The organism is Candidatus Paceibacterota bacterium, from assembly GCA_041661265.1.
GTDB lineage: Bacteria > Patescibacteriota > Minisyncoccia > JAHIHE01 > JAGLIN01 > JBAZUT01.
Window position 1 is genome coordinate 1 of the sequence record JBAZUT010000007.1, and the last position, 87763, is coordinate 87763.

Below are 87763 nucleotides of genomic sequence, written 5' to 3' on the forward strand. Positions count from 1 at the left end.
TTTATTATACGCAATTCCCCCGTCTCCGGTTATTTTGAAATTCAAAATATCTCCGAACTTGCTTCCGACAAACGGAATGCAAATGATATCGAGACAAGGATCATTGACATTGATCGCCTGGATCGATATCTCTTTTTGAATTCCGCTGCCATCGCCCGAAACGTCCATATTCATTATTCTCACCCTTCTCTCCGCGGTATCTCCGGGCAAAAAGTTCGTGTTTTGGAACAAGGGGTTCGAATCCGCGCATCCCGCGCTTTGGCACAAAAGTTCCCAATCTGATCCGTTCCATACCTCAACTTTTATCTCATTGGCTCCTGCCGCCGAAACCTGTCCGGCAATAGAAATATTTCCGGCAGCAAGGATGACCGCCATTAAACAGAACTGGATAATTATTTTTCCTATCATCATAAAGATATCCGATTAATTATATGCCCGCATCTCCTTCGACCACGCCCTGCGACTCGCCTCCCGCAACGACATCTTTCGGATTCACCGCCTGGATCGTTTTCCCGCCATCCTCGGGATCTCCATTCTCTCCATTCACATCATTTGAGGGAGCAGGATCAACAAGCGCAACAACATCGCCTACATCCGCTTCTTCATCACCAATCGTGCCCGGAACGGCTTCGCTTGAAGCATCAACGCCACCGGCCGCATCCGAAGAAGAATCAGGACTCTCTGTTATCAAAATATCATTTCCGGTGTTTGGATCGCCGATTGTTTCGCCCGCAATTCCCTGATCGGCTTCCGCAACCGCACCCTCGCCGCTGCTGCCCTCCTGCGGAATCATGGCGCTTTCTTCACCAGCAACATCACTTGATTGAACCTCCGCAAGCCCATTCGAATACGATTCCGTCGAAGCAAGATTTTCAGGCGTTTCATTTGATTTTCCCGGAGTAGGGATCGGATCAAACCATGAGCCTGTTCCATCCGGAATTCTCGCATAGGATTTATTTCCGGGCACCACAGAACAATCGTCTGAAGCGCTTTCGCCATTAATGCTTCCCGGAGTCGGCTCGAGATCGCAACCGCCGCCGCCCGAATAGCTGTATGAATCGATCACATCGTTCTTATCGTTGTAAAATATTATTGTCTCATCGCCCCTGTTGTCCAAAATAGCTCCATTCATATAGACCACAAGCCAGCCATGAGCCGGAATTATGGTCGACTCCAGCGTATTGCTGCCGGTGATCTCAACCGTATTCTGATCGGCATCCTGGAAATACCATCCCGCAAGATCAAGGTCGGAATTTCCGGTGTTATACAATTCGATCCATTCGCCCTTTGGCATATGGTCCTTGTCCTTGCCGAAATCAGATCCATATTCTTCGCCGTCTGGGTTCGGCAAAAATTCATTCATTACGACAGATCCGGGACCATTGTCTTCAGGATCTTCCTCGCCTTCATTATTTTCTTCATGATCTTTTTTCTCCTCCGGTTTTTCATCGTCTCCCGAACTGCACCCGCCGTCTTCATGATCGGAACATTCCTCGCCGCTCTCTTCACCGCTCGAGACCCACTCCCCGCTCCCGACCGTATCGGAAACTTCTTCCACATCCGAAAATCCTCCGCCCGGGATGCTGATATTTTCCTGCCAACCGGAAACTATATATTTCATGGTGCAAGTCTTTCCGGCAAGCGAATCCGGCGCATCCGCAGGCAGTCCGATAAGGAACCTCCATTCATTTGCCGAATCTGAAAAAACGGACGACTTATAATCAAAGCTGACAAGGTTTCCGGAATACATGAGAACTCCATTCAGATAAGCCTCCACCGTAAGCTTTTCGCAAAGATCCGCATCGCCCGACGCCTCTTCGGCTTTTATGCCGTGCAGGAAATTCAATCCCTCATGCTTGATGATGACGGTGTCTCTCCAAACGGATACGGCCGGAGTTATCTTTACGCTATCTCCGTTATCGAATTTTTCGTTGATTTCGCTGACGCAGTCATTCATTTCCTCGGGAGTGAATCTGTCCGTCTGCCCCGACAGGACCAGATTCGCCTCAGCCAGGATTTCGCCGACTGTCATGCCTTCGCCGACAGCCATTTTTTCACAGGGGATTCCAAGGTCGCTGGCATGAAGTTCTTCAAGTTTGCCTTCGTTGATGCCAAAGTCAGGATCGAATTCATCAAACCCCATGTTTAGCGCCAGAGAAACAACTTGCCCCGCCAAAACTCCCGCTTCGGTTTCGGGCGGATCCTCATGGTCTTCCGTGAATGCCCCGGGGGTTTTCCCCGCAGGCAAGAAATCCCTTATAGCTTCGCTCGTTGAAAAATGCGCAAAGTAGCCGGACGCTTCATCTCCGACCGTCAGCCCGTTCACAAATACTTCATTGAAATGCTCATCTCTGTAGTCTCCGGGATTATCGCCTACAGCTCCGTTAATGCAATTCCCGCCGCCATGTCCTTTGCCATTCTGGCCCTCGGAATCCGCATCAACACAATCTTCATTGCCTCCATTTCCCCATCCGCCCTGGGTCTGGGTCCTGAACCCGTCCGACATCATGATACTAAGTGAAAAATCCAATTGAGCCGCGCTGAACTGATTGTTTTGCGAAGTCTCGACATCATTGAAATATGCATCCGTTCCGACTATGGATATGATCGAAAACCAATTAATGGCCACAATGAGGAAAGAAGCGACGATCTTGTTCAGAAATCTTTTGCCCGATATCTCCTTTCTGAAAGATCTATAGCAGGAAGAAAGTGCGGCGCGGGATTCTGTTTTCAATATTCTCACGGGTATGACAAAAGATATGAGAACTTTAGCATCTTTTCTTTCCTTGGAATATTCTTCGTAGACAACCCTGATCCTTCTTGAAACCATTTTTTTTGGCGCGACAGAACTCCTCGAAGATCTTTTTCGGGTTTTTACAGCCTTCGCCTTCCGGCTGATTATTTTTTTGTCCGTCTTCTTTTTCATCTGCGAGATATATTATATATTCATCCGTGTTTTGATCTATCGTTTACCATTTATGTTTTCCTCTATTCCTCGATCGTTCCCGGTTAAATAAGATTTGCTTATCCAACCACCCCTCACCCCTCCTTATCTAAGGCGGGGAAATTTAGAAATTGGATATTCAATGGAAATTAGAAATTATTTTGTCCTATTCTTCGTCCTCCCCTTCATTCTCATTTCTATTCACCTCTTGAGAGCCTGCCTTGCTCGCCTCGCTGTCAGCCTCCGGCGAAGCGGGCCACGAGGCATGGGGGTTAGGGGTTTTGCTGAAAGTAACTTCAGATGTATTCCCCTCTTGAGAGGGGTTAGGGGTTTTGCTGAAAGCAACTTCAGATGTATTCCCCTCTTGAGAGGGGTTAGGGGTGTGTTTACTTTTCCCCGAAACTTTCAATTCCTTCCGAATATTCAAAATCTCTTCAAAGATCACAATCACGCACGGGACGATCACCAAAAGAACGAATCCGGCCGGCTCTTTTGCCGCGGCAAGAAGATATCCCGCATAGGGAATGCTCGCCTGCACCCTGCCGATGACCTTGCCTTCGGAAACTCTGTCCGTGTCTTCAGTCTTGTTCGCATCGCCCTTGGTGATGAAATATGTCTTTCCCGCCGCCACCTCAAGATCAACAACTCTGTGCGTCGTGGTCTTGTCCTTGCCCGCATCCCCGAATGTGATGACATCCCCCGCTTTATAGTCCGCCTCAGGCCTCACCACAACCACGCTTCCGGTGTGAATTGCAGGCTCCATCGATCCGGATTGTACGATAAGCAATCTGTAATTACCCGGGATCGGAAGCATTGAACCGACGACAAACAGGACCATCAAAACAAGAAAAACCGTGAATATTCCATTAAGCAGCTTTGAGATTTTCATATTCAACTATACTTATACAATTAATATATTAATTGCAATTATCATCAACTGCGCCATTGCAATTATTGTCTATGCCGTCGCATATTTCTGCAGACGGCGAGTTAGGCGTGCAGATATTTATCACGCCTCCCGTGCAATTATTCACCGTGTTCTGGCATGCCCCCACTCCGCAGGTTGTCGTACCCATAGCTTCGTCGATCGCGCCATTGCAATCATCATCGAGACCGTTGCATGTCTCTGCAGCCGGGAGAACATTCTGAACGCACATCAATCCGCCAATTTGACATTGAGTTGTTCCTGCCGCACAAAGCCCAAGCAGACCTGTTGAGCAAGAAGCGCCTCCGCTGGGATTTCCCTCATCGATCGTTCCATTACAATTATTATCTAAATTGTCACACGTCTCCACAGTTGGAGTTCCAGGCGTACAGGAATTCAACACACCGCCTGTGCAGTTATTCACCGAGTTCTGGCATGCGCCAACACCGCATATAGTCATACCCAAACCCTCGTCGACTTGCCCGTCGCAATTATTATCAAGCGCGTCGCAGACTTCCAGGGCTGGCAACACCTCGCCGACGCAGGATCCCCAGACATTATTTGAACAGATCTGACTTCCTGCTTGGCAAATACCGACGCCTAATGTGCCTGACGGACCGGAATAACAAGCTTGGGCCGAACCGTTATTGCATACAGGGTTCTCGATCTGGCACGCAGCGGAGCATCCATCTCCATTCACAGTATTTCCATCATCGCATTGCTCTGCGCCATTCATGATTCCATCTCCGCAAATGGCTTCATTTCCGCTCAGGCTCGAACAGAGAAAATTTTCCATATGCCTCGCCTGAATAGCTGAAATTTTCAGATCGCCTTCCAGACTGTCTGTTTGAATTATATTATTCGTTGCAAGCGGAAGATTCCATTTCACGCCATAACAAACCGTTGAACCGCCGCCAATCGGCGCACCATTATCGCCCGAATCCGCGATCGGCCAAATCCCCGCCTGGGCAGGCTGATCGATCACGGAAGCAGTCTCGTCGTCGTCGAGGATATTATTGCAGGCATTTGCCCCCGCTCCATTATCTTTCCAGATAGTAAATAATATTTTGCTCTGCAATTCGCCTTGCCCCAGTCCCGGATTTCCGCATGTTTCATTTCCTGCGCCATATGCCAGGACCTCATCCTTCAGTTCCGGAGTTTCACAGTCATTATCATTATTTTTCAAATTTGCAACTTCCGCACAAAGCCAGGCGTCATTGTTGTCGACATGCAAACTGATCGTGTCTTCGCCAAAGTCACCCGGCTTCACATCGTTCAGATTGAAGAACAGCTCTCCGTTCAAGTCCTTCACCTCCCAGGAGCAAAAACATTGCTCCTCCGTCCCTTCCCACATATAAATCTCGCCAGCCTTGGAACAGATCTTTCCGTTATAGTGGCATGTGTTGTCGATCTTCAGATTCAATTTTCCGGCGACGAACTTGTTTCCCACGCTCGTTTCCGTGTCCTGGAAATAGGAATAAGTTCCGCCCGCCGCCAGCGCCGCAATTGCCACAATGCACAAACTTTTGATTATTTTCTTGTTCATATGTTTATTGCTTGTTAATTATTTAAAGTCTTTATCGCTCCCTCCTTTCCGGAGAAGGAAGGGAGCTAAAAAACTTTTACCCTGTTAAATAAGATCCTCTTGGATTTTAAATTGCATTGCAATTTATTTAACCGGATGAACTTGTAAAATTCCGTAAAAAGATCACCCGTCCGGCTTCAAACATTACTGCGCGCAGGTCGCTAAATTTTCCAATATTGTTTCCAAACCCGCATAGTTCGCTGTGTCGTAATAATGAGTCGACGGCGGAGGACTGACAATGTCACTTTGCAGGAATGTCGCATTAGAAGCGGTGATCCCGACTCCTACGCCATAGATTTCACTGCCTGCCGCTTTGGCCGTGTCTGCCTGGATCTCGGCCGCAGCTTGCGAGTTCGCAAGATCGCATGAAGGAAGCGCGGTATCGAAACAGCGATTAGGTTCTCCATCGGTTATGATAACAATCACGTCTTTCGAATCGGAATCCGTCCTGTCATGGCCATCTCCCGGATTCTGAAGCTCGATCCCTGCCAGTTTGATCCCATGCTGAAGATTGGTAAATCCTCCCGCAACAAGCGAATCGATCGCTGAATTTATCGCGGAAGCATCTCCGGTGAGATGCGCGTTCAGCGTTGCCGTGTCCGAAAAGCTCACCATGCCGATGTGAATGCCGTCTGCGGATGGAGCCAGAGTGCTCACAAAAGCTTTGGCCGCGGTCTTCAATTGCGCCAGTTCGGTTGTGTCGATGCTTCCCGACCTGTCAAGAACCAGCATTACGTCCGCCTTGCCGAAGCATTGATTGATGAATGTATTCGTGATCGTGCAGGAATTCACGCCACCGGCAGAAAGAGTGATGCTCCCGTTTGCTGCGCAATCTCCGCTGATAACTCCGGTATAATCCGCTTGCGATGTCTCGCTGACTGTGTAACTGCCCGCACTGAATACATTTTCAACTCCGCTCGCCACGGATGTCGAATCGACAAACAAAGGAAAATCGCTGATCTGTTTTGTTCCGCCGAAAACTATTTTTGTGACTGTCAGCTTTGCGTGAGTGTCCAGTATGTCGTCGTTCTTTATGGTGCATGCCTTATTCTCTCCGACACCAAGAACGATCTGTCCGGTTGCATCACAATCCGGTCCCATGAAAGAAGACGCATAGCCCGCAAGTCCGGTCTCGCTCACAGTATAGCTTCCCGGAGCAACCTGGACCGCAGCGCCTGAAGTGACCGGGATCGGCCCGCCGCCGTTATCAATGAAAAGCGCAAAATCGCCGACAACATTTTGTCCGCCGTTATCGTTCACGACCTCCTTGGTGACTGTGATCGTTGATAATCGAGGCTGTTCATTTCCGCAAGTGTAATCCGGGTTGTGCCTCGCTTGCACGGCGCGAAAAGCGATGTCCATCGTCGCGCCGTCGGTCTGGCTTTCATTCCCAAGCTGAGCGCCATCGCACGAAAATCCGGTTCCGCGGCCTGAAGTCGGCCCATTGCTTCCCGTCTTCCCCTGGCCGTCCTGGACAACCGGAGCGAGCGTCATGGTCCCAAAGCACCATCCCTTGCCTATATAATAGGTTTCCGATCCCTTGGCGGGCCCTGGAACTCCGGTCCACACATTGGTTGTGGAATCTGCCAGGTCTGCAGTGAATGTCTTGTCCTCGCCGAAAAAGTTCGTGATCGTCTGCGCGCCATTGGAAAGAAGCGTCTCGCCCTCTTCCAGCACATTATCTCCGTCATCGATCCACCAGGCCATCTGCACAAGACCTGCCAATTCTCCGTCCCAGGCATCGCCCGGCACATCCTGCGCGTCCGGAGCTTTGAGTTCCGGCTCGTTGGATGAAAGGTCGTCATTGGAAGTGAGCGACATATCCATGCAGAGCCACGCGTCATTATCGTTGACGTGTAGCGAAATGGTGTCCTCTCCTTCATCGTCCGGCTTCAGGTCCCTGAAGTTGATGATCAGTATCCCCTCTTCAAGGTCCGACGGCCCGAAGGTCGTTCCCGGGAAGGCTTCGCCGTTATAATAGCTTTCGTTGTCCACCTTGAGATCGATCGCTCCGGCCGCAAAAACATTTCCGCTCGATGTTTCCGTGTCGGAGAAGAAAGATGACGTTGCGCCGATCGCCATTGCGGCAACGATCCCGATGATGCCGAGGCTCATCGCAATTCTCTTGTTTACCCCGTGAGATAGTTTTCTCACAATTTTTATATTCATATTTTTCTCCTTTATGGCCCCGCCTACATCTGTTAATCATTTTTATGACAGAAATCTAACGGGGTGAATATTTTTATGGTTAATTATTAAATATTTTTATTATAGGGAGTATGATCTCGTTTTCCTCCCATTGGATAAGGAGGGGAAAATTATACAAGGATTTGAGTTCGAAATTTCCTTTCTTTCCTTCGCCATACAACGATAGACTTCGAATCTTTATCCTCCCCTCCTTTTGGAAAAAGAAGGGGGGTAAAAAACTTTAAGTATTACGGCAGAACCACGCTCGCGCAATTGAAATCCGGATTATTCCTCTGCTGTTCGGCATAAGCCGTGACATCTGCGGTAAACGAATCAGTCTGAGCAATGTTGCCCATAGTCGATCCGTCGCATAGGATATTATTACCTGAAAGCGACTGTGTTCCTGCGCACCAGGCCAGTCCGATATATTGAGCCGGACCCCCGCCCGTAAGCGAAAGTTGCAGAAGCTCGGTGTCAATCACAGGCGTATTCGGAGGCAAAAGCTGAATTTCGCCCAATTCGTAAATTCCATTATTATTCGCGTCATTCCATGCAAATGCCCTGATGAACTGTGAAAGCTCTCCGTACCCGCTTGGCAAACCGGCATTCAGCACATCGCCGGCCGCAGTCTCGGGAGCAATAAGATCATTTTCCTGGTCATCAACATTGTTTGTGATCAAACACGCAAAAGCGTCGTTTGAATCAACATGAAGACTGATAACATTTATTCCATGATCGCCCGGCTTCACATCATCAAATTTCCAGAAAGTATCGCCTTCTCCAAGATCTTTTTCTCCCCAAAGCGTGCAAGTTCCGCCATTTGGATAGGCGTTGCTGCAGCTAAGCTCTCTCGCACTGATATCGTCAAGGTATCCGCCATAGGAATTACTTGTTCCCATATCCGAGAACATAACTTTTGTAGCGGAATCAACCGCAACGAAATCATAGGAATACGATGTCCAGCTGGTGTTTGAACCGCCGGATGCTCCTGCGCCGATCGTATCATTCACAAGCACTGAATTGTCGCTCACAACCCTAACGGTCGCTCCGATAGTATTATCGGGAGCCGCAATTCCGGGACGGGGTGAATGCCAGAAAGTCAATCGATATTTTCCGCCGGCAACGGTTGTGATCACTTGAGAGATCGCCGAAGAGCCATAGCTGTCAAGTTCCGCAAGCTGGTTTCCTGCATGAGGATTTCCCGCCGCATGATCCTGGATCTCCAGGCCTGAACCGGACTCGATGGTCCAGCTTGTCAGACTGGCATCAGGATAGATCGCCCATCCGCCCGCCGGTACATCGGGAGTTTCAAATCCGCCGTTCGTGACAAGATCGCTTCCGGTTTCAACGCAATCACTCACGCACTCGCCTCCGTTATAGGATGCAAATGTGTGATCCACTTTCAAATCCAGATCGCCCGCAACAAAAATGTTCCCCGCCGACGTTTCCGTGTCTGAAAAGAAAGACATCGTCGCACCGATCGCCATCGCCCCGACAATTCCGATAATACCTAAACTTATAAGTATTTTCTTTCCGCCCGAAGTGGGCATAATTCTATTCATATCTTTTCGTTTATCCTCCTTGAATTATCTGTACTTTCCCCGTGAAATAATTTCGCTTCGGGCGAAATTCCCATCGTGCGGGATTTCACTGGGGTTTATTCCGTTAAATAAGATTCTTTGTATTTTGTCATTGCCCTCTTTTTGTCATTGCGAGAAGCGCAGCGACGAAGCAATCTTTTGTTTCGTACATTAGAATTCAGATTGCCGCGCTCTCCCGAATACTCGGGATCGCTCGCAATGACAGAAAAGCGCTGTTGTAGAATATATTTAACGGGGGTTTACCTCCTCCCGCCCATCGCAAAACGGGCGGGAGAGCAAAAGTCATCAATCGATTTAGTTATTCAAATCCTGGTAATTGATATATACATTGCCTTCAAACAAATACTGGCTTGGATTCCAAGCGATCATTGAACTTGTTCCGGCATTGTAATCAGATGCAAGAACCAACCAGATCTTTGCACCAACTGTAAAGTTGCCATCAGGCATTGAGGGTAAATCCATTCCCAAATCGATCGAAACTGAACCAGACGTGATTGTACCTGTTCCACTTGACGTATAATTGCCGATTAATTTACCGGGATTATTTCCTGGCCATCCATCAGCATAATAGATCAAGCTATAATTGGTATTATTAGGCAAACCTTGTGCAGTTAAAGTGTAGTCAAATGTATTTCCATCACCTACCCAAGTAAGATCAGCATAGGTGTTGTCATTGATCACTGTCCATGGACCACCTTCTACTATAGTTTCGTTTTCAAGTCGAAGTGTTTTGGCTGCCGGCGCAACGCTCGGACAAACAAAATTCGCATTGTTTCTGGACTGTATAACATAGAAGGAAACGTCAGCCTGATATGTGTCGGTCTGGATAATGTTTCCAACCGTGTTAGGAATACTCCAGCCGGCACCAATATAATAGGTTTGAGTACCAACTAATGGGCTGTTGGCCGAACCGTTAAAGACATTTCCTGCCGGAGTGGCCAAAGCATAAGTAATAGGCGCTAAGGGACCTGCGCTTGTTCCAAGCAAAATGTCGCCATTTTCCTTTTGGTATTTATTATCACCAGGAACTGCTCCACCTGTCGCACCAACATCAGCCCAGATTGTAAAGATCATATTCTGAGCAAGCTCTCCGTCGAAAATGCTGTCAGTGTTGACTGCGTCTCCTGCTTCCAATTCAGGTTCATTTGAGCTTACATCGTCGTTCTTGGTTGGAATAATATTGACGCAACCCCAAGCATCATTGTTGTCAACATGCAAGCTGATCGTGTTTTCTCCAGAGTCTCCAGGTTTTACATCAGCGAAATTAAAGAATCTATCGCCTAGTACAGTTAGGCCCTGTGCATCCTTAGTATCGCCTACTAAGTCCTTTAGTGCCCAAGTGCCATTGGCAACGTCCTGACCATTATATGTTGCATGACTGTCGATCTTCAGATCAATCGCACCGGCAGTGAAAGTGTTTCCTGTCGATGTTTCGGTATCGGAAAAGTATGAGCTTGTCGCTCCGATCGCAATTGCGCCGACAAAGGCGACAACTGCAAGACTTTTTACGATTTTATTCATAGTTTTTTGTTGTTAACTGTCGAACTGCGAAATACCTTTTTCAGATGTCATTGCGAGGATAGTTTGCACTGAGCGAAGTCGGAGTGCGGCAATCCCGAGTTTAATATCACATGAGATTGCTTCTCCCGAGCTCTCGGGATCGTAATGGCAGATATATAGCCTCGTAATCTTTAAATGACAAAAGTTTTTGGCTTTTCGTAGTTCGGATTGAATTAATTTAGTTGAACCGGGAAATAACCTTATGGAATTTGATGCTTTGGAAACTTCAACCACCCCTCGCCCCTCCTTGCAGAAGGAGGGGAAATTTGAACCTTTCTCCCTCTTGGATAAGGGGGAGATTAAGTGGGGGTTAGAAATCAATGTTCCCTGGCAAAAAAGTCATAAAATAATTTTCCGGAGATTTTTTGAGTTACCCGCCGTTTCCATTTTTGTGCCTTCCTTGCCGGATCAGACCTTCCAACAACTCCTTATCATTCCCCTCTCGAGAGGGGTTAGGGGTGTGTAAAATTATCTCGCACGATCCGCAACACACCCCCAAACCCCCTCTCCAGAGGGGACTTTTGGAATTCCCGAACGATCTTTCCCGCAAAGCGGGATCCGACAGGGATGACAAAAAACAGAGCTACTTCATTTGCAAGGAGCAACCTCCGGGATTTTAGTTTCCGGATATCGCAATCTTTCAAATGAAGTTTGCCCCTCCCTTGGCAAGCAACTTCGACCTTTGATAGTTTGTTATATAAATAAAAAAACCGCACAAAAGTGCCGTCTCTTTATTGTTTGCAAAGATTTACCCTCCAACAATATATGTTCGATCCCAAGTTTTTGCAGATACAGTTTCGCATATTCTTGTTGAAAATAATTTCTTAGAATATTCCCGCCTAGCGGAAGCTCAAAACCATAGCGTGCTATATGGATTCCCTTTGCGATCAAGCTGAAATTCGCTCTTTGTGAACCGATTCACTTCCTTGATCGCCCGAAATTTGGTCTTTTAAAAAACAACCTTAGTCGTTTGATATCTGTAGTTTACTTTACTATCGGAACATGTGTCAAACGTGCCATGTGGATAAGTGCAGAACACTTCGACAGAAGTGTTCTTTTATTATAGATCTATACTTTTCGAGAACGATTGCAGTTATGGTACGTTTTGACAAATTTCTAAGTTCTAATTTTTAATTCCTGCCTCCCGTAGGCAGGTCTAATCAATGAAAAAATATCTGAATTACAAATTGTAAATTCTTTCTGTGCTTTGTTTTTGTAGGGACAGGTTGTCAACCTGTCCTTTTCACAATTAATTTGCATTTTCGTAAAGTATAAAAATAAGACATAAATATTTTATGTCTTGCTTATTGCTCAGCTAATATTTCTGCGATTTTGGGGTTTCTCAGGACCAGGCCGGGAAACCGCTGTCCGGCGATCTCTCCTTCAAAAAATTCACCCAGCTCGCTTCCGAGATTCGCCCATTTCAGATCCGCCTGTCTGATCTTGACCACTTTTCTCATGGTTGAAAGATGCGTCCTAATGTTATTTTTCTTTGATATCGCTTCGAAGTTATCCGGATTTTTCGGCAGCCGATTGAGCTCAAAGGCAAGGACATCCCTCGCAAGTATCGTCGCGTCCAGATCTTTCATATTGTCTTTCGGGCCTGCTTCTTTCATGATGGCGGTTCTTTCAGCGTTCAACTTCTCCGAGATATCTTTGAGATCGAACAACCTCATCACTTTCTCGGCCAGCTCCAGATTTCCCGCAAATCCCGGGATCTCCTCGGGCTTCTTTCCTGTTGCCATTTCAATGAATCCTGAATATATTCCTCTCATTGCATCGACATCAGTCAGGGCTAAGCCGATTTCTACAAGATCATTAAACTTTTTCTCGGTTTCTTCGGCACTCCTTGCAAGCCGTCCCCTCCTCAACTCAAGCTCGAGGATCCTCTTCAGATCCTTCGCCTTCGCCAGAACCTCCGGATCTCCATTTGGTCCCGGAAAATCGATATGTTCGTTCGCAATCGCGAGTACGGCTTCAAGGTATCCGGGTGTCAGGCACTTTTCAGCCTCGTTTTTCATCCTGATCCCAAGATATGCTCCCACATTAATGATTGTTTCCACACAGAAATATTCCATAATATCTCTTTCCATGCGGCTCATCGATTTTTCCGTAATTCCCAATTGGGGAAAATCTGCGTATATGCCCTTCGCGAAATCCAACAATTCCGCTTTCAATTCATCTTCTGATTTTACATATTTTTCTGTCATTAATAGACCTCCCGATCTATATTTTGCCCTGTTTCGGCATGTGAACAATAACACTTTTTTCTTTTTTGTCAAGAATGGAAGAGGGGGTGAAATATAGAGAGTAGAGAGTAGAGAGTTGAGAGCGGAGAATAGGAATCTGAGAAGAAACTTCATTGAATTACGAAATGCCATAAAATTGTCATTCTGAACTTGTTTCAGAATCTACCGTCTGCCATCTAAGTCTATATTTATGCGTAAAACTCTGAATATCCCGAAACGAGTTCGGGATGACAAATATAATTTCGAAGTTCAATGAAATTTGCAATAAGCCCAAAAACACAAACTAAAAGTAAAAAAACAAAACGCAATATGCAAAGATACAAATGGTTTCGGATCTGGTATTTGTGTTCTGTGATCCGTTATCTTTAAGTCAATAAAAAATAAGACATAAATATTTTATGTCTTGGTTATTCTTTTGGCATCATGACCAATCCGACGATGACCGGCCCTCCCGCGCGCATATCCAGCACGTCATTGAGATCTTCTCCGCTGCCCCCGAACACTTCACCGCACTCTCCCTTGAGAGCCTCCCATTCCTGCTCCTTCTTATCGATTTTCAGCACCAATTTGATCTTTGCAAGGATATCCTCGGCGCATTTTTTCTCGAGCATGTCCTGGTGGTTTGCGGGAGCTCTGTTGAGGCGCCTGATCATGGATGAGATGATCTCTTTGGCAAGTTCCGTTCTTTTTGCGTCATATCTGACTTCTTCAGGCACGACCTCTGTGAGAATTAGGTCCTTTTCCTTGCTCAGCTCGATCGCCCTTGCTTCCACTTCTCTTAATTTCCGCATTTTTTCATCATCAGCAAGATCGCAATCCGCACCGCTGGCCATTGCCTCCATCATCATGCCCATGACCTCCTTTGCAGAACTGCTGGCAGTGTCTACCAGTCTCACGCTGCGAAGTTCAAGCCCAAGGATCTTTTTCAGATTTTGCGCTCTCGTTGAAGTTTCCCGGTTGCCGGCTTCTTCGCTGATCACGATATATTCGCCTGCAGCCTTTATCAGGACTTCCAGTTCTTTTTGAGTCAGATTTTCAGGCGATTCCTCGCTCATCGTCTTTCCCAAATAGGATCCGAGATGCAAAAGGAGGCGGCCCGAGAAGCTTTCTCTGACATCATCTTCAATCAATTGAATGGAATTCTCCATTCTTTTCCCTGCGTTCGGAAATTCTTGTGCTATGCCTTTCACGAAATCTATAACTTTTTGTTTCAATTCTTCTTCTTTTGTCATAAAGACCTCCCGGTCTCAAATATTTTGCCTATTTCGGCACCTAAAGAATATCACTATTTTCTTTTTTGTCAAGAATGAGAGGGTAGTAGAACGTAGAAAGTGGAGAATACGAATACAAAATTTTATTATATTACCGGATCATTTATCGCATTTTGTAAATTGATTAGTGAAAATTCTATTTGCCGTCAAACCACACTTCGCGACCACTGTCTCCCACCCCCTCCGCCAGCGGGCGGACAGGCTCTCTTGGCAGGGGGAGATTGATTTATTTTTCCTGCCCTTGGATAAGGGAAGGATCAAGGAGGGGTTGGAAATTTATCATAAAAAAATAAGACATAAATATTTTATGTCTTGTTCAATGCACTATGGACGTTTCCTCGATAATCCTTTTCCTGTTCAGGTTAAAAGGGTCAGTGTCATGTTCATGGGAAATATCGAAATATTCTTCGAGCTTTCCGGCGAGAATGTTCCACTCGACCTCCTTCTTCTTCAATTGAAGAAAAGTTTTCAGTTTTCCGAGCATGATCGCGGCTTGCTTTTTTTCTTCCACGTCTTTATAGCTTGCGGCGCTTCTGTCCACGCTCCTGATCTTCAGGGAAAGTATTTCCTTTGCGAGCAGGATCCTGCCCGGATCATAGACGACCTCTTCCGGCCTGATCGATCCCACGATCGCCATCCTTTCTTCTTCCAATTTCAAGGCTCTGTCCTGCAAAGCGAACATCTTCAATATTATTCCGGCCCGTGAGAGATTTGCGGCAAAATCCTCGATCTCTTCGGGCTTCTTCCCTTGCGCCAGCTCTATGAAGCTGGAATATATGCCTCTGGCCTTATCCTGATCCAAAATGGACCTGTCTTCGCCTACCAGCTCCTCAAGCTCTTTTGCAATATCCCTGGCACTAGCCACAAGATTTCTGCTCCGGATCTCAACTTCAAGGTGCTTGCTGAACCCTTCAAGCCTTTCAGGATCTATCCGGCCTGCGGATCCTTCCCGATCATTCATCAGTTCGAGAGTGATCGCGGCGAAGATCTTCAGCTCCTCCCCGGTCATCAATTGCTTCTGCGTCTCAGCCTGCAGTACACCTGCAATGTAAGTTCTGACGCTGAAAGCAACGGATCTTGAGAAATTTCCCATGACATCTTTTTCGATGCGCCGGATCGACGCTTCCATTCTTTTTCCGATACCCGGATACTCTCTCGCTATGCTTTTCACGAAATTTATAAGTTCTTGTTTCAATTCGTCTTCTTTTATCATATAGACCTCCCGGTCTCAAATACTTTGCCTTGTTTCGGCATGTGAACAATAACACTTTTTCTTTTTATGTCAAGAATGGGGAGAGAAGGAAGTGGAAAGTAGAAAGTAGAATGTGGAGAGTGGAAGACGGAAATTCTATCTGCCGTTAAACCTCCCCTCGCGCGCGCCTATCTCCCACCCCCTCCTACTCCCTCCGCCAGCGGGCGGACAGGCTCTCTTGGCAGGGGAAGAATGATTTATTTTTCCCGCCCTTGGATAAGGGGAGCCTGCCTGCCGGCAGGCAGGGATCAAGGAGGGGTTGGAAATTTATCATAAAAAAATAAGACATAAATATTTTATGTCTTGGTTATCTAGCGTTGAACATTCCCGGAATTGCATGCACGCAACATCCGGCCTCGGATTTTGTGATCTCGGCTGCGAAATAGTTCGCAAAGTCTACGCTTATTTTATTCCATGCAATCTCTTTCTCTCCGATCCGAATCAGCATCTCGATCTTTCCGAGAAGATCCTGGGTGTCCTTTTTCTCCCTGACGTTCTCATAGTTCGCAAGATTTCTCCGCAATCGTCTTATTTTCAGGGAGACTATCTCTCTTGCAAGTTTCATCTTCTTGGTATTGAGCAGGTTGCGCGAAGACCCGATCTCGTCCATGATCGCCTGTTTCGCGCGATTGATCTCATCCGCCTGCTCTTTGAGGCTGAATAACTTCATTATCTTCTCCGCACGATCGAGATTTTTCGCCAGATCCAAAACCTCCTCGGGCTTCTTTCCTTTTGCCATTTCGACATAACCGGAAAAGATCCCGACCATCAGATCCGCTTCCAGCAATGAACCATCGCCGATCAGATTGTCAAGCTCCTCTGTGACGCTTATATTTTTCTTTACAAGCTTTTCACTCTCCAATTCAAGCTCCAGGCATCTCCTGAGTTTTCTCACTTCCGTAAGGCTCTGCGCATTGCCGTTTCCATCCTCGATCAGAATGTGCTCATCGATCACGCGGATCATGTCTTCTGTATCTTTTGTATTCTTGTACAAGGAAGTTTCATCTCTCATCATCCTGCCTACATAGGATCCGACGCCCTGGACAAGTTCCGGCGAGAAATCCTGCATGATATCCGCCTCTATTTCCTGCATCGAATCTTTCATTTTCTTGCCCACATTGGGAAATTCCGTTCCGACGTTTTTCACGAAATCTACCAATCTTTGTTTAAATTCATGTTCTTTTGTCATAATAGACCTCCCGATCTATGTGTTTTTGCCTTATTTCGGCATTTGAAGAATAACATTATTTTCTTTTTTGTCAAACTCTGATTGGAGAGTGGAGAGTGGAATGTGGAAAGTTGAGATACAAATTTATAATAAGCTTAATAACACAAATCCCCTCTTGAGAGCCTGTCTGTCCGATGGGCAGGTTATGACACAATAATAAAACAAAAGCCGGCCTCAGCTTGAGAGGGGCTGGGGCGTTTCAATTTGATCGTAAAAATTCTAATTCCTGCTTACCGGTAGGCAGGTCTGATCAATGATCAAATAACAAATTGAACATTGAATAATTGTCAACCGTAGGCTGATGAGCCTTTGGCTCAAAAATTCAATGATAATTGGAAATTGATTATTGAAAATTATATTTATATCTCCCTCACATCGGTCTTTCCGCAAAACGGGCAGACATAGAGAACTTCTTCCGCTTCTTCTCCGATTATGAATTCAACGACCTTCATTCCGGCCTTGGTAACAAGATTATTCTTTTTCGCGGCAAAATAGAACGCTTCGTGTTCGCTTATGAACATCCCCTCCCGCGGACATTCGGGATTCTGGCATTGGATGGCATCTGCCCTGTATCTTCCGGGCTGTTTTTCGCCCGAAGGCGGATTGAAATCATCCCAATCCGGATAGCTCCTGAAATGCTTTTTGAATAGTTTTCTGTCATACCAGGTTTTATGGCGATGCATGTATTTGTCTTATTGAGTTTATCTGTATATTTTGTCCCAAATAGTTCAACGATGTTTATACACGTAACTTTAATTAAAAATTAAATATCAAAAATAAAAATGACAGTTTAAAATGATAAAATTATTTCTTGCCTTTCAATGTCAATATGCTTGATGCCAAAATATTAGCTATTTCCAATAATTCCTTCAGTAACCAATGCAACTCGTTCTTTTCGCCTTTATTTGTGTCTTTCAATAGCATTAGCCACACTTTCGATTCATTGGCAGACTTTAATGCATGGGTGAAAAAATTGATAAAATCTTTTTTTGAGCTCGCGGAATTAGCTTCAATATAATTTGCAAGAATGCTTGTTCCACTTCTGAGCAGTTGCCTTCCTAAAACACTGCACGTTGAATCTCTCGGAAGCTTGTCAATAAACCCTATCAGCCTCAAGACCCATCCATAAAGCCTTTTTTTGAATTCATTTTTAAACTTTGAATTGTTATTTTCCATTTTGATTTTTGCATTTTGAATTAATTCAAACACTCACACTTTATTTTTTTCGTTTACGCAATTCATTTTCATTCAAATCTCTTCAGCGTGTGGGAATCGCCGGATTTTTCAATAACGCATTCAAAATAGTTGCCTTCCTCCCCGATCGCCATCTTCTCGATCATCAGAAAATCACTGGGAATTATCTGGTTTTTTTTATCCCCTATCGAATCCAATTCGAACCATTCCAGGACCCCTTCGATATCATTGGATATTTCCATTGTTTTCGGATCAAGCCTCGAGACATGCAATAAAAAATGCTGGATGATCCCGTTTTCGACAAGATGCTCGGAAACAAGGCCGAGGTATTTTTCAAACTCGGTTTCGATCCCCGACTCTTCCATGATCTCGCGCCTTGCGGCACCCTGGAAGTGCTCGTCTTTTTCGATCTTCCCACCGGGAAGCCCCCAAAGTCCGACATAGTCCCCCTTGATCCGTTTGATCAGGAGAATCTTGCCATCTTTTATTACTGCGGCGATGGCGACCGCAAGCGGTTTTTCACTTGGCATAGATTTGATGTTAGTTTATTCCATTATATCAAATCGGGATATAATAAAAAAGCTCCATCCGATTTGTGGCGTAGCACTCAAATTAAAAAAATTCCGCTTATTGCGGATTTGATTTTTTTTGATTCATGCGACAGACATCACCACTATCAGGCCGATAAATAGCGACATGAGCAATATCACAGACCCTCCCACGATCATCACTTTTTTTGAATACATGGACTTGTCCGGATTCTTCTTCAGCGCGAAAAGCGACGCTTTGTAGCAAATGATATTTGCCGCCAGAAATATTCCGATCATGAACAGTATTGCCCGGCTTGCGGAATTGATCGTCCATATCATCTTCGCCGCTGAGACCAGGAGAAATGCCGCAAGAAAGGAAAATGATCCGAAAATCAATCCCATCGTCTTCATATCATCCTGCATAAATTCTTCTTTGATTCCTATAGAAATTCCTCCGTTATCAATTTACACATGCCGACATTATACTCCATTCCGAGCTTCTTGTCAATCCCGGAAAAATCGTCTTAAGCTATTGCTGAAAGCTATTGCTGAATTCAACGGATGTACCGGTCAAATACAAAAACGCGCCGTTTTGATCCGGCGCGCTTTTTTATCTTAAACTATTTTTTTCCTTTTTCTCCGATGATCTCGTCTGCGATATTCTTCGGAACTTCCTGGTAGTGGTCGAATTCCATTGTGTAGTTCCCTCTTCCCTGAGTCATAGACCTCAGCTGGGTCGAGTATCCGAACATCGTTGCAAGCGGAACGGAGGCATCGATGACCTTCACCTGTGCTCTGTCTCCCATGTTCTCGATCTGGCCCCTCTTCGAGCTCAGGTCTCCGACGACGTCGCCCATGAATTGGTCCGGAGTGGTGACTTCCACTTTCATGATCGGTTCAAGAATGATGGGTCTTGCTTTCTTGAATGCTTCCTGCAGTGCGAGGGATCCTGCGATCTTGAATGCCGCCTCGGAAGAGTCAACTTCATGATATGATCCGTCAGTCAGCGTAACTTTGACGTCCACAGCGGGATATCCTGCGATCACGCCTCTTTGCAGCGCTTCTTCGATCCCTTTATTCACAGGCTTGATATATTCCTGAGGAACAGATCCGCCCTTGGTCTCATCAACGAACTCATAGCCCTTTCCGCCTTCAAGAGGCTCGATCCTGATCCAGACATGCCCATATTGGCCGCGGCCTCCGGACTGCCTGATGTATTTTCCCTCGGCTTCCGCACTGTCCTTGATTGTCTCCCTGTATGCAACTCTCGGTTTTCCGATATTCGCTTCAACTTTCATTTCCCTGAGAAGCCTGTCAACTATGATCTCGAGATGCAATTCTCCCATTCCGGAAATGATGGTCTGTCCCGTCTCTTCGTCGGTCTTCACTCTGAATGTCGGATCTTCGTCCGCAAGCTTCTTCAGCCCGAATCCCATTCTTTCCTGATCTCCCTTGGTCTTCGGTTCGATCGCGATCGAGATGACCGGCTGAGGGAAAACGATATTTTCAAGGAGTATCGGCTTTTTCTCATCGCAAAGCGTGTTTCCGGTGGTCGTGTCTTTGAGTCCGACCGTCGCCGCAATTCCGCCGGCGAATACCTCATCAATCTCTTCTCTGTGATTCGCGTGCATCCTGAGGATTCGTCCGATCCTCTCCTTGGTTCCATTGCTTGAATTCAGAACATATGTACCGGCCTTCAATACTCCGGAATATACCCTGAAATATGTCAGCTGGCCCACGAAAGGATCCGTTGCAACCTTGAAAGCCAGAATTGAAAGAGGCTCATCATCAGAAGCGCTTCTTTCGATCTCAGCTCCGGTGTCCGGATCGGTTCCCTTGACCGGCGGAATATCAACCGGGGACGGGAGATAATCAACGACTCCATCAAGAACAAGCTGAACGCCTTTATTTTTGAGCGCCGTTCCGGTAAAAACCGGGAACATCTTGTTGGTGACCGTTGCCGCCCTGATCCCGTTTTTGATCTCTTCTTCCGTGATCTCCTGGCTGTTCAGATATTTTTCCATGAGAGCGTCGTTATGCTCTGAAACCTTCTCAACCATCTGCGCCCGCCATTCTTCCATCTTTTCTTTGTATGCCTCGGGAACTTCTTTTTCGATGACTTTTTCACCCATGTCGCCTTCGAAATAATATGCTTTTCGGTTTATAAGATTTATCACGCCTTCAAAATTTTCCTCACTGCCAATCGGGATCTGGATCGCAACTGCATTCTTGTTGAGCTTTTCAAGAATCGAATCAAAGCTCTTATAGAAATCCGCACCCATCCTGTCCAATTTGTTTATAAAGCAAAGCCTCGGAACTTCATATTTGTCCGCCTGTCTCCAAACCGTTTCACTCTGGGGCTCGACTCCGGCAACTCCGTCAAAAACGACAACTCCGCCATCAAGGACCCTCAAGCTTCTTTCGACTTCCACTGTAAAATCCACATGTCCCGGAGTGTCGATCAGATTCAGCTGATGGCCCTTCCAGACGCATGTCGTTGCGGCCGAAGTTATGGTTATTCCCCTCTCTCTTTCCTGCTCCATCCAGTCCATGGTCGCTTCTCCGTCGTGAACTTCGCCTATCTTATGGCTTACTCCGGTATAAAAAAGAATTCGTTCGGATGTCGTAGTTTTTCCGGCATCGATATGGGCGATTATTCCCATGTTTCGGACCTTCTCGATCGGGTATTGTCTTGGCATAATTTTAGTAAGTTAAACTTAAATTTTTTATATTAACAAAACATAAACAAAGCCTGAATGGACTTTATTCCGACATTCTTTCAAATTGTCTGTTTTGTCTGATTTACTAGAACATTATATTATCAATATCCGCAAATGTCAAATGCTCCGCTTTGCGATTTTCCCGTTGTGCGCGGATAAAATTCTATCCGCAGGGTCAATTTGACATAGAAACGTTAATTATATACCATTCAATCATCGCTGAAATGCGAAAGGTGTGAATTATGAAGAAAGAAAAAATCAACCGAAAGGACAGGCCCAAACCCACAAAGAAACAGGATCAGATCATCGGACCGAAAAAGCTTTGTGAAATTCATGGCAAAACTTGGAATGAACATTTTTCCGCGCTTAATGGCAACAAAAAGAATGTTTTCTATGAAATTGATGCGATTAAAAATAAAAGCACATTGGATGATCCGAATTATCTGCTGAGCATGATAGAACATTATAAGAATAAGGCCGGAAAGCGATCTGCGATCGCAAGAATGATACTCAATCCCGGCAGATGGGAAGAACATTTTCCGAACCTGGAAGATATCTGCGTCAAAGACGGACACAAGCTTGTGCTTTATCAGGAGATAGACAGCAAAGAAGACCTGAATAGGGCGATCAAAATACTGGGCAAGGAGGCGACAAACAAGATCAGCATAATGCTATGCTGACAAATAAAAAAAGAGAGACATCGTTCTCTCTTGTTTATTATTTCAATTTCCAAAAATGTCAGACTTTTTCCAGGACCACGCAAGAGGACAACAGGTCCTTGCCGAGAGTTTCCCGGTCTCGTTTCAACATTATCTCCTGATAGCCTACGAATTTCCCTTCGTCGTCCAGGACCTTGACCAGCTTTGTGTAATATGGAGCATCATAGCAGTCGCCGCTTTTGATGATCTGTTCGGCTTCATATGCCGTATTAACGCGTCGCTTATACTCGTCCTTTATATCTTCAAAAACTCCGCTGATGCCGATATTAAGACTCTGGGCGTAAGTTGATGCGCGAATCAAAGCTTCGACTGTGACTGCATAGAGCCAATACCTAAATTCCTGATTCCACTCTTTATGTTCCACTTTTATCTGTGGAACTCTCTGGATCAGCCTGGTGATAGCATAATTGAATTCTCCAAGATAGGCTCCTTCATATTCATATCCCTCTCCAACCTCGAAGATCGCTTTGGCGAGACGAGATGAATGATCCTGCGAGACTTCGCCACCCTTCAGCAAATATGCCAGTTCGTCAGCTACTCTGAAAAAAATGTTCCCATACACTTTGATCAGAGATAAATTGTTCGTTATTTCATCAGCAGCTTCTCTGGCCAGGCCCTCGACAGCTGCATCAAGGATCTCCCTGTCTTTCGATCTGTGATCAGTTTTTTTACTTGGTACATAAGGCATGATCTTCCTCCTATGCCCACTTTACAGAATAAACCGGAAAAGTCAACTTGTCCGGTTTCAATACCTGCCTATACGGCCCGCTTCGCAAAATGCCGAGAGTAAGGCGAGCAGGCAGGCCCCGACGCTCCGCCCAAGGCGGATAAACTTCCCGTCCGATCATTTGAAGCTGCTATTTAATTTTCCATTTTACTTTTTTCATTTTAACTTTTTCTGTGGTCGCTAGTGGAATCGAACCACTAACCTTTCGAATGTGAATCGAATGCTCTAACCAGTTGAGCTAAGCGACCGGGATCTGACAATTTCTCAGCCCGAGGCTGATGAGTCTATGGCTCATAATTTTTAATAAATGAACAAATCTTAATGTCCAATGAACAATTCCTCATTGAAAATTAATCAATTGTAAATTTAATGAAAATTGATAATTGTAAAATTGAAAATTATAACCCTTACTATGCAACCTATATCTTATATCACACTTTTATATCTTTTTCAATACTAATTGACTTTACCTCTTTTTGAATATCAAATAGCTGTTATCTTTCGCCTTTCCGCTTCCAAAACCTTTCGTTTTGATAAGCGCATATTCTCCTTTCAGCTTTTGTCCGGACAAAGAAAAGCTCATCTCTTTTATTTCTCCGTTCTCGCCGTATTTTATGTCCTTCAGCTCATATGTGCCGCTATCCCAGACACTAACTTCGCCCGCGCCATAACTTCCCTCCTCAATAGTTCCTTCAAAATCGATATATTCCGGATCATGATCCTCGACATGGATCGCAAGTCTTTTTACGCCTATATCCGACGGAAGGTTCTTGGGCACAGCCCAGGACTTCAAAACCAGTTTACCGCCCTTTTCGCTTTCGGGCATCTCAAGACGGAAGTCATAATGAAGATGACTTGCATGATGCTCCTGAACTACAAAACGCGGATTTTTTTCTTTCATTTCCTCCATAGATCCATGCTTATAATATCTATTGACATAATATTACTTTTCTATACATTTAACAACATAGGAGCGAGAAAATGCTTTTAATGAGGAAAGTAAGGAGATTCCAAGACCACAGGGCATTCCCCCGCCATCTTGCGAAAACAGACCTGGTGAGCCAGCTTCCTCAGCAATTCGTGCAATTCGGAGACCTCTTGGCCAGAGCGCGAACGAGGTCATTCAAACAAAACGACCTCGGTTTTGCCTGCAATATAATTGCAAAGCTCGCAAGCTTCGAAGCCATGAACACGGGATTTTATTGCAGGTTCGGAAAATCGATCCTCGTGCCCAAGATCGATGGAAACGAAAATGTGTATCTAGTCAAAGATTGCGCGATCATGTGCCAAGAATATGAATTGGAGGAAGTCAAAAGAAACATCGAAAATACTTTTTTCGAAAAATACAGGATAAGAATAAAACTGGAACTGAACGTAAACTCGCAAAAAAGCGAGTCTTTTTTTAGAGAACGGACCTTCGCCGGAAAAAAATTCTGCCATATCCCGAGCAATCAAATGATAAATTGAAAAAACGAGTCCAAACCGATAGACTCTTTTTTTTGCTAAAGTCCGCACAGGCATTCCATTTGACATCTTCGCCAGGTTAATATATATTCAAGAGTTGCTTTTCGGGAGATATTCAAAAGGCAACGAATATGTGAATGCGTTTAAGGAGGTGTTCGCTTGGAAGCGGATGAAAAAATAAACAAAATACTGAAACTGGGCGGGATCGAGAACAAGGACAAGCTGGAAAAGGATTTCCGGGAAGCGATATTGCTGATAATCAAGAAAAAATATTTCCACGGCAGATTCAATCCCAAAGGTGATATTGATTTCCATGGTATGGCATCAGAATCCACTCTCGATAAATTAGGCCAGACAGAAGCGGCGGTTGAATCCATCAAAGATTTCCGTCTTGAAACGGAACAGCGCCACATAGATCTGATGTTCAGTGAGATCGCCTCAATCTATGACAAATATTTCACACAGCCGGAAGTCGACATGAATTCCCTGTTCAAGGAAGTAACGGCCATTATAGACAAACACACCGAAGACATCGTCACTGAATCGCTGAATAAGATCAAAGAAACAAAACCGATCGCTGCCCAATAGACAGCATCAGCCAAACTGACCGAACCCTTTTTGTCAGTTTTTTTTAATCCTTGACAAATCCGATAAAACGATTACTGTTAAGAAAGGAGAGGATAGACATGAACATTTTAAAATCGCATCACGCAAAAGGAAACAACGGGATAAAAACCGAAGAACTGAAGACTTTTCTCAATGATTCTAGGATCAAACTGAAAAAAGTCGCCTGTTCGGCAACGGTAAGAGAAGAGATACAGAAAGAATTGACCGAGATCTGCACAGAGATCTATGAAGTGAACGAAAGCATTCCGGGAGACGAAAATGCAGCCCTGAATCAGGACACTCTGCGAAAGATCGTCAGAACATCCGAAAGGATAAGCAAGCTGGAAGCAGAACGGGACATCGCGTCAGAATCGAGTGAGGTTATAAACACCATTGTTTCAAAATCGTTGATAATCAAACAACACTTCCAGACACGGGCAATATCGGCCATAGGCTAAGGCTCAAGAACCGATAGTACCATTTATTTGGTACTTCTTTTATTGCCAACTGCAGATGATCCGGTTGAAATAATTATGCGGATTCAGAACTATCGCTGTTTTTTTTTTATAAAAAACGGCCCGTACGGCCGCAGATCGGAAAGATATTCCATTGACAAATAATATTTTTAAACTAAACTGTATTCGGAGGCAAGATAATCTTGATAATAGACAGAAACGAATTCGGAAGCATCAACGGCCCTATTGAACGGGGAATAGATTCCCTGCTGGGAGAAAGCCAGAACCCCGAGATCCTGGAAAGAGCTAAGAAAATGAAAGTTCTTCACGAGGAAATCAAAAAACAAACACCATATTAGCCAATCGATCGAGATTGGATTTTTTTTATTCCAAAACCGCTTTTATCCTTCTGACTCCCGCACTTGAAGATTCTTCTTTCTTTATCCTGAATTTTCCGATCTCTGACGTATTTTTAACATGCGGACCGCCGCAAATCTCCCGGGAAAATATTCCGGTTTTTTCGTCCCCGATCGTGTAAACTTTCACCCTTTCTCCATACTTCGATCCGAACACGCCCATCGCGCCAAGACGCTTGGCTTCATCCAAAGTCATCTCCCGCATATTAACCGGAAGGGTTTTTTGTATCTCGCCATTCACCATGTCCTCTACTTTTTGGATCTGCTCTTTGGTCAGTTTGTCCTGATGTGAGAAGTCAAACCTCACTCTTTCCGCTGTGATATTGCTGCCTTTCTGGAATACATGCTCCCCGAGAACCCGCCTCAGCGATTCAAGCATAAGATGCGTGGCGGTGTGATATTTCGTCGCCTGCTCTCCCTGATCAGCAAGCCCGCCTTTGAATTTTCCGGCCGATGCCGTGCGGGAAAGATCCTGGTGCTTTTGCAACTTTTCATTATATAAAACCGTAAGTTTTTCTCTGTCAATTTCTATATTTTTATTTCTGAATTCTTCAAGCGTCATTTCAAGCGGAAAACCATATGACTGAAAAAGATCAAATACGACATCTGCAATGTCCGAATATTTATAATTTTCAGCAAGCCAGGCATTCTCATCTTTTTTAATAAAAAAGACATTCTTCTTTTCTTCAACGAACTTATTGAGTTCCCTGATCCCGTTTTCAAGGGTATTGCTGAATTTTTCCTCTTCCTTTTTTATCTCGTCCAATATCTTGGTCTTATTGATCTCGAGCTCGGGATAGAATTCTTTATAATTATTCATAACAAGCTCCGCAAGCTTCAATAAGAAGTTTTCCGGCAGGTCTAGGCTTTTTCCTTGCCTGACCGCGCGTCTGATTATCCGGCGCAAAATATATCCCCTTTCCACATTCGACGGAACGACGCCGTCATTGATCATAAATACCGACGCTCTGACATGATCAGCAATGATCCTGATGGATATTATTTCCCTGTTGTCATTGCGAGCGACCAAAGGGAGCGCGGCAATCCCGTCACTAATCTCTAGATTGCTTCGTCGTTCCTCCTCGCAATGACCCCGTGAAAGATCTTTAATTTTAGTGGCGACAGGAACGAATACATCCGTCTCATAAACATTGTTATATCCATTCAGCATCGCCAAAGTCCGTTCCATCCCCATCCCCGTATCGACGTTCTTCTGTGCGAGCGGAACGAATTTTCCTTCCGCGGTCTTGTTGTATTCCAAGAAAACATTATTCCAGATCTCGACATATCTTCCGCATTTGCACCCGGGTTTGCACTCATTTTCATTAGGACATTTTTCAAAATTTGTCGGTTTTCCGAGATCAATGAATATTTCGGTATCCGGCCCGCATGGTCCGGTCATGCCCGCGGGTCCCCACCAATTGTCTTCTTTCGGAAGCGGAAAGATCCTCGCAGTCCCGCTGTTCTTTTTTTCCTTATCATAAACTTCGCCCGCAATCTTGAATTTTTCGAAGCATTCCTGCCAGATATTGATCGATTCCTCGTCTCGCGGAGCATCGGCATCCCCCTCAAAAACCGTAACTTTGATCCTATCGGGGTCGATGCCCAGCCATTTTTTATCCGTCAAAAATTCCCAGCTCCATCGTATGGATTCATTCTTGAAATAATCTCCCAGTGACCAGTTCCCAAGCATTTCAAAAAATGTATTGTGCGTGCTGTCTCCGACGTCATCGATATCTCCCGTACGAACGCATTTCTGAACATTGACCAGGCGCTTTCCCGCCGGATGGTTCTCACCCATAAGGTACGGCACAAGAGGATGCATTCCGGCAGTCGTGAAAAGCACGGTAGGATCGTTTTCGGGTACGAGTGAAGCCGAGGGTATTTCCGTATGCCCCCTTTCCTTAAAGAAATCTATATACTTCTTCCTTAATTCTCTTGAAGTTATCATAATTTGCCTTTATCGGATAAATATTTATAACAAGCCCATTATACCCCGATATCTGAAAAAAATAAAGGCTTACCGGGCTAAAAAAACAATGAGAACCCGGGGTTCTCATTCATGCTTATTCATTTTTTGTTTGACCATATATATCTCGTCCGAATAATATACCCCTCTTCTGTCTATCTCGCTCACCTTTCTGACCAAGGCCCTGTATCCATCCATGACCTTTTTCAGCCGCGGGTCGGCAGGATCGATCTTAAACGTTTCAATAAAAAGCTCTTCGAGAGCGCTTATGCCCTCTTCTATCGGATCATTTTTCGGAAAATTTGTCTCCCTTTTTGCGTTATTTTTTGATTTTTCTTCGGATGACATCATCAGCCTCCATGGCTGAATCTTAACATCCGGATAGAATATGTCAAAAAAAACGAAGGATATTTCCTTCATTTTGTCTTTTTCCAATTCTTTGGATCTTTCAATCTCGTGCATTTTCTCATAAATTCCCTGCAGAACATCTCACTCTCCCGCTGGACCTTTCTGATCTCTTCTTCGCTGAGATAGTCCCCTGCGTGCTTCATAAGATAGACCGCTTCATCCACTGTCAGTTTTATTTTTTTCTTTATTTTATCTTTGATCACGACCAGCATGTTCTCGTCTTTCCGGCCGTTCTTGGTTCTATCGTTCATATTATCTCGTCCATGCCCTCGGATTTTTTACCCGCACACAGGATTTTTCCAAGATATTTCCATATGCTTCCGTTTCTCTGTCTATCCTTTCGAGTTCTTCGGAATCAATGAAATATTCGTAATGCGAAATCACAAATTGCATCTCTCCAATAGTGTGCTGTTCTTTTTTTAATGCCTTCCTTTTTATTTCTGCTATCATCATCCGATCTTCTTTGCACTCGGGTTCTTTTATTGTCATATTGGGATCACCTTTGTTCCAAACATGATAGCATCGGAGATTACTTTGTCAATAAAAAACAGGATCACTGATCCATAATAAATTGTTGAAAAAGATATTACTGGGAAAGGCGAACGGGAAATGGAAAGAGATTTCAAAAAAAATAGACGAACTCATCTGAAGTGTTTTATAACTCCTCCTCCTATAACTTCTCTTCCCTTATAAAACACAACCGATTGCCCCGGCATTGCCGCGCGCTGAGGTTTCGAAAATTTCACGCGATATTTCCCGCTTTTTTTGTCCACGATCGCAGAAACTTCCTGCATGCGATATCTTATTTTTGCTTTGATTCTCATGGGCATTTTTGGCGTTTTTCCTGACGTCCAAATAACTTTTTCGGCAATGATCTCTTTTGAATAAAGCTTTGGATCACGAGGATCATTGCTAACCATCAGATGGTTTTTCCTACGATCAAAGCCTATAACATAATATGGACCGCTTCCGCCGAGCCCGATATCGCGTCTCTGTCCGATCGTATATAGAGGAAGACCCTTGTGATCTCCAAGGACATGGCCTTTTGCATTGACAATCTTTCCCGGCTTCAACGTCAGATATTTCTTCAGAAAGTCGCCATAGAATTTTGTGTGGATAAAACAGATCTCCTGGCTTTCTTTTCTGTCATGGACCGAAAGTCCGAACCGTTTCGCAATTTCCCTGACCTCGCTCTTTTGATAATCTCCTATGGGGAACAGGCAATGTTCAAGTTTCTTTTGCGTCAACGTATATAAAAAGTACGACTGATCCTTGTTCTCGTCTTTCGCCTTTAAAAGTTTATACCTAAATTTTTCATTTTTCATTTTAAATTTTAAATTTATTGCGTAGTGCCCCGTCGCCACGTAATCCGCTCCCATGGCCATTGCTTTGTCGATCATAATGCCGAATTTTATCTCGCGATTGCATTCTATGCACGGATTCGGAGTCCGCCCCGAATCGTATTCCGACAGAAAATAATCCACGACGGCTTTTTTGAACTCCTTTGAAACATTCAGCGAATAGAACCTTATCCCAAGTTTTTGCGCCACGCTCCTCGCGCTTTCTTCCGCCTCGCGCGAACAGCATCTGTTCTCTATGTGCATATCGATCGCTTCAAGTTTGTCGGCAACGTCATGCCAAAAATGCATAAAAACCCCGATAACTTCATATCCTTGTTCCTTGAGAAGCGTTGCCGCGACGGAAGAATCGACTCCGCCCGACATGCCGACAATGACTATTCTGTTTTTAGTTACTATATATTTATCCATCACAAAATATTATTTTTTATTTTCAAACACATTTACTATTAAATTATTTAAATCGTCATAACACTCTTCGCTATGTTTTAACGCTCTAATTAACCCAAGAACTCCTAAATTGTTATTTTTAGATATATATTCTTTGTGAACAATTTTATTTCTCATTCTTCTTAATAGGTCCAGTTTTTTTATCAATTTTCCATCAAGACTGAATCTATTCAATCTACTTATTAACGCTTTCATTGGTAAATCTTCTAATTCTTTTTTTGTTATATTATAAGATATTTTTGATTTTTTATTATTTAACGAAAGACTTATTTCATTTCCACAAAGTAAAATTATATTTCTTAAAAACTCCTCTATAAACTGACATTCAATAATAAAATCACTAAATAATTTTGCTTTATGGCTTTTATCATCTGTATTTTTTTGCTTCATAGTTTATCCTTTTATTACAATGCTCATAGAAATCTAAACTTCATAAAACTGCCTTAACTGGGAATCATTTTTAAACTTTTCGATATTTTTTTTCACCTGTTCGTAAAATTCAGGATAATGTATCCTGTTTATCCATCTGAAATTATAGAACTGTCTGTAGGGCATCTTCTGATGATGTGCCAGCTCGTGCGCGATCACGGAAAGGATGCTGCTGTATTTTTTCGGCTCTTTCTTTTTTTGCGTGTATATGTCAATGACCACCAGCTTCGACTTCAAATTCGTGTAGCCAAGCTTGTAGCTTCTCACATAGCCGTCTCCTGCGCGGACTATTTTTGCCTTATATTTGAAGCCCTCAAGGCTCAGAACTCCGCAAGCCCTATGGAATATTTGTTCGCAGATCTGTTCATGATTATAATCCAAGTCCAATGTTTTAATTTAATATTTAAGCCAATCCTAGATTATTCTAACATAAAAAATACTACTTCCAAAATTTATATTCTTTCAGAAGTAGTTATCTTATCCATCTGCTATTTGTAGATCAGCACAAACACAAATATCAAAGTTACAACTAGGGCAATTGCATAATTTTCCATGGGCATGGGTTTTTCAAAGATTATCCTGGAATCTTCATCTTGCATCTCCTTAAAATCATATCCTCCGCCGTCATATGTGTATAGCAGAGATACAACACCGGGGCAAGGATCTGCCCAATATTCCTTGTAAACATGATCGCCATTTCTATTGATCGACATGGTGATGGTCTTATTCGAATCGCAAAAAGATTCCATCAATACAAAGAAATTATCCGGATCCTCCGCCGATCTCATCTTATCTCCTATTCCTCTATATACAAGGTTAGTTTGATAGTTGACCCTGATCAGATTGATCCCTTTAGCTTGAGCGATCTTTTCAACACTATCGTCAAGAAGATAAACTCTTTGTTCTTTCGTGTCAGTTGAACTCGCCCAATGCCACGAATAACCTGCGATTAGCAATAAAGATATCGCCAATATTACTCTTATTTTTTTGTTCAAAGAAAATGCACCTCCTCATAATTAATACGATCTGTTTTTCTTTAGAAGAAAAACAGCACTTTGCATATTTTATAATATAATATCGTTTTTGTCAATAGTTATTCCACTCTACCGGATATAATCTAACGTTAGAACGATAAATCCAATATTGACAAATATATTCTTGTGCCATAATGAGTTGTTAATCTTGCCATTAAAGACAAGATTATGGAGGTTTTATGGACATTATAAATGCAATATATATCGTAATTCTTCTGTGTGCCGGACTGATCTGTATATTAAACAGCGGCGCCGCAAGACTGACCTTGTATCAAAGAAGTTTATCATTCAAGGATGAAAAAAATACATTAACTAAAGAGGAAGAGAAGGAAAATGATTATCTTACGAAAGAATATATAAAAAACATCATACTGGCATTAATTTCAACTATCGTGGCAGTAATATTCTATTTCACATACTAATATAAACATCAAAATGTTTATATTTTTTTATTTTCAAAATACCATCTTAACAGCTCGTTTGCGATCGGAACCGAAGTGGTGTGTCCCTCTCCACCTCCTTCGACAATGACCGCAAGAACGATCTCGGGGTCTTCATAGGGCGCATATGCCACATACCAGGCATGGGTTTTCTTGTTCCCGGCATATTGCGCGGTGCCGGTCTTTCCCGCAGCATTGAAAGGAAGATCCGCAAGCTCCCTGCCCGAACCGGATATGACATTTTCCCTCATACCTTTCTGGATCCACTCAATATTCTCCGGACTGATGAAATGCTGTCTGATCATTTCGGGCTCAATATCTTTCACGTCAATTCCATTGGAATCGATTATCTTGTCCACGATCTGGGGCCTATAGAGCTTTCCGCCGCTTGCAATAACGGAAACATATGACGCAACCTGAAGGGGCGTCGCCAGAACGTCTCCCTGTCCGATCGAAACATGATATGTGTCTCCTATATACCACTTTTCCTTTTTCACTTTCAGCTTCCATTCTTCATCAGGAATAAGTCCCGGTCTTTCACCGATAATATCTACACCAAGAGTATTTCCCAAGCCGAAAAGATTCGCATATTTTTTTATCTTATTGATCCCCAAACCCTTGATATCCCCATAACCGCCTCCGACTTCATAGAAATATATATTGGAAGACATGGAAATCGCCCTGACAAGATCAACTGATCCCAGGACAGCCCAACCTACAAACGGAGCCGATCCGACATAGATAACTCCCCGGTCATCGATTATCCTTGTCGGGGATATCACTCTCTCTTCAAGCGCTGCGGATCCCATCATAAGTTTGAATGTCGAACCCGGAGCATATTCCCCTGCGATAGCCCTGTTAAGAAGCGGACTGGACTTGTCGTTGCGCAATTTGTCGTAATCGGAAACACTTATGCCATTTGCAAAAAGATTTCCGTCATAAGAAGGATAGCTGACCATCGCCAGAACCGCACCGCTTCTCGGATCCATAGCAACGATCGACCCGGCGTCAACTTTAACTTTTTTTATCGTTTCCTCCAGGAGGTCATAGGCCTTCTTCTGAAGCCCGGAATCAACATTAAGAACCAGGTTTTGTCCCGAAACCGGATCTTCTTTGTTCATCACCGCCACTTCCCTTCCGAAGGAATCCACCTCGACAAGCTGCTCGCCGTATGTTCCACGAAGCTCTTTTTCATAATAAAGCTCAAGGCCGTTCTTTCCGATAATATCATTCAAAAGATAATCCTGCCTGTCTTTCAATTCTTTCTCATTGATATTACCGCTATATCCGATTACGTGCGAATAATACTTGCTGTCCACATAATCCCTTATGGCGCTTTTTTCAAGCTTTATACCGGCAATATCTTTGATCTTTTCTTCCAGTATCAATGCATCCTCTTTTTTTATATTCTGAGCAATCGGGACAGATTGATATGTTTTCCTGTTCTTCGTTATTTCATTTTCCAAAGTTTCTTTATCTATGCCGAATATAACGGAAAGTTTTTCGAGATTCTGCGCGATCTTTTCTTCGTTTTCATTTAAAAAATCAACAGGCACGGCAACAAGATCGAACATGGGTATATTAAATACGATCTGGTTCATGTTATTGTCATAGACTATCCCCCTCGGCGCCTTCACAGAGACCACTCTGGTATAATTATTCTTCGATATTTCGGAAAAATCTCCGCCCCTGATGATCTGAAGATTTACCGCCTGAAAGATCAATATCGCGAGCGCAACAAAATAAACTCTTGCGAGAAATTTGATATTTGAAACATCGAACACATCTTCCATCTTCTCTGAACTCTCTTTGGATACATCCAGGATGATGTCCTCTATTTCGATCTCCTCCCTTATCAGGTTTTTAATATAATACTTATTTTTCATTCCTATTATATGAGAAAATGTATATCAGCAGATAGAGCATCACCGCAAGCAGCAGAATATCTGACGCAGCAATCATGGCCAGCGATCCCGCTTCAACGGCAGGCGTGTATGAATTCAGAACGTATGTGACGGAATAATATGAAACATGATACAAAATCACGGAAAGGATCGCCGAGAACAGAACACTGAGAGAGAAAGCCTCTTTCAAAAAATAGTGGTTCATGTATGAGACAGAGAAAACCGCGATAACAAAACTCATCATTACAGCGCCAAAATATTTTCCGGAATAGATGTCGAATATATATCCGGCGAAAAACGCAGCATACAGTACACTGCCGTCGCTTGCAAGAAGCGAACCCGCGATAAGCGCGATCAGCACAAGATTAGGAACCATGTTTTGCCGGAACATCTGCGGAATGAAAGTCATCTGCAGAAACAGGAACGCGATGACCCCTATAACAAAAACATAATTATTTATATTCTTTCTTATCATTTATTTGGCGATAAAAACCTCTTCAACCTTGTTGAAATCCAGAAAAAGATCAACATTGGCTTCTTTGAAGATCTTATTCGCGGATTCCTCGATCCTGGAAGCTCTGCCTATGAGAAGCCCTTTCGGTATTCCGTCTTCGAGTCCCGAAGTTATGATCAGCTCCCCGTCTTTCAGCTCTTCATTCTGATTTATCATTTCAAGACGCACACCCGTTGAATATTGTCCCTTGACGACTCCGTTCGAACGCGACGTCTGAGTGATGACATTTATGGAGCTCTCGGAGCTGGTCAGAAGCGATATCCTTGAAGTATCTTCATAGACCTGAGTGATCTTGCCAAGAAGCATGCCTCCGGAATATACGGCCGCCTGGCCTGCCTTTACTCCGCTATCAGAGCCGATATCTATTATGGCATATTTTTCAAAACTATTCGGACTCTTTGCGATCACTTTCGCCATCATCCAATCCAGACAGGTGCCGGAAGAACACAACTCATCGGAAAAATCCAATTGCTTACGGAGCATCTCGTTTTCCCTTTCCGCTTCCGCCAGCATTGAAATTTTCTGCGTCAATTCGTAATTTTCTTTTTTTATCCTGGAATTCTCTTCCTTGAAAGTTCCGATGCTGCTGATCATATCCAAAAATCCATACAAATCGTTGGAATATCCCTGAAGCGCTCCCGCAATGGGCGTATAGAAAGAAGCGACGGCGCTATTCGGCTTATTGAGATAATTTGCGCCCGCTAAAAAAACAAGTAGCGCAGAAACTACTATGAGGAATATGAATGTCGTGATAATTTTTCTGAAACCGTTCATCATATGCAAAAAATACTGACGTTATTATCCGATATTTACGGTCATTGAGGAGACCTTTCTCCTTCCATCGAAAGAAGTATCACTCTCAATTTTTCTATATCCTCAAGAACAACGCCGCATCCGCGCGCTACTGCAGTGAGGGGGTCATCAGCTATCTTTACGGGCATTTTTGTCTGTTCGCTTATAAGTTTGTCGAGGCCCCTGAGCATGGCTCCTCCGCCGACAAGAATGATCCCTCGCGTCATTATATCAGCAACAAGCTCGGGAGGCGTCTCTTCGATGGTTGCCTTGATATTATCAACCAATATCTTGATCGACCTCGAGAGCGCTTTTCTCACATGCGCATCATTGATAGCAACCTCTTTCGGAAGTCCCGTCACAAGATCCCTTCCGCGCATATTCATTTCAAGACCTTCTTCCTGGGCATATGCGGAACCTATGGCGATCTTTATGTCTTCCGCCGTTTTTTCTCCGAGGAACAGATTGAATTCATCGCGGGAATATTGGATTATATTCTCATTAAGCTCATCGCCGGCGATCCTCAAGCTCCTGCTTGCCACGATCCCGCCGAGAGAGATCACTGCAACTTCCGTCGTTCCTCCGCCGATATCCACGATCATGTTCCCGGCCGCTTCCTGGACCGGCATCCTGACGCCGATCGCAGCCGCCATCGGCTCCTCGATAAGATATGCTTCCCTTGCGCCGGCGCTGATGGCCGCATCAATGACAGCCTTCTTCTCCACTTCAGTGACTCCCGACGGAACGCCGATCACGACTCTCGGGCGAGGTATGAATGCAAAAGTCTTTTGATGAACTTTTTCAATGAAATATTTCAGCATTTGCTCCGTTACTTCGAAATCCGAAACAACCCCGTCCACTAGCGGGCGGGTTGCAATGATATGCGCGGGCGTCCTTCCGACCATTTTCTTCGCTTCTTTTCCGATCGCAAGGATCCTGCCTGTTTTTTTGTTGAGCGCCACGACAGACGGCTCGTTTATGACTATTCCTTTGCCCTTCACGTAAACAAGAGTGTTTGCCGTTCCGAGGTCTATCCCGATGTCATGGCTCAAATATCCGAATATTCTGCTGATCATATTTTTTGGTATATAAATTCTTATTCTGCTATTTTTTCCTTTACGGTTTTCATGAAATCTTTGATTTCGACGAGCTCGAATTCTTTCTTGCTTCGCTCTTTTATTTCCAGGCTTTTCTTCGCCAAGGTCTTTTCACTTACCACTATTCTTAGCGGAATTCCGATAAGATCGGCGTCCTTCAGCTTCACTCCGGAGGATTCGTCTCGGTCATCATATAGTACTTCAATCCCCTCTTTTTGTAAAGCTTCGTATATTCTGTCCGCATCTTTTTCCGACCCGTCTTTTTTTCCAAGCCTCACAAGATGCACCTGGAATGGAGCGACGGATTTCGGCCAGATCATACCGTTTTGATCGTGATAACGCTCAACGATCGTAGCGATGGTCCTGTCAACGCCTATTCCATAACAGCCCATATAATAAAGCTTGCCCTTGCCGTCCTTATCGGTGAAAGTCGAGTTCATCCTCTTGCTATAATAGTGCCCGAGCTGGAATATATTCCCGACCTCGATACCCTTTCCCCCCTTCATCTTCTTCCCGTCCGCACTCAAAAATCCGTCTTGCGCCATGGCGATATCACCTTCGATTGCCGGTTTATAGTCCCGATCGATGTTCACGTTCAACAGATCCCTGTTCTTCCTGTTCGCTCCGCCGTAAGCGTTCTTTATCGTGCGCAGGGACTCATCGGCGACAATAATAACTTTCTTGTCCATCCCGACCGGAGAAATGAATCCCGGTTCGCTTCCGAGCTCGCTGATCTCCTGTGAAGTTGCATGCCTCAAACTGTTCGCTTCGGTCAGATTCTTCAGCTTGGTCTCATTGACGTCATAATCGCCGCGAATGATCGCCAAGATGAACCGTTTCTTGTCATCTACGAACAGAACGTCTTTTATCTGAAGAAATAACGGCAGCTTATGCAAATTCACGCCGTCTTCCATTGTGTTTCCCCGGACCGCATCCACTTCCTCAAGTTTTTTTTCCGCTTCATCCAAGTTCTTATTTTCTTTCATAAACCTTGCAACATCTTCATGCGCGGCATATTTCCTGTCATCGGTCACCAGAAACCTGCTCTCGCCCGCATCGCTTTCAACAACGAATTCATGCGAATATTCCCCGCCGATATAACCGTTGTCGGATTCAACAACAACAGTTTCAAGCCCCATCCGGGCGAATATGCTCGCATAAGTTTCCCACATTTTCCGATATTCTTTTTTGAAATCTTCTTCATCGGCGTGAAAAGAATATGCGTCCTTCATGAGGAATTCCCTCACGCGAAGAAGGCCGCCTCTTGCGCGAAGCTCGTCTCGGAATTTCTGCGAAAACTGATAAACGCTGAACGGAAGATCCTTGTAGCTTATATTGAATTTCCTCACGAGATCAATGATCATCTCTTCAGCCGTTCCTCCGAGAACGAATGTGTTCTGCGAGCGGTCCTTGACCGTCATAAGCTCAAATCCGACCGACTCGGTCCTTTTTGTTTCCTTCCAAAGCTCGATGGGATGCAGAACGGGAGTGATCATTTTCAAAGAACCCGCTTTATCCATTTCTTCCTCAATGATCCTCACGACATTATCCCTGACCTTCATTCCAAGAGGCAGAAAATAATATCTTCCGGCGACCGACTCGCGGATAAATCCGGCCTGATATAATAACCTGTGACTGTCCAATTTGACATCAGCAGACACTTCCTTGGTCGTCTTTCCAAAAAGTTTAGATTGTCGCATAATATTTTATATACGTTTTATAAATTATTTTCGAGATACGCTGCGGCATATTTCGCAAACCAAATAAACCACAGAACGTCCGTCACGATAAACATCAGAAATGCTTTCTTCCTTTTTGAGGCGATCAGGTAATAGGTCACACCCGAAATGATGCCGGGCAACAATAGTATAGCCCCCGTCAAAACGTTGAGTATGAACGGGTCTGTTATGTCAAAGGAAAGGCGCGCCATCAAATTGAATAGGAGAATATACGATATTAACATTGAAAAAACAATAATCGCCATACTCGCAATTAGCTCATTCTTTTGAAATTTATCCCGTATTTTACTTAGCATAGATTTTATTCTTATATTTATAAAACAGGGTACATAAAGGCAAGTTGGACCTTGCCATAAATTATAGTTGTCTAACAATATTGACAGATTGTTAATTATGTGATATAAAGGAATGTGAATTTCATTTCCATTTAAAATGGATGACATTCCATAGACGGAGGTATAGAAATGTTACTACCGAAACCAGAAGAGTTGAAGGAAAGTTTTAACAAAGAAACAAAAGAAAAAAATGAAACAATCGCAAAGTGTATCGAAAAACTTCTTGAAAATGTCAACATTGTCGATTTTATGAGACAGGGGAAAAAAGAACTCCTAAAGCCAGGAGGAACGATCCAGAAAGAGATCAGGATGACCTCTGCAGAGATCGCGGAAGCCGAAATCGAGATAGTCGATCTCATTCAGCCGATAATCAAATTATTCGACGATATGGGCTACGCGGCATCAACCAGTGAAACGACAAGTGTCGGATTCAAGTTGAACATTTCGATCAAAGAAGGATATCTCGATCAGAAACCTCGCTAGGTTTCTGCTTTTTTAAAACATTTTGCGCTCATTTTATGCACATACCCGAAAGTAATGCATCAATGAACAAAAATAGTGAAGATACCGACGTGTTTTTATCCGAATAACCCGGTTATTTTCCCCCAAAGATCAAGCCTCAGGATATCTTTGAACGTGACTACCACCATAAGCAGCATCAGAAGGGCAAATCCGACATTATTCGCCTTCGCCTCCCATTCCTGGTTCAGCGGAGAGCCTTTTATCTTTTCTATGATCAAAAATAACAGCCTCCCTCCGTCGAGTGCCGGCAATGGAAGCGCATTGATGATCGCAAGATTCACGCTGATGATCGCGATAAAATTCAGAACAGTCATGAAACCCATAGCGGCAGCCTGCTGGGTCATTGACATAATGCCGACGGGACCCGAAACTTCAGCCGTTGTCGTGCCCGTCTTGAACAGCTGCATGATTATAAAAACAAATGCCGTTATTATCACCATCATCATCTGGATCGTATATTCGAATCCTTTTTGGATCGCCTCAAGCGGAGTGTATGAAAAAACCGCTATTTCAGCCAAACTCATACCCTCGGACAATGCTACGCCCAAGGCGCCTTCATTCTCATTCGTTTCCTTCCTGGGAACAACCTCTTTTATCATGTTCTCATCTCCCCTTGCTATCACGATTGCAACCTTCTCACCCCTCTTTTCATCAATAACAACCTGCAAGTCCCGTATGCTATAAATATTTGTTCCGTCTATACTCAGGATCTTGTCATCTTTTCTGAGGTCAGCCGCAAAAGCGGGAGAATCTTTTGAAACTTCAGTGATCGTAACACTCAGATCCTCCACAGGAACAATTTCTTTCGTCACATTCTCTTTCCCTCGCGCTACCACGATAACCGCCTTTTGATCCCCTTTCCCCTCGATCGCGCTTTGCAGATCCTTCACGCTTTGGATATTTTTCCCATCTATGCTTACGATTTTGTCGCCTGGCTTAAAATCATCATTAAAGGCGGTGGAATCTTTCGTAACTTCGCCGACAATAACACCAAAATCTCTGGCATTTTTCAATTTAGATATATCTTCTCCGGATATGCCCTGAGGAAACCCCACCATGAACAAAATACTGAATATCACGAAAGCAAGGAATACATTCATAATAACGCCAGCCGCTATGATCTGGAATCTCTGGAAGATGCTTCTGGAAGAAAAACTCCTCGGGTCATGTTTTTCCTCTCCATCTTCGCCCACGATCTTCACAAATCCCCCGAGCGGAACCCAATTTATGGTGTATTCGGTCTCGCCTTTCTTAAATCCGAAGATTTTCGGAGGAAATCCCAATCCGAACTCTTCAACCCTGACCCCGTATAGTTTCGCCATAAGAAAATGGCCAAGCTCATGAATAAAAACTATGGTTCCCAGAACCAGCAGAAAAATTATTATGGTCGAAATTATCATCTATTTTATATTTATATTGATTATCCCTGCCTGCTCAGATCGTCATTATTTCTTTTTCCTTTTTATCGCCATCCGCCTCTATGCTGCTATTATGCTCATCAATGATCTTCTGTATCTCTTCCTGTTTCCTGAATCTGTCATCTTCGCTTATATCTCCGTCTTTTTCCATATTCTTTATTTCGCGCATCGCTTCTTCTCTTGCATTCCTTGCAGCTATCTTTGCCTTCTCAAGAATTCCGCCGAGATGCTTTACAAGTTCTTTTCTCCTTTCTTCAGTCGGCTGCGGAATGTTTATCCTTATTTTTTCTCCGTCATTGACGGGGTTGAAACCCAGCTTCGCGCTATTGATCGCTTTTTCGATCTCCTTGAGCTGCCCTTTATCCCATGGCTGGATCACCAGACTCCTGGGATCCGGCACGCTTATCGATGCGACCTGTTTCAATGGGGTCGGAGTGCCATAATAATCTACCATGACACCATCCAGGAGTAAAGGATTCGCCCGCCCGACACTAAGGGTCACGATTTCGCTTTTCAGATACTCCCTGTTTTTTTCAAGCTCTTCTTTCAACTTTTTTATTATCATTTCCATATGCAATTTTAATTAGAAGTTAAATAATGCATTTCTCTGCCTCTTGGGCGGCGGCGGCGGAGTATAGAAAGATCCCACATAGGTCACGTCCGGATTGGTGTAGTCGCTTTCCGTATATCTTACGTCGCCTTTTATCGCAATGGCATAGCTGGACCAGGTTTTTCCCGCATCATCGCTCTTATACAATGCATTTCCCGCCCCATAATATATCTTATCGCCGATCAATCCTATCTTTTTCACTTGCGGAGCTGTTCCGATGGCCGTTTGCGCGGGAGTTATAGTGTTCAGCTTTTCCCAATTATTCCCCCCATCCTTGCTCACAACCACCAGATTAAGATATGTAAAATAGATAATTATCGGATTATATGGATGCAATGTTATATAGTTGATATTCGCAACGACAACCTCGGGCACGTCTTCCGAAATTTTGATACCCAGATCCTCCCATGTCTTCCCCTTATCCGTGGATTTTATGATACCCAGAGAGGTTTTCAGGACTATGCCGTTATTGTTGTTGTAATCGATCAATATATCCATGACCTCAGTTCCCACATCAAACCATTTGACCGTCTCCCAATTCAGGCCCCTGTTACTGCTCTTGATCAACCCGCCCTGAGCAGTTCCGATATAAACAACATTCGGACTTGCCGGATCGATCTCAACGGTATGAACCGTCTTGTTATTCTCGTCTGTAATATATTTTTCCTGCCAATTCTTTCCTCCGTCCTCGGATTTCAGGACAACTCCCCTTCCGTTATTGGTTGCGGCAAGATATATGATCTTATTGTTGTTCTTTTCGATCGCTATGTCATTAACAGTGGCATCAGGGCCCAGCACATTGCTTTCGTCAATGATCTTGATCCAGGAATCTGCGCCATTTTCGGTTTTATACAGGCCGTTGGATTCGGTGCTGACATACATGATCTTGCTGTCCTTCGGATCCAGTTTCATTCCAGTGATCACGATGCTGTCGAGAAAATCCCCTCCTTCGACATTGACCTTGTGTTCCCATGTCTTTCCGCCATCGACAGACTTGAATACGCCCTGATCGCTGTTTATCACTCTTTCAGGCGCAGTTTCTTTCTTGGTGAGATTTATGCAGCCCGTGAAATATATCGTCATAAAAACGAGAGTCGCAGCCAGTGATATTTTTTTTATTTTTGTTGTCATAGGATATGATTAATTTTTATATTCCTAAAATTAAATTTTCAAGTGCGAGTTTCAGATTAATGTTCTTTGTCAGAATATCTTCTTTCGTTTTTTTTATGAGATGTATTTTTCTTGCCCACTCGGCAATATCCGATCTTTTTCTTTCTTTTTCCATGGAATATCCGGAAACCAGCTCTTTCCTGAAACCGAATATCCAAAGATCCAAAAGACCGACTATCTTCTCCTCGTCATAATCGCTCATTGCTTCCGCTTTTTCCATCCTTTCGGAATTACTCCTTTTTGAGATCCCGGATAAATATTCAAGTTCGCCAACCAGTTCATTTTTCAAATCTTCGTTCTTTATAAGATCGATGATCTTTCCGGGCTTGTAACCGGATAATTCCATGATCGTTTCAAGGTCTTTTTCGTCTGCGGCTTCTTTCTTAAACCGAAGCCTCAATTCTTCTTTCGTGACCGGAAGGAATTTGAATATCTGGCATCTTGATCTTATGGTCTCAAGCAGCCTACCCGAATCGGATGTTAGCAATATCAGAATAGTGGTCTTGCCGGGCTCTTCAAGGGTCTTAAGGAGCGCATTCGACGCTTCTTCATTCATTCTTTCGGCCTGATCGATCACCGCCACTTTATATTTTGCACGATATGGAGAAAAACTCAGATTCTTTTCGAGCTCGCGTATCTGATCGACGATTATCTCTTTTTTATCCTCGATCGGCGAAACAAAAATAACATCGGGGTCTTTCTCTATATCCTGCCTGGGGTCCTCCAGAACCATTCTGCAAAAATCCAATGCCAGCGTCATTTTGCCGATATGTTCCGCCCCATCAAACAAATAGGCATGGGACATCTTATCCCGTGCATAAGATCTTTCAAGCAATTCTGCGATCTTCTTATTTCCGATCATGTTGTCTTTTAGAGCCATAATATTTGACGCCTATAGTCATAAATTAACATATTTTCCGAATATAATCAAATAATAAAACATAACTAAAAAGCTAAAATCAGGCGCTTTTGCGGTTTCCCCCGCCTTCCATGACGCTATCTATGAAATTTGCGATATTCTTTTCAAAATTCTCCCTCGAATACAGCATTGCATGGCCGCGAATCGCCTTTGGATCATATTTACCATAGTTATTCTTCAATCTTCGGACCCCGTCTGCAAGAATTTCCGGTATCATGTCGTTGAAAAATTCTCCGGTTACGCCCTCGATGACAGTCTCCGTCGCTCCGCCTTTCCTATAAGCGAGCACCGGCTTTCCAAAAGACATAGCCTCGCAGGGAGCGATCCCGAAATCATCTTCTCCGGGAAAAATGAACGCCTGGCAATTCTTGTAATATGCGGCAAGTTCATGCTCTTTCCTGAATCCCAGGAATCTGATATTCTTTCCGGCCATCCCCTCCAATCTTTTCCGTTCGCTTCCCTCGCCTATCACGACCAAAGGCAATTCCAGTTTGTTGAATGCCTCAACGGCGACTGCGATCTTTTTATACGGGCTCAGCCTTGAAACTATCAGGAAATAATCTTTTTCCGGAATTTTTTCCGCTGCATCCTCGCACGGCTTTGCCACGTCTACCGGCGGATATATCACAGCACTCTCTCGATTATAATATTTTTTTATTCTATCGCTCGTATTCTTCGAATTAGCGATAAAATGATCGACCCTTTCCGCCGCTGCCTTATCCCACATCCTCAAATAGTGAAGAAACGGCATAATGATCAGTCTTTTCAGACCGAACATGCGATTTTCGTCAAGATAGTTGTAATGCCAATCCCAAAGAAATCTTGTCGGCGTGTGACAATAGCACACATGAACCGTCTTGGGTTTGGTTATTATTCCTTTCACAAACGAACTTGAGCTGGAAATGACCATGTCATAGTCCCGAAGATCGAATGTTTCCGTGGCCGTGGAAAAAAGGGGCAGCAAAAACTTTTTTTTATTTCTAATAAAGCGAGGCAGGCTGTTCAAAAAAGACGGAATTATTTTCGCATCCGGAAAATACTCCTTCATTTTGTTTTCATCATAAAGGAGCGTATAGATCGGGGCTCTGGGATAAAGACGATGAAGGGATCTCAAAACCTGCTCCGCTCCGCCAAAATAAGTCAGAAAATCATGAACTATGGCTATTTTAGGTTTCTTTGTGATTATAGTTGACATCATTGATCATTTATTATATCATTTATCGTCATACTTATTATGATACAGTTCAAATGGAGGTGCATGACACATACGGCAGACAAAATTAATAAAAAAGATAAAAATGAAACGAAGTTGAATATATGGCCCCTTGCTTCTACATTGCTGTTCGCATCCTTGCTGGCAAGTTATACCGGCGAAAAGATCATAGCGGCTATACTGATCTCGACGATGTTCATCGTCATAGCCATACAAATGGACGTCAGCAAAATAATAAAGGCTATAGAAAAGGCCAAAACATAAGCACCGATCCGCATATAAGGATCTCTTGCTTATTTTTTTATTCAGAAATTTGAAGACAACAAGACACTATCCGATCAAAACTTTCAGCGTCTCTGCGGCACATTTCTCCCAGCTGTAATTTTCAATATTCCTCCCTCCCTTTGCGATCAGATCTTTTTGCAAATGCACGTTGACCATAACTATATTTATCTTATCAGCAATATCCTGCGGATCCCTCGGATCAAAATATAAAACAGAATCCATACTGATCTCGAAAAAAGGAGAAATGTCGGAACATAGAACGGGGATATTTTTTTGCATCGCTTCCAGGATCGGAAGGCCGAAGCCTTCAGCCAGCGAAGGCATGACGAACATGTTCGCTTTTTTATAAAGATCCTCCTTTTCTTTATCTGAAACATATCCGGTCAGAATCATATCGTTTTTCCATTCGGATTTGCCGGCCTCTTTGCGTATTTCATCAAAACCGAAACCGGGTTTGCCGGCCAAGATCAGCTTCAAAGGCCTTTTCACCTGTTCTGTTCTTTCTTTCACGATATTGAATGCCTTGATCAGATTCACTATATTTTTTCTTCTCTCCAACCGGCCTATAAATAAGATATTAAACACATCACTTTGAACTTTTAACTTTATGGACTTTTGACTTTCTGCTCCATGATGAACAACTGTTATTTTTTCCGGCGCCGCTTTGTAGAATTTTATGACGTCCTTTTTGGTGCTCGCCGAAGGCGTTATTATTCTTCTTGCCCATCTTATGGAAAGCATCGTATTCAATTCCAGCTGCAGCCTGTCCCTGAGGGGATAGCATTTCGGACAATTCCGATACTCTGTGCCATGTATGGTGACAACGGTTCTTTTCGGATGAATGAGCGGAATGGAATGCGAGGGCACAAAAAGAACATCAACGGGATGTTTGAGAAGCTCGAAGGACAGTCCCAGCTGGGTCCAATGTTTTTCGCGGCTTATCGTTCTTATGTGAAAATTTTTCGGAAGCTCAAAATCGACCTCTTCTCCTTTTTTCAGATACAAAAAAAATTGGCAAAAAAGATCGTTTGTTTTTGTCAGATTTTTTATCAGCTGATAGGCGTATTCCTCAGTGCCGGTCCTTTCCCTCATAAACGCCCTGGAAGCATCGATTCCGACTTTCATGCCGACGAATTAGCAAATTAGCTTCTTAGCTTATTAGAAAAGACCTAAAAAGCTAAAAAGCAGCAAGCTAATTTAACTTCCGGTAGTTATTTCCTGTTCTTGGATATAACGCTCCTCTTATACATATCGAGATTATTCAGGATCGCGCCGGTTCCCTTTGCAACGCAAAGAAGCGGATCGTCTGCGACATAGCATGGCACACCGGTTGCCTGAGATATGAGCTTATCAAGATTTCTGAGAAGCGCTCCGCCGCCGCTCAGCACCATTCCTCTGTCTATGACATCGGATGAAAGTTCGGGAGGAGTGTTTTGCAGAACATTCTTCACAGCCCTGACTATCTCTGCAAGCTCGTCCTGCATGGCTTCGGTGATCTCGTTTGATCCGATCTTTATGGTCTTTGGAAGCCCCGTCACAAGATCCCTTCCTCTCACTTCAATAAAAACATCTTCGCTGATCAAAGTCGCGCTTCCGATCTTTATCTTTATTTCTTCCGAATTCCTTTCTCCGACAGCCACACTGTGCTTCTTTTTTATATATTCCGATATGGCCTGATCCAATCTGTCGCCTCCGACCCTTACCGACGAAAATGCCACGATCCCGCCAAGGGATATTATGGCAACTTCCGAAGTTCCACCCCCGACATCAATGATCATATTTCCGGAAGGAGTGTTGATCGGTATTCCCGCGCCGATCGCCGCAAGTATAGGCTCCTTCACCACGTATGCCGATTTTGCTCCGGCCTGAATGGTCGCATCTATGACCGCCCTTCTTTCCGTTGAGGTAATACCCGCAGGAACTGAAATTATGACCTCAGGCTTGAAGAGCCTCACCCTTCCGCTCACTTTGTTGATGAAATATCTTATCATCGCTTCCGTTATCCTGTAATCCGCGATCACGCCGTTTTTCACGGGCCTGGATGCAAAGATATTCTCCGGCGTTTTTCCGAGCATCTCCTTTGCCTCGCTTCCGACTGCGAGTATCTTGTTGTCGTCCAGTGATACGGCCACGACAGAAGGCTCGTTGATGACAACGCCTTTTTTTGGAACAAATACCAAAATATTGGCAGTTCCAAGATCGATCCCGATTCTGTTTACAAACATAAGTTCAGTTAATTTAGATAACTATCTAATTTTATAGCATTTGCGCTCGGATTGTCAATTATCCGGCCTTTTGCTAATATAAGATCATGGCATCATTAACTTCAACATGAAATACAATAAATTCAAAATATATCTGGCGATCTGCGTTCTGATATTTTTTATCCTGACGTTTGTCATTCTTTTCTATAGTTTCGGATACAGATACAATCCCCAACAAGGAAAGATAATACAGACAGGCGCTATCATAGTGAAAACATTTCCCAAAAACGCAAAAGTATCCATTAACGGATCGGCAGTTAAGAAAAATTCAGGGTTGGTCAACTTGTTCAATGATTTTATCAAGATCGAGAGCCTGGAGCCGGGACAATATTCCATTGGAGCGAGCTTGGAAGGCTTTTCGAATTGGGAAAAAAATATCAGCATAGAAAGCGAACATGTCCTCGAATTCAAAAATATAGTTTTGGTCAAATCTGATCCGGAAAAAAACATCGTTTCGCAAAAGATAGAATCCGGCGAGACCAAAAATTTATGGATCAGCAGCGGCAAAAACAAGATCGCTTACAGAAAAATACATGACGGAAAAGACGGCCTGTACATATACGACCTTCCCGGAAAAACAGAGAGATTCCTGTATGGTTTTGAGGAGATGTTTCCCATAAAGAACTCCAATAATATCAGCGTAAACAACATCATCTGGTCGGAAAACGACAGTAGAATGTTTATCAGTATCGCCAAAGACAAAAAAACATATTCCGCCGTTATAATTATTGAAGATAGAGGAAAAATATACAGAACGGCGGATGGAATGGAACATGCCAGGAACGGGTGGGACTTTCAGCTTAATGATTCACTGTTCCACCTTAAGGACAATGCTCTTCTGAAAAGCGAATTTGCAGGCACAAAAGTATCGACTTCCAGAATATTGGAGCAAATATCGGCTTTCCTCGCAGAAGGCAATACTGTCTATTATATAAAAAAGGGAGGCTCATATTTATATAAAAGCAATATGGGTCAGCCGGCTTCCGAAATTACGATTGCCAAGCTGCCCGACGGATTCGAAACCGCAGAGCTGTCTTCGATCACGAAAGAAGCGGACAGCTACCTTATCATAACCGAGCAAAACAAATTATATCTGATAGATGACGGATCGGAAGCTATAAACGTCAGCTCCAATGCGACCGATGCAAGTTTTTTCAATAACTCTTCAAGGATCATCTATAACAATAATAATGAGATCTGGATATATTACATCAGAGAAAAGAACTATCAGCCGCAGAAACAGAAAAACACGAATGAACTTCTGACCAGATACAGCAGCAATATCGGCAATATTTTCCTTTACAGCGATGACGAACACATATTCTACAAGGAAGGCTATGTTTTCAAATTTGCCGAACTTGACGACCGGGGAAAAAGAAATATTTTTGACGTCGTGAGCGTAAAAACGAACGATGTCGCCTATCTTGCAGGCGACAACTCCGTTGTTTATCTTGAGAACGGCAATCTCATAAGATCATTCCTTGATGACGAAAAAAGATAGCGATGGCGGATATTCCAACATGACAACAGTTCATCCGCTGTTTTTTTTCATGCAGAATCTGATTTCAAACAGGCCGGCCGAAGATCGTATCATTGCCGCATCCCATAAAAGCATTCATCAAGAATTATTTTTTATCAGCTCAATTTTTTCTTCTCTGGCTAATGACTTGACCCTCGCTTCTTCCCTTGAGGCAGTTGACCGATTTCGAAATTTTTTCGAATAAACCAGCTTAACCGGCCTTCGCGAACGCGTATATTTTGCGCCAAGATGCGAAGAATTATGCTCCTCGATCCTCCGTTTCAGATCAACTGTAATTCCGGTATACAGAGTCTTATCGGAGCACTTCAAAATATAAAGATAATACATTTTCCCGGAACTTAGAATTAACCCGACCCTATAATCTAAACAGATCTGTCCATTGATCGCTTTTTTATCGATCCCACCAGAAGCGGAAGAATGAACGTAGAAGCATAATATAAATATACGTCAAGCTTATAGTATCCATCCGACGGCTTAAACACTTGGACAAGAAAAACATAATCAAAAACAACTGCTATGAGGGTCCAGATCATAGCCAGTAATAAATAATATTTCGGCGTATCTCCCTTGATTTTCTTGAACAGCACGAAAAGTGTGACAATGGTCCCGATTGGCATTATAATCCAGCCGATCAAACCCGGAGATATAAAAGCAAATAAAACAATGCCCAAGCTATACCCAATAAGCCAGAGGACAAAACCCCATCCCAATGCATCTTTATAAAATTGCGTAGTCATATGTTTTTTGAATTGTCAGATACAGTCCGAAAAAAGATGTCCGGCTTCATTCATGCAGAACTATTCAAATCGACATGATATTACATACTATCATGCTCCAGGATCACATCTGCGTCTTGCCGGCCAGGAGCATATTATCTCAAAGAATATCCGCTATTACACATAATAAAACACATTAACACCGGATTTTCCTATCTTCTATGGAAACCGTCAAAGTCCGCAATAAGCTTCGCGACGCGGATTTTTTCCGCCTGTACAATATTAAATAATTTTCCGATCGATATCATAGTCGTTTTTATTTCAGGAGAACCGTCCTTTGCCGTTCTTATAATGACATCATGACAACCAAGTTCGATCTGCCCCAGGGCGATCTTTATTCTCAGCAGATTTTCAGTGTCTTCGCGAACGCCCCCTTGCCGTCGCGGCGAGCCGATCGTTTCCACGGCCGATACGATCTTCATGATCCCTGCATTGAGTTCCGCGAAATCCAACTTATCCTCGCCAAGCAATTTATCAATGGCATTCGTACCTTGCATGATAGTTCCGGCCACGCCATCGGGAACAATCGCGTTCAGTTTCCCGTCTTCCCGCTCCCTGAGATAGTTAACCAATTTTCTGAGCGAATTAATAAGCAATTCAAAATTCCGCTTCCCGGGTTTGATCTCCTCTATGTCTTTCCCGGACTCGTCTTCTTTTGATTCCTTGATCATTGTCCTCCTTTTTGAATCGACGCCTCCTTTCTTCGTCTCATCTATAATAACGGCTGGATCCGCTTTGCCGGGATCCGGCATGTTTGCTTGATCCGCTCCGGAGATCGCAGTTCCGGCCTGGGGTATATTCATTTCGCGCATTAATTCTCCGATCGTCTTATTTTCATCCCATCCATCGATATCCGACCGATTCACTGTATTTTTCCGCGCATCCCCCGACTGATCATTTTTATCCTGAATAGATTTATCCATATTGCTATTTTTTAATAAGGTTGATTAATTTACTCAAACGGATACTTCTGCCAGGGATTGAAGTCTTCAGCGGCGCTATAATCACCCTTCCATTGAGCATTGATATATTTAACCGGATTGCCCGCAATATCGCTCCAGGTTGCTGTCGGAAAAACAAGCAATTCATTCACACATGCTCCGGACAAAGCGCCGTACTTCTGCTCCCGCGGAAGCCAAAGCAAAACAAAATCGGGATCATAATTTTCACATTCCGCTACCAGCGAAACTGCGGGAATAATATATGATCCGTTCTTATTCTTGTTCGGATCGTCCTGCTCGGATATCCTTGGAACATGTTTTGTGCTTATTTTAATATTTTCCGCTTTCAGCTCCTGAAGTTTTCTCAGTCTGACCTCACCGGCTTCGCATGTGTATCTGTCATATTCAAGCTCCTTGCCCTGTCTCAAAAAATCTTCCAAATCCTTCGGGATGCCCAGGTTTGCATTCAAAAACGGCTGCGGATTTGAACCATTCTTTCCGTTGAGAGAATGATAATTTTTTTTAAACAGATCGAACAACATATATTTTTGTATCTCAGGAATTATCGCGAAACAATGAATCTATATAATAATTTATATGATATAATTTAATATTAACTCAAAATTGTGCAGGAGTAAAGGCAAATATATATGATCATATGCACAATGCTTATTTTCGCGATGGATCTCCGATCCACACCGCAGATCGGGCATAAAAAAAGGACGAAAGTTTTTTAATAACTTTTGTCCCGCATAGCGATCCGTTCTTTAAGCATGCGATTTTTGCTTATATCTGTCATCTATCTTTCTCGCTTCAACATCTCCGCTGTTATACAGCTTACGGCCGGCGCAGGCTACAATAACCACTATTATTGCCGAAATTGCCAGGCTCAAAAGCAAAGCCTCTGCGTTGGAAAGGCCGAAAGCGACCGCTCCGCCGCCGGCAGCGCCGATCTTCACAATATCTTCGAATTCTACGTCCTTCAGAAGCTTCAGCATCATCACCAGATTCCATAGAGTGACGATCGTGTTGTAAATTGCGATCAGCAGCACCCATACGCTTTTTGTCTCTTTATAGATATACCAGCTATCTACCGTGATGATCAGCCCTAAACCGACCAGTGGCGCTATCATAAGATATGCCGCGTATATTGAAGAAACTCCCATCATAAGAGAAAAAGCATATCCCATGCCAAGAATCCCCATGAGAATGGCAGCCGCTCCAACGATCTTATCCCACGTTTTTCCGGTCGAAATCCAGACTCCGCCTGCAAAAGCGTTCAAGATGCAGATAACGAACAGATACACCAGGTACAATACCATCCAAAAATCCATTTATATCATTCCTTTTTTTAGTCACTTCTTGTCGTTCTGTTTTAGACAAGGGCAGTTTCCCTCCTCGCTGCTTCCTTTATAAGCAGTAAAACAGCTATCGCGAATAAATGCTTTACTGCCTGTAAAAATATTCCAGCGTTGTTATATTATAATATTTTTGTGTTTTTGTCAAACACTTGAATATCATGAATATATAATTAAAACAAGGACAAAAGCACACGTTTGGCTCTGTCCTTCTGCGCTTTATTTTGTCAGTAAGTTTATTTCCCGACTGAGTTCCTCAAGCCCCGAGATCTCCAATAATTCTTTCTTCTTGGCGTCAAAATCGATCCTTCTTTCGATAGGCTGGCCCAAAACGATCGTGGCTTTGCCCAAGTCTGCAGGAAGCCCCAGCTTGGCAAGGTCCAAATCATGCGAATTATATACATGATATGATCCTTCGAGATATTCATACGACACGATCATCGTATTGCTGAAATTTATCCTTGCAAGCACCAATACTCCTTTTTGAGCTTTTCTTTTGGACCCGATCCCGGTCCATATTAACCGGAATTGCGGGTAAACAGGATACGTTTTTATGAATTCCTCGATCCTGAGACCGATATATTCCTCAAAAACTATCCTCTTTTCTTCGCTCTCTTTATGTAGAACGAAAGAATTCAATTCGCCGTCAAATCTTGTCCACAGTTCTCTTCTCTTCCTCTTTCGCCAGAAATCAAACATCGGCTTGCCCGTGATCGCTCCTGCGGGATGTTTCGATGTAAGACTTATTTCGAAATCCTCTAGCGCATAGATGCCATTTATGCATGGGAGATCCGATTCCTTCAATTTATCTGTGCATGTTCCGACAAGCATTGCGATCCTCAACAGAGTATCATCCGTTGCTTTTTTCTCCATGGTCTATCATCTCTTTGTTTTGTATTGCTCTTTCTGTTTGTCCGAAAGGCAGGTTTGAACGCTTAAATAGCCTCCAAAATTACCATACAGATATAAAAAGAGCATTGCAATATTATATATCCCGACATTCTTTTTTGTCAACAAATATTAAGAGATGAGTATAAGCCGGAAATTCCAACTTATGATCCATTGCCGAACTCCATAAATAAAAATGCTCCTTTATTGAAGCATTTGGTTCAGGCATAGATTTCGTTCATCTCTTTTTTTCTTTTTTCAACCTCATTCATGGCGACCTCAACCTTTTCTGCGGGAAAGATCTCCCCGAAGCATTTTTTCAAATCATTTTTCTTCATGTTGGCAAAAGTGTCGATCGGCAATGAACGTATCCCCTCTTCTTCGATGCCTATAACCAGGCACCTAACTCCGCCCTCAAGGGTTATTGCCGTTCCAATATATTCTTCCTTGTTTTCAAGCATGTCTTTTTCCATTTCTTGTGCATCTTTTTCCTTTCTCATTATTTTTCACCTCTCTTGCTTTATAGCAATTATAATACACGGGACCTCGAAGTCAATATAATTATTGTAAATGATCACACGATACAAAAATTCCGCAATAATGCGGAATTTTGCGTATATTGAAAACTATGAGATGATTATCGTTTCTGCCACTGTGGCGCTTTTCTTGCTTTCTTGAGTCCCGCCTTCTTTCGCTCCACTTCCCTCGGATCCCTGGTGAGGAATCCTCTCGATTTCAATTCTTTCTTGTAGCTCTCGTTCATCTTGAGAAGCGCCCTGGAAATGCCAAGTCTGATCGCTTCAGCTTGTCCCGTGGTTCCGCCTCCATCCACCTTTACGGTGATGAGGAATTTGTTTTCCATATTCAAAAGCTTCAGGGGTGAATTGATCTTTTCCGCAATAGCGAGATTCTTTCCGAAATATTCATTTCCATCCTTTTCGTTTATGATCAGCTTTTTTTCAGGAGCCGAGTCATAAAGCCTCACTCGGGCTACAGAAGTTTTTCTTCTTCCGATCGCGCCTATATATTTTCCGATATTTTTTTCTTCAGCCATATATTATAAATCTTTACTTTTTAAACTTGTCTGCGAATGGATGCACATCATCCTTGAAAAGCTTCAACCTCTTTATAACGACATCCCTGGTCTTATTCTTCGGAAGCATCCTGTAAACGGCCATCTTTATAACCTTCCTGGAATCCTTTACGATCTGATCTCTGAGAGTGATCGCCTTCATTCCGCCCGGATAACCGCTGTAATGATAATAGATCTTCTTTTCATCCTTGCCTCTGGAAAACTTCAATTTGTCAGTGTTGATGAATACAACAAAATCTCCGCCATCGATATGAGGCGTAAAACTTACCTTTCCTTTTCCACGCAGAAGCGACGCAACTTTCGACGTCAGTCTTCCGAGATTCTCGCTCGACGCATCGATCAGATGCCACTTCCTTTCGATCGGCTTTCTTGCTGCTTTTTTATTCTTTGTAGACATATATCAAATTATTTAAATTCTTATTAAACTAGCTCAATATAGGACATTTGCGCCGCATCCCCTTTTCTTTCATCAGTCTTGATGATACGCGTATAGCCTCCGTGCCTTTCTTTGTATTTCTTCACGATCTCTTTCATCAGCTTCTTTGAAGGCTCATCGCTCAATTTGCTATGCAGGGCCTTGGCCGATGCAAGGTTCTCCTTTTTTGCGATCGTGATCAAGCCGTCCATATGGCCGGAAAGCTCCTTAGCCTTGGCGGAAGTCGTCTTTATCTTTCCATGCAATATCAAAGCTTCCGAGAGGTGTTTCAAAAGCGCCTTTCTTTGTGCACTGTTTCTCTTAAATCTTCTTCCTTTAACTTTATGTTTCATACCCGTAAAATATATTCGAATTAATTAATTGCTTTTCAGCGTCAAACCGAGTTTTCCCAGAGATTTTCTTACTTCCTTGATACCCTTGTCGCCCATCCCGTCGAATGCCTTGAGATCCTCTTCGGTCTTTTTTACAAGCTTAGCCACCGTCTTGATCTTATTGTCAGTCAGCACGGTCAGAACCCGCGGAGAAAGATTCAATTCCTCAACCGGCGTCTTCAATGCATCCTCTTCTTTCGCCTTTCCTTCTTCAGCCTTTTCTTCTTTTTCCTCTTTCGCCTTTTCGATCTTCTTTTTGGTTTCTTTCGCTTTTTCATCCTCGACAGGCACGACTTCTTCCTCTTCATTCAGATCCTTGAAAAGATCAAAATGCCTTACAAGAAGCTTGGACGCGCTTTTGAACGCTTCTTCCGGAGTAATGCTTCCGTCAGTCTCTATTTCAAGCACCAATTTATCAAAATTTGTCATTTTTCCGACACGCATATTCTCAACTTTATAGCTCACCCTCTTTATGGGAGCAAAAATGGCATCAATCGCAATATTTCCGATCTCAGTCTTGTCATCTCCCTGCTGCTCAACCGAAACATAACCGATCCCTTTTTCAACCGTAAGTTCCATGTCAAGTTTCGTATTCTTGTCGGTTATCGTCGCAATGAGCGCATCCTTGTTCACCACTTCGACATCGCTTGTGGCCTTTATGTCGGAAGCTCTTACTTCGCCTTCCTTGTTTGACTTCAGGCTCAGTTTTACCGGTACGTCCGTGAACATTTTAAACCTTACCTTTTTAAGATTCAGCGCTATTTCTACGACATCTTCGATCACGCCGTCGATCGTCGAGAATTCATGGTTTACTCCCCTTATCTTGAACGAAGTCACCGCACAGCCTACAAGACTGGAAAAAAGCACTCTCCTGAGAGCGTTCCCGATAGTTGTTCCATATCCAGGATAACATGCCCTTACTTCAAAAACAGCAAGGTTACCCTCTTCTTTAATGATTTTTGGTTTTTCCGGCAATGTTATTTCCTGCATATTTTTGTTTATTTTAATTATAATAAAAATAAATCAAATTACTTCGAATAGAACTCTACGACCTGGTTGAAATCGAATTCTCCAAAGGTCTCCTTCTCTGTCGGAAGCGACAGAACTTTTCCTTCCATCTTTTTATAGTCCAAAGCAAGCCAGCTCGGCGCCTGATAGTTCCTGATCGAATTCCTCAGATCCTGAAAATATTTCGACTTCTCGCTCTTTATGGAGATCACGTCCCCTTCTTTCACCTGATAGGAAGGAATGTTGACCTTTTTCCCATTGACCTTGAAATGATTGTGATTTACAAGCTGTCTCGCCTGGCTTCTTGAGGTGCCGAACCCCAGCCTATAAACAACATTATCAAGTCTTTGTTCAAGCATTGTGCTGAGGAAGCTGACCGTGTTTCCCTTGGTGCGGCTCGCTAACTCGAAATATTTCCTGAATTGCCTTTCAAGTATGCCATACGATCTTTTCACTCTCTGCTTTTCACGAAGCTGCGTCCCATATTCAGAAGAGCTCATCCTCTTTTTAGACTGACCGTGCTGACCCGGAGCATATGCTCTTTTGATCATTGCGCATTTCACGCTATAGCAACGCTCGCCTTTCAAAAGGAGTTTTTTGCCCTCACGCCTGCACTTTTTACATCTTGGACTTGTTTCTCTTGCCATATATCGTTGAATAAATAAAAATAAATTATACTCTTCGGGGTCTTGGAGGCCTGCATCCGTTGTGCGGGATGGGGGTCGTGTCCGTGATCGAAGCGATGTTGATGCCATTTGCGGCAACCGCCCTGATCGCCGATTCTCTTCCGCTTCCGATGCCCTTCACATATATATCCGCATCTTTTATTCCAACCTTCTTCACTTTTTCAAAAAGCGAATTGATAATGCTCGTTGCGGCATAAGGAGTGGCCTTTTTTGCACCCTTGAAACCCAAAAGTCCGGCGCTGGACCAGGCGATCACCTGTCCATTGAGATCTGTTACCGTGACTATGGTATTATTATATGATGATTTTATATGAACTTGCCCTTTGGTTATGATCCTTCTTTTCGATTTCTTGGAAGCTGACAAAGCAGACTGCTTTCCCGAAGCATCGCCTTCTTTGTTTCCGATCGTTATGACTCTTCTCTTTCCCATTTTTTTGGATTAATTAATTGAAATTGTTCGATGTTATGTCTTTTCAACAGTTCTCTTTCCGCTTCCTGCGGTCTTCCTGACATTTCCTCTTACTGTCCTGTTGTTGGTCTTGGTTCTCTGGCCTCTGACCGGGAGCCCTTTGGCATGCCTCATACCCCTATAGCATCCGATCTCTTTCAAACGCTTTATATTCATCATAATGATCCTTCCCAATTCCCCCTCAACCTTATATTTCTTCTCGATCAGCTTCTGGATCTTTCCAAGCTCCTCAGTCGTGAGTTCCTTGGCTCTCCTGTTGCCGTCAATTCCGAGTTCCGCCAAAATCTCTTTGCTCAGCGCAAGGCCGATGCCTTTCAAGTACGTCAAAGACACTTCTACTCTCTTATCTTCTGGAATATTTACTCCGATAATTCTTGGCATATAATATCAAAATTTAATCTTTTAAATAAAAACAAAAAACTCAAGCACCTTTAGCCCTGTCTCTGTTTGTGCTTGGGATTGGAACATGTTACAAAAACCACGCCTCTTCTTCTTACGATCTTGCATTTTTCACAAAACTTTTTAACAGATGACCTTACTTTCATTTTTTCGAAATAATCAATTAATTATACTCTTTTAACTATCCTGCCTTTCGTGAGGTCATATGGGCTCATTTCAACAACAACCTTGTCCCCAGGCAGTATCTTGATGTAATTCATTCTCATTTTACCTGATATGTGTGCAAAAAGTTCATGCGTTTCATCCAGTTTAACTTTGAATTTCGCTCCAGGCAAGGTCTCAATTACGACCCCTTCCACTTGCACGATTTCTTTCATGTTTATTTTTCAATTTATGATTTAAAGTAAAAACTCCCAGTTATGGCGACAATCAGATCAGCCGGCAGAAAACTTTACCGTATACAAAACAACAACTAGGACTATATACTAGTCTACCAAAACGTACTATGATTTTGCTTTAAATTATACTAGATAATTAACAATTAACTAATACGTAGGTAGTTTAATATATAGTGCCGAATATGTCAATAGCTTGGCTATTTCTCGATAGTGACAGTTATCTTGTCATTCGAGCTTGGGACATTCTTGGTCCAGGAGAACGTCACATTCACCGATTTGAATTCCTTTATGCCTGCAAAATACGCCCTGACTTCCTCTTCGCTCTTGCCATATATATCCCGCTTGACCTTATCAATATCGATCTTCGCAACAACATTCTGGCTTACCTTGATCGGAAGAGTTGTCGTCCCGTCTTCGTTTTTAATTACCATAAGATCGTTCGAATACGTCCTGTCTCCCAAGACTTCCACATCCTCCCCCGTTTCAGACTTGATCTTCCAATCCACGATCTCGTTGATATTATCCTTGCTCACAAAGAGTCCGCTGTCTTTTATGGAAACCGTCATCTTAAACTTATCGGCGATGTCTCCGACCTTCACATCCGTGACTATTTTCACATCATCCTCTTTTCTTGTTCCGTCCAAAATAATGAAAGGATCAACATTTTTCCCCGACATATCCAGATCGTTCTTCTCGCGCACTTCTTTAGCCAGCTTTTCCTTTGCGGTTATATAATCGCTTTCCGAAAAATACATCGCTTCTCTGTCGGCCCCTCCGGTCATGGCGGCAACGGACCTTCCATATATAGTCGAATATTTCATGCCCCCCTGATATCCTGGAATCGTAAAAGAAGTGGCGCCTATGTTGAATTCTTCTCCGGCCTTGTCCGCCACAACGTTGACTGTCACTTCTCCGGGGACATCCTTTCCCTCGACCCTGGTGAAACCGGGGATCGTTACATTATCTTCAACACGGAACATATGTCCATCCTTGGAAAGGAACCTGGTAGTAGCGACTATATTCTGATCGTTTGACGAATACTCGTTATATATCGTGATCTTTCCACTGGCCTTTGAAACGATATGCTTCTTGCCCGTCGTGGGATAGGACTCGGAAATTTCGCCGTTGACCTCTTCTTTCTTTGCGGGAATGATCCCCTTATCCGCATCAATATTGGTCGCCGCATCATCAACTTTCAGGCTCAGGTCATATTCCTTCAGATCTGACTTCAGCTTGATGTCAATGTTCACCTTGGGCAGTGTCATATACGCAGAGACAAGCGCAAGCGCGATAACTATGAAAACAAAAATATAAAAGATCTTGGACATGATCGACGGAATACGGATATTCTTTTTATTCGCCTTCGGCGTCTCGCGATCGATCCTTGCGGACCGGCTTGTATCGGGATCCTGAGGAGCATACCTTGCCAAAGGAGAATAATTTCTCTCCGCCACGATCTTCTTTTCTTCTTTCTTTTCATAAACAGCAGGGGAGGTCCTCGGCTGAATAACAGGGACCGGCGAATCGATCTTTTTCACTATATCAAACATCTTTACGCGGCCGGCGCTGCTTGATGCTTCCATTTTTTTATCCTGCCTTCTGAAATCGACATTGTTTTTCTCTATACTCGCCGGGAGATCTTTTTCGACTTTGATCTCGATGTTTTTGGAAACGGATCCGCGTATTTCACTTCCGGGCATTACCGCTCGCCCGAGAGCAACCGTCGCCTCACTCCTGTTCCTTTCGATCACGACAGATTTCCCCAATTCTTCCGCCCTCTTTTTCAATATCTTAAGATTGATGACGCTTTGAAACATTATTGCGCCTTCCGCAATGCTGAAGACTAAATCATTTTCCTTGGAACTTTCAAGCTTGATCAGCACCGACCCCAGTTCTTCATTTTTATCAATTTGTATTTTTTCCATATTAATGCTTTTTATATTATCTATTAAATTTTACAGCAACATTTTTTTTAATATTTGATTGGGAAGATCCTCTTCGTTCGCAAGATCCAAGGAAAGATTCGCAAGACTTATCGCAGTTACGAACTGCATGGTATTCGCGTTCTTTGTCGCATCCACCGCATTGATCACATCAGAGGGACCGATAAAACTGACTTCGGGCTTGTCCGAAAAAGGATACTTGTTCGCGCGAAGAAGCTTCTCTACTTCCTCTTTGATCCCCGAAAGATGGCTTCCTCCGCCATAGAGCAGGATCTTGGAAGGAAGAAGATTGTTTCTTGAAAGTTCTTCGAGGCACAATCCCACTCCCCCTGACCAGATCCTGAGATCTGTCCGGATTATTTTCTCCACTGTCTCTCTGAACTCGCCCGACATTACGCCAGACGAATATTCCAGCTTGATCTTTTCGGCATTATCGAAATCGACATCAAGCGCGTTCGATATGCTCTTCGTGAATGCCTTGCCACCAAAAATAAAAAACTTATCATCCTCGATATTCCGGTCCCTTATCACCACGACATCTGTCGTCCCTCCACCGACATCAAGAAATATGGCATTGAACTTCATGATATCTTGAGCGCCGATAGCCTTCAACACCGCATAGGGACCATATGAAATATTGGATATCGAAAGACCCAGCCCGGCAGCAATATTTTTCGTGACATCATATTGATCCTTAGCCACATATGAATTGGATACGGTGATCCGGATATTTTTTCCCTTGAAGTTGACCGGGTTTATGACCCTGTATCCGTCTATGCTGAAATCAACAACATCCGCACTTATAAGCTTCGAATCCTGCCACTTCAAGATATTTTTGGAAGATTCATAGACTTTTTCCTGCGCTCTTCTGAGTATTCCATCCAGTTCCAAAAGACTGATCCTTACCTGTTCATCTTGCCTTTGAAAACTATATGTCTGAGTGAGATTCTTGGAATATTCCCCGCCGATGCTTATGGTCGTTCTCAGCGGCTTCACCTTGGCCATCGCCTCGGCATCTTCTATGGCCGAACGGCACGTTTTAATGACACTATCAACGTCAAATACCGCTCCTCCCTGCATACTGCCGGCCTTGTGCTTCTTGATGCCCGTCCCCCTTATGGTCACTTTTTCATCCTTGCTGTCGCTGAAAAACACGAGGGCCTTTGCAGACTCCGTTCCGACGTCCAGAGCCAGCTGATGCTGGCCCTTGTCAATCTTGAATATTTTTGACAATAGATCCATCTCTTTTTGAAAATCTGTTAGCTTTCAAGACGCAAAATGACCCTGACTAGAGTTCGCTCTTAAGCTTGTCGATGAGGACCTTGTGCGGGCCTTCAAGAATGTCAATTACAAATTTATCGAACATACTCCTCCTGTATCTGAATTCGTCTGTGCTCATCGATACATAATTTATATTTCTGCCTATTTCAGCTTCCGTGTTCTCAAGAAAATTCTTCAGCCTGCTTTTGCTGATATGCTCTCCGACGATCATCATGTCCACCCTTCCCTTCTCCGAATTTATCAGCGCGCCGGAGATCACCAGCAACCTGATCTGCCCCAGCTTTTCAACTTGATTCATGATTCTGTCTGAAGATGTCGGACTCGCCTTGAAAACCAGTCTTTTCAGTTCGCCAAGAAGCGCAAATGAAGAATTTATTCCATAAAATACTTTCCCTGATTTTTTCTTTGAGATCAGGAATTTCACATCAACGAGATTCGCGATCTCTTTTTTCAAAAGCGCCAGGTCTATCTTGGATTTTTCAGCAATATCGGTTGCCAGATAGAATTCCTCCGGATTATTGAAAAATAGCCTCAGAAGCTTCACTTCTATCTTGGAATGAAAAAGTTTTTCAAGGGTTTCCGATGACATAATTGGATTCATTAAAATAAAATTTGCGACCCGCATAAAAAAACATTTACGCTTTTATATTCTGCGATAAATTTTTTTCAAGCGGACTATTAGATTAATTATATATTTTTTAGCATTTATGACAAGTATTTCCGGCCGCTAACCCGCTTCAATGCCTGCTCCTTTTTCCATAAACGACCTTCCACCAGAATAGCCCCTGAAGATATCCCGAGACCGCCCCAAGAAACACAAAAAGAAAAGAGATTATCTGATGCGCAAAATATAATTCCACCCAGGACAGGCCACGGCCGTATTTTTTGAAATTCAAAATAAGAAGACCCGCGTACCAAATTTCCGCAACAGCATGCACGATGAAACCTACAAGCACGCCCAAAAGCATAAACAGTGCCACATATACGAATTTTTTCAGTTTACGCATAAAAAATATCGAAACGTATTCCAATTTACTATTTATTGCATTATACCACAAAAATTCAAAAATAAAAACATTTTCCTGTTTGCAATATATGCCGAAACATATTATAATATTTAAGTTAAACCTAGTACTAAAAAATAAATGGAAAATTTCAAAGACTACAAAACAAACATAAAAGAAATAGTTTTTTCCGATGAAGAAGAAAGGTCTTTTTGCGATATTTTCGTCTATGAGCCGGAAAATATCGAAGAAAAATCGCTGGGCAATCTTTATATCATCGGAGAAGTCGTCAATCTTCCCGAAAACTCATCATATATAGTGAACCTTCTCGCTTCCATAATTAAAAAAGAATTCTACTCGAACAAGAAAAGGACAACCTTGGAAAGCCTTGAAGCAAGTCTGAACAAAGTTAACTCTACGCTATCAGATCTGGCCGAACAGGGAAATGTCGCTTGGATCGGAAATCTAAACATGACTTGCGCGGCCCATCGGAACAAAGAACTGCAGCTCAGCCAGACCGGAAAGATCAAAACGCTCCTGATCAGGAACGGCAAGATAAGAGATATCGGGAAAAATGTGACCTCCGATGAGAAGCCGCACCCTTTCAGGACGTTTGCCAATATGGCAAGCGGAGAACTCGAAGTCGGCGATGTGGTGCTTTTTGCGACTCCCGGACTGTTCAATGTCCTTTCCACTGAAAAAATAAGACAGATGTCTTCTTTGGGAGATTTCACCGAATTTTCAAACAGCATACAGGAGACCATTGCAAAAGAGAATAATGTCAGCACGATCGCTGCGCTTCTTGTCGGCATGGAAAGTGCAAGAGAAGAAGCCAGGATCCCTCAGGTGAGGATCATGACGGAAGATCTGCCGGAAAAAACGATTACGGCAATACACGAAACGGTCAATGAGGGCAATACTGCCACAGAAGTGATGACTGCGGAAGAGTTCAACGAAACCGGAGGGTCTGAATATCCGGATAAGCCGGAAAAGATCAGCCTGGAAAATATTATAAAGGAGTTTGAAGAAAAGGAACGCACGCCGCAGGAAACAGGACCGAGGTCCGAGGCAAATGAGAGCGAGCCGGCTCCATGGAGAGCGAAGATCGGACAGACAGAGAACAATGAAAGCTATGCCCCGACGCCGCATATCGAAGCCGAGGATCCCGAAAAGCGCGCGCCAAGCCCCAAGAACGATCACGCCCGAAATATAGAAACGATGCCGAAAACGGTTTCAGGTTCTGCAACCAGCATATCGGAAAAGGTTAAAACTTCATTTTCGAAAATAACATCGGCGGGCATGCCTTTTCTTTACAAGCTGAGATTCAAGAAACCGCAGATAGACATCACACAGAAAATGCGGATAGTGCGAAACAGCAAGATCGTATTCTCGGCGATAGTCTTCATTTTTATAGTCCTGCTGGGAAATGTGGTCATTACAAACTACAACAATCAGATAGAGGCCGAAAAACAGAAATATGCCGACCGCCTGGAACAGGCAAAAACAAAGATCGACGATGCCGAAGTGGCCCTGATCAACGACCCCGAAAAAGCAAGACAAACCCTCCTTGAAGCAAGGGTCATCGCCACTGAGATCAAGGACGGATATGCGAATCTCTCCGCCGACGCGAATTCACTTCTCGCGGATATCCAGGTCCAGATCGACAAGATCGACAAAGTTTTCAGGATCGACAGTCCCCTGGTCGCAATGGACCTTTCAAAGAATGAGAAAATCTTGAATATATCGACTTTGACAAAATTCAAGGGAAATTATTTCACGATCAACCAGGATAACTCGGTATTCAAGCTTGATCTCGCAAGCGGAAAAGAAGAAGAGGTTCAGCTTTCGATAAAGAATGCCGGAGATTCGGGAAAAACAAAGCTTGCGACCGTCATACCGAAATCAGGCGAGATCGTCTTTATCACGGAAAGCAGCAAGGTCCTGACTTTCGATGCCAAAAGATCCGAATTGAAATCGCAGAATATAGAGCTGAATCAGGACCTTTCCGATATAACGGCGATCGCTTCATATAATAGTTTTATTTATCTCCTTGAGCCGGGCGCCAACCAGGTATTCAAACACAGAGAGACCGCTGACGGCTTCGGCGCCGGAACAAAATGGATGAACGAGAAAACGGCGATCGACATCAGGAATGCGACTTCAATGGCGATCGATTCCACGATATTTCTTCTCCGGTCGAACGGCCAGGTCGAAGAATATCTTACCGGAAACAAGATCAAATTCTCCGTGGATGAGCTGAAGGATCCAGCCACAAATCCGACGATCATTTTCACTGAAACAGGACTCAAAAATCTCTATGTTGCAGATCCGCAAAAAAACAGGATAATCGTTTTTGATAAAGAAAAGGGAACTCTTTTGAAACAATTCATCGTGAAGAATTTCAATTTCGACATCAAGGATATGACGGCCGACGACAAAGAGGAGGCGCTCTTCGTCCTTTCCGGCACAAACATCTTCAAGCTGGACCCTGCAAGCGAAACAAATTAGACACATTTTCAGAAAACAGAGGGAAGCAAATCCCCTGTTTTTTTGTACTGATTTCGTGATCCATAGAGAAAGGGGCCGCCGCTTTCAGAATTAAAAAGAACGGAAGAACAATGTCTTCCGCTTTATAATTTCCCATGATCATCCCTTGATCGTCCTGTAGAGACTCTCGTGGTTCATCTTAAAATTGATAACGTAGTAGCCTTTCATAATTTTCTTGAATCCATCTTCGATCTTTTTCTGCACGCCATAGGGCAGGTCTTCCGCATGGGGAACATGCACCCCGATCTTGACCAGCATGGCTTGCGTTTTCCGCAAAGATGCATCCGCTTCGTGCATGACAACCTGTGTTCCGTCTCCGCATTCCATAAATTGCGGCACCAGAAGAATTTCGTCCAATGCCTTTCCGGTATGTTCCCTGATCAGGTCTAACATGTTCATATTCAGTATCGCCTTTTCGACACCCTCCATGATAATATCTTCGGATATCAAGTCGCCTTTCACTGCCATTCCCGACACGCATACTATCGCTTTCATGCTCCCTCCTCCAATAATTCCCGGACCGATCCGATCCTTTCGATCCTATTCCTCTTCATCTGCATTAGAACATGACGCCAGTCCAGGATCTTCTTTACTCTTTCGTCAGTCAGTTCTTCATCCGAATAATCCGCCCATTTCAGGATCCTTCTCGCTTTCACAAGATCATATTCGCCATGTGACGACATTTGAGAAGTGCACAGCACCAGGAGATCATGCTCGGATATGCGCCGATGCGAATCCTCCAGAACGGATAAATCCTCTTCAGAGATGGAGATCTTTTGAATACCCAGCTTCTCCAGAAGTTCCTGCGCCCCTGACAGATCGCGGAAATTACCTATTATCATTATCTCATATATTTTTTTACACAGGGCATCTCTGATCATTTCCAACAATTCAGGATCCAGCTTTTCAAGTTCTATGAACTGCGAAATGTCTTCAAAGCATACTGCGCCGGGTTCGAATAGGCCACGGACCTCTTTCGGAATTTCCTTTGTTTTATAACGTACAATTGCTTGCATTTTGAATCTACCTCCATTTAACCTGCATCGCAATAATTGCTAATACGATTTTAGCAACCTGACATTTTATCACAAATGCTACAAAATGTCAACTATCTCGCGCCGTGACAAATTGACACATGACAATTAAAAAAACCTGAGTTTTATACCCAGGCAGACTATGCAAAATTGTCTTAAAATAACTGATGTTTCCGGATCGTTTCCACAAAGAGCTTCAGCCCTTCTTCGGTGTCGATATGATACAGGGTTATATATCCTTTTCCTATCTTTGAAGGATCTTCAAAAAAAGCCTTGTAGCCCAATTCGCTTTCCGGATAATTTTTTGGCTTATTTGATAACGGATATATCTCCCGCTCTTTGTTATCTTCCCACCGGATCCAGGGATCTTCAGGAGGCGGACAGCCGCCATGTCCCGCAACTCTAACGTCCGTTTTTCCGACTGGATCTTCATAGAGTTCCTTCGCAACATCAAGCGGCATCTTTCCTTCAACGATCCAATAGTACCACGCCCTGATAAACCTGAAGGCTCCAAGCGCGCCGCTGATAGTGGCAGGCACTTCTCCTTCTTGTCTTTTGCCCCGAACGAGCCTTATCCCCGCATCACGAAGTTCTTTTTCGATGAACATGTCGCAGGTCGGATTCCTTGCTAAATTTTCCAAAATCTCACCTCTTGTCATATCGTGAAGTTTCACAATAATTGCCCACATCGATCAGGGCAACATAAGATATTATCACAATCTCCGAGAAAGTCAAAAAATTGAATGAACGCAATAAAAAAAGGGTATTAAAGTAACCCTAGAAAATTGCACTTAGGCATTTTTGCTCCGTTGAACACCAGGCCAGAAATGAAATCGAATTCACCTTTCGTCACCTGTTCCTGTGAAAGCAGCGCCTCCACTTCTTTTTTCATTATGCAGATCGCATCAACTTCCTCCTTTATCATGTCTTTTTTTTCTTTCAGCACCTCATCAAGGATCTCTTTTAATTTCTGGAGCTGTACCTTGAAATCTTTCACGGGATAAATTTCCATTATCGCGCGAAACCGCTCTTCCCTCTGGGCTAATCCCCCGCTGCCCCAATATTCATCCAGCTTTGCCGACATAGTTTTTCCTCCTTTTTCTGTTTGTTTTTTTGATGTTCTATCGCGCTTCGCGATCATTAATATATATTAGCATAAAACCGTACAAAAGCAATGAAAAAAGGAATGTTTATTCAACAATTCCTCTGTTTTGATGAATCAGATATGTCCGATGGAACGCATGAGTTCATCCACGCTCATCTCCCTGCTGCAATCAAGGCATACATAGGCCGGATCAGGCAAAGTGAGAAGCTGAAGATCGGTTCCCTTGATAAAAAATCCGTCTTCTCTTTTTTCAATACTTTTGGGAATATCCATATTAGTCGACCCGCAACCCGGACACTTTGGCGTCACTTCTTTAATTTTTGGTTTTTTTTCTTCAGTCAATTTCTATAACCTCCGTTTAATATAATATTGAATCAATTTTTTTAAATTGTCAATCCGCGTATTCGAACTCTGTCTGCTGTTCTCACAGAAGCCTTGACTACAGCCAGAGTAATGCTATATGATTGCATGTTGTGGATATAAACACATCCGCAGACGAGAGAATATCAGGAGGAATTTTAGGTGATAATAAAAGCACTCTACAGTCCGGGCTCCGTACCCATGGAAAAAACCGAAGATGGTTTTTATGCTCAAAACCCTTTCTTTGTCGTGGCAGATGGAGTGAGCGGAGCATACCTTCCCGACAACGGTCCACGGGTCATCGACAGGAAAACAGGCGGAAGAATGGCGACAGATGCTGTCTTGGCGGAATTTGCCGGAGCCAAGATCAATGACTCATTGGAAAATGTCATCAAAAAAGCCAATCGATACATCAGGCGAAAACAATCCGGGATTCCCGAAAAAAATTCCGAGCTTCTGTCGGGAACAAGTTTCTCCGCCCTAAAGATCCGCCATGAAGAGATAGATATTCTTCAGGCCGGAGATTGCCTGGCCTTCGCTTTGACCAAGGACGGCAAGATCATTGCCACGAAAAACCAACTGTTTTTGAACGACACCGAGGATCGTATGATCGTCAAAAAATTGATGATCAAGCACAAAGGCGACCGCAATGTGACGTGGAAAGAATACCTTCCGATGTTCAGTGCCACAAGGCGCCAAAGGATCAATGATCTCGGGGACGATGCCGGATTCGGCCTTCTGAACGGACAGCGAAAATTCGAGACATGCATGCAGAAGATAGTTATCCCTAGAGAAAAAGCCGATCGTCTTCTGTTGGTCAGTGATGGATTCTACTACTATCCGGAAAGCCACGACGAAAAAAGTCTCGGAAAAAGAATGTTCGAGCTTTATGAAAAAGGAGGACTTGATGAGATCCTTGCCTACAACAGGAGCAAAGAAGAAATTGAAAAAAGCGAAACGCATATAGATCATGGCGAGGCTACGGCGATAATGATCGAGCTCTAAACCGTTCTGAAAATCCTTTTTATCACAAGAGGATTTTTTCTTTTTCTTCAGTCAATTTCTATAACCTTCGTTTATATAACATCAATTCAAACATCTGAGATCGTCAATCCGTCCTGAATTTCCGCGATAAAATCCTTCATTCCTGAAAAAATTGACTCCAAGCATCCTTTGGATTAGACTTTAGGAACAGATATTCCAAAAGGAGGCGGAATAGAATGAATAAAATGCTATTTAAAAAGATATTCAAGAAAGAAAAACCCATCATCGCAATGATACACGTATTTAAACAGGAAGAGAACCGGCAGATCGCTCAGGCCCTCGAAGACCTGAAGAAATTGGAGCCTTATGTTGAAGGAGTGATCGTGGAAAATTACGGGTGGGGCTATCTTGACGCAAATACCGCAACCGAAGAAACTGCAAAAGCTCTCCTCAAGATCACCGAAGCAGTGATGAAAAAAGCAAAGATTCCCGTGGGAATCAATGTACTGCCGAATGACTATGAAAAAGCTTTCCGAATCGCCGGCCTGACGGGCGCAAATTTTGTCCAGTTGGACCATGTTACAGGCGAATTCGTCGGCTGCAGATCGGTAAACCAAAGAGATCTATTGGCAGTCCGCAAACATTATCCGAAGATCGCACTCCTGGGTGGCATACATCCGAAATACTATGAACTGGTTGATCCAAATACGCCCATAAGCGAATCAGCTATGAAAGCCATGGCTTTGACAGACGCTATAGTGGTTACAGGAGAATATACCGGCGGAGAAACAAGACTTGAAGACCTTCGGATCGTCAAGCAAGCGGTCGGAAAACATCCGGTCATAATCGGCAGCGGACTGACTTCCACAAACGCGTCATCTCAGCTCTTGATTGCGAATGGTGCGATCGCTGGAACGGCTTTCAAGAAAAAAGGGGTGTGTCCGAACGAACCAATAGACCAAGATATGGTCAAAAACTTAATGAACGAAATATACAAATTACGCTAGATACAAACCCGCAAGAGACGACTCAGAACATAGAGCGTCTTTTTTTTACTTCAATAAAAAACGGCGATGAAATTTATCTTCGCCATTCAAGTTTTGATCGTTGTTTTCCTCATATAATGCCCGGAATACAGGATGACTGTCAGCATTCCTGCGGTTATTATCATCAAACCGACTGCAACATGCATGAACTGAACGAACATTCCGATCAGCGAAATGATCAAGCCGATGCTCAAAAACTTCTCCAGTTGCATTTTTTCGGTTATGATATCCAGACGTTCATTCATTGATAATTTTTGCAATTCCTTAACCCTTCCCAGCGTTTCGGTTGAAACTCCCTGTCTCATGATGATAAAGGATCCCGACAGTCCAAAACCGGCCCCCATGACGACAAGAACTGGCCTGATTGCCTGATCCAAATTTATTCCAGGAACAGAAAAAATGCTTAGAACAATAAGTTCCAGGCCGAGAAGCATGCATACGATCGCGTTTCTGCTGTTTTCAATGATCTTTTTTCGAATTGATTCCTTATCCGACTCCGTAAAATCGCCTCCTGCTTTATGGAGCTTTTCATCATATCATGAAACAACTCTTTGTCAACAAACACCTATCCCGACTTTTCGATTCCTATTGAAGGACCAAGGCATGAAATATATTTTTTACTTTGATCGATCCAGATCGCCCCGCCTCCTTTATACTTGACATTAAATGATTTTGAATTATCATAAACTTGCAATAAGAAAGGGAGGAGTTGCCATTAAAAGAAAAGTCAGTGAAGAAAACAACGAAAAAAATAAAAATTTGATAAGAATAGTGAATTCGTCGGGAAACTCCAAGGCGATAGAGCATCTGAATCTTCTTTTTGAAGAAACGAATTGGGCTATGAGCCATATGAACTGATCGGGCTCGTAAAGTCTTCCAAAAATGAACAGGCGCTTGAAGAGCTGGTCGTGCTGTTTGGCACAAAGCACGCAATGTGCAATTTTCACGCATCGTTGCTTCAGGACATTGTTGAAAGCAAAATATCCTCGAAAGAAGGAAATTTAAAAAAAACCAGCGAAATGATCCAGCGAGCGATTCACAACCAATTTTAGAAACTACCGTCCTAAGGCATATCTATGCCCTTTTTATTATCTTTCTTTCAGCCTTTCGTTAAAATCTCAACTATTCGCCTATTCGCGCGAATTAGAGATGGTCATAAACGTGGAATGCATATCTTCTTTAGTTGAACCTGTTAAGGTTATTTGGGGCAAATAATAAATATTTTTGATCTGTTGATTTAAAAAAAGGCAGAGCAACATTGATGTTGATGCCAGGATTGTTTAACCTTGTTTTTGGCTTGCTTCCTTTTCGCGAAGATCTTCGAGGACGCTTTTCCTCAAATCGGCCACTGTTATGCCTATTTTTTTGTGTTTGTTTGCCTCGTTCAGGGCGGCCGCGAGCACCTCATCAAGCTCTCCATTTTCCAATCTTTTGATCATTTCTCTGGTTTTATTCTCTGCCATATTTTCACCTCAATACCGTTATCCGTTGTTTTGTCCGTTTTCGAAACAACGATATTCCATGAATTTATCATTTTATAAATATTTATCAATATTATATTGACACCGCTAAACTTTATCTCTATAATCGAATCCAGGAAGTGATGAATACGGCTATAATAAAGATTAAAATAGTTTGTAAAGATGTACTGGAACAGGACAAAATAGTCAAAGAATGCATCGAAGCGGGATGGCTGAACTACACCATCATCAATGAGAACGGAAGACCTGTCTTGGATGGGTACATAAAAAATGAAGAAGAAGCAAAAAAAATATTCCCCATTATAAGGAAATACGCCAAAGAATATCTCTAATATAATGGCATGCAAATCGAAGCATGCTTTTTTTAATTTAATACAGCTATCAATCCCAATATCGTAGTGCGGTAAAAATAAATAAGTACTATCTTAAAATTCTAGCCATAGCAATTATTTTAAGATAGCAAATAAATAATAAAATAAGCCGAATAAAATTAATTCAGCTTTTGCGTTCTTTATTTGGATCTTTATCCGATATTCTGGCTCATCAGCGGATAGCTATCCACTTCTTTTGAAACATCGCTTATCGCATATGGCGTATCGCCTATTCCATCCTTATCCGAATCGAATCCCGAATACCTGTCCCAGTAGTTTCCGAGATAGCTCTGGTGTGTCTTGCCGTTGAAGTCATAAGATATTTGAGTCGTTGAATTCCAGATGTTAGCGCTGGGATATGGATATAGTATTTCCGTGTCGTTTGTGTTTCCTATGAACTTATTCCTGTATATCCAATTGTCGGTGGAATAGTCCGCTCCATAGAAGAAATACAGACCATAATGGCCAGACCTGATGTAATTGCCATCGAAAATATTCTTCGTAGTGTACATCAGATAGATGTTATATTCATTATCGGTTATATCGTTCTGGAGGAGCGTATTATTGCGGGTGAAATAGCCCAGCTGTATTCCTGTTGTTCCATTGGATATTATATTCTTTGTGACAATGTTATCACGGCTGTAATACTCGAAGTTTATGCCGTAGCTGTTATTCTTTATCACATTGTATAATATCCTGTTTCCGCTGGACGGAACATCGATGCCAGCCGACCAATCGCTTGCATTCACAAGCGTAAAGTTCCGGAATGTGACATTGCCGGCATAAAGTTTGACGACACTGCCCTTCTTCTGAGCATCTATCGTCGGCATTCCGCTTCCTGAATCCATTCCTTCAATGGTCAGCTTCTTGCTCGCGTTTATGATCTCGAAGTATGTTCCACTGTAGACATTGATCTCGTCTTCGACATTTGCATCATTGATGGCATCTTGTATCTTGGCATAGTCTTTGTTTTTGTTGACGTTGTGGACCGGCCCTGTGGGAGTTGGCGGTGTTGGCGTTGGTGTTGGTGTGGGCGTAGAAGATGAAGCGGGATTGATCGCAAAATGATTGCTGATCGAAGAATATTCCGGCTTCTCAAAACTCGTGATCCTGATCTGATAGTCTTTTCCTTCTGCCTGGGTATCTGAGATAATAATTTGCGCTGAATTTGCGCTGATTGACGCCGTCATCTCGTTTATCAAAACTCCTTTCTTCAGAAGCGCGATATTCAAATTTGTTCCAACATCGCCGATTGCCGTCCATTGAATTACCTCGGTACTTCCCGGAATCCAAGTTTCTCCACCACTCGGATAATCAAGATCAAGCGAAGGCTTGTCAGATGACTTTGGAACGACCGGCTTAGACCTGAACTCAAACTTTTCAGTTGTCGGCCTGTATATTCCGATCCTGGTCAGTCCGTCTTTTTTCGGCTTTCCGGCAAGCGGAAAATCTGTATTGTCACCAAATTCAATGCTGATCATTTCAGTGCCATTCTTGAGATAGAACACCGCATTCTTGCTGTTCTTTGGATCAAATCTTCTGAAAACTCCGACATCATCCGTTCCGTCATTATTCCAATCACCGATGATCGGAGTGTCATTCGCCGTTACATCAAATTTCACTTCCTCTGTTTTGTCCGTTTTATTCAGGAAGAATGTAGCCTTGGTGGCATCTTCCTCCGAGATCCTATAGACGCCAATCTCATCTTTCCCGTCATTATCCCAGTCGCCTACGATCGGATAATCTCCGATGTTGCCGAAGAGAAATTCCTGGTCAGACACCGGATCGATTATGCCATCGTTGTTATGATCCAAAAAGAATTTTGCTTCTTTTGGTCGATATATGCCGATAGTAGCATTCTTTCCGCTCCAGTTTCCAACGATCGGAAGATCTCCCGGATCGCCCATTTGCTTATTCAATATCTCCTTATATTTTCCATCTCGAAGGATGAATCTCGTTTCGCGAGGGTTGAATGTTCCCGTTTCGTCGATCCCATTCCCGTCCCAGTCGCCAACCAGAGGCGCAATTTGGGGACGGTTGGCATTGATAAAGTCTGAAGGATTGTAATAATTGGCTCTTACCTGCACTTCGGAATCAACTATTGGAGTCCAACTACTGGGCGAAAGATAATTTCTTCGCGTTTCAAAGTGAAGATGTGCAGGGTATATCTTGACACATGGTTCATCAGAAGTCGCACCTTTTCCAATTGTTCCAATTTGTTCACCACGTCTGACATAATCGCCACTAGAGACCAGCCTTGTTTCCAAGTGGGCATAATTTGACCAAACAATAGTTCCATTTTGCAACTTATGTTCAATTAAGGTTATATTACCCCATCCGCATCCATAATCATCTGATGCTACAACGTGGCCATTTGATATTGCATAAACAGAATCACCTAGGTCTGTATCCGATCCACCATTTCCATTCCAATCTTCTCCGGGATGTATAACATTACCATAAATAGGTCCTTCATTATCTAAAAAGTTCCATCCGCTAATTTGATAGCCAGTATGATCTGGAATGCCTACTGGATAGTCAAATCCATCCGAAATCGGAATTCCGGCGCTAGCAACATTTGCCAGAAATAACACAATTATTCCAACTGTTTCAAGACTTTTTATTGTTTTTATTACGTTTCCAATTCTTTCTTTTGTTTCTTTTGTTCTATTTTCCATTCTCTATCTTTTCTCCTGTTTTTTTGTTTTGTTTGTCAAAGAACATTATCATCCTTAAAAAGGCCGATAATCACTCTTTTGCTAACGACTCAAGTTAACATGAAATAAAAACCGCGTCAATTCTTGACAATTTTGACACAGTTTTTTCAAATTTTTTCATAAATTATCTTACTTGCTTCCTCAATTTATTTGGCTTTAAAATGATTTTATGGATTGAGAAAATTCTTCGAATTTTAGTATTATGTCTTTCAAATTTTCGTCTTTGTCATTTTCTTTTATATAAGCCTCCACATCTTCATCTTTGACTTTGTAATACTCTATGCCTTTTTGGTCAGCAATTTTGGATAATATCAATCCCATGTCAAGCTCCCAACAAATTGATGGGAAATTTTTACTAGCGTTTGTATAAGCCAGAAGACTATATCCCGCATCTCCATGATTTTCTCTTCCTCTTCTTGTTGCAGTTTTGTCATTTATCCTTATACATCCTTCTTTGCAAAATTGATCAACGTCCTTATACGCTACAGCGCAATATCCAAACCAGCCAGGAGGACCGTCATCCACATAGTTATTAGTAATACCAACAACTGACAAAGTTGTATTAATGTTCTCTATGGAAAACGACATGCCAAAAAGGTTTTTGTCTGCAGAATCTTTTTCCAACAACCACGAGGAGGGATATTTAAATGAAATTCCATAATCCTTGTTTTGATATGTTTTCCAATCCGATATGTCCGTCTCAGGATTATCGGATGGATTTGGTGCGATAGACGAATCAGGAATCGGCTGAACGGGAATATCTGGCGACTTTTTGATTGTAAGCATGTATGCGGTCAATCCCAGAACAGTTCCCAAAGAAAACATTATGACAAATATCATAACTGCCCTTATAGATACTATTTTGTTTTTATTCATATATTGATTTGTTATTTCTTTATTGTATTTTACCACAAGGGCAAAGAACCCACAACGGAAGCATTTTGCCATCATATTTCCTTCATGTTATTCTTAAGTTATAAATTAATAACCAATATATATCTGGATAATATGATATTACATATTATCATAGTGCGGGAAAAATAAATAAGTACTATCTTAAAATTCTAGCCATAGCAATAATATTAAGATAGCGAAAAATAGATTTTATTATAATGCCATTTATCCCCCACACAATGCAAATGAATATTCAGGAACCGTAATTTGTTTGTCTTTTTCAACAAGTTTTTTCTTCCCGAACATTGTATCGCATTCGATCATGGCGTTGCTAAATATGTAATAAAAAACTTTTGATTCAGGTGCAGAGACCTGAACCAACCGAAGCATTATTTTTCTATCTGTTAAATATTAAGACTTGACCCCCATCCCCTGCTTAAATATTAAGACTTGACCCCCATCCCCTGTGACCCCCATCCCCTGATTCCGACCTTATTTTGGGGTTATCCATTCAATAAATCTTTTAAAATATTTACATTTCGACAAATGACTCCCAAGCCAACCCATTGCAACGCCTATAAACATTGAAATAAATGCAATGACATAAATGTTATTTAGATCTTTTTCTGGCGCGTTTGTACGTACTAGAAATTGTTGAGTAATAATCAATAATACAAACCCCCAAACAAAACTAAGACCTAAATATTCAAAATCCCCGCCGCCCCTAGACTTGGCAAAATGACGAAACGTCCAGGTTGCCACAAACCCAGGGATAATAAAAATCAAAAAATGTACGGCATCTATTGGCATATCTTCCATGATTATTTTATTAGTAATATTAATAAATTTTAATAATCTTCTGGTTCAACTTACAATTCAATATTTCATATTTCAGATTTATCAGACAAATGAAGACTCAGCAAGCTTCATTTCTTGCTCTCTTTCCAAACATTTATAGCATCCCTTATTTCTTTTGGAATTTCAGCTTCTTTAAAACTCTGCGCTATTTCAGTTTCAGAAATAGAGATATTATAATCATCTTTTATTTTTCCTTTAAATATTCTCATAATTTCCTTTCCCGGCAGTAATTCATATGGATATTTGTAATAATTATCTCTAATATCGCGCACTCGCTTGTCGACCTCCACAGAAATCATTCCGTATTCTACATCGATTTCTCGATAATTCCTCTTATATTGCCCATCGAGTGCACCCCTCAGGGAATCAATTAATACATCTCTATTCTCTTGCTTCTCAAGAATCTTTATAAAATATTTTTCTACAGATTTAGCATTCATTTCAACATTCTTATTTTCAAGAACTCTCGATATGACTTTTGAGTTTATGAGATAGTTTTCAGTCTCATGAGCATTGGTATAGCAAATATTAAAATTATTCTTATCTATTTTTGTCTTGATAGTTTTTAAATGTTCTTGGTTTAATGAGTCGCTATCCCTAAATTCTAATACTTCCAATTTAACATTTTCGATTTTACTTTTGGCTTGTATGTAAGAATCAGTGTGATTGCCAGAATCTTGACTCGATATAAATCTAAACTTGGGTTCTTTTATCCCAATTTTTTTTAAAAACTCTTGCATAATATTAAATCCATTACCGCCAATACTATCTTCGAGACTTATTACTTTCAAACTCGCACCATGTGCAATATCATATTCATCTATTAAACCAATTTTGTATAGTTCTCTTATTCCTTCTGCATATTCAGAAAGAGATTTTTGTTCATCAATGTTTTTGTCAACCAATATCAATCTGTTACTATTTTGAATCGCCTTTTTAATAAACACTTGGGAATGCGTGGCAACGATGATTTGTTTTCCATCCTTAATAAGATCTAATAATATATCGTATAAAACGTGCTGCAATTTATAATGTAAATGAGCATCTGGTTCATCAATCAAAATAACATCAGCATTCGATGAAACGATATAAACAAGAATTTGCAGTATCTGCTGAAAACCACTCCCACCTGATGAAATATCCATATTTTCACGTTCGCCCTCCTTGTAAAGAGCAGACAGAAATATTTCCTTAGTAGAATTTGAAACAAGTTTCATTCCAAAACCAGAATTTAAATATGTGTTTAATCGGTCCAGTTTCTTTGGCGAAATACTCTGTAATTGATTTCGCAATACCTCATTTGATCTGCCTAATGCTATATAATACTTTACAACTACTTCTTGTTTGATCTCCTCTTTTGAAGCAACACCAGAAAAACTCGGTATAAATAGCGGAAACCGTCTTTGACTTTTAATAAGATTTTCTATTTGTTTCCTATATTTATTAGATCCAGCATGTCCACGATTGTCACTGCTAATAATCAACAGATTTCCTCCTGGAAATGTTGCGGTTTCCATGAATTCAAAACCGTCTGTCAGAGCAATCTCTATTTTCGTTGCTGTTTCTCTGTTGGTTCTTCTTTTCAGACCTTCTGATATATAAGACTCTTCGTGAAATGGTAAAGTGATATTTTTTATTGATGTACCTCGCAGCCTCTCCTCTTTGGCAGCCTTTTTTTTATCGACCTCACTAATTCCTTCTGTAGTCTTAAGAAAATCAAACGCAAGATATATTGCTTGAAGAAGTGAACTTTTACCGGAATTATTTCCGCCTACCAAAAGATTCAATCCTGGATGAAATATAACTTTGCATTTTTTGAAACCCTTAAACAGGATTGTATTTAGAGAAGCAATCTTGACCGCCATGATTTATTTATTTTAATTAGTATTTTATCTTGCCTCAATCCTACTCTCTTTTCTTTTTAAAATCAATAGAGATGCATTAAAAAACAGAGGATCTAATCCCCTGTCTTTTATCTAAAATCCCCCTTAATCCCCCTTTTTCAAAGGGGGAGAGAAATTCATGTTACTTCAAACTTACTGTTGCCCCTGCGGCTTCGAGCTTCTTCTTGAGCTCTTCAGCTTCAGCCTTCGGAACTTTTTCCTTTACAACCTTCGGTGCTGCGTCAACCAAGTCCTTTGCTTCTTTGAGTCCTTTTCCGGTGATCTCTCTGACCACTTTGATAACAGCGATCTTTGCATCTCCTGCAGCTACAAGTTCGATGTTGAAATCAGTCTTTTCTTCAGCTGCTGCGCCTGCTGCTGCGCCAGCGACCGGCATAGCCATTGCCATCGGAGCGGATGCTGAAACTCCGAACTTTTCCTCGAGAACCTTCACGAGCTCTGAGAGCTCAAGAACGCTCAAGGTTTCGATCTTCTTAACAAGGTCCGCGAACTTCTCAGGAACAACTACTTCTTTTTTGTCTTCTGCCATATTATTTTTCCTTTCTTAACAATTAATTAAATTATTTATTTAGGAGCCTATTTCAAAAATCCATTTTGGCCCAAATTGCATGATTTCGGCTGCAATGGATTCAGGACTCGTCGAAATATTTCCGATATTCCTTCTCGTCTTTCATCCATTTCGCTCGAAATCCTGACAATTTCATCTCAAAAGCGATTCTTGAGATAGGCTCCATAAAATTCGTTATTTTTTCAAACTTATTTCTTCGTGTCTCCGTAAGCTTTCAAAACCGTGACGAGTCCTCTCATATTTCCCGCGAGAACATTCACAAATCCGGTTACCGGAGCATTGATCGTGCCGATCAATTGCGCTCTCAATTGGTCTTTGCCCGGGAGAGTCGCAATGGTTTTCATTTCGCTTGCGCTCAGGAATTTTGAAGCCATATAGCCTCCGAGAATTTTGATCTTGTCGCTCACTTTTGAAAATTCTTTCGCGATCCTTGCCGGAGCCACTTCGTCTTCATATCCGATCGCCACCGAGACCGGGCCTTCGATCACCAGATCATCCACTTTGTCGATCTTGGCTTCCTTCAATCCTTTTTTTATGAGCGTCTTTTTTGAAACTTTGTAATCGATGTTTTCCTTGGTCATTCTCCTTCGGAAATCCATGTCATCCTTGACCGTAAGTCCCTGGAAACCCAAAAAAACAATGGATTTGGCCTTGGCGAATTTCTCCGCAAGATCCTTTATGATCTGCGTTTTTTCTGCTTTCGTTGCTGCCATATGATTATTGTTATTAAAAATAAAAAACTGCGCTTCCATAGACGCAGTAAAACATTGTTCGTGCCTTACCTAGTCTCGCCAAAGGTCTTTCTGCAGACCGAAAGCGGACTTCGTCACGCTGTAGGCTCGACTTCTTCCTGCCTGCCGAAGGCGGACTTTCATCCTCGGCAGGTCTTATTTTCGAGCCTGCTGTCTATGGACTTCTTACATATGCTATTCTACACGAAATATAATCCTTGTCAAGCGTGATTATCTGATATTAAGAGATCCGAGTCATTCCTGCGAAAGCAGGAATCCACGAAGCAAATAGACGCTTGCCATTCGCGATCATCCGCCGAAGGCGGATGGGTGTATCAAATACGGAAGAATGCCGAAAAAACTGCATCAAACATGAAAAACGAACACTTACGCCTGTTTCTTCCCATCGGCCGGCCTGGACAAGGCTTCAATTACGGCTTGTGCGAATTCCTCGGACTTGGCCGGACCGTCTGCCGTGATTATATTCCCGTCGACGACCACTCCTTCGTCGCAATAGTTGCAGCCTGCGCTTTCAAGCTCCTTCAGGCCGCTTTTATTCGCAAGACTGGACCAGACTGTCGCTTTTTTCACTTTCAAGATCCCCGACCTTGCCAAAATTACAGGCGCGATGCAAATGGCAGCAACGATCTTTCTCATCGAATTGAATTCCTGAACGATCTTATGGGCCTCATCGTTATCAAAATATTCCTTTGCGCCCTCTCCTCCGATGAAAACTACAGCATCAAAATCTTTCGGATTGGCCTCTTTCAGCGTCATGGTCGATCTTGCTTCTCCTCCCTCGACACCGACCACTTCTCCTTTCACCGAACTCGCGGTCGTCACGCTTGCTCCTTCTTTCTGGAACATCTCATGCGGGACGAAATATTCCTCATCCCTGAAATCCTTTTTGGCAATGACCATTAGGATCTTTTTTCCTGCAATTTTTTTTGATAGCGTCATATTTTTTTATTTTAGATTGATCCAGTCCCCACCCTCTATTGGGAGAGAAACGGCTTTATTTAAGATATCTGTTCTTGTTCAGAATGTGCTCGTCGAATGTTTTCGAGAAAACCGCCTGATCATTATCGCGTCTCGTCAAAAAATAATAGTAATCGGTTGAATCGGGATATATTGCCGCAATTATCGCATCAAGCCCCGGATTCGAGATCGGTCCCGGAGGAAGTCCTGCATACATATATGTATTGAACGGAGAATTTATTTCCAGATCCTCATAGGTCGCCTGAGACCTTCCTTTTCTGATCACATAATTCACCGTTGCATCCGATTCCAACTTCATTCCCAATACCAGCCTGTTGTGAAAGACGCTCGAAACTTTTTTCATGTCTTTTGCGGACCCGGCTTCCTTTTCAATGATACTGGCCAGAACTATCGTCTCATAAACCGTCTTGTTCTGCCTGCCGATCTCTTTCTGGAGGCTCTCGCTCAGCTTCCGGCCGAAATTATCCAGCATTTTTCTTGCTATGTCTTCAACAGAAACGCCCTTTTTATATTTATAGGTATCAGGAAAATAGAATCCTTCAAGCCCGGAACCTTCAGGCCTGCCGGCCAAAAAAACATATTGCGAGAGATCCATCTTGAGATCTCCGTCCATTCTGACGAACTCGCCTTCCTTGATAAGTCCGTTTTCCGCAAGCCTCCTGTCTATGTCGCTGACCATGAAACCTTCCGGGATCGTCACCCAGACATCTTCATTCTTTATTTTTCCGCCCATGAGGATGTCCGCAATTTCCGGGATGGACATAGAGGGAGAAAGCTGGTATTTGCCTGCTTGTATCTTTTCGGCCACTTTTTCCTGCCAGACATAGACCTGGAAATATCCGGCGCCTCTGATCAGACCTTCTTTTTCCAAATTTGTGGAAATATCTTTCACGCTCTCGCCTTTTTGGACTGCAAATTCTTTTTCTTCAGCCGACCCTGCAACAAGCGGAGCCTTGATCTGGCTCTGAACATGATAATAGGTTCCGCTTGCGATCGCTGCGGCTACAAAGAAAAAAAACAGAGCTGCGGATAGTATTCCCTTCTTTGACATAATGATTTGAGATTATTCTTCATTAATATTTTCACTGCGAAGAGTTCGGGATAAGTGGAACAAAAACGAAACCTGGATATTCCGTTTCCTTGAACCCATTCTCCGATATCTTTTCAATAAGCCAGATACTCCGATCCACCGGGATAACCAGCCTTCCGCCGACCTTCAACTGCTTCTTGAGTTCACTCGGAACCTTGCCCGCTGCGGATGCCGCAACGATGATCTTGTCGAATGGCGCCTCTTCCTTATAGCCCAAAGTCCCGTCTCCGACCACGAATTCCAAATTCTTAAATCCGTATTTTTTCGCATTTCCTCTCCCAAAATCCGAAAGCTCGGGTATCCTCTCAATGGCGATCACTTTGCCTTTTTCTCCCACAATGCATGCAAGAAGCGCGCTTTGCCAGCCCGAACCCGAACCGACATCAAGAACCTTTTCACTCTCGCCGGGAGAAAGAAGTTCCAGCATGAAAGCGACAGTCAGCGGCTGGGATATCGTCTGCCCGTATGCCGTCGGAAGTGGCTCGTTCAGTTCGGATTCTTCTTTGAACTCCCTGGGCACAAAATCTCTCCTGCGAACCGCTCGAAAAGCATCAATGATCCTTTCAGTCCTGAGATGTCCCGAATTTATGAGATTGTTAACGAAGCTTGTCATAACAAAAAAAGAAGGGATAGGCCCCGCAACAACAGATTTGCATCCGAAGTCTTTCACGAAATACTTCCGGGAACTCCCTTTTTCTTCTGAATATTCCACGCAAGCATTCCGGTAACGGGATAAATATAATTTCTATAGATAGATCATTATTTTCCAAACCTTCTCTCTCTTTTTGAATAGTCTATTATCGCATCCTTGAAATCCGACTTGTTAAAATCCGGCCATAGCTTGTCAGAAAAATACAGCTGAGCGTTGGCAGTCTCCCACATCATGAATCCGTCGCTGAGATGCGGCTCCCCTCCGGTCCTGATCATAAGGTCAACCGAAGGCAGCTCTTTCGTATATAAACATTCTTTCACCAAATTTTTGTCTATGAGAAGCGATCCGTCCGTCCTTGCTTTCCGGACTATCGCCTTGATCGCATCAGAAATTTCCGCCGTTCCGCTGTAAGCCAGAAAGAAATTCAGATGATAATCGCCGTAATCTTTCGTCGCTTCTATCGCTTTTTCGATGGACTCCCTGACGGGCAGAGGAAACTGCTCGCGCCAGGAACCGAAAACGCTGATCTTGACCTTTTTTTCATGGATCTTTTCGTCTTTGGAGAGGCTTAAAAACTTGTCCCTGAACAGATCCAGAAGGAACTCAACCTCTTCCTTCGGTCGTTTTGCCAGATTGTCCTGCGACGAGCCCCAGAAAGAAATATGCGATACTCCAAATTCCATAGCGACCTCCAAAAGCTTTCGAAAATTCTCCGCTCCCGTCTTATGCCCGAGCCACGCTTTTAATTTATGCTTCTTCGCCCATCTCCTGTTTCCATCAGGGATGAAAGCGATGTGTTTTGGAAAACTAAGTTTTTTATTCATTATTTTTTCTGACCTAAAATTATCCTTGATCAAAACAGACAAACCACAAACACGCCTAACGGCGTTATGTTTTTATTTTCATTACTTATAATAATAATACACAAAAAATACAAAGTCAATTCAAACTGAAATATATGGCGAAAAGCACCCTTTTATTGACAATACCGGATTATAATGTTATTAAAACATCAAAGATATCATGGAGGCGATATCATTGAACGGACAAAAAAACTATTATGAAACCGCGAGCAGCCTGTTTTCGGGATTTATTGTCGCAATAATCGTGATCATCTGCTATTATGCGGCATTTAGTTTCGGCTATCTCATTTTGGGATCAAAACATTATATCGAGGTCGTAATATTGATGGTTATATTTTCGATCTCCACTGGCGCATCTTATCCCCTTCTCGCGAAAGGTTCGGCAAAAGGTCCGATCGCCATGATCGCATTTTTCCTGACGCTGTATGCCATGAGCCGTCTCATAAACATTTTCGAGATCCATCTCTTTGTGATCATAACGATCATAGCCGCAGCTTTGGTGAAGATCCTGATCTGGAGTGAGATATTGAAAAAACATTCGAGTCCGAAAAACCTATCTTAAACAAGATAGGTATTTTTATTCAAAAAATCAAAGAGATAAAGCCGTATCCGGCCGCTAACCCCGCCTACCCTTCATCTTCATTGAAATCGGTTATCACGCCCGCTTCGATCACTTTTCTGAGACACTCTTTGCAATCCTCTCCATTGGGAGAGACATGGGCGTGGATCCTTGCAAGATCATGGGAATTTATCTCGATCTTTTTTTCTTTGAAGTTCTTGATCAATTCGTCGATCTCCTCATGGCTCATTTCAAATTTAATATCTGTTTCTGTCATAAATTCTTTCATATGATTTTTATAATTAATTAAATTCCAAACTTGAGATCTCTTGGTATAATTGATCGAAAAATAATTTTTTCACGTTATCGTCGATGTCGCCATTTTCCCGGAGCATCCCCTTTCCGCGGGGCAAAATTATGAAAAATCCCTTTTCACAATTATTCTTAATAAAGGCTCTTTGTACAAATTTGTTCAGCTTCTCTGTCATTTTGTTCTCATAATAACAACTGCCCGATTTGTAATTGAATCTATCTTCGTCATCGACCATATTCACAAGATTGTTCATAATGAACGCCAGCGTTTTTTCATCTTCACCATACTTTACGTCGACATTTCCGCATTTGACCTGAACAGGAAAACGTTTTTCTCCGATTTCAACATAAAAATCAATCGCCCTGTAAACATCCTCGCTTATCGAAGCTTCTTTTATGCTTATGATCAAACCATCCTCAAAAATATCTCTCAGGGCCTCATTCTTAGAGATCATTTCCTTCAGATATTCGGAAGAGTTTTTTATCAGATTCCTTACGACTTTTTCAGCAATTGCGCCAAATTTTTGAGCATTCTGCAAATTATCCATAAGCATCTCTTCTTTGTTGAGCAAGGGCTCTATCTCGCTCTCTTTGAGATTCATATAAAAAGCTTCCCTGCTTTTCCAGTATTCGTTTATTTTCTCATCACTTCCGCCGTTTTCTTCAATTTTTTCCAGCTTTTCCACAATGTCGTGCAGGCTTTTCGCTCCCGCGAATGCCGCTTGCGTCTTTTTTTTCAAAGCATCTGACGATTCATTGTTATCGCTTTTTAGATTTTCTTTGTTGTAGCAATAAAGAAGCTTTTGATTGAAAAAGAAATTAATATCAGTCTTCAGTTCAGCGCGGAATAGGCCCATATCATTAAGGTCCTTCACCAACAGTCTGTACGAGCTTCCCGGTTTTACCAGATTAATATCCCTTTCCAGTATGATCTGCTTGATAACTTCGAGCTTTTCTCTATTCGCTTCTTTCTCGATGTTTTCATCTTTTGTCAGTTTAGGATCTTTTTCATTCAAAAAACCAGGTCCAATCTGCGGTCCCGGAGTTTCTATGTGGGGTATGTCATTATGTAATTGATGCACGTCAAAATCGTTTCCTGCGTTTTCAGCGTGAGGTGCTGTGCTTTGAGGATCTGAAAAAACTCCTCCAAAATTCTTTTCCGACATATAATGATTTTATGTGCTTATGTGCGTGCACTGTGAATCCGCCGACTGGCGGAGAAGCAGTGGGTAGGGAGGGAATCGAACCCCCGAAGGCCGAAGGCCAACTGGTTTACAGCCAGTCCCGTTTGACCGCTTTGGTACCTACCCATTTTTCAAACATTTTCTTATACCTAAACATATTACAATACATTACCGCGTCTGTAAAGACTTTCCGCCATTCTTGAATTGACAATAGAAACCGCAATTGATATTATTCAGTATGAAGCCGTTAATAAATAAAAATATTCTATGAAAGTTCTAGTTTCCGGATCGATCGCTTACGACAAAATAATGAACTTCCCCGGATACTTCAAGGACCACATTCTGCCTGACAAAATCCATAATATTAATGTCAGTTTTTTTATAGACAAGGTGAGCGAAAATTTCGGAGGAACGGCGGGAAATATTGCATATAATCTGGCTCTTCTCGGCGAGGATCCCGTGATCTTTTCAACGGCAGGGCATGATTTCGAAAAATACAGAAAATGGCTCGAAAAGCACGACATCGATCTTTCCAGAATGAGGATCGTCGAAGACGCGGGAACGGCACTTGCAACAATGATGACCGACAAGGCCGACAACCAGATCGCTTCTTTCTGTCCGGGAGCAATGATGAATCCGTGCCCGATGGAATATAGCGATGAATTTTCGGACTCGATCGCGATCGTGGCGCCGGGCCTCATGCAGGACATGGTGACCTTCTCGGAATTCTATGCAAAACACGACATACCTTTTATTTTCGATCCCGGACAAGCCATAACTTCGCTTTCCGGAGATGACCTGAAAAAATGCATAAAAGCTGCCAAGTATTTCATATCAAATGATTACGAATTGAATGTCATCCTAAAAAGAACGAACTTCACCGAGAAAGACATTCTGGACAGCGTCGATATTCTCGTGACCACTCTTGGAGAGAAAGGCTCGGTTGCAAAAACGAAAAAAAGAACTTATGAAATAAAACCCGCAAAACCAAAAGCCGTGGTGGATCCGACCGGAGCCGGAGACGCCTATCGCGCGGGATTCATCAAAGGGCTTTTGAACGGCTGGCCGATCGACACGACGTGCGAGTTTGCGGGGGTCATCTCGTGCTATGCGGTTGAAAATTACGGGACCCAGAACCACAAATACGATTTCGAAGAAGCAAAAAAAAGATACGAAATAAATTTCAATAAAAAAATAAACTAACAAAAAACATGAACTACGACGTCAAAGACAAGAATCTCGCCCCAGCGGGCAAGAAAAGGATCGAGTGGGCGGACAATGACATGCCGGTCCTCCGCCAAGTGCGTGAAAAATTCGGAAAAGAAAAGCCGCTCAAGGGGCTGAAAATGTCCGCATGCCTCCATGTCACGGCGGAAACCGCGAATCTGGTGAGAGCTCTCAAAGAAGGCGGAGCCGACATAGTGCTTTGCGCTTCCAATCCCCTTTCAACGCAGGACGATGTGGCTGCAAGCCTCGTCATGGACTACAAGATCCCCGTGTATGCCATAAAGTGGGAAAAAAGAGACACCTTTTTCGAACACCTCGAAGAAGCCATCGCCCACAGCCCGAATATCACCATGGATGACGGAGCTGATCTCATCTCGACGATCCACAAAGAATATCCCGAGCTTACAAAACAGCTTATGGGAAGCATGGAAGAAACCACAACCGGAGTCATCCGCCTGAGATCCATGGAAAAGGCCGGAGCACTGAAGATCCCGGTCGTCGCCGTGAACGATGCAAAAACGAAAAATATGTTCGATAACCGCTATGGGACCGGACAGTCCACATTGGACGGAATAATCCGCGCAACCGACATGCTGATCGCCGGAAAAACTTTTGTCGTCGCAGGATACGGCTGGTGCGGAAGAGGCTTTGCCACAAGAGCGCGCGGCATGGGAGCAAAGGTTATCGTGACCGAGATCGATCCGATCAAGGCGCTTGAAGCGGCCATGGACGGTTTTGACGTCATGACAATGAACGAAGCGGCGAAAAAAGGAGATCTTTTCTGCACGCTAACCGGAAACATGAACGTGATCGACGAACAGCATTTCAAACTGATGAAAGACGGCGCCGTGGTCTGCAATTCCGGACATTTTGATGTTGAAATAAATCTGAAAAAGCTCCAAAAGATGGCAACGGACGTGAGAAGAAACGTGAGGAATTTCGTGGATGAATATACGATCGGGAACAAAACGTCAAAAAGGATCTTTGTCCTTGCGGAAGGCCGCCTCGTGAACCTCGCGGCGGCGGAAGGCCACCCGGCTTCGGTCATGGATATGAGCTTTTCAACGCAAGCGCTGGCCAGCGAATGGGTCGTGAAAAACTACGGAAAGCTGACGCCAAAGGTCTATGATGTTCCGACGGAAATTGAAGACTATGTTTCAAAGCTCAAATTGAAGTCCATGGGGATCAATATAGACAAGCTCACCAAGGAACAGCAGAAATATCTTTCAAGCTGGACCGAGGGGACATAGAAAATTAAAAGTGAAAAGGTATAAATTAAAAAGGAACGGAGATCTCCGTTCCTTTTTCAATGAACACTGATTATTTTTTCCGGTTTAAGCAAAATAGACGAATCCAAACAAAGAAAAAAAGAAGATAATTAATATTTTCTTCTTTATTTTTTTTCGTATGCCAGAATGGCTTTCATCAATTCCTCGGAAGGAATGATAGAGGTTCCGTCCCGATCATGCTCGAAACTGAATTCATGGTTGGTGTACATCTGCATCACCATATCATTTATTCCCTTTTCCCCTAAGACCAGATTGGCCAGTTTGTCTTCTCTGAGCCTTTGCCAGAATTTGTTCGAGGCAATTTTTTTCCATTCACTCTCATCTGCGGCATATGCCAATGCTGCAAATACATACAACCGAATTTTATCATTTACACTCATTTTGCCTTCCGGAAAATGCAACGCTTTAAACTCTTTGGACAAATTCAACACCTCTCTACTCGTACAGTTAAACATCACTATTTAACAGACTGTATAATTTAGCATATTTATGGCTTTTTGTCAATACTTGCGCATGGGAATTAGTGCCGGTTTTTAGCATTTACACTCAGATTCTTCGTCAGGTTGACGATGCTGATGACCGCAAGCACAAGCGGGACCCACCCGATGAATACCGCAACCGGAACAGTAAATAATCTATGATCCGAAAAAGGCATTTTGAGATATTCCCATTCATGGCCGAAAAGATTCACTCCTTCTGTGACAGCTGATGCAACAAGCGATGTCAGTATGAACGAAACGATATAAAGCATATTCAGAGAAAATATTTTTTCCAGCACCGAATCCCCTTTCAACACCAGAGAAACATAATCAGTAAGGAACAAAATTCCGATAAATGGAAATATCATAGAATATTCGACAAAGCTGTCGCTTTGAAAAATATAAACGTAAAGCGGACAGAGGATAAATATGATACCGAGCAATAAGATCGATATATGAGATGCCTTGCTTCCGCTGAAGTTCATGATATTCCTGTCGGGAATATATTTTATCAAAATGCTTAGTACTATCCGATAAAGTTCATACATGCCGAGAATGAAAGCGACATTCATGAAAACGAACATGAACACATAATCGGTAAATCCATAGCCGATCCAGTTCCACATCCCGCTCAACTGCACGCCATAATAATAATCGACTGTAAAAAAAGATAGAGTTGAGACCGCGATAAAGATGAACGTCGCGCGGCGGCCGGATTCGAAAAAGAAGAATTTTATTGCCGACTCGCCATTCAATCTATAATTTGCATAAGACAGCATAAGAAAACTTCCCAGAGCGAAAGAAGAATAAAAACGATCATTATAAAATATAACAGCGGAAACGACTGAATATAAAAACAATATAAGTCCTGATGTGAGACACGCCAGATAGATCGCATTCAGTTTTTTTTCCGTCATAGATTTATTTTATATTTCCGATTCTTATATGCTTATATTCTAGCATTATTTTTTCAAAATAAAAAAGGTATCTATTTATATCAGATACCCGAATAGTCATATTTAGCGAACTTCTAGCGTTAAGGCTGAATATTCGATATTTTTCGGCAGGATAAGAACCTTCTTCTCCTCGCCTCTTTTTTCAATGTGGCCCGCATCTATGGCCATTATTTTATTTTTTTTCGCAATTGATATGGCTTTTGGCACGTCCTTTCCCGGAATATATATTGCAAATCCTGCGCCCATATTCAGATTGCCATATGCTTCAACATCATCGACCGGACCCTCTCGCCGGATAAAGTCAAATATCGGCTGGGGCCTTGGGATATTCTCAATACCCGTTAAAAGGAAACGTCAAGGATAATAGTTGGGAATAATGAGCTATACAGTTATAAATGATAATTTAGAAGCATCATAGCATTCATTGTTTTTATTCAGATTGAACATTATTACAACTAT

100 protein-coding genes and 2 tRNA genes are annotated in these 87763 nt (G+C 42.9%); 19 read left to right on the top strand and 83 right to left on the bottom strand.

Translation table 11 applies throughout. The features are described from left to right. The 7 genes from WC788_05670 to WC788_05700 form a co-directional block, all read right to left on the bottom strand. A partial coding sequence (locus WC788_05670) for a hypothetical protein (GenBank protein MFA6097088.1) occupies positions 1 to 411 on the bottom strand: 411 nt, incomplete at its 3' end. A 16-nt stretch (positions 412 to 427) separates the two neighbouring features. After that, positions 428 to 2926 carry a lamin tail domain-containing protein gene (locus WC788_05675; protein ID MFA6097089.1) on the bottom strand — a complete coding sequence of 833 codons (2499 nt, stop codon included), beginning with the start codon at positions 2924 to 2926 and terminating at the stop codon, positions 428 to 430. A 184-nt stretch (positions 2927 to 3110) separates the two neighbouring features. Next, positions 3111 to 3833, bottom strand: coding sequence for a signal peptidase I (locus WC788_05680; protein ID MFA6097090.1), 723 nt, complete (start codon positions 3831 to 3833; stop codon positions 3111 to 3113). A 28-nt stretch (positions 3834 to 3861) separates the two neighbouring features. After that, entirely contained in the window at positions 3862 to 5415 is a 1554-nt protein-coding gene (locus WC788_05685) for a TasA family protein (protein ID MFA6097091.1), read from the bottom strand. Between the two features lie 183 nt (positions 5416 to 5598). Beyond that, positions 5599 to 7623 (bottom strand): VWA domain-containing protein, encoded by a 2025-nt coding sequence (locus tag WC788_05690; protein ID MFA6097092.1) that lies wholly within the window; start codon positions 7621 to 7623, stop codon positions 5599 to 5601. 266 nt (positions 7624 to 7889) lie between these two features. Continuing rightward, positions 7890 to 9203: a DUF642 domain-containing protein gene (locus WC788_05695; GenBank protein ID MFA6097093.1), complete on the bottom strand. Its 1314-nt coding sequence runs from the start codon at positions 9201 to 9203 to the stop codon at positions 7890 to 7892. A gap of 333 nt (positions 9204 to 9536) precedes the next feature. Further along, a complete protein-coding gene (locus WC788_05700; GenBank protein MFA6097094.1) occupies positions 9537 to 10763 on the bottom strand; it encodes a TasA family protein in 1227 nt (408 codons plus the stop codon). A 241-nt stretch (positions 10764 to 11004) separates the two neighbouring features. On the opposite strand from WC788_05700, the gene WC788_05705 reads away from it, so the two are divergent. Continuing rightward, positions 11005 to 11268 carry a hypothetical protein gene (locus WC788_05705; GenBank protein ID MFA6097095.1) on the top strand — a complete coding sequence of 88 codons (264 nt, stop codon included), beginning with the start codon at positions 11005 to 11007 and terminating at the stop codon, positions 11266 to 11268. Between the two features lie 838 nt (positions 11269 to 12106). Here the strand turns inward: WC788_05705 and WC788_05710 are convergent. From WC788_05710 to fusA, 9 genes are all read right to left on the bottom strand, one after another. After that, a complete protein-coding gene (locus tag WC788_05710; protein ID MFA6097096.1) occupies positions 12107 to 13012 on the bottom strand; it encodes a hypothetical protein in 906 nt (301 codons plus the stop codon). Positions 13013 to 13458: 446 nt separating this feature from the next. Beyond that, entirely contained in the window at positions 13459 to 14283 is an 825-nt protein-coding gene (locus WC788_05715) for a hypothetical protein (GenBank protein ID MFA6097097.1), read from the bottom strand. A 355-nt stretch (positions 14284 to 14638) separates the two neighbouring features. Further along, positions 14639 to 15535, bottom strand: a complete 897-nt coding sequence (locus WC788_05720) for a hypothetical protein (GenBank protein ID MFA6097098.1) — start codon at positions 15533 to 15535, stop codon at positions 14639 to 14641. 346 nt (positions 15536 to 15881) lie between these two features. After that, the gene (locus tag WC788_05725) at positions 15882 to 16763 is read right to left on the bottom strand and encodes a hypothetical protein (GenBank protein ID MFA6097099.1); all 882 of its coding nucleotides are present in this window, start codon (positions 16761 to 16763) and stop codon (positions 15882 to 15884) included. A gap of 398 nt (positions 16764 to 17161) precedes the next feature. Then, positions 17162 to 17485: a hypothetical protein gene (locus tag WC788_05730; GenBank protein MFA6097100.1), complete on the bottom strand. Its 324-nt coding sequence runs from the start codon at positions 17483 to 17485 to the stop codon at positions 17162 to 17164. Positions 17486 to 17606: 121 nt separating this feature from the next. Then, positions 17607 to 17978, bottom strand: a complete 372-nt coding sequence (locus WC788_05735; GenBank protein ID MFA6097101.1) for a four helix bundle protein — start codon at positions 17976 to 17978, stop codon at positions 17607 to 17609. A 68-nt stretch (positions 17979 to 18046) separates the two neighbouring features. Then, the gene (locus tag WC788_05740; GenBank protein MFA6097102.1) at positions 18047 to 18526 is read right to left on the bottom strand and encodes an NUDIX hydrolase; all 480 of its coding nucleotides are present in this window, start codon (positions 18524 to 18526) and stop codon (positions 18047 to 18049) included. 123 nt (positions 18527 to 18649) lie between these two features. Then, complete coding sequence (locus WC788_05745; protein ID MFA6097103.1) at positions 18650 to 18949, bottom strand: hypothetical protein; 300 nt, start codon at positions 18947 to 18949, stop codon at positions 18650 to 18652. 197 nt (positions 18950 to 19146) lie between these two features. Continuing rightward, the gene (gene fusA, locus WC788_05750) at positions 19147 to 21225 is read right to left on the bottom strand and encodes an elongation factor G (protein MFA6097104.1); all 2079 of its coding nucleotides are present in this window, start codon (positions 21223 to 21225) and stop codon (positions 19147 to 19149) included. A gap of 263 nt (positions 21226 to 21488) precedes the next feature. Between fusA and WC788_05755 the strand changes: the two genes are divergently transcribed. After that, positions 21489 to 21926 carry a hypothetical protein gene (locus WC788_05755; protein ID MFA6097105.1) on the top strand — a complete coding sequence of 146 codons (438 nt, stop codon included), beginning with the start codon at positions 21489 to 21491 and terminating at the stop codon, positions 21924 to 21926. Positions 21927 to 21984: 58 nt separating this feature from the next. On the opposite strand, the gene WC788_05760 is transcribed toward WC788_05755, so the two are convergent. The 3 genes from WC788_05760 to WC788_05770 form a co-directional block, all read right to left on the bottom strand. Next, positions 21985 to 22653, bottom strand: coding sequence for a hypothetical protein (locus WC788_05760; GenBank protein ID MFA6097106.1), 669 nt, complete (start codon positions 22651 to 22653; stop codon positions 21985 to 21987). A gap of 213 nt (positions 22654 to 22866) precedes the next feature. Next, positions 22867 to 22940 (bottom strand) — tRNA-Val (locus tag WC788_05765). A 218-nt stretch (positions 22941 to 23158) separates the two neighbouring features. Then, positions 23159 to 23602 (bottom strand): DNA polymerase ligase N-terminal domain-containing protein, encoded by a 444-nt coding sequence (locus WC788_05770; GenBank protein MFA6097107.1) that lies wholly within the window; start codon positions 23600 to 23602, stop codon positions 23159 to 23161. Positions 23603 to 23682: 80 nt separating this feature from the next. On the opposite strand from WC788_05770, the gene WC788_05775 reads away from it, so the two are divergent. The 4 genes from WC788_05775 (at position 23683) to WC788_05790 (ending at position 25576) form a co-directional block, all read left to right on the top strand. Beyond that, on the top strand, positions 23683 to 24159 hold the full coding sequence (locus WC788_05775; GenBank protein ID MFA6097108.1) for a hypothetical protein: 477 nt from the start codon (positions 23683 to 23685) through the stop codon (positions 24157 to 24159). Positions 24160 to 24315: 156 nt separating this feature from the next. Then, positions 24316 to 24744 carry a hypothetical protein gene (locus WC788_05780; protein ID MFA6097109.1) on the top strand — a complete coding sequence of 143 codons (429 nt, stop codon included), beginning with the start codon at positions 24316 to 24318 and terminating at the stop codon, positions 24742 to 24744. A 98-nt stretch (positions 24745 to 24842) separates the two neighbouring features. After that, positions 24843 to 25220, top strand: a complete 378-nt coding sequence (locus tag WC788_05785; protein MFA6097110.1) for a hypothetical protein — start codon at positions 24843 to 24845, stop codon at positions 25218 to 25220. 200 nt (positions 25221 to 25420) lie between these two features. After that, positions 25421 to 25576 (top strand): hypothetical protein, encoded by a 156-nt coding sequence (locus WC788_05790; GenBank protein MFA6097111.1) that lies wholly within the window; start codon positions 25421 to 25423, stop codon positions 25574 to 25576. Between the two features lie 25 nt (positions 25577 to 25601). Here the strand turns inward: WC788_05790 and WC788_05795 are convergent, their stop codons facing one another. From WC788_05795 to WC788_05830, 8 genes are all read right to left on the bottom strand, one after another. Next, positions 25602 to 27584: an alanine--tRNA ligase gene (locus tag WC788_05795; GenBank protein ID MFA6097112.1), complete on the bottom strand. Its 1983-nt coding sequence runs from the start codon at positions 27582 to 27584 to the stop codon at positions 25602 to 25604. 105 nt (positions 27585 to 27689) lie between these two features. Then, positions 27690 to 28064 carry a hypothetical protein gene (locus tag WC788_05800; GenBank protein ID MFA6097113.1) on the bottom strand — a complete coding sequence of 125 codons (375 nt, stop codon included), beginning with the start codon at positions 28062 to 28064 and terminating at the stop codon, positions 27690 to 27692. Next, complete coding sequence (locus WC788_05805) at positions 28019 to 28261, bottom strand: hypothetical protein (GenBank protein MFA6097114.1); 243 nt, start codon at positions 28259 to 28261, stop codon at positions 28019 to 28021. The genes WC788_05800 and WC788_05805 overlap by 46 nt, the downstream gene beginning before the upstream one ends. Position 28262: 1 nt before the next feature. Next, entirely contained in the window at positions 28263 to 28499 is a 237-nt protein-coding gene (locus tag WC788_05810; GenBank protein MFA6097115.1) for a hypothetical protein, read from the bottom strand. A 152-nt stretch (positions 28500 to 28651) separates the two neighbouring features. Continuing rightward, positions 28652 to 29779: a tRNA 2-thiouridine(34) synthase MnmA gene (gene mnmA, locus WC788_05815; protein MFA6097116.1), complete on the bottom strand. Its 1128-nt coding sequence runs from the start codon at positions 29777 to 29779 to the stop codon at positions 28652 to 28654. 9 nt (positions 29780 to 29788) lie between these two features. After that, entirely contained in the window at positions 29789 to 30208 is a 420-nt protein-coding gene (locus tag WC788_05820) for a hypothetical protein (protein MFA6097117.1), read from the bottom strand. A gap of 33 nt (positions 30209 to 30241) precedes the next feature. Beyond that, positions 30242 to 30628 carry a hypothetical protein gene (locus WC788_05825; GenBank protein MFA6097118.1) on the bottom strand — a complete coding sequence of 129 codons (387 nt, stop codon included), beginning with the start codon at positions 30626 to 30628 and terminating at the stop codon, positions 30242 to 30244. A 107-nt stretch (positions 30629 to 30735) separates the two neighbouring features. Further along, the gene (locus WC788_05830) at positions 30736 to 31242 is read right to left on the bottom strand and encodes a hypothetical protein (protein ID MFA6097119.1); all 507 of its coding nucleotides are present in this window, start codon (positions 31240 to 31242) and stop codon (positions 30736 to 30738) included. A gap of 218 nt (positions 31243 to 31460) precedes the next feature. Here WC788_05830 and WC788_05835 point away from each other — a divergent pair, with 218 nt between their 5' ends. Further along, complete coding sequence (locus WC788_05835; protein MFA6097120.1) at positions 31461 to 31703, top strand: hypothetical protein; 243 nt, start codon at positions 31461 to 31463, stop codon at positions 31701 to 31703. A gap of 17 nt (positions 31704 to 31720) precedes the next feature. Here the strand turns inward: WC788_05835 and mrdA are convergent, their stop codons facing one another. The 6 genes from mrdA to WC788_05865 are packed head-to-tail and all read right to left on the bottom strand — an operon-like array spanning position 31721 to position 38063. Then, entirely contained in the window at positions 31721 to 33607 is a 1887-nt protein-coding gene (gene mrdA, locus WC788_05840) for a penicillin-binding protein 2 (GenBank protein ID MFA6097121.1), read from the bottom strand. Continuing rightward, positions 33597 to 34100 (bottom strand): rod shape-determining protein MreD, encoded by a 504-nt coding sequence (mreD, locus tag WC788_05845; GenBank protein ID MFA6097122.1) that lies wholly within the window; start codon positions 34098 to 34100, stop codon positions 33597 to 33599. Before mreD ends, mrdA begins: the two co-directional genes overlap by 11 nt. Beyond that, positions 34101 to 34916 carry a rod shape-determining protein MreC gene (mreC, locus tag WC788_05850; GenBank protein ID MFA6097123.1) on the bottom strand — a complete coding sequence of 272 codons (816 nt, stop codon included), beginning with the start codon at positions 34914 to 34916 and terminating at the stop codon, positions 34101 to 34103. It lies immediately after the preceding gene. 38 nt (positions 34917 to 34954) lie between these two features. Continuing rightward, on the bottom strand, positions 34955 to 36007 hold the full coding sequence (locus tag WC788_05855; GenBank protein MFA6097124.1) for a rod shape-determining protein: 1053 nt from the start codon (positions 36005 to 36007) through the stop codon (positions 34955 to 34957). A 20-nt stretch (positions 36008 to 36027) separates the two neighbouring features. After that, positions 36028 to 37728: a proline--tRNA ligase gene (locus tag WC788_05860; GenBank protein ID MFA6097125.1), complete on the bottom strand. Its 1701-nt coding sequence runs from the start codon at positions 37726 to 37728 to the stop codon at positions 36028 to 36030. 17 nt (positions 37729 to 37745) lie between these two features. Next, a complete protein-coding gene (locus WC788_05865; protein MFA6097126.1) occupies positions 37746 to 38063 on the bottom strand; it encodes a hypothetical protein in 318 nt (105 codons plus the stop codon). 168 nt (positions 38064 to 38231) lie between these two features. Here WC788_05865 and WC788_05870 point away from each other — a divergent pair, with 168 nt between their 5' ends. Next, complete coding sequence (locus WC788_05870; protein MFA6097127.1) at positions 38232 to 38585, top strand: hypothetical protein; 354 nt, start codon at positions 38232 to 38234, stop codon at positions 38583 to 38585. Between the two features lie 95 nt (positions 38586 to 38680). Here the strand turns inward: WC788_05870 and rseP are convergent, their stop codons facing one another. The 5 genes from rseP to WC788_05895 form a co-directional block, all read right to left on the bottom strand. After that, positions 38681 to 40024: an RIP metalloprotease RseP gene (rseP, locus tag WC788_05875; GenBank protein ID MFA6097128.1), complete on the bottom strand. Its 1344-nt coding sequence runs from the start codon at positions 40022 to 40024 to the stop codon at positions 38681 to 38683. A 34-nt stretch (positions 40025 to 40058) separates the two neighbouring features. Then, a complete protein-coding gene (gene frr, locus WC788_05880; protein MFA6097129.1) occupies positions 40059 to 40613 on the bottom strand; it encodes a ribosome recycling factor in 555 nt (184 codons plus the stop codon). 12 nt (positions 40614 to 40625) lie between these two features. After that, complete coding sequence (locus WC788_05885) at positions 40626 to 41783, bottom strand: YCF48-related protein (GenBank protein ID MFA6097130.1); 1158 nt, start codon at positions 41781 to 41783, stop codon at positions 40626 to 40628. A 16-nt stretch (positions 41784 to 41799) separates the two neighbouring features. Beyond that, positions 41800 to 42702, bottom strand: a complete 903-nt coding sequence (locus WC788_05890; protein ID MFA6097131.1) for a DNA polymerase III subunit delta' — start codon at positions 42700 to 42702, stop codon at positions 41800 to 41802. 79 nt (positions 42703 to 42781) lie between these two features. Further along, positions 42782 to 43939: a glycosyltransferase gene (locus tag WC788_05895; protein MFA6097132.1), complete on the bottom strand. Its 1158-nt coding sequence runs from the start codon at positions 43937 to 43939 to the stop codon at positions 42782 to 42784. A 60-nt stretch (positions 43940 to 43999) separates the two neighbouring features. On the opposite strand from WC788_05895, the gene WC788_05900 reads away from it, so the two are divergent. Continuing rightward, positions 44000 to 44218 carry a hypothetical protein gene (locus tag WC788_05900; GenBank protein ID MFA6097133.1) on the top strand — a complete coding sequence of 73 codons (219 nt, stop codon included), beginning with the start codon at positions 44000 to 44002 and terminating at the stop codon, positions 44216 to 44218. 66 nt (positions 44219 to 44284) lie between these two features. On the opposite strand, the gene WC788_05905 is transcribed toward WC788_05900, so the two are convergent. Continuing rightward, positions 44285 to 45364, bottom strand: coding sequence for a glycosyltransferase family 1 protein (locus WC788_05905; GenBank protein ID MFA6097134.1), 1080 nt, complete (start codon positions 45362 to 45364; stop codon positions 44285 to 44287). A gap of 86 nt (positions 45365 to 45450) precedes the next feature. Then, on the bottom strand, positions 45451 to 46464 hold the full coding sequence (locus WC788_05910) for a rod shape-determining protein (GenBank protein ID MFA6097135.1): 1014 nt from the start codon (positions 46462 to 46464) through the stop codon (positions 45451 to 45453). A gap of 106 nt (positions 46465 to 46570) precedes the next feature. Here WC788_05910 and WC788_05915 point away from each other — a divergent pair, with 106 nt between their 5' ends. Beyond that, positions 46571 to 48004 carry a PEGA domain-containing protein gene (locus tag WC788_05915; protein ID MFA6097136.1) on the top strand — a complete coding sequence of 478 codons (1434 nt, stop codon included), beginning with the start codon at positions 46571 to 46573 and terminating at the stop codon, positions 48002 to 48004. A gap of 117 nt (positions 48005 to 48121) precedes the next feature. Here WC788_05915 and WC788_05920 read toward each other — a convergent pair whose 3' ends face one another. From WC788_05920 to WC788_06015, 20 genes are all read right to left on the bottom strand, one after another. Then, the gene (locus WC788_05920) at positions 48122 to 48370 is read right to left on the bottom strand and encodes a GIY-YIG nuclease family protein (GenBank protein ID MFA6097137.1); all 249 of its coding nucleotides are present in this window, start codon (positions 48368 to 48370) and stop codon (positions 48122 to 48124) included. A 35-nt stretch (positions 48371 to 48405) separates the two neighbouring features. Continuing rightward, the gene (locus WC788_05925; GenBank protein MFA6097138.1) at positions 48406 to 48780 is read right to left on the bottom strand and encodes a hypothetical protein; all 375 of its coding nucleotides are present in this window, start codon (positions 48778 to 48780) and stop codon (positions 48406 to 48408) included. A gap of 191 nt (positions 48781 to 48971) precedes the next feature. Beyond that, positions 48972 to 49742 (bottom strand): hypothetical protein, encoded by a 771-nt coding sequence (locus WC788_05930; protein MFA6097139.1) that lies wholly within the window; start codon positions 49740 to 49742, stop codon positions 48972 to 48974. Between the two features lie 29 nt (positions 49743 to 49771). Then, positions 49772 to 50302, bottom strand: a complete 531-nt coding sequence (locus tag WC788_05935) for a hypothetical protein (protein ID MFA6097140.1) — start codon at positions 50300 to 50302, stop codon at positions 49772 to 49774. 225 nt (positions 50303 to 50527) lie between these two features. Then, the gene (locus tag WC788_05940; GenBank protein MFA6097141.1) at positions 50528 to 51094 is read right to left on the bottom strand and encodes a hypothetical protein; all 567 of its coding nucleotides are present in this window, start codon (positions 51092 to 51094) and stop codon (positions 50528 to 50530) included. Positions 51095 to 51337: 243 nt separating this feature from the next. Next, positions 51338 to 51991: a hypothetical protein gene (locus WC788_05945; protein ID MFA6097142.1), complete on the bottom strand. Its 654-nt coding sequence runs from the start codon at positions 51989 to 51991 to the stop codon at positions 51338 to 51340. A gap of 236 nt (positions 51992 to 52227) precedes the next feature. Beyond that, the gene (locus WC788_05950) at positions 52228 to 52506 is read right to left on the bottom strand and encodes a hypothetical protein (GenBank protein MFA6097143.1); all 279 of its coding nucleotides are present in this window, start codon (positions 52504 to 52506) and stop codon (positions 52228 to 52230) included. A gap of 137 nt (positions 52507 to 52643) precedes the next feature. Beyond that, positions 52644 to 53060, bottom strand: coding sequence for a 30S ribosomal protein S9 (gene rpsI / locus WC788_05955; GenBank protein ID MFA6097144.1), 417 nt, complete (start codon positions 53058 to 53060; stop codon positions 52644 to 52646). A gap of 13 nt (positions 53061 to 53073) precedes the next feature. Then, positions 53074 to 53496, bottom strand: coding sequence for a 50S ribosomal protein L13 (gene rplM, locus WC788_05960; GenBank protein ID MFA6097145.1), 423 nt, complete (start codon positions 53494 to 53496; stop codon positions 53074 to 53076). Between the two features lie 23 nt (positions 53497 to 53519). Next, positions 53520 to 53867, bottom strand: coding sequence for a 50S ribosomal protein L17 (rplQ, locus tag WC788_05965; GenBank protein MFA6097146.1), 348 nt, complete (start codon positions 53865 to 53867; stop codon positions 53520 to 53522). A 24-nt stretch (positions 53868 to 53891) separates the two neighbouring features. Next, positions 53892 to 54896, bottom strand: coding sequence for a DNA-directed RNA polymerase subunit alpha (locus tag WC788_05970; protein MFA6097147.1), 1005 nt, complete (start codon positions 54894 to 54896; stop codon positions 53892 to 53894). Positions 54897 to 54934: 38 nt separating this feature from the next. Beyond that, the gene (rpsD, locus tag WC788_05975) at positions 54935 to 55561 is read right to left on the bottom strand and encodes a 30S ribosomal protein S4 (protein MFA6097148.1); all 627 of its coding nucleotides are present in this window, start codon (positions 55559 to 55561) and stop codon (positions 54935 to 54937) included. Positions 55562 to 55586: 25 nt separating this feature from the next. After that, a complete protein-coding gene (gene rpsK, locus WC788_05980) occupies positions 55587 to 56030 on the bottom strand; it encodes a 30S ribosomal protein S11 (protein ID MFA6097149.1) in 444 nt (147 codons plus the stop codon). A 33-nt stretch (positions 56031 to 56063) separates the two neighbouring features. After that, a complete protein-coding gene (rpsM, locus tag WC788_05985) occupies positions 56064 to 56450 on the bottom strand; it encodes a 30S ribosomal protein S13 (protein ID MFA6097150.1) in 387 nt (128 codons plus the stop codon). 50 nt (positions 56451 to 56500) lie between these two features. Continuing rightward, on the bottom strand, positions 56501 to 56614 hold the full coding sequence (gene rpmJ / locus WC788_05990; protein MFA6097151.1) for a 50S ribosomal protein L36: 114 nt from the start codon (positions 56612 to 56614) through the stop codon (positions 56501 to 56503). 21 nt (positions 56615 to 56635) lie between these two features. Further along, the gene (gene infA, locus WC788_05995) at positions 56636 to 56851 is read right to left on the bottom strand and encodes a translation initiation factor IF-1 (GenBank protein MFA6097152.1); all 216 of its coding nucleotides are present in this window, start codon (positions 56849 to 56851) and stop codon (positions 56636 to 56638) included. A 212-nt stretch (positions 56852 to 57063) separates the two neighbouring features. Next, positions 57064 to 58791, bottom strand: coding sequence for a hypothetical protein (locus tag WC788_06000; GenBank protein ID MFA6097153.1), 1728 nt, complete (start codon positions 58789 to 58791; stop codon positions 57064 to 57066). A 30-nt stretch (positions 58792 to 58821) separates the two neighbouring features. Continuing rightward, positions 58822 to 60042 carry a cell division FtsA domain-containing protein gene (locus WC788_06005; protein MFA6097154.1) on the bottom strand — a complete coding sequence of 407 codons (1221 nt, stop codon included), beginning with the start codon at positions 60040 to 60042 and terminating at the stop codon, positions 58822 to 58824. A 55-nt stretch (positions 60043 to 60097) separates the two neighbouring features. After that, entirely contained in the window at positions 60098 to 60679 is a 582-nt protein-coding gene (locus tag WC788_06010) for a hypothetical protein (GenBank protein MFA6097155.1), read from the bottom strand. 148 nt (positions 60680 to 60827) lie between these two features. Continuing rightward, positions 60828 to 61097 carry a hypothetical protein gene (locus WC788_06015; GenBank protein MFA6097156.1) on the bottom strand — a complete coding sequence of 90 codons (270 nt, stop codon included), beginning with the start codon at positions 61095 to 61097 and terminating at the stop codon, positions 60828 to 60830. A 138-nt stretch (positions 61098 to 61235) separates the two neighbouring features. On the opposite strand from WC788_06015, the gene WC788_06020 reads away from it, so the two are divergent. Continuing rightward, positions 61236 to 63602 carry a hypothetical protein gene (locus WC788_06020; GenBank protein MFA6097157.1) on the top strand — a complete coding sequence of 789 codons (2367 nt, stop codon included), beginning with the start codon at positions 61236 to 61238 and terminating at the stop codon, positions 63600 to 63602. A 138-nt stretch (positions 63603 to 63740) separates the two neighbouring features. On the opposite strand, the gene WC788_06025 is transcribed toward WC788_06020, so the two are convergent. From WC788_06025 to WC788_06045, 5 genes are all read right to left on the bottom strand, one after another. Beyond that, complete coding sequence (locus WC788_06025; protein ID MFA6097158.1) at positions 63741 to 64136, bottom strand: hypothetical protein; 396 nt, start codon at positions 64134 to 64136, stop codon at positions 63741 to 63743. Beyond that, entirely contained in the window at positions 64133 to 64657 is a 525-nt protein-coding gene (locus WC788_06030) for a hypothetical protein (protein MFA6097159.1), read from the bottom strand. Before WC788_06030 ends, WC788_06025 begins: the two co-directional genes overlap by 4 nt. Before the next feature lie 173 nt (positions 64658 to 64830). Continuing rightward, complete coding sequence (locus WC788_06035) at positions 64831 to 65316, bottom strand: hypothetical protein (protein MFA6097160.1); 486 nt, start codon at positions 65314 to 65316, stop codon at positions 64831 to 64833. A gap of 125 nt (positions 65317 to 65441) precedes the next feature. Beyond that, positions 65442 to 65759: a hypothetical protein gene (locus tag WC788_06040; GenBank protein MFA6097161.1), complete on the bottom strand. Its 318-nt coding sequence runs from the start codon at positions 65757 to 65759 to the stop codon at positions 65442 to 65444. Between the two features lie 135 nt (positions 65760 to 65894). Then, positions 65895 to 66122, bottom strand: a complete 228-nt coding sequence (locus WC788_06045) for a hypothetical protein (GenBank protein MFA6097162.1) — start codon at positions 66120 to 66122, stop codon at positions 65895 to 65897. A 180-nt stretch (positions 66123 to 66302) separates the two neighbouring features. Here WC788_06045 and WC788_06050 point away from each other — a divergent pair, with 180 nt between their 5' ends. Together WC788_06050 and WC788_06055 are read left to right on the top strand one after the other, a co-directional pair. After that, positions 66303 to 67145 carry a hypothetical protein gene (locus tag WC788_06050; protein ID MFA6097163.1) on the top strand — a complete coding sequence of 281 codons (843 nt, stop codon included), beginning with the start codon at positions 66303 to 66305 and terminating at the stop codon, positions 67143 to 67145. Between the two features lie 215 nt (positions 67146 to 67360). Next, positions 67361 to 68131, top strand: coding sequence for a BtpA/SgcQ family protein (locus WC788_06055; protein MFA6097164.1), 771 nt, complete (start codon positions 67361 to 67363; stop codon positions 68129 to 68131). Positions 68132 to 68217: 86 nt separating this feature from the next. Here the strand turns inward: WC788_06055 and WC788_06060 are convergent, their stop codons facing one another. Further along, positions 68218 to 68604 carry a hypothetical protein gene (locus WC788_06060; GenBank protein MFA6097165.1) on the bottom strand — a complete coding sequence of 129 codons (387 nt, stop codon included), beginning with the start codon at positions 68602 to 68604 and terminating at the stop codon, positions 68218 to 68220. A gap of 238 nt (positions 68605 to 68842) precedes the next feature. Between WC788_06060 and WC788_06065 the strand changes: the two genes are divergently transcribed. Both WC788_06065 and WC788_06070 read left to right on the top strand, forming a co-directional pair. After that, a complete protein-coding gene (locus tag WC788_06065; protein ID MFA6097166.1) occupies positions 68843 to 69028 on the top strand; it encodes a hypothetical protein in 186 nt (61 codons plus the stop codon). Beyond that, entirely contained in the window at positions 69004 to 69222 is a 219-nt protein-coding gene (locus tag WC788_06070; protein MFA6097167.1) for a hypothetical protein, read from the top strand. The genes WC788_06065 and WC788_06070 overlap by 25 nt, the downstream gene beginning before the upstream one ends. A 228-nt stretch (positions 69223 to 69450) precedes the next feature. On the opposite strand, the gene WC788_06075 is transcribed toward WC788_06070, so the two are convergent. Continuing rightward, positions 69451 to 69633, bottom strand: a complete 183-nt coding sequence (locus tag WC788_06075) for a hypothetical protein (protein ID MFA6097168.1) — start codon at positions 69631 to 69633, stop codon at positions 69451 to 69453. A 140-nt stretch (positions 69634 to 69773) separates the two neighbouring features. Here WC788_06075 and WC788_06080 point away from each other — a divergent pair, with 140 nt between their 5' ends. Further along, positions 69774 to 69983, top strand: a complete 210-nt coding sequence (locus WC788_06080; GenBank protein MFA6097169.1) for a hypothetical protein — start codon at positions 69774 to 69776, stop codon at positions 69981 to 69983. A gap of 191 nt (positions 69984 to 70174) precedes the next feature. Here the strand turns inward: WC788_06080 and WC788_06085 are convergent, their stop codons facing one another. The 10 genes from WC788_06085 to uppS all read right to left on the bottom strand — a co-directional run bounded on the left by WC788_06085 (position 70175) and on the right by uppS (position 81259). Continuing rightward, on the bottom strand, positions 70175 to 72700 hold the full coding sequence (locus tag WC788_06085) for a NosD domain-containing protein (GenBank protein ID MFA6097170.1): 2526 nt from the start codon (positions 72698 to 72700) through the stop codon (positions 70175 to 70177). Positions 72701 to 72895: 195 nt separating this feature from the next. Beyond that, the gene (locus WC788_06090; protein MFA6097171.1) at positions 72896 to 73690 is read right to left on the bottom strand and encodes a hypothetical protein; all 795 of its coding nucleotides are present in this window, start codon (positions 73688 to 73690) and stop codon (positions 72896 to 72898) included. Positions 73691 to 74125: 435 nt separating this feature from the next. Next, entirely contained in the window at positions 74126 to 74452 is a 327-nt protein-coding gene (locus WC788_06095; GenBank protein MFA6097172.1) for a hypothetical protein, read from the bottom strand. Between the two features lie 107 nt (positions 74453 to 74559). After that, positions 74560 to 76356: an AAA family ATPase gene (locus tag WC788_06100; protein ID MFA6097173.1), complete on the bottom strand. Its 1797-nt coding sequence runs from the start codon at positions 76354 to 76356 to the stop codon at positions 74560 to 74562. A gap of 160 nt (positions 76357 to 76516) precedes the next feature. Continuing rightward, positions 76517 to 76924, bottom strand: coding sequence for a 50S ribosomal protein L7/L12 (gene rplL, locus WC788_06105; protein MFA6097174.1), 408 nt, complete (start codon positions 76922 to 76924; stop codon positions 76517 to 76519). A gap of 227 nt (positions 76925 to 77151) precedes the next feature. Beyond that, a complete protein-coding gene (gene rplJ, locus WC788_06110) occupies positions 77152 to 77676 on the bottom strand; it encodes a 50S ribosomal protein L10 (GenBank protein ID MFA6097175.1) in 525 nt (174 codons plus the stop codon). Between the two features lie 405 nt (positions 77677 to 78081). Then, complete coding sequence (locus WC788_06115) at positions 78082 to 78654, bottom strand: DJ-1/PfpI family protein (protein ID MFA6097176.1); 573 nt, start codon at positions 78652 to 78654, stop codon at positions 78082 to 78084. Positions 78655 to 78709: 55 nt separating this feature from the next. Continuing rightward, positions 78710 to 79744 carry an endolytic transglycosylase MltG gene (mltG, locus tag WC788_06120; protein ID MFA6097177.1) on the bottom strand — a complete coding sequence of 345 codons (1035 nt, stop codon included), beginning with the start codon at positions 79742 to 79744 and terminating at the stop codon, positions 78710 to 78712. Positions 79745 to 79775: 31 nt separating this feature from the next. Then, a complete protein-coding gene (pcm, locus tag WC788_06125) occupies positions 79776 to 80495 on the bottom strand; it encodes a protein-L-isoaspartate O-methyltransferase (GenBank protein MFA6097178.1) in 720 nt (239 codons plus the stop codon). Positions 80496 to 80542: 47 nt separating this feature from the next. Further along, the gene (uppS, locus tag WC788_06130) at positions 80543 to 81259 is read right to left on the bottom strand and encodes a polyprenyl diphosphate synthase (protein MFA6097179.1); all 717 of its coding nucleotides are present in this window, start codon (positions 81257 to 81259) and stop codon (positions 80543 to 80545) included. Positions 81260 to 81473: 214 nt separating this feature from the next. On the opposite strand from uppS, the gene WC788_06135 reads away from it, so the two are divergent. After that, on the top strand, positions 81474 to 81860 hold the full coding sequence (locus WC788_06135) for a hypothetical protein (protein ID MFA6097180.1): 387 nt from the start codon (positions 81474 to 81476) through the stop codon (positions 81858 to 81860). 64 nt (positions 81861 to 81924) lie between these two features. On the opposite strand, the gene WC788_06140 is transcribed toward WC788_06135, so the two are convergent. The 3 genes from WC788_06140 to WC788_06150 form a co-directional block, all read right to left on the bottom strand. After that, complete coding sequence (locus WC788_06140; GenBank protein ID MFA6097181.1) at positions 81925 to 82146, bottom strand: hypothetical protein; 222 nt, start codon at positions 82144 to 82146, stop codon at positions 81925 to 81927. A gap of 13 nt (positions 82147 to 82159) precedes the next feature. Then, positions 82160 to 83335 (bottom strand): hypothetical protein, encoded by a 1176-nt coding sequence (locus WC788_06145; GenBank protein ID MFA6097182.1) that lies wholly within the window; start codon positions 83333 to 83335, stop codon positions 82160 to 82162. A 60-nt stretch (positions 83336 to 83395) separates the two neighbouring features. After that, positions 83396 to 83479, bottom strand: a tRNA-Tyr gene (locus tag WC788_06150). Between the two features lie 141 nt (positions 83480 to 83620). Here WC788_06150 and WC788_06155 point away from each other — a divergent pair. Further along, positions 83621 to 84556: a carbohydrate kinase family protein gene (locus WC788_06155; GenBank protein MFA6097183.1), complete on the top strand. Its 936-nt coding sequence runs from the start codon at positions 83621 to 83623 to the stop codon at positions 84554 to 84556. A gap of 8 nt (positions 84557 to 84564) precedes the next feature. Beyond that, on the top strand, positions 84565 to 85830 hold the full coding sequence (gene ahcY / locus WC788_06160) for an adenosylhomocysteinase (protein ID MFA6097184.1): 1266 nt from the start codon (positions 84565 to 84567) through the stop codon (positions 85828 to 85830). Positions 85831 to 85973: 143 nt separating this feature from the next. Here the strand turns inward: ahcY and WC788_06165 are convergent, their stop codons facing one another. The 3 genes from WC788_06165 to WC788_06175 all read right to left on the bottom strand — a co-directional run bounded on the left by WC788_06165 (position 85974) and on the right by WC788_06175 (position 87550). Further along, on the bottom strand, positions 85974 to 86249 hold the full coding sequence (locus WC788_06165; protein MFA6097185.1) for a hypothetical protein: 276 nt from the start codon (positions 86247 to 86249) through the stop codon (positions 85974 to 85976). Positions 86250 to 86389: 140 nt separating this feature from the next. Further along, positions 86390 to 87265, bottom strand: coding sequence for a hypothetical protein (locus WC788_06170; protein MFA6097186.1), 876 nt, complete (start codon positions 87263 to 87265; stop codon positions 86390 to 86392). 102 nt (positions 87266 to 87367) lie between these two features. After that, on the bottom strand, positions 87368 to 87550 hold the full coding sequence (locus WC788_06175; GenBank protein MFA6097187.1) for a hypothetical protein: 183 nt from the start codon (positions 87548 to 87550) through the stop codon (positions 87368 to 87370). Between the last annotated feature and the right edge of the window lie 213 nt (positions 87551 to 87763).

Excerpts from the sequence above, each read along its gene's own strand:
- WC788_05675 (MFA6097089.1), bottom strand. The coding sequence starts at position 2,926 with ATGAAAAAGAAGACGGACAAAAAAATAATCAGCCGGAAGGCGAAGGCT.
- WC788_05680 (MFA6097090.1), bottom strand. The coding sequence starts at position 3,833 with ATGAAAATCTCAAAGCTGCTTAATGGAATATTCACGGTTTTTCTTGTT.
- WC788_05685 (MFA6097091.1), bottom strand. The coding sequence starts at position 5,415 with ATGAACAAGAAAATAATCAAAAGTTTGTGCATTGTGGCAATTGCGGCG.
- WC788_05690 (MFA6097092.1), bottom strand. The coding sequence starts at position 7,623 with ATGAATATAAAAATTGTGAGAAAACTATCTCACGGGGTAAACAAGAGA.
- WC788_05695 (MFA6097093.1), bottom strand. The coding sequence starts at position 9,203 with ATGAATAGAATTATGCCCACTTCGGGCGGAAAGAAAATACTTATAAGT.
- WC788_05700 (MFA6097094.1), bottom strand. The coding sequence starts at position 10,763 with ATGAATAAAATCGTAAAAAGTCTTGCAGTTGTCGCCTTTGTCGGCGCA.
- WC788_05705 (MFA6097095.1), top strand. The coding sequence starts at position 11,005 with ATGGAATTTGATGCTTTGGAAACTTCAACCACCCCTCGCCCCTCCTTG.
- WC788_05710 (MFA6097096.1), bottom strand. The coding sequence starts at position 13,012 with ATGACAGAAAAATATGTAAAATCAGAAGATGAATTGAAAGCGGAATTG.
- WC788_05715 (MFA6097097.1), bottom strand. The coding sequence starts at position 14,283 with ATGACAAAAGAAGAAGAATTGAAACAAAAAGTTATAGATTTCGTGAAA.
- WC788_05720 (MFA6097098.1), bottom strand. The coding sequence starts at position 15,535 with ATGATAAAAGAAGACGAATTGAAACAAGAACTTATAAATTTCGTGAAA.
- WC788_05725 (MFA6097099.1), bottom strand. The coding sequence starts at position 16,763 with ATGACAAAAGAACATGAATTTAAACAAAGATTGGTAGATTTCGTGAAA.
- WC788_05730 (MFA6097100.1), bottom strand. The coding sequence starts at position 17,485 with ATGCATCGCCATAAAACCTGGTATGACAGAAAACTATTCAAAAAGCAT.
- WC788_05735 (MFA6097101.1), bottom strand. The coding sequence starts at position 17,978 with ATGGAAAATAACAATTCAAAGTTTAAAAATGAATTCAAAAAAAGGCTT.
- WC788_05740 (MFA6097102.1), bottom strand. The coding sequence starts at position 18,526 with ATGCCAAGTGAAAAACCGCTTGCGGTCGCCATCGCCGCAGTAATAAAA.
- WC788_05745 (MFA6097103.1), bottom strand. The coding sequence starts at position 18,949 with ATGCAGGATGATATGAAGACGATGGGATTGATTTTCGGATCATTTTCC.
- fusA (MFA6097104.1), bottom strand. The coding sequence starts at position 21,225 with ATGCCAAGACAATACCCGATCGAGAAGGTCCGAAACATGGGAATAATC.
- WC788_05755 (MFA6097105.1), top strand. The coding sequence starts at position 21,489 with ATGAAGAAAGAAAAAATCAACCGAAAGGACAGGCCCAAACCCACAAAG.
- WC788_05760 (MFA6097106.1), bottom strand. The coding sequence starts at position 22,653 with ATGCCTTATGTACCAAGTAAAAAAACTGATCACAGATCGAAAGACAGG.
- WC788_05770 (MFA6097107.1), bottom strand. The coding sequence starts at position 23,602 with ATGGAGGAAATGAAAGAAAAAAATCCGCGTTTTGTAGTTCAGGAGCAT.
- WC788_05775 (MFA6097108.1), top strand. The coding sequence starts at position 23,683 with ATGAGGAAAGTAAGGAGATTCCAAGACCACAGGGCATTCCCCCGCCAT.
- WC788_05785 (MFA6097110.1), top strand. The coding sequence starts at position 24,843 with ATGAACATTTTAAAATCGCATCACGCAAAAGGAAACAACGGGATAAAA.
- WC788_05795 (MFA6097112.1), bottom strand. The coding sequence starts at position 27,584 with ATGATAACTTCAAGAGAATTAAGGAAGAAGTATATAGATTTCTTTAAG.
- WC788_05800 (MFA6097113.1), bottom strand. The coding sequence starts at position 28,064 with ATGCACGAGATTGAAAGATCCAAAGAATTGGAAAAAGACAAAATGAAG.
- WC788_05805 (MFA6097114.1), bottom strand. The coding sequence starts at position 28,261 with ATGAACGATAGAACCAAGAACGGCCGGAAAGACGAGAACATGCTGGTC.
- WC788_05810 (MFA6097115.1), bottom strand. The coding sequence starts at position 28,499 with ATGACAATAAAAGAACCCGAGTGCAAAGAAGATCGGATGATGATAGCA.
- mnmA (MFA6097116.1), bottom strand. The coding sequence starts at position 29,779 with ATGGATAAATATATAGTAACTAAAAACAGAATAGTCATTGTCGGCATG.
- WC788_05820 (MFA6097117.1), bottom strand. The coding sequence starts at position 30,208 with ATGAAGCAAAAAAATACAGATGATAAAAGCCATAAAGCAAAATTATTT.
- WC788_05835 (MFA6097120.1), top strand. The coding sequence starts at position 31,461 with ATGGACATTATAAATGCAATATATATCGTAATTCTTCTGTGTGCCGGA.
- mrdA (MFA6097121.1), bottom strand. The coding sequence starts at position 33,607 with ATGAAAAATAAGTATTATATTAAAAACCTGATAAGGGAGGAGATCGAA.
- mreD (MFA6097122.1), bottom strand. The coding sequence starts at position 34,100 with ATGATAAGAAAGAATATAAATAATTATGTTTTTGTTATAGGGGTCATC.
- mreC (MFA6097123.1), bottom strand. The coding sequence starts at position 34,916 with ATGATGAACGGTTTCAGAAAAATTATCACGACATTCATATTCCTCATA.
- WC788_05855 (MFA6097124.1), bottom strand. The coding sequence starts at position 36,007 with ATGATCAGCAGAATATTCGGATATTTGAGCCATGACATCGGGATAGAC.
- WC788_05860 (MFA6097125.1), bottom strand. The coding sequence starts at position 37,728 with ATGCGACAATCTAAACTTTTTGGAAAGACGACCAAGGAAGTGTCTGCT.
- WC788_05865 (MFA6097126.1), bottom strand. The coding sequence starts at position 38,063 with ATGCTAAGTAAAATACGGGATAAATTTCAAAAGAATGAGCTAATTGCG.
- WC788_05870 (MFA6097127.1), top strand. The coding sequence starts at position 38,232 with ATGTTACTACCGAAACCAGAAGAGTTGAAGGAAAGTTTTAACAAAGAA.
- rseP (MFA6097128.1), bottom strand. The coding sequence starts at position 40,024 with ATGATAATTTCGACCATAATAATTTTTCTGCTGGTTCTGGGAACCATA.
- frr (MFA6097129.1), bottom strand. The coding sequence starts at position 40,613 with ATGGAAATGATAATAAAAAAGTTGAAAGAAGAGCTTGAAAAAAACAGG.
- WC788_05885 (MFA6097130.1), bottom strand. The coding sequence starts at position 41,783 with ATGACAACAAAAATAAAAAAAATATCACTGGCTGCGACTCTCGTTTTT.
- WC788_05890 (MFA6097131.1), bottom strand. The coding sequence starts at position 42,702 with ATGGCTCTAAAAGACAACATGATCGGAAATAAGAAGATCGCAGAATTG.
- WC788_05895 (MFA6097132.1), bottom strand. The coding sequence starts at position 43,939 with ATGATGTCAACTATAATCACAAAGAAACCTAAAATAGCCATAGTTCAT.
- WC788_05900 (MFA6097133.1), top strand. The coding sequence starts at position 44,000 with ATGACACATACGGCAGACAAAATTAATAAAAAAGATAAAAATGAAACG.
- WC788_05905 (MFA6097134.1), bottom strand. The coding sequence starts at position 45,364 with ATGAAAGTCGGAATCGATGCTTCCAGGGCGTTTATGAGGGAAAGGACC.
- WC788_05910 (MFA6097135.1), bottom strand. The coding sequence starts at position 46,464 with ATGTTTGTAAACAGAATCGGGATCGATCTTGGAACTGCCAATATTTTG.
- WC788_05915 (MFA6097136.1), top strand. The coding sequence starts at position 46,571 with ATGAAATACAATAAATTCAAAATATATCTGGCGATCTGCGTTCTGATA.
- WC788_05920 (MFA6097137.1), bottom strand. The coding sequence starts at position 48,370 with ATGTATTATCTTTATATTTTGAAGTGCTCCGATAAGACTCTGTATACC.
- WC788_05925 (MFA6097138.1), bottom strand. The coding sequence starts at position 48,780 with ATGACTACGCAATTTTATAAAGATGCATTGGGATGGGGTTTTGTCCTC.
- WC788_05930 (MFA6097139.1), bottom strand. The coding sequence starts at position 49,742 with ATGGATAAATCTATTCAGGATAAAAATGATCAGTCGGGGGATGCGCGG.
- WC788_05935 (MFA6097140.1), bottom strand. The coding sequence starts at position 50,302 with ATGTTGTTCGATCTGTTTAAAAAAAATTATCATTCTCTCAACGGAAAG.
- WC788_05940 (MFA6097141.1), bottom strand. The coding sequence starts at position 51,094 with ATGGATTTTTGGATGGTATTGTACCTGGTGTATCTGTTCGTTATCTGC.
- WC788_05945 (MFA6097142.1), bottom strand. The coding sequence starts at position 51,991 with ATGGAGAAAAAAGCAACGGATGATACTCTGTTGAGGATCGCAATGCTT.
- WC788_05950 (MFA6097143.1), bottom strand. The coding sequence starts at position 52,506 with ATGAGAAAGGAAAAAGATGCACAAGAAATGGAAAAAGACATGCTTGAA.
- rpsI (MFA6097144.1), bottom strand. The coding sequence starts at position 53,060 with ATGGCTGAAGAAAAAAATATCGGAAAATATATAGGCGCGATCGGAAGA.
- rplM (MFA6097145.1), bottom strand. The coding sequence starts at position 53,496 with ATGTCTACAAAGAATAAAAAAGCAGCAAGAAAGCCGATCGAAAGGAAG.
- rplQ (MFA6097146.1), bottom strand. The coding sequence starts at position 53,867 with ATGAAACATAAAGTTAAAGGAAGAAGATTTAAGAGAAACAGTGCACAA.
- WC788_05970 (MFA6097147.1), bottom strand. The coding sequence starts at position 54,896 with ATGCAGGAAATAACATTGCCGGAAAAACCAAAAATCATTAAAGAAGAG.
- rpsD (MFA6097148.1), bottom strand. The coding sequence starts at position 55,561 with ATGGCAAGAGAAACAAGTCCAAGATGTAAAAAGTGCAGGCGTGAGGGC.
- rpsK (MFA6097149.1), bottom strand. The coding sequence starts at position 56,030 with ATGGGAAAGAGAAGAGTCATAACGATCGGAAACAAAGAAGGCGATGCT.
- rpsM (MFA6097150.1), bottom strand. The coding sequence starts at position 56,450 with ATGCCAAGAATTATCGGAGTAAATATTCCAGAAGATAAGAGAGTAGAA.
- rpmJ (MFA6097151.1), bottom strand. The coding sequence starts at position 56,614 with ATGAAAGTAAGGTCATCTGTTAAAAAGTTTTGTGAAAAATGCAAGATC.
- WC788_06000 (MFA6097153.1), bottom strand. The coding sequence starts at position 58,791 with ATGGAAAAAATACAAATTGATAAAAATGAAGAACTGGGGTCGGTGCTG.
- WC788_06010 (MFA6097155.1), bottom strand. The coding sequence starts at position 60,679 with ATGTCATCGGAAACCCTTGAAAAACTTTTTCATTCCAAGATAGAAGTG.
- WC788_06015 (MFA6097156.1), bottom strand. The coding sequence starts at position 61,097 with ATGCGTAAACTGAAAAAATTCGTATATGTGGCACTGTTTATGCTTTTG.
- WC788_06020 (MFA6097157.1), top strand. The coding sequence starts at position 61,236 with ATGGAAAATTTCAAAGACTACAAAACAAACATAAAAGAAATAGTTTTT.
- WC788_06025 (MFA6097158.1), bottom strand. The coding sequence starts at position 64,136 with ATGAAAGCGATAGTATGCGTGTCGGGAATGGCAGTGAAAGGCGACTTG.
- WC788_06030 (MFA6097159.1), bottom strand. The coding sequence starts at position 64,657 with ATGCAAGCAATTGTACGTTATAAAACAAAGGAAATTCCGAAAGAGGTC.
- WC788_06040 (MFA6097161.1), bottom strand. The coding sequence starts at position 65,759 with ATGTCGGCAAAGCTGGATGAATATTGGGGCAGCGGGGGATTAGCCCAG.
- WC788_06055 (MFA6097164.1), top strand. The coding sequence starts at position 67,361 with ATGAATAAAATGCTATTTAAAAAGATATTCAAGAAAGAAAAACCCATC.
- WC788_06060 (MFA6097165.1), bottom strand. The coding sequence starts at position 68,604 with ATGCTTCTCGGCCTGGAACTTATTGTTCTAAGCATTTTTTCTGTTCCT.
- WC788_06075 (MFA6097168.1), bottom strand. The coding sequence starts at position 69,633 with ATGGCAGAGAATAAAACCAGAGAAATGATCAAAAGATTGGAAAATGGA.
- WC788_06080 (MFA6097169.1), top strand. The coding sequence starts at position 69,774 with ATGAATACGGCTATAATAAAGATTAAAATAGTTTGTAAAGATGTACTG.
- WC788_06085 (MFA6097170.1), bottom strand. The coding sequence starts at position 72,700 with ATGGAAAATAGAACAAAAGAAACAAAAGAAAGAATTGGAAACGTAATA.
- WC788_06090 (MFA6097171.1), bottom strand. The coding sequence starts at position 73,690 with ATGATGGCAAAATGCTTCCGTTGTGGGTTCTTTGCCCTTGTGGTAAAA.
- WC788_06095 (MFA6097172.1), bottom strand. The coding sequence starts at position 74,452 with ATGGAAGATATGCCAATAGATGCCGTACATTTTTTGATTTTTATTATC.
- WC788_06100 (MFA6097173.1), bottom strand. The coding sequence starts at position 76,356 with ATGGCGGTCAAGATTGCTTCTCTAAATACAATCCTGTTTAAGGGTTTC.
- rplL (MFA6097174.1), bottom strand. The coding sequence starts at position 76,924 with ATGGCAGAAGACAAAAAAGAAGTAGTTGTTCCTGAGAAGTTCGCGGAC.
- rplJ (MFA6097175.1), bottom strand. The coding sequence starts at position 77,676 with ATGGCAGCAACGAAAGCAGAAAAAACGCAGATCATAAAGGATCTTGCG.
- WC788_06115 (MFA6097176.1), bottom strand. The coding sequence starts at position 78,654 with ATGACGCTATCAAAAAAAATTGCAGGAAAAAAGATCCTAATGGTCATT.
- mltG (MFA6097177.1), bottom strand. The coding sequence starts at position 79,744 with ATGTCAAAGAAGGGAATACTATCCGCAGCTCTGTTTTTTTTCTTTGTA.
- uppS (MFA6097179.1), bottom strand. The coding sequence starts at position 81,259 with ATGAATAAAAAACTTAGTTTTCCAAAACACATCGCTTTCATCCCTGAT.
- WC788_06140 (MFA6097181.1), bottom strand. The coding sequence starts at position 82,146 with ATGAAAGAATTTATGACAGAAACAGATATTAAATTTGAAATGAGCCAT.
- WC788_06145 (MFA6097182.1), bottom strand. The coding sequence starts at position 83,335 with ATGTCGGAAAAGAATTTTGGAGGAGTTTTTTCAGATCCTCAAAGCACA.
- WC788_06155 (MFA6097183.1), top strand. The coding sequence starts at position 83,621 with ATGAAAGTTCTAGTTTCCGGATCGATCGCTTACGACAAAATAATGAAC.
- ahcY (MFA6097184.1), top strand. The coding sequence starts at position 84,565 with ATGAACTACGACGTCAAAGACAAGAATCTCGCCCCAGCGGGCAAGAAA.
- WC788_06165 (MFA6097185.1), bottom strand. The coding sequence starts at position 86,249 with ATGAGTGTAAATGATAAAATTCGGTTGTATGTATTTGCAGCATTGGCA.
- WC788_06170 (MFA6097186.1), bottom strand. The coding sequence starts at position 87,265 with ATGACGGAAAAAAAACTGAATGCGATCTATCTGGCGTGTCTCACATCA.
- WC788_06175 (MFA6097187.1), bottom strand. The coding sequence starts at position 87,550 with ATGGGCGCAGGATTTGCAATATATATTCCGGGAAAGGACGTGCCAAAA.